The 111,086-nt window shown below is 66.6% G+C and carries 100 protein-coding genes and 2 pseudogenes; 43 read left to right on the forward strand and 59 right to left on the reverse strand.

Translation table 11 applies throughout. The features are described 5' to 3' along the window. From Q8Q88_RS19415 to Q8Q88_RS19440, 6 genes are all read right to left on the reverse strand, one after another. Positions 1-391: hypothetical protein (locus Q8Q88_RS19415; protein WP_305676832.1), on the reverse strand; the 391-nt coding region annotated here is incomplete at its 3' end. A gap of 72 nt (positions 392-463) precedes the next feature. After that, a complete protein-coding gene (gene phoU / locus Q8Q88_RS19420; protein ID WP_305676833.1) occupies positions 464-1,186 on the reverse strand; it encodes a phosphate signaling complex protein PhoU in 723 nt (240 codons plus the stop codon). Positions 1,187-1,351: 165 nt separating this feature from the next. Then, positions 1,352-2,197 (reverse strand): phosphate ABC transporter ATP-binding protein PstB, encoded by an 846-nt coding sequence (pstB, locus tag Q8Q88_RS19425; protein WP_305676834.1) that lies wholly within the window; start codon positions 2,195-2,197, stop codon positions 1,352-1,354. A gap of 28 nt (positions 2,198-2,225) precedes the next feature. Further along, entirely contained in the window at positions 2,226-3,521 is a 1,296-nt protein-coding gene (pstA, locus tag Q8Q88_RS19430) for a phosphate ABC transporter permease PstA (protein ID WP_305676835.1), read from the reverse strand. Further along, entirely contained in the window at positions 3,514-4,956 is a 1,443-nt protein-coding gene (gene pstC / locus Q8Q88_RS19435) for a phosphate ABC transporter permease subunit PstC (RefSeq protein WP_305676836.1), read from the reverse strand. Before pstC ends, pstA begins: the two co-directional genes overlap by 8 nt. Before the next feature lie 91 nt (positions 4,957-5,047). Beyond that, a complete protein-coding gene (locus Q8Q88_RS19440; RefSeq protein WP_305676837.1) occupies positions 5,048-6,484 on the reverse strand; it encodes an ATP-binding protein in 1,437 nt (478 codons plus the stop codon). Between the two features lie 208 nt (positions 6,485-6,692). Between Q8Q88_RS19440 and Q8Q88_RS19445 the strand changes: the two genes are divergently transcribed. From Q8Q88_RS19445 to Q8Q88_RS19460, 4 genes and pseudogenes are all read left to right on the forward strand, one after another. After that, entirely contained in the window at positions 6,693-8,198 is a 1,506-nt protein-coding gene (locus Q8Q88_RS19445) for an OprO/OprP family phosphate-selective porin (protein WP_305676838.1), read from the forward strand. A gap of 82 nt (positions 8,199-8,280) precedes the next feature. Then, a pseudogene (locus tag Q8Q88_RS19450) lies at positions 8,281-9,310 on the forward strand (sulfate ABC transporter substrate-binding protein). Between the two features lie 57 nt (positions 9,311-9,367). Next, a complete protein-coding gene (locus tag Q8Q88_RS19455; protein WP_305676839.1) occupies positions 9,368-9,643 on the forward strand; it encodes a SemiSWEET family sugar transporter in 276 nt (91 codons plus the stop codon). A 139-nt stretch (positions 9,644-9,782) separates the two neighbouring features. After that, positions 9,783-12,089, forward strand: coding sequence for a tetratricopeptide repeat protein (locus Q8Q88_RS19460; protein ID WP_305676840.1), 2,307 nt, complete (start codon positions 9,783-9,785; stop codon positions 12,087-12,089). Here Q8Q88_RS19460 and Q8Q88_RS19465 read toward each other — a convergent pair. The 6 genes from Q8Q88_RS19465 to Q8Q88_RS19490 are packed head-to-tail and all read right to left on the reverse strand — an operon-like array spanning position 12,073 to position 17,402. Continuing rightward, entirely contained in the window at positions 12,073-13,029 is a 957-nt protein-coding gene (locus Q8Q88_RS19465; RefSeq protein ID WP_305676841.1) for an NAD(P)-dependent oxidoreductase, read from the reverse strand. The genes Q8Q88_RS19460 and Q8Q88_RS19465 overlap by 17 nt on opposite strands. 2 nt (positions 13,030-13,031) lie before the next feature. Then, on the reverse strand, positions 13,032-13,565 hold the full coding sequence (locus Q8Q88_RS19470; protein WP_305676842.1) for a dTDP-4-dehydrorhamnose 3,5-epimerase family protein: 534 nt from the start codon (positions 13,563-13,565) through the stop codon (positions 13,032-13,034). Then, positions 13,565-14,806, reverse strand: a complete 1,242-nt coding sequence (locus Q8Q88_RS19475; RefSeq protein ID WP_305676843.1) for a class I SAM-dependent methyltransferase — start codon at positions 14,804-14,806, stop codon at positions 13,565-13,567. The genes Q8Q88_RS19470 and Q8Q88_RS19475 overlap by 1 nt, the downstream gene beginning before the upstream one ends. Then, positions 14,806-15,864: a CDP-glucose 4,6-dehydratase gene (gene rfbG, locus Q8Q88_RS19480; protein WP_305676844.1), complete on the reverse strand. Its 1,059-nt coding sequence runs from the start codon at positions 15,862-15,864 to the stop codon at positions 14,806-14,808. Before rfbG ends, Q8Q88_RS19475 begins: the two co-directional genes overlap by 1 nt. After that, positions 15,861-16,634 (reverse strand): glucose-1-phosphate cytidylyltransferase, encoded by a 774-nt coding sequence (gene rfbF / locus Q8Q88_RS19485; RefSeq protein WP_305676845.1) that lies wholly within the window; start codon positions 16,632-16,634, stop codon positions 15,861-15,863. Before rfbF ends, rfbG begins: the two co-directional genes overlap by 4 nt. Continuing rightward, a complete protein-coding gene (locus tag Q8Q88_RS19490; RefSeq protein WP_305676846.1) occupies positions 16,635-17,402 on the reverse strand; it encodes a cephalosporin hydroxylase family protein in 768 nt (255 codons plus the stop codon). 164 nt (positions 17,403-17,566) lie between these two features. Between Q8Q88_RS19490 and Q8Q88_RS19495 the strand changes: the two genes are divergently transcribed. Together Q8Q88_RS19495 and Q8Q88_RS19500 are read left to right on the forward strand one after the other, a co-directional pair. Beyond that, complete coding sequence (locus tag Q8Q88_RS19495; protein ID WP_305676847.1) at positions 17,567-18,313, forward strand: sulfotransferase domain-containing protein; 747 nt, start codon at positions 17,567-17,569, stop codon at positions 18,311-18,313. Between the two features lie 41 nt (positions 18,314-18,354). Beyond that, entirely contained in the window at positions 18,355-19,407 is a 1,053-nt protein-coding gene (locus Q8Q88_RS19500) for a M23 family metallopeptidase (protein WP_305676848.1), read from the forward strand. 259 nt (positions 19,408-19,666) lie between these two features. Here Q8Q88_RS19500 and Q8Q88_RS19505 read toward each other — a convergent pair whose 3' ends face one another. The 4 genes from Q8Q88_RS19505 to Q8Q88_RS19520 all read right to left on the reverse strand — a co-directional run bounded on the left by Q8Q88_RS19505 (position 19,667) and on the right by Q8Q88_RS19520 (position 25,789). Beyond that, positions 19,667-20,413, reverse strand: coding sequence for a class I SAM-dependent methyltransferase (locus tag Q8Q88_RS19505; protein WP_305676849.1), 747 nt, complete (start codon positions 20,411-20,413; stop codon positions 19,667-19,669). A gap of 134 nt (positions 20,414-20,547) precedes the next feature. After that, the gene (locus tag Q8Q88_RS19510) at positions 20,548-22,491 is read right to left on the reverse strand and encodes a calcium-binding protein (protein ID WP_305676850.1); all 1,944 of its coding nucleotides are present in this window, start codon (positions 22,489-22,491) and stop codon (positions 20,548-20,550) included. 221 nt (positions 22,492-22,712) lie between these two features. After that, the gene (locus Q8Q88_RS19515; RefSeq protein WP_305676851.1) at positions 22,713-24,083 is read right to left on the reverse strand and encodes an HlyD family type I secretion periplasmic adaptor subunit; all 1,371 of its coding nucleotides are present in this window, start codon (positions 24,081-24,083) and stop codon (positions 22,713-22,715) included. Then, the gene (locus Q8Q88_RS19520) at positions 24,080-25,789 is read right to left on the reverse strand and encodes a type I secretion system permease/ATPase (RefSeq protein WP_305676852.1); all 1,710 of its coding nucleotides are present in this window, start codon (positions 25,787-25,789) and stop codon (positions 24,080-24,082) included. Before Q8Q88_RS19520 ends, Q8Q88_RS19515 begins: the two co-directional genes overlap by 4 nt. A gap of 231 nt (positions 25,790-26,020) precedes the next feature. Between Q8Q88_RS19520 and Q8Q88_RS19525 the strand changes: the two genes are divergently transcribed. Next, a complete protein-coding gene (locus Q8Q88_RS19525; RefSeq protein WP_305676853.1) occupies positions 26,021-26,788 on the forward strand; it encodes a DUF6270 domain-containing protein in 768 nt (255 codons plus the stop codon). A gap of 11 nt (positions 26,789-26,799) precedes the next feature. Here Q8Q88_RS19525 and Q8Q88_RS19530 read toward each other — a convergent pair whose 3' ends face one another. The 3 genes from Q8Q88_RS19530 to Q8Q88_RS19540 all read right to left on the reverse strand — a co-directional run bounded on the left by Q8Q88_RS19530 (position 26,800) and on the right by Q8Q88_RS19540 (position 31,090). After that, on the reverse strand, positions 26,800-28,032 hold the full coding sequence (locus Q8Q88_RS19530) for a hypothetical protein (RefSeq protein WP_305676854.1): 1,233 nt from the start codon (positions 28,030-28,032) through the stop codon (positions 26,800-26,802). A 71-nt stretch (positions 28,033-28,103) separates the two neighbouring features. Next, on the reverse strand, positions 28,104-29,129 hold the full coding sequence (locus Q8Q88_RS19535; protein WP_305676855.1) for a hypothetical protein: 1,026 nt from the start codon (positions 29,127-29,129) through the stop codon (positions 28,104-28,106). Beyond that, positions 29,126-31,090, reverse strand: a complete 1,965-nt coding sequence (locus Q8Q88_RS19540) for a hypothetical protein (RefSeq protein WP_305676856.1) — start codon at positions 31,088-31,090, stop codon at positions 29,126-29,128. The genes Q8Q88_RS19535 and Q8Q88_RS19540 overlap by 4 nt, the downstream gene beginning before the upstream one ends. Before the next feature lie 122 nt (positions 31,091-31,212). On the opposite strand from Q8Q88_RS19540, the gene Q8Q88_RS19545 reads away from it, so the two are divergent. Next, the gene (locus tag Q8Q88_RS19545) at positions 31,213-32,271 is read left to right on the forward strand and encodes a sulfotransferase family protein (RefSeq protein WP_305676857.1); all 1,059 of its coding nucleotides are present in this window, start codon (positions 31,213-31,215) and stop codon (positions 32,269-32,271) included. Here the strand turns inward: Q8Q88_RS19545 and Q8Q88_RS19550 are convergent. The 4 genes from Q8Q88_RS19550 to Q8Q88_RS19565 all read right to left on the reverse strand — a co-directional run bounded on the left by Q8Q88_RS19550 (position 32,258) and on the right by Q8Q88_RS19565 (position 35,733). Beyond that, the gene (locus tag Q8Q88_RS19550; protein ID WP_305676858.1) at positions 32,258-32,764 is read right to left on the reverse strand and encodes a hypothetical protein; all 507 of its coding nucleotides are present in this window, start codon (positions 32,762-32,764) and stop codon (positions 32,258-32,260) included. The two genes, Q8Q88_RS19545 and Q8Q88_RS19550, sit on opposite strands and share 14 nt — an antisense overlap. A 146-nt stretch (positions 32,765-32,910) precedes the next feature. Further along, on the reverse strand, positions 32,911-34,290 hold the full coding sequence (locus tag Q8Q88_RS19555; RefSeq protein WP_305676859.1) for a hypothetical protein: 1,380 nt from the start codon (positions 34,288-34,290) through the stop codon (positions 32,911-32,913). Between the two features lie 37 nt (positions 34,291-34,327). Further along, on the reverse strand, positions 34,328-34,687 hold the full coding sequence (locus Q8Q88_RS19560; protein WP_305676860.1) for a hypothetical protein: 360 nt from the start codon (positions 34,685-34,687) through the stop codon (positions 34,328-34,330). A 2-nt stretch (positions 34,688-34,689) separates the two neighbouring features. Further along, the gene (locus Q8Q88_RS19565; protein WP_305676861.1) at positions 34,690-35,733 is read right to left on the reverse strand and encodes a glycosyltransferase family 2 protein; all 1,044 of its coding nucleotides are present in this window, start codon (positions 35,731-35,733) and stop codon (positions 34,690-34,692) included. A 177-nt stretch (positions 35,734-35,910) separates the two neighbouring features. Between Q8Q88_RS19565 and Q8Q88_RS19570 the strand changes: the two genes are divergently transcribed. From Q8Q88_RS19570 to Q8Q88_RS19580, 3 genes are all read left to right on the forward strand, one after another. Beyond that, complete coding sequence (locus tag Q8Q88_RS19570) at positions 35,911-36,744, forward strand: ABC transporter permease (RefSeq protein WP_305676862.1); 834 nt, start codon at positions 35,911-35,913, stop codon at positions 36,742-36,744. Continuing rightward, on the forward strand, positions 36,741-37,496 hold the full coding sequence (locus Q8Q88_RS19575) for an ABC transporter ATP-binding protein (RefSeq protein ID WP_305676863.1): 756 nt from the start codon (positions 36,741-36,743) through the stop codon (positions 37,494-37,496). Before Q8Q88_RS19570 ends, Q8Q88_RS19575 begins: the two co-directional genes overlap by 4 nt. A gap of 64 nt (positions 37,497-37,560) precedes the next feature. Then, entirely contained in the window at positions 37,561-39,702 is a 2,142-nt protein-coding gene (locus Q8Q88_RS19580) for a hypothetical protein (protein WP_305676864.1), read from the forward strand. 25 nt (positions 39,703-39,727) lie between these two features. Here the strand turns inward: Q8Q88_RS19580 and Q8Q88_RS19585 are convergent, their stop codons facing one another. The 4 genes from Q8Q88_RS19585 to Q8Q88_RS19600 form a co-directional block, all read right to left on the reverse strand. Then, the gene (locus Q8Q88_RS19585) at positions 39,728-41,323 is read right to left on the reverse strand and encodes a hypothetical protein (protein WP_305676865.1); all 1,596 of its coding nucleotides are present in this window, start codon (positions 41,321-41,323) and stop codon (positions 39,728-39,730) included. A 4-nt stretch (positions 41,324-41,327) separates the two neighbouring features. After that, positions 41,328-42,518 (reverse strand): MBOAT family protein, encoded by a 1,191-nt coding sequence (locus Q8Q88_RS19590; RefSeq protein ID WP_305676866.1) that lies wholly within the window; start codon positions 42,516-42,518, stop codon positions 41,328-41,330. Between the two features lie 409 nt (positions 42,519-42,927). After that, entirely contained in the window at positions 42,928-43,317 is a 390-nt protein-coding gene (locus Q8Q88_RS19595; protein ID WP_305676867.1) for a hypothetical protein, read from the reverse strand. 131 nt (positions 43,318-43,448) lie between these two features. Then, complete coding sequence (locus Q8Q88_RS19600; RefSeq protein WP_305676868.1) at positions 43,449-46,421, reverse strand: glycosyltransferase; 2,973 nt, start codon at positions 46,419-46,421, stop codon at positions 43,449-43,451. A gap of 232 nt (positions 46,422-46,653) precedes the next feature. Here Q8Q88_RS19600 and Q8Q88_RS19605 point away from each other — a divergent pair, with 232 nt between their 5' ends. The 4 genes from Q8Q88_RS19605 (at position 46,654) to Q8Q88_RS19620 (ending at position 51,259) form a co-directional block, all read left to right on the forward strand. Then, entirely contained in the window at positions 46,654-47,004 is a 351-nt protein-coding gene (locus tag Q8Q88_RS19605; protein ID WP_305676869.1) for a hypothetical protein, read from the forward strand. Positions 47,005-47,218: 214 nt separating this feature from the next. Continuing rightward, complete coding sequence (locus Q8Q88_RS19610) at positions 47,219-47,746, forward strand: hypothetical protein (RefSeq protein WP_305676870.1); 528 nt, start codon at positions 47,219-47,221, stop codon at positions 47,744-47,746. 400 nt (positions 47,747-48,146) lie between these two features. Further along, positions 48,147-50,024, forward strand: coding sequence for a hypothetical protein (locus Q8Q88_RS19615; RefSeq protein WP_305676871.1), 1,878 nt, complete (start codon positions 48,147-48,149; stop codon positions 50,022-50,024). After that, positions 50,021-51,259: a glycosyltransferase family 4 protein gene (locus Q8Q88_RS19620; RefSeq protein ID WP_305676872.1), complete on the forward strand. Its 1,239-nt coding sequence runs from the start codon at positions 50,021-50,023 to the stop codon at positions 51,257-51,259. Before Q8Q88_RS19615 ends, Q8Q88_RS19620 begins: the two co-directional genes overlap by 4 nt. Here Q8Q88_RS19620 and Q8Q88_RS19625 read toward each other — a convergent pair. Beyond that, on the reverse strand, positions 51,244-52,443 hold the full coding sequence (locus Q8Q88_RS19625) for an MFS transporter (protein WP_305676873.1): 1,200 nt from the start codon (positions 52,441-52,443) through the stop codon (positions 51,244-51,246). The genes Q8Q88_RS19620 and Q8Q88_RS19625 overlap by 16 nt on opposite strands. 71 nt (positions 52,444-52,514) lie before the next feature. Continuing rightward, positions 52,515-52,784 carry a hypothetical protein gene (locus tag Q8Q88_RS19630; RefSeq protein ID WP_305676874.1) on the reverse strand — a complete coding sequence of 90 codons (270 nt, stop codon included), beginning with the start codon at positions 52,782-52,784 and terminating at the stop codon, positions 52,515-52,517. Positions 52,785-53,364: 580 nt separating this feature from the next. On the opposite strand from Q8Q88_RS19630, the gene Q8Q88_RS19635 reads away from it, so the two are divergent. Beyond that, a complete protein-coding gene (locus Q8Q88_RS19635) occupies positions 53,365-54,699 on the forward strand; it encodes a sialate O-acetylesterase (RefSeq protein ID WP_305676875.1) in 1,335 nt (444 codons plus the stop codon). A gap of 317 nt (positions 54,700-55,016) precedes the next feature. Then, complete coding sequence (locus Q8Q88_RS19640; protein ID WP_305676876.1) at positions 55,017-55,907, forward strand: hypothetical protein; 891 nt, start codon at positions 55,017-55,019, stop codon at positions 55,905-55,907. Between the two features lie 88 nt (positions 55,908-55,995). Here the strand turns inward: Q8Q88_RS19640 and Q8Q88_RS19645 are convergent, their stop codons facing one another. From Q8Q88_RS19645 to Q8Q88_RS19700, 12 genes are all read right to left on the reverse strand, one after another. Further along, entirely contained in the window at positions 55,996-56,727 is a 732-nt protein-coding gene (locus Q8Q88_RS19645; protein WP_305676877.1) for a DsbA family protein, read from the reverse strand. 166 nt (positions 56,728-56,893) lie between these two features. Continuing rightward, the gene (gene virB11 / locus Q8Q88_RS19650; protein WP_371129884.1) at positions 56,894-57,895 is read right to left on the reverse strand and encodes a P-type DNA transfer ATPase VirB11; all 1,002 of its coding nucleotides are present in this window, start codon (positions 57,893-57,895) and stop codon (positions 56,894-56,896) included. A gap of 2 nt (positions 57,896-57,897) precedes the next feature. Then, positions 57,898-59,040, reverse strand: coding sequence for a TrbI/VirB10 family protein (locus Q8Q88_RS19655; RefSeq protein ID WP_305676878.1), 1,143 nt, complete (start codon positions 59,038-59,040; stop codon positions 57,898-57,900). After that, positions 59,040-59,747 (reverse strand): TrbG/VirB9 family P-type conjugative transfer protein, encoded by a 708-nt coding sequence (locus Q8Q88_RS19660; protein WP_305676879.1) that lies wholly within the window; start codon positions 59,745-59,747, stop codon positions 59,040-59,042. The genes Q8Q88_RS19655 and Q8Q88_RS19660 overlap by 1 nt, the downstream gene beginning before the upstream one ends. Continuing rightward, a complete protein-coding gene (locus Q8Q88_RS19665) occupies positions 59,744-60,460 on the reverse strand; it encodes a virB8 family protein (RefSeq protein WP_305676880.1) in 717 nt (238 codons plus the stop codon). Before Q8Q88_RS19665 ends, Q8Q88_RS19660 begins: the two co-directional genes overlap by 4 nt. Continuing rightward, positions 60,457-61,632, reverse strand: coding sequence for a type IV secretion system protein (locus Q8Q88_RS19670; RefSeq protein ID WP_305676881.1), 1,176 nt, complete (start codon positions 61,630-61,632; stop codon positions 60,457-60,459). The genes Q8Q88_RS19665 and Q8Q88_RS19670 overlap by 4 nt, the downstream gene beginning before the upstream one ends. Then, a complete protein-coding gene (locus Q8Q88_RS19675; protein WP_305676882.1) occupies positions 61,632-64,019 on the reverse strand; it encodes a VirB4 family type IV secretion/conjugal transfer ATPase in 2,388 nt (795 codons plus the stop codon). The genes Q8Q88_RS19670 and Q8Q88_RS19675 overlap by 1 nt, the downstream gene beginning before the upstream one ends. A gap of 2 nt (positions 64,020-64,021) precedes the next feature. Beyond that, on the reverse strand, positions 64,022-64,306 hold the full coding sequence (locus tag Q8Q88_RS19680; protein WP_305676883.1) for a type IV secretion system protein VirB3: 285 nt from the start codon (positions 64,304-64,306) through the stop codon (positions 64,022-64,024). A gap of 1 nt (position 64,307) precedes the next feature. Further along, the gene (locus Q8Q88_RS19685) at positions 64,308-64,634 is read right to left on the reverse strand and encodes a TrbC/VirB2 family protein (protein WP_305676884.1); all 327 of its coding nucleotides are present in this window, start codon (positions 64,632-64,634) and stop codon (positions 64,308-64,310) included. A gap of 5 nt (positions 64,635-64,639) precedes the next feature. Further along, positions 64,640-65,170, reverse strand: coding sequence for a lytic transglycosylase domain-containing protein (locus tag Q8Q88_RS19690; protein WP_305676885.1), 531 nt, complete (start codon positions 65,168-65,170; stop codon positions 64,640-64,642). 533 nt (positions 65,171-65,703) lie between these two features. Next, entirely contained in the window at positions 65,704-67,086 is a 1,383-nt protein-coding gene (locus Q8Q88_RS19695; protein WP_305676929.1) for an HlyD family type I secretion periplasmic adaptor subunit, read from the reverse strand. Between the two features lie 5 nt (positions 67,087-67,091). Continuing rightward, positions 67,092-69,254, reverse strand: coding sequence for a type I secretion system permease/ATPase (locus Q8Q88_RS19700; protein WP_305676886.1), 2,163 nt, complete (start codon positions 69,252-69,254; stop codon positions 67,092-67,094). A gap of 536 nt (positions 69,255-69,790) precedes the next feature. On the opposite strand from Q8Q88_RS19700, the gene Q8Q88_RS19705 reads away from it, so the two are divergent. Next, entirely contained in the window at positions 69,791-70,687 is an 897-nt protein-coding gene (locus tag Q8Q88_RS19705; RefSeq protein ID WP_305676887.1) for a hypothetical protein, read from the forward strand. A 103-nt stretch (positions 70,688-70,790) separates the two neighbouring features. On the opposite strand, the gene Q8Q88_RS19710 is transcribed toward Q8Q88_RS19705, so the two are convergent. Further along, positions 70,791-71,498, reverse strand: a complete 708-nt coding sequence (locus Q8Q88_RS19710; protein ID WP_305676888.1) for a S24 family peptidase — start codon at positions 71,496-71,498, stop codon at positions 70,791-70,793. 62 nt (positions 71,499-71,560) lie between these two features. Between Q8Q88_RS19710 and Q8Q88_RS19715 the strand changes: the two genes are divergently transcribed. Beyond that, on the forward strand, positions 71,561-71,731 hold the full coding sequence (locus tag Q8Q88_RS19715; RefSeq protein WP_305676889.1) for a hypothetical protein: 171 nt from the start codon (positions 71,561-71,563) through the stop codon (positions 71,729-71,731). Between the two features lie 434 nt (positions 71,732-72,165). Then, entirely contained in the window at positions 72,166-72,834 is a 669-nt protein-coding gene (locus Q8Q88_RS19720) for a LuxR C-terminal-related transcriptional regulator (protein ID WP_305676890.1), read from the forward strand. Between the two features lie 255 nt (positions 72,835-73,089). Here the strand turns inward: Q8Q88_RS19720 and Q8Q88_RS19725 are convergent, their stop codons facing one another. Further along, positions 73,090-73,503 carry a helix-turn-helix domain-containing protein gene (locus Q8Q88_RS19725; RefSeq protein ID WP_305676891.1) on the reverse strand — a complete coding sequence of 138 codons (414 nt, stop codon included), beginning with the start codon at positions 73,501-73,503 and terminating at the stop codon, positions 73,090-73,092. Positions 73,504-74,022: 519 nt separating this feature from the next. Between Q8Q88_RS19725 and Q8Q88_RS19730 the strand changes: the two genes are divergently transcribed. The 5 genes from Q8Q88_RS19730 to Q8Q88_RS19750 all read left to right on the forward strand — a co-directional run bounded on the left by Q8Q88_RS19730 (position 74,023) and on the right by Q8Q88_RS19750 (position 77,858). After that, the gene (locus Q8Q88_RS19730; protein WP_305676892.1) at positions 74,023-74,589 is read left to right on the forward strand and encodes an adenylyl-sulfate kinase; all 567 of its coding nucleotides are present in this window, start codon (positions 74,023-74,025) and stop codon (positions 74,587-74,589) included. 355 nt (positions 74,590-74,944) lie between these two features. Continuing rightward, positions 74,945-75,067: a hypothetical protein gene (locus tag Q8Q88_RS19735; protein ID WP_305676893.1), complete on the forward strand. Its 123-nt coding sequence runs from the start codon at positions 74,945-74,947 to the stop codon at positions 75,065-75,067. Positions 75,068-75,161: 94 nt separating this feature from the next. Beyond that, on the forward strand, positions 75,162-75,284 hold the full coding sequence (locus tag Q8Q88_RS19740; RefSeq protein WP_305676894.1) for a hypothetical protein: 123 nt from the start codon (positions 75,162-75,164) through the stop codon (positions 75,282-75,284). Between the two features lie 112 nt (positions 75,285-75,396). Next, a complete protein-coding gene (locus tag Q8Q88_RS19745) occupies positions 75,397-76,047 on the forward strand; it encodes a lasso peptide biosynthesis B2 protein (protein WP_305676895.1) in 651 nt (216 codons plus the stop codon). 275 nt (positions 76,048-76,322) lie between these two features. After that, on the forward strand, positions 76,323-77,858 hold the full coding sequence (locus tag Q8Q88_RS19750) for an asparagine synthase-related protein (protein ID WP_305676896.1): 1,536 nt from the start codon (positions 76,323-76,325) through the stop codon (positions 77,856-77,858). Here the strand turns inward: Q8Q88_RS19750 and Q8Q88_RS19755 are convergent. The 4 genes from Q8Q88_RS19755 to Q8Q88_RS19770 all read right to left on the reverse strand — a co-directional run bounded on the left by Q8Q88_RS19755 (position 77,845) and on the right by Q8Q88_RS19770 (position 84,293). Further along, positions 77,845-79,872 carry an Atxe2 family lasso peptide isopeptidase gene (locus Q8Q88_RS19755; RefSeq protein ID WP_305676897.1) on the reverse strand — a complete coding sequence of 676 codons (2,028 nt, stop codon included), beginning with the start codon at positions 79,870-79,872 and terminating at the stop codon, positions 77,845-77,847. The genes Q8Q88_RS19750 and Q8Q88_RS19755 overlap by 14 nt on opposite strands. 146 nt (positions 79,873-80,018) lie before the next feature. Beyond that, on the reverse strand, positions 80,019-82,619 hold the full coding sequence (locus tag Q8Q88_RS19760; protein ID WP_305676898.1) for a TonB-dependent receptor: 2,601 nt from the start codon (positions 82,617-82,619) through the stop codon (positions 80,019-80,021). A gap of 94 nt (positions 82,620-82,713) precedes the next feature. Next, entirely contained in the window at positions 82,714-83,754 is a 1,041-nt protein-coding gene (locus Q8Q88_RS19765; RefSeq protein ID WP_305676899.1) for a FecR domain-containing protein, read from the reverse strand. 2 nt (positions 83,755-83,756) lie between these two features. Next, the gene (locus Q8Q88_RS19770; RefSeq protein ID WP_305676900.1) at positions 83,757-84,293 is read right to left on the reverse strand and encodes an RNA polymerase sigma factor; all 537 of its coding nucleotides are present in this window, start codon (positions 84,291-84,293) and stop codon (positions 83,757-83,759) included. A 340-nt stretch (positions 84,294-84,633) separates the two neighbouring features. Here Q8Q88_RS19770 and Q8Q88_RS19775 point away from each other — a divergent pair, with 340 nt between their 5' ends. Then, on the forward strand, positions 84,634-86,469 hold the full coding sequence (locus Q8Q88_RS19775; RefSeq protein ID WP_305676901.1) for an ATP-binding cassette domain-containing protein: 1,836 nt from the start codon (positions 84,634-84,636) through the stop codon (positions 86,467-86,469). Between the two features lie 92 nt (positions 86,470-86,561). Here the strand turns inward: Q8Q88_RS19775 and Q8Q88_RS19780 are convergent, their stop codons facing one another. From Q8Q88_RS19780 to Q8Q88_RS19800, 5 genes are all read right to left on the reverse strand, one after another. Further along, entirely contained in the window at positions 86,562-87,371 is an 810-nt protein-coding gene (locus Q8Q88_RS19780; protein ID WP_305676902.1) for a BglII/BstYI family type II restriction endonuclease, read from the reverse strand. 191 nt (positions 87,372-87,562) lie between these two features. Further along, the gene (locus tag Q8Q88_RS19785) at positions 87,563-89,197 is read right to left on the reverse strand and encodes a DNA cytosine methyltransferase (protein WP_305676903.1); all 1,635 of its coding nucleotides are present in this window, start codon (positions 89,195-89,197) and stop codon (positions 87,563-87,565) included. 86 nt (positions 89,198-89,283) lie between these two features. Continuing rightward, positions 89,284-89,721, reverse strand: a complete 438-nt coding sequence (locus tag Q8Q88_RS19790; protein ID WP_305676904.1) for a very short patch repair endonuclease — start codon at positions 89,719-89,721, stop codon at positions 89,284-89,286. Between the two features lie 550 nt (positions 89,722-90,271). After that, a complete protein-coding gene (locus Q8Q88_RS19795; RefSeq protein ID WP_305676905.1) occupies positions 90,272-92,092 on the reverse strand; it encodes a calcium-binding protein in 1,821 nt (606 codons plus the stop codon). Between the two features lie 241 nt (positions 92,093-92,333). Continuing rightward, positions 92,334-92,561 carry a helix-turn-helix domain-containing protein gene (locus tag Q8Q88_RS19800; protein WP_305676906.1) on the reverse strand — a complete coding sequence of 76 codons (228 nt, stop codon included), beginning with the start codon at positions 92,559-92,561 and terminating at the stop codon, positions 92,334-92,336. Positions 92,562-92,633: 72 nt separating this feature from the next. On the opposite strand from Q8Q88_RS19800, the gene Q8Q88_RS19805 reads away from it, so the two are divergent. After that, positions 92,634-93,080, forward strand: coding sequence for a helix-turn-helix domain-containing protein (locus Q8Q88_RS19805; RefSeq protein WP_305676907.1), 447 nt, complete (start codon positions 92,634-92,636; stop codon positions 93,078-93,080). A 146-nt stretch (positions 93,081-93,226) separates the two neighbouring features. Here Q8Q88_RS19805 and Q8Q88_RS19810 read toward each other — a convergent pair whose 3' ends face one another. Beyond that, entirely contained in the window at positions 93,227-93,931 is a 705-nt protein-coding gene (locus Q8Q88_RS19810) for a GntR family transcriptional regulator (RefSeq protein WP_305676908.1), read from the reverse strand. 405 nt (positions 93,932-94,336) lie between these two features. Between Q8Q88_RS19810 and Q8Q88_RS19815 the strand changes: the two genes are divergently transcribed. From Q8Q88_RS19815 to Q8Q88_RS19875, 14 genes are all read left to right on the forward strand, one after another. Then, positions 94,337-94,759 (forward strand): XRE family transcriptional regulator, encoded by a 423-nt coding sequence (locus tag Q8Q88_RS19815; RefSeq protein ID WP_305676909.1) that lies wholly within the window; start codon positions 94,337-94,339, stop codon positions 94,757-94,759. Between the two features lie 2 nt (positions 94,760-94,761). Then, positions 94,762-94,998 carry a helix-turn-helix transcriptional regulator gene (locus Q8Q88_RS19820; RefSeq protein WP_305676910.1) on the forward strand — a complete coding sequence of 79 codons (237 nt, stop codon included), beginning with the start codon at positions 94,762-94,764 and terminating at the stop codon, positions 94,996-94,998. Positions 94,999-95,130: 132 nt separating this feature from the next. Further along, entirely contained in the window at positions 95,131-95,757 is a 627-nt protein-coding gene (locus tag Q8Q88_RS19825) for a lytic transglycosylase domain-containing protein (protein WP_305676911.1), read from the forward strand. Beyond that, entirely contained in the window at positions 95,754-96,053 is a 300-nt protein-coding gene (locus Q8Q88_RS19830) for a TrbC/VirB2 family protein (RefSeq protein WP_305676912.1), read from the forward strand. Before Q8Q88_RS19825 ends, Q8Q88_RS19830 begins: the two co-directional genes overlap by 4 nt. After that, the gene (locus Q8Q88_RS19835; protein WP_305676913.1) at positions 96,050-96,382 is read left to right on the forward strand and encodes a type IV secretion system protein VirB3; all 333 of its coding nucleotides are present in this window, start codon (positions 96,050-96,052) and stop codon (positions 96,380-96,382) included. The genes Q8Q88_RS19830 and Q8Q88_RS19835 overlap by 4 nt, the downstream gene beginning before the upstream one ends. Next, positions 96,375-98,756 carry a VirB4 family type IV secretion/conjugal transfer ATPase gene (locus tag Q8Q88_RS19840; protein ID WP_305676914.1) on the forward strand — a complete coding sequence of 794 codons (2,382 nt, stop codon included), beginning with the start codon at positions 96,375-96,377 and terminating at the stop codon, positions 98,754-98,756. The genes Q8Q88_RS19835 and Q8Q88_RS19840 overlap by 8 nt, the downstream gene beginning before the upstream one ends. Next, positions 98,753-99,469, forward strand: coding sequence for a type IV secretion system protein (locus Q8Q88_RS19845; protein ID WP_305676915.1), 717 nt, complete (start codon positions 98,753-98,755; stop codon positions 99,467-99,469). The genes Q8Q88_RS19840 and Q8Q88_RS19845 overlap by 4 nt, the downstream gene beginning before the upstream one ends. Next, entirely contained in the window at positions 99,469-99,699 is a 231-nt protein-coding gene (locus Q8Q88_RS24820) for an EexN family lipoprotein (RefSeq protein ID WP_371129885.1), read from the forward strand. The genes Q8Q88_RS19845 and Q8Q88_RS24820 overlap by 1 nt, the downstream gene beginning before the upstream one ends. After that, the gene (locus Q8Q88_RS19850) at positions 99,700-100,695 is read left to right on the forward strand and encodes a type IV secretion system protein (protein ID WP_305676916.1); all 996 of its coding nucleotides are present in this window, start codon (positions 99,700-99,702) and stop codon (positions 100,693-100,695) included. It begins immediately after the preceding gene. Positions 100,696-100,815: 120 nt separating this feature from the next. Continuing rightward, positions 100,816-101,496 carry a virB8 family protein gene (locus tag Q8Q88_RS19855; protein ID WP_305676917.1) on the forward strand — a complete coding sequence of 227 codons (681 nt, stop codon included), beginning with the start codon at positions 100,816-100,818 and terminating at the stop codon, positions 101,494-101,496. Beyond that, complete coding sequence (locus Q8Q88_RS19860; protein WP_305676918.1) at positions 101,493-102,347, forward strand: TrbG/VirB9 family P-type conjugative transfer protein; 855 nt, start codon at positions 101,493-101,495, stop codon at positions 102,345-102,347. The genes Q8Q88_RS19855 and Q8Q88_RS19860 overlap by 4 nt, the downstream gene beginning before the upstream one ends. Beyond that, positions 102,344-103,441, forward strand: a complete 1,098-nt coding sequence (virB10, locus tag Q8Q88_RS19865) for a type IV secretion system protein VirB10 (RefSeq protein ID WP_305676919.1) — start codon at positions 102,344-102,346, stop codon at positions 103,439-103,441. Before Q8Q88_RS19860 ends, virB10 begins: the two co-directional genes overlap by 4 nt. Positions 103,442-103,451: 10 nt before the next feature. Next, positions 103,452-104,456 (forward strand): P-type DNA transfer ATPase VirB11, encoded by a 1,005-nt coding sequence (gene virB11, locus Q8Q88_RS19870; RefSeq protein WP_305676920.1) that lies wholly within the window; start codon positions 103,452-103,454, stop codon positions 104,454-104,456. Beyond that, positions 104,422-106,416, forward strand: coding sequence for a type IV secretory system conjugative DNA transfer family protein (locus Q8Q88_RS19875; RefSeq protein WP_305676921.1), 1,995 nt, complete (start codon positions 104,422-104,424; stop codon positions 106,414-106,416). Before virB11 (Q8Q88_RS19870) ends, Q8Q88_RS19875 begins: the two co-directional genes overlap by 35 nt. Positions 106,417-106,709: 293 nt before the next feature. Here Q8Q88_RS19875 and Q8Q88_RS24825 read toward each other — a convergent pair. Both Q8Q88_RS24825 and Q8Q88_RS19885 read right to left on the reverse strand, forming a co-directional pair. After that, positions 106,710-107,303, reverse strand: a pseudogene (locus tag Q8Q88_RS24825) (relaxase/mobilization nuclease domain-containing protein); the annotation flags it as partial. Further along, a complete protein-coding gene (locus Q8Q88_RS19885) occupies positions 107,300-107,809 on the reverse strand; it encodes a hypothetical protein (RefSeq protein ID WP_305676922.1) in 510 nt (169 codons plus the stop codon). The pseudogene Q8Q88_RS24825 and the gene Q8Q88_RS19885, both read right to left, overlap by 4 nt. 297 nt (positions 107,810-108,106) lie before the next feature. On the opposite strand from Q8Q88_RS19885, the gene Q8Q88_RS19890 reads away from it, so the two are divergent. Continuing rightward, positions 108,107-108,526: a DUF805 domain-containing protein gene (locus Q8Q88_RS19890; protein WP_305676923.1), complete on the forward strand. Its 420-nt coding sequence runs from the start codon at positions 108,107-108,109 to the stop codon at positions 108,524-108,526. 129 nt (positions 108,527-108,655) lie between these two features. Here Q8Q88_RS19890 and Q8Q88_RS24830 read toward each other — a convergent pair whose 3' ends face one another. The 4 genes from Q8Q88_RS24830 to Q8Q88_RS19905 all read right to left on the reverse strand — a co-directional run bounded on the left by Q8Q88_RS24830 (position 108,656) and on the right by Q8Q88_RS19905 (position 110,476). After that, positions 108,656-108,892: a DUF6118 family protein gene (locus Q8Q88_RS24830; protein WP_371129886.1), complete on the reverse strand. Its 237-nt coding sequence runs from the start codon at positions 108,890-108,892 to the stop codon at positions 108,656-108,658. Between the two features lie 401 nt (positions 108,893-109,293). Then, positions 109,294-109,674 carry a type II toxin-antitoxin system VapC family toxin gene (locus tag Q8Q88_RS19895; RefSeq protein WP_305676924.1) on the reverse strand — a complete coding sequence of 127 codons (381 nt, stop codon included), beginning with the start codon at positions 109,672-109,674 and terminating at the stop codon, positions 109,294-109,296. Continuing rightward, positions 109,671-109,928 (reverse strand): type II toxin-antitoxin system Phd/YefM family antitoxin, encoded by a 258-nt coding sequence (locus Q8Q88_RS19900; RefSeq protein ID WP_305676925.1) that lies wholly within the window; start codon positions 109,926-109,928, stop codon positions 109,671-109,673. The genes Q8Q88_RS19895 and Q8Q88_RS19900 overlap by 4 nt, the downstream gene beginning before the upstream one ends. Positions 109,929-109,990: 62 nt before the next feature. Next, positions 109,991-110,476 (reverse strand): hypothetical protein, encoded by a 486-nt coding sequence (locus Q8Q88_RS19905; RefSeq protein ID WP_305676926.1) that lies wholly within the window; start codon positions 110,474-110,476, stop codon positions 109,991-109,993. Positions 110,477-110,898: 422 nt separating this feature from the next. Between Q8Q88_RS19905 and Q8Q88_RS19910 the strand changes: the two genes are divergently transcribed. After that, on the forward strand, positions 110,899-111,086 hold a 188-nt coding region (locus Q8Q88_RS19910), incomplete at its 3' end, for a helix-turn-helix domain-containing protein (RefSeq protein ID WP_305676927.1).

Genomic DNA, 111,086 nt, shown 5'->3' on the forward strand with positions numbered 1-111,086 from the left:
CGCCGGCACGCACCAGCAGGCGGCTGGCCGGCTGGGCGCCATCCCAGAAGTTGAAGGCCCGGGTGGCGACGTCGACCCCGTCGGCGCGGGCGACGAAGCTGCCCGGGCCTTCCAGTGCCTCCACCGGCCGGTAGCCGAGCCGGCGCAGCTCCTTGCCGAGGTCGGTCAGGCTCAGGTTGAGGCCGGGATAGAGCTCTTGCGGAGCGGCGTAGACCTGGGCCGGCAGGGTCCAGCGCACCCCGGCGAAGCGGCTGCGGATCTCGCGGTCCAGGCTGGCGATCTGCACCGCGAACACCGCCATCGCCAGACTGACGGCCAGCGCCGCGCCGATCAGCGCGCTGCGCAGCAGATTGCGACGGGAGAAATCGAACGCCAGACGGGGCAACGGCACGGAGGGCTAACGGGGGCAGATCAGTCCGTCGATTTTACGGGAAAGCCCCCGCCCCCGCTGTTCGGGCGGGACTTATTCCCCCTCTTCGCGGACCTCGCGCTGCATGGCCTCCAGCGAGATGTGGCGGACGTCCTTGCCCTTGACGAAGTAGATGACGTATTCGCAGATGTTGCGGGCGTGGTCGCCGACCCGCTCCAGGGCGCGCACCGCCCACATGATGTCCAGCACCCGGCGGATGGTGCGCGGGTCTTCCATCATGAAGGTGATGCACTGGCGCATCAGCGCCTCGTACTCGCGGTCGATGTTGATGTCCTCGGCGGCGCAGGCCAGGGCCGACTCGGCGTCCATGCGGGCGAAGGAGTCCAGCGCGTCGCGCACCATCTGCGAGACATGGCGGGACAGATGTCCCACCTCGACCAGCGGCGACATGCCGCGCTCCTGATCGCTCAGGTCGGAGGCCATGCGCGCGACCTTCTCGGCCTCGTCGCCCATGCGCTCGAGATCGGTGATGGTCTTGATGACCGCGTAGACCAGGCGCAGGTCGGAGGCGGTCGGCTGCCGGCGCGCCAGGATGCGGCTGCACTCGTCGTCGATCATCACCTCCATGGTGTTGACCTTCTCGTCGTTGCGGATCACCTGGTCGGCCAGCACGCGGTCGACCTCGGTCAGCGCCTTGGTGGCATCGACGATCTGCTGTTCGACCAGCCCGCCCATGGCCAGCACCCGCTGGCGCACGTCCTCGAGTTCGGCATTGAAGACGCTGGAGATGTGGGACTTGTAGTTGGGAGTGTTCATAGAGTTCTACCTATCTTCCTGCGTGCCGAAGACCCGAATTCTCGGACGATTCGCCTGCCGTCCCTGGCGCAAGAGTGCGCTCTTTGACGACCCCCGGCCCGGCCATTCCTGGCCGTGCGTTCGCCGGGGCCGAGTGCCATACAAGGCACCCGTCCTTGCTCCGGCTCACCCGTACTTGCCGGTGATGTAGTCTTCCGTCTGCTTCATCGAAGGCTTGGTGAACAGCTTGTCGGTGTTGCCGAACTCGATCAGATCGCCCACGTACATGAAGGCGGTGTAGTCGCTGACACGCGCCGCCTGCTGCATGTTGTGGGTGACGATGACGATGGTGAATTCCTTCTTCAGCTCGTTGATCAGCTCCTCGACCTTGAGGGTGCTGATCGGGTCCAGCGCCGAGCAGGGCTCGTCCATCAGCAGTACCTGCGGGCGGATGGCGACCGCGCGGGCGATCACCAGGCGCTGCTGCTGGCCGCCGGACAGGCCGGTTCCGGGCTGGTGCAGCCGGTCGGCCACCTCGCCCCAAAGGCCGGCCTTCTTCAGCGAGGTTTCCACCAGGGCCTCCAGCTCGGACTTGCTGGTGGTCAGGCCGTGGATGCGGGCCCCGTAGGCGACGTTCTCGAAGATGGTCTTGGGAAAGGGATTGGGCTTCTGGAACACCATGCCCACCCGGGCGCGCAGCACCACCGGATCGATGGACCTGTCGTTGATGTCCTCGCCGTCCAGTTCGATCCGGCCCTTCACCTTGCAGCCCGGGATGGTGTCGTTCATCCGGTTGATCGAACGCAGGAAGGTGGACTTGCCGCAGCCCGATGGGCCGATCAGGGCTGTGACAGCCCGTTCCGGTACGTCGAGCCCGACGTCGAACAGGGCCTGCTTCTCGCCATAGAAGACATTGACGTCGCGGGCGCGGATCTTGATCCCGCCGACCGGGGCCGCGGCGTGGACGCGGTCCACAGCGATATGCACGGGCGCTTCGGCGTGGGCGGCGACGTCATCGCGCTGACTGGGCATCGGGGACCTCGAAGATGGGTTCATGGCGCTACCACCGCCGCTCGAAGCGGCGCCTCACGAGAATGGCGGTGAGGTTCATGACGATCATGAACACCAGAAGGACAATGATGGCCGCGGCCGTGCGCTCATGGAAACCGCGCTCGGACGCCGTCTCCCAGATGAACACCTGGACAGGCAGGACGGTGGCCGAGCCCGTGAGACTTTCGGGTACGCCGGGCACGAAGGAGACCATGCCGATCATCAGCAGGGGCGCGGTTTCGCCCAGCGCATGGGCCAGCGAAAGGATGGCGCCAGTCATGACGCCCGGCATGGCCAGCGGCAGGACGTGGTGGAAGACCGTCTGGGTGCGTGAGGCGCCGACGCCCAGCGCCGCTTCGCGGATCGAGGGCGGCACGGCCTTCAGCGCGGAGCGCGTGGCGATGATCACGGTCGGCAGAGCCATCAGGGCCAGGACCAGCCCGCCGACTAGGGGCGAGGAGCGCGGCACGGCCAGCCAGTTGATGAACACCGCCAGGCCGAGCAGGCCATAGACGATGGAGGGCACCGCGGCGAGGTTGTTGATGTTGACCTCGATGATGTCGGTCCAACGGTTCTTCGGCGCGAACTCTTCCAGGTAGGTCGCCGCCAGCACCCCGATGGGCACGGCCAGGAAGGCGGTGACGAACAGCATCATCAGCGATCCGACGATGGCGCCAAGGACCCCGGCCTGTTCCGGTTCGGTGGAGTCCGAGCGGGTCAGGAAGCCGAAATTGAAGCCCGACTTGATCGCGCCGGCCGCCTTCAGCTCGTCCAGCCAATCCAGCTGCTGGTCGTCCAGCTTGCGGCTGTCCTGCGGCGTCGAACGCTTGATCTCGCCCTTGTAGTAGAGGCTGGCGTCCGACTTCACCGGACCGGTGACGGTCACCCGCTTGCCGATCACCGAAGGGTCGGCGCGGACCTGTTTCAGGAGCTGGAAGCCCAGGTCGTTGGACATGATCTCGAGGATCTTGCCGGATTTCTCGCCGTACTCGTCGTCGGTCTCGCCAAGTTTGGTCAGCAAGGACTCGGCGACCATCTGGTCGTAGTTGGCGCCGCCGATGTCGGTCCGGTCGATCTTGGCCGGGTCCAGATAGACCGAGACGCCGATCTGGTTGTCGATGAAGGTCGTATAGCCCTGGTGGACGATCCGCCCCAGCAGCACGGCCAGGAACGACAGGGCCACGATGATGGCGATGCGGCCATAGAGGCGGAACCGCCTCTCCTGGGCGTGGCGTCGCTTCAGGCGGGCTTCGACGAGCCGGCGCAGGTCGGTCGCCGCGGCGGTCGGGAGGGTCGCGTCAGTCATACTGTTCCCGATATTTCTGCACGATGCGCAGGGCCACGATGTTGAGCATCAGGGTCACGACGAACAGCGTCAGGCCCAGGCCGAAGGCCGCCAGGGTCTTGGGACTGTCGAACTCCTGGTCCCCGGTCAGCAGGGTGACGATCTGCACGGTGACCGTGGTGACCGTGTCGAGCGGATTGAGCGTGGTCTTGGCCTGCAGGCCGGCGGCCATGGTGACGATCATGGTCTCGCCCACGGCTCGCGAGATCGCCAGCAGCAGGGCCGCCATGATCCCGGGCAGGGCGGCGGGCAGCACCACCTTCTTCACCGTCTCCGAGCGCGTGGCGCCCATGGCCAGGCTGCCGTCGCGCAGGGACTGCGGCACAGCGTTGATGATGTCGTCCGACAGTGAGGAGACGAAGGGGATCAGCATGATGCCCATCACCGCGCCGGCGACCAGGGCCATCTGGTTCTGGACCTGCATCAGGTAGAGGCCGAACCCGTCCATCGGGCCGCCGACCAGCATGCCGCCGATCCAATTGAAGAAGCCGCGAAACAGCGGTCCCACCGTCAGGGCGGCGAAGAAGCCGTAGACCACGGTGGGCACGCCCGCGAGGATCTCCAGCATCGGCTTGACCACCGAGCGCGTCCAGGGACTGGCGTATTCGGAAAGATAGATCGCCGAAAAGAGGCCGATGGGAGCCGCCACGGCCATGGCGATGATCATGATCAGGAAGGTGCCAACGAACAACGGCACCGCGCCGAAGGCGCCGGACGTGGCGTACTGGTCCGTCCGCATGGCGATTTGCGGATCCCATTCCGTTCCGAACAGGAACTGGAGCGGGGGGACGGCCTGGAAGAAGCGCCAGCTCTCCCAGACCAGGGAGGCCACGATTCCCACCGTGGTGAGCACGGCGGTGACCGAGCAGATAACGAACAGGGCCGCGATCCAGCCCTCGACCCGGTTGCGGGCGCGGAACTGGACGCCGATCCTCGGATAGGCCAGGGCGAACCCAGCCAGCGCCAGAACCACGGCTAGGGAAAGGGCCCCGTAGTCGATCATCCGCTGGAGCTGGCTGGAACGGGCGACCTTGGCGTCGAGCGCCGTCCTCAGCGTTCCGACGTAGGAAGTCTCGCTGGGCTGGCCGCCGCGGGCCAGGGCGCGGGCGTCGTCATAGAAGACGTCCTGTTGAGGCGCGGTCAGGGTCTGGACGGCGGTCGGGGCGTCGAGGCGCAGCAGGCCCGCCTCCAGCCGTCCGCCGAACATGGCGATCATCAGCACCAGCAGGGCGGCGGGAACGCCCGCCCACAGGGCCGCGTAGGCGCCGTGGTAGCCGGGAAGCGAATGCAGGCCCGCCGTCTTGCCGCCGGCCGTGGCCACGGCGCGACGCCGCGCGGCCATATAGGCGGCGATCGAGAAGAGGGTCAGCGCCGCCAGGGCGAGCCAGGTGAGCATCGGAAGTCCCAGCCACTGAGTCCGCGCGGGAGCCATCCCCCGTCCACGCGGCCGGAAACTGCCTGGGGATTGCTGTCGCTGTACGACGGATTCAAGACAGTTTTGTAACAGCGCCCTCGACCGCCGGGCGGGCGTCAGCGTCCCGCGCGCCGCGCTGCATCGGGAAATAGGCGGTGAAGGTCGCCCCCTCCCCCTGCACGCTTTCCACGACCAGTCCGCCGCGATGGCGGTTCATGATGTGCTTGACGATGGCCAAGCCCAGGCCCGTGCCCTGGCGCTCGCCGCTCTTCTGGCCTTCCACCCTGTAGAAGCGCTCCGTGAGGCGCGGCAGGGTCTCACGCGCCAGACCGACTCCGGAATCGGTCACCTGCAGCGCGGCGTAGATGTCGGGCCCATGGTCGGGGGTGAGCAGCGACATACGGGAGGCGGAGGGGTTACGCGCCGCCGCGGCGGCCTCCGCCGACAGGCCCGCGCGCAGGGAAATCCTCACCGTGGCGCCGCCCGGTGTGTATTTGATCGCGTTGTCGATCAGGTTCTGGACCACCTGGATGATCTGGTCGCGGTCGCCGGCGACCATCGCCTCGCCCCGGCAGGGCAGGTCCGTGACAAGCTTGACGTTCCGCTCGCGCGCCAGTGGCCCGACCCCATCCACCACGTCCATCACCGCCGCGGTGAGGTCGGCCTCGCCTTCGGGTGCGATATGCTCGTTGAGCTCGATACGGCTGAGGGACAGTAGGTCGTCGATCAGCCGCGCCATGCGCTCGGCCTGGGCCTGCATGATGCCGAGGAACTTCTCGCGCGCGCCCTCGTCGGCGCGTGCATGGCCGCGCAGGGTCTCGATGAAGCCCGACAGCGAGGCGAGCGGGGTCCGCAGTTCATGGCTGGCATTGGCCAGGAAGTCGGCCCGCATCCGCTCCGAGCGGCGGATGTCGGTCTCGTCGCGCAGCACCAGCAGGGCGAGCCTGGCCCCGTCCGGCGCCACGCCCAACGGCTTGGCTATGGCCCGCAGGACCCGCTCCTGGGCGCCGCGCATCTCGTAGACGGCCTCGGCGGTCAGACCGCCGAACAGGGCTTCGTCGACCGCCTCAAGCACCTCCGGGTCGCGGATCGCGGTGACCAGCAGGCCTGCGTCATATTGTATCCTGAAGGTCTCCCGTGCAGCGGCGTTAACCAGGATGAAACGCCGACCCGTGAGGTCATCGGGTTCATGCGCGGCGATCACCAGCACTGGGTCCGGCAAGGCGTTGATGAGGCTCGCATAGGGCGGCGCGTCCTCATGCGCCGGGCGCGTGGCCGACTCGACCGCCGGGGCCCGGGCGCGGACCTGCTCGGCAACGTGCCAGGTCACCAGGCCCGTGGCGCCGGCGACCATCAGCACCATCCAGGCCGTCAGTCGCGGATCGGCCGCACTGGCCATCGCCAGCCCGACTACGCCGAGGATGCCGGCCACGCCGGCCGTCAACACCGGCCACAGCGGCGCGTACCTGGCCAGCTTCTCCGGCGTCCAAGACGGCGACAACAGCGCCAAGCGAATCTCCCGTGGGATAAACTCCGACCTGGCCTCAAGCTTATGTCACCGCGATGACACCGACCCAAGCGCGTGACGATCGCGAGGCCGGGCCTGTCAGGAAATCTGGGCGTGGTTCAAGTCAATTTCCAATTTCCCGATAGGAATTATCGGGTCTGCATCCGATCGAGTTTCGAGAAAACTCCAACAAGCCAAGGGGGCTAAAGCCATGGCGTGGAAGACCAGACTTATCGCGGGGGTCGCGGTCGCCGCGCTCGCCTGGCCGGCCATGGCCGCGGCCGACGAAGCGACCGATGCGCGCATCAAGGCGCTGGAGGAGCAACTGGCCTTGCTGCAGGGCCAAATCGCCGACCTGAAACAATCGACGGCCAAAAATGTCGCCGCTGTGCGCAGCGACGCGACCACGGTGTCGCTGGCCAACGGCCGTCCGACCATCGCCACCTCTGATGGCCGGTTCACCGCCTCGTTCCGCGGCGTGTTCCAGTTGGACGCCGCGCACTACGACCAGCGCGCCCCGGGCCCGCTCGGTTCGGATTTCCGCCGCGGCTCGTTCGGCGACGCGGCCGAGAACGACCGTGCCCGCGACCTGAGCGACGGCGCCAACTTCCGCCGCGCGCGGATCGGCATCGAGGGCAAGGCCTTCGGGGACTTTGAGTACAACTTCCTCTACGATTTCGGCGGCTCCGGAAACGAAGAGGCCGGCAAGATCAGCGCCGCCTGGGTGCAGTATGGCGGCCTGCCCTTCGCCAACGCCAAGATCCGCATCGGCGCCTTCTCGCCGCCCAGCGGCCTTGAGGAAGCGGTCTCCACCAACGGCTCGCTGTTCGCCGAGCGCGCCTCGCCCGCCGAACTGGTGCGCGGCCTCGCCGCGGGCGACGGCCGCACGGCGGTGGCCTTCCTGGCCAATGGCGACAACTGGACCGCCACCGCGGCCATCACCGGCAACATCATTGGCGTCCAGACCTTCGACGAGCAGACCGCCTTCGTGGGCCGCCTCTCCTTCGTGCCCTTCCGCCGCGACGGCAGCCTGATCCACCTGGGGGTCAACACCTCCATCGTGATCAATCCGGCCGCCAGCGGTCCTGACGTGGCCGGAACCGCGGTCACCGCGATCCGGCTACGCGACCGCCCGGAAATCCGCGTCGACGGCACGCGCCTAGTCGACACCGGCAATATCGACGCCGACGGCCTGACCGCCATCGGCGCGGAGTTCGGCGCCCAGTGGAAGAATTTCTACGTCCAGTCGGAATACTTCGACATCGACGTGGACCGGAAGGGCGCGCTCGGCGACCCCGACTTCTCCGGCTGGTACGCCCAGGCGGGCTGGACCCTCACCGGGGAGGCGCGCCGCTACGGCAACGCCACCTTCGACGCGCCTCGCCCAACGAAACCATTCGACCTGAAGACCGGTGGCTGGGGAGCCTGGGAGCTTGGTCTGCGTTATTCGAAGCTGGACCTGAACTACCTCGCGGGAGCCCCCGGCACGGCCGCTGTGGCGGGCGCGATCCGCGGCGGCGAACAGGAGACCTTCACCCTGGGTCTCAACTGGTACGTCAACAACGTGCTGCGCTTCCAGGCGGCCTATCAGGACGTCTCAGTCGACCGCCTGTCGCCCGGCGGCACGGCCTTCGTGGCCGGCTCCACGCCGCCGGCCGGAGCCCAGGTCGGTCAGGACCTGACGATCTACTCGCTGCGCACCCAGTACGCATTCTGACCACGGGCGGCGCCCGGCGCCGCCCCCAATTGCTTTGACATCAACGCCTTTGCGCCGAGCCTCAGAACAAGGATCTCGCTCGATGACTCATGACTTGAAGCTTCCCTCCCGCCGCGGCGTGGTCACCGGCGCAGCCGCCGCCGCCGCGGGACCGGCGCTCCTCGCGGGCGCCGCGAACGCCCAGGGCAAGGCCAAGCCCATCACCCTGCTGAACGTGAGCTACGACCCGACGCGCGGGCTCTACAAGGACATCAACGCCGCCTACGCCAGGTACTGGAAGGACAAGGTCGGCCAGGAGCTGGAGATCAACCAGCCATAGCGGGTCGGGCAAGCAGGCCCGCTCGGTGATCGACGGCCTGCAGGCCGACGTGGTGACCCTGGCGCTCGCCTACGACATCGACGAGATCGCCCAGAAGGCCAAGCTGCTGCCGGCCAAGTGGCAGTCGCGCCTGCCCAACAACTCCACGTCCTACACCTCGACCATCGTATTCCTGGTCCGCAAGGGCAATCCTTGGAGAATCAAGGACTGGGGCGACCTGATCAAGCCCGGCATCGACGTCGTCACCCCCAATCCGAAGACCTCGGGCGGGGCGGGGTGGAACTACCTGGCGGCCTGGGCCCAGAAGAACGGCCGCAATCCCCAAGCCTTCGTCGAGGAACTGTTCAAGCACGTGCCGGTGCTCGACACGGGCGCGCGCGGCGCGACCACCACCTTCGTCCAGCGGGGCATCGGCGACGTTCTGCTGTCCTGGGAGAACGAGGCCCATCTCGCCATCGAAGAGCTGGCGCCGGGCAAGGTCGACATCGTCGTCCCGTCGCTGTCGATCCTGGCTGAACCGCCGGTGGCCCTGGTCGACAAGCTGGTCGACCGCAAGAAGACCCGCACCATCGCCGAGGGCTATCTGAACGTCCTCTACAGCCCCATCGCCCAGGACCTGATCGGCAAGAACCACTACCGGCCGCGCAGCGCCGAGGCGGCGGCGAATTACGCCTCCAAGTTCCCAAAGATTCCTCTCGTCACCATCGACGACAGCTTCGGCGGCTGGAAGAAGGCACAGGCGACCCACTTCGCCGACGGCGGCGTGTTCGACAAGATCTACAAGCCGCGCTGACGACGCCGGCCAGACCAAGCGGCGCAACCTGGGCCAGGCGGGTCCGTTTGAGCAGGCATGAGCCTCTCCACCGCCGACCTGATCGGAACCGCCGCCGCCATCTGCTCGATGGCCAGCTTCGTCCCCCAGATCATCAAGATCTGGCGCGAACGCGACGCCAGTTCCGTGTCCCTGCGGATGTACGTGGTCACGGTGACCGGCTTTGTGCTTTGGACCATCTATGGCGTCCTGACCCGCAGTTGGCCGGTGACCGGCGCCAATGCGGTGTGCTTGACGCTCGCCGCGGTCATCCTCGGACTGAAATGGCGGTTCCGCGAGGGACCCGCGAGCTAGCGCCGCACCCGGTTGGCGCCGGCCGCCTCGCCCACTAGATTGGCGCGAATTCGCGCGCCCGCCCGGGCGAAGCGCCTCCCCAACTCGCCGCCGCCGGCGCCTCGGACCTCCGAGCCCCGGCGCGTGACAGGAACGCCGGATGTCGATGGAAAGGTTCGCCGAGGCCGAGGCCGCCTTCAAGGCGGGTGATGCAGAACGCGGCATCCACCTGACAGAACGGGCGCTCGAGACCGACGCTGTTGCGCCGGTCGAGGTCTACCGTAACTTCGCCGCCGTGTTGGTGCGGCACAAGCGATACGACATGGCCGAACGCTGGTCTCGGGCAGGGACTGAGCTTCACGTACGTGATCTCGATCTTTGGAACATCCTCGGTGTGTCGCTCCGCCGACTCGGTCGACACGAGGAGGCCATCAAGGCCCTTGATAGGGCCATCAGTCTTAATCCCAAGAACACAGCGGCATTGAGCAATAAGGGAAATGTCTACAACGACACCCGCAACCCGGGTGCGATCGACATCTTCACCAAGCTTGTGCGCCTCTCACCCCGCGACGCTGAGCTTCAACGCAGTCTCGGCCGCGCCTACTGGTTCGCAGGCGATCTCGACAAGGCCGAGATGAGGTTCAACCTAGCGACAAAGCTGAAGCCGGACTTGCTGGACGCATGGCTCGATCTGGCTGCAGTCGTCGCCGATAGCCAAGGCACGGCGGAGAGCGTCGAGGTTCTCGATCGCGCGCAGGCGGTCCGTCCCGGCGACATGCGCATCATGGAAGCTCGCGCTGTGGCGCTGCGCCGCTCCGGTAAGCAGAGAGACGTCGAGCGACACCTGCTGGAGTTGCTCGAACGTCATCCGCACGAGGCCTGGGTCCATCACCAACTCGGTCAGGTCATCAGCGACTACGACCGACTGCGAGCCAACATCCACTTCAAACGGGCGATCGAACTGGCCCCGGACGACGTCAACTATCGGATCGCTTTCGCCGAGAGCATGGGGCGAACGCGCGAGGGGGACGAGGCGGCCAATCTGGAGACCGCCTACCAGGCCCTGCGTGGCGTCCTGGACAAGCTGCCTCTCACGCCTCCGAATCTGAAGGTCGCCTACGAGCTCATGGTCAGGGCGGCCGCCTACGACGACATGGAGAAGCTGGGAAGCTTCTCGAAGGTTGGACGAACCTGGGCGGAGTCCGGGCGCCATACGGCGCTGCTGGCCCACCTTGCCCGCGTCAAGACTCCAGAGGATCGTCTGGACCTGATCGAGCAGCATCGGATATGGGGTCGTAGGCTCGACGTCGCGGTCAAGCGGCATCCCATCAGCCATCCTGGCCCTCGGACGCCGAACGGAAAAATCCGGGTTGGCTTCATGTCGTCCGATCTGCGCGGCCATCCAGTGGCTTATTTCGCCATGCCGCTCTTCGAGCACTATGACCGAGATCGGTTCGAGGTCTATTGCTACTCCTATTATCAAGGCGACGAAGACGCCGCTCAAAAGCGGATCGCTGGTTGGGTGGACGTTTTTCGCTGGGAAAAGGATCTCAACGACCGCGACGCTGCGCAGATGATCGCCAACGACCAGCTCGACATGCTGTTCGAACTCGGCGGCTCAACACACATGAACAAGCTTCCGGTGATGGGATTCAAACCGGCCCCTCGCCAAGCAAGCTGGGTGGGCTATCCCCATTCAGCGGGGCCAGAAGCCATCGATTACCTGGTGCTGGATCCCTTCATGCGACCGGAGAAACCTGGCTTGGTGATCGAAGAGCCCCTGATGCTGCCCCACGGCTGGTATTCCCTTGGAAGAAACGCCTTCCGCGACGAGCCAGCAGTGGATTCCGTCGCCCCCGTCGCGCGCAACCACTTTGTCACCTATGGTACGGCCAATAATCCGTACAAATACGGTCGTGAGGTCGTCAGCGCGTGGGCGCGCGTGGTGGCCCGCACCCCGGGCTCACGGTTCATGTTCGTGCGGCCGGAAGGGGGAACACCCACCTTCCGCGAGAACATCTGCGCAGTGTTTGCCTCAGAGGGTGTCACACCCGATCGCGTGATGTTCGAGGCGGTCCGCGGTCGTCACCTGCCGTTCTACAATCAGATCGACATTTCGCTCGACACCTTCCCTCAAACCGGTGGAACGACAACCTGCGAGTCGCTCTGGATGGGAACACCAGTGATCACCAGGGTTGGCGACGCCGTGTTTGAACGCCTCAGCTACTCGGTTCTAATGAACGTCGGCCTCGGCGAGTTCTGCGCGCGAACGACGGACGAGTACGTGGACATCGCCGTGAAACTTGGGAGCGATCCAGACCGGATCGGCGAGCTTCGTCGCGGCCTGCGCGAGCGATTGAAGGCAAGCCCTCTTGGCGACACCAAACAGTTCGCGGCGGACTTCTTCGACATGATTGCTGGCGCGGTCGGTGAGCGCCCTCAATCGAAGATCACGGTGGCGCGCTGAGCAGGCCCTGGGCGGCGATGCGACGATAATAGCCGAGGTAGTCGTCCCAGAAGCCGGCTTCGTCCCAGCATCGCTTCATCCAGGGCTGATCGTTGGTCCGATGCTCTGGTTCGGCCAGCGTGGGCTGATCGAGCAGGCGTATGGTGCAACGGAGGCCAAGGAGCGACCTGGCTCGAAGCGCTAGCGTTTCGGCGAATTCGGCTTGCGTACCGACGATGCCCGAAGGCCTTGACACAACTTCGCGGTTCGGCGCTGCCAGCAATTCGCCAACCAGGGCAACATAGGCGTCGGCCAGTAAGGGCACGGGAATATTGTCACGGACATACCGCGGGGTGCGTACTATGCCCGGCTTGTCGTCAAACCATTGCTGAAACAGCGACCATGCAAAGCGGCCTTCCTCAAACGCCCCAAACGGTGCGGCGATGACGAACTTGGCGAAGCCGATCCCCTCCCACTGGGCGAAGTGCCGAAGCGCCTGGTTCGTCAAGGTCTTCGAGAGACCATAGGGGCTGACTGCCAAGCTGGACGGGTTGGATTCGCCTTCGCCTGCCTCGAACGTCGTGCCCGTAACGATGACCGCCTTGGTTCCCGACCGCGCCAAAGCACGAAAGACGTCGCGGACACCGTCTGTGTTGCGAGCCACTCCGGCGGCCACATCATAGTCAGCCGCGCGATAGTCTGGGATATCAGCCGCGTGGTGGGCGAGCAGAGTGACCTGCTCCGTTTCGGCCAGTTGCAGGAATCGCTTAGAGCCAAAGGGGGCGTCGAAGATGATATCCGCCACCTTACGCAGGGCTTCGACCCGTTCCTGGCGCAGACCGCCGTACGCCAGCTGCCGTCGGCGAAGCGGCGCCAGGACCTTGTGGCCCTGGCGGGCGAGCGCGACAGCAATCCAATAGCCGGTGAACGAGCTGGCTCCGGTGAGCAGTATGATGGCCAAGGCTAGGGTTCCCGATGATCTGGGTAGGCGGCGTCGCGATCCGAAATCGTCAGGGGCGCTATCGGCCATTTGATCCCGAACGCCGGGTCGTTCCAGCGGACACCCTGGCCATGGCCCGGCTCGAAGATCCGGTCGATCTGGTAGAGGACGTCGGTGTCTGCGGCGAGAGTGACGAAACCATGCGCCAGGCCCCGACCGATCAGGAGGGCCCGGCCGTTCTCGGCGGAGAGCTCAGTTCCGGTCCATTGGCGATAGGTCGGGCTGCCTGGCCGCAGGTCCACCGCCACGTCGAAGATCGCGCCGCGGGTCACCCGGACCAGCTTGGCCTCCTCGTACGGAGCCGCCTCATAGTGCAGGCCGCGCAGGGTGGCGGCCTTCAGGTTGCGCGAGAGGCTGGTCTGCAGCGGCGTGAAGGGATGGCCGGCCGCCGCGAATTCCTCCGGGCAATGCAGCCGGGCGAACGAGCCGCGCTCATCGGCCACGGGGTCGAGGTCGACGATCACGACACCCTCGATGCCGGTCGCCGAGAACCGCATCAGCCGATGACCTTGGTGTCGGGCGCGGCGGTCACGAACTGGCCGCCCCAATCCTTCACATAGGCCAGCTGGCCCATGATCTCATCCTTCAGGTTCCACGGCAGGATGACCAGATAGTCCGGCTTGAAGTCGGCGATCCGGGCCGGGGCGTGGACCGGGATGTGGCTGCCGGGCAGGTAACGATCCTGCTTGTGCGGATTGGCGTCGAAACAGGCCACGATGTCGCCTGCCGTGACGCCGGCATAGTTCAGAAAGGTGTTGCCCTTAGCCGCCGCGCCATAGGCCGCCACGACCTTGCCCTCGGCCTTCGCCTTGGCGAGGAAGGCCAGGAAACCGTCGCGCACCGCCTCGACCCGGGCGGTGAAGCCCTCATAGCCCGACAACCGGTCCAGGCTCGCCGCGTGCTCGCGGGCGCGCAGGTCCTTCAGCGCCTGGGTCTCGACGTGGCCCGACGCCTCATGGGCGCAGAACAGCCTCAAGGAGCCCCCGTGGGTGGACAGCAGTTCGACATCGAACGGGCGCAGGCCGTTGGCGCGCAGCACCTGTTCCACCGCCAACAGCGACAGGTAGGAATAGTGCTCGTGATAGATCGTATCGAACTGCACCTTCTCGATCAGGTTCAGTAGGTGGGGGAACTCGAAGGTCAGCACGCCCTGCGGCTTCAGCACGTGCTGGAACCCAGCCACGAAGTCGCCGATGTCGGGTACGTGGGCCAGGACATTGTTGCCCGCCATCAGGTCGGCGGCCACGCCCCGGTCCTTCAGCGCGCGGCCGGTGGCGTCATTGAAGAAGGTCACCTCGGTGGGAATTCCCCGTTCCTCGATCGCCACCTGGGCGGTGTTGGCGGTGGGCTCGATCCCGAGAACCGGCACGCCCATGGCCTTGAAGTGCTGCAGCAGATAGCCGTCGTTGGAGGCGACCTCGATGACCAGCGAGTGGGCGTCCAGCCCGAACCGCGCGGCCATGGCCTGGGCGTAGCGCTTGGCGTGGGCCACCCAGCTTTCCGAATAGGCGGAGAAATAGGCGTAGCCGTCGTCGAAGATGGCGTCGGCGGCGACCGGGTCGTCGGCCTGGACCAGGAAGCAGGCCCCGCAGACCCGCGTATGCAGCGGATAGGTTCCCTCACCCCCCGCATCCAGCTGGGCCTTCGTGAGGTAGGAATTGGCCAGGGGCTGGAGGCCCAGGTCCACGAAGGTCTGGGTCAGGGGCGCGCGGCAGAAGCGGCAGGCGGGAACAGTCATCAAAGGCCTTCGTAACGCGTGATCTGGTCCTGGACGAGGGCCAGGGCCTCGCCGCCGTTCGCCTGGTCCCTATACCAGTCCATGGTCCACTCCACCGCGGCCGGGGCGTCGAGCGCGCTCTCGAAGCCGAGCACCTGGCGCGCCAGGCTGGCGTCGATGCCCAGGGACCGAGCCTCCAGGGAGTCGGGGTCAGGTTCATGGCGCCAGGGCTTGGCGCCGAGGGCCTGGACGGCGCGGGTGGCGAGGTCGCCCACGGTCACCTCGGGACCGCCGGGGCGGGGCCCGAAGTTCAGCGCGCGCGGCGCGGCCGGATCGGTGGCCAGGCGCTCAAGGAAGACCAGGTACCCCGCCACGCAGTCCAGCACGTGCTGCCAGGGTCGCGTGGCCTCGGGATGACGCAGGACGGTGACGCCCTGGGCTTGGCCGGCGCGGACGATATCGGCCACCAGCCGGTCGCGGGAATAGTCGCCGCCGCCGATGACATTGCCGCCTCGCGCGGTGGCCACGGGCACGCCGGCCTTGTCGAAATAGCTCCTGGCGAAGCTTTGAACGATGATCTCAGCCGCCGCCTTGGAGGCCGAATAGGGGTCCTTGCCGCCGAGGGCGTCGCCCTCGGCGAAAGCGCGGCCGGTCTCGTGGTTGGCGTAGACCTTGTCCGATGTGATCGCGAGAACCGCCTGCAGCGCCGGCTGCCCGCGCAGGGCCTGCAGCAGATGCGCCGTGCCCATGATGTTGGAGGCGAAGGTGGTGATGGGGTCTTCGATGGACACCCGCACGATCGGCTGGGCGGCCATGTGCAGGACCAGGTCGAATTCGCGTCCGACCAGGGCCAGCTCCACGTCGGCCGGGCGGCGCAGGTCGACCAGCAGCGAGTCGGTGAGACTGGCCACGCCCGCCTGGATGAACAGCGCGGGCTCCTGATCGGGCGCAAGGGCGAGGCCCGTGACCTTGGCCCCCATCCGCGAGAGCCAGATCGCCGCCCACGAGCCCTTGAACCCGGTGTGTCCGGTCAGCAGGACGCGTTTGCCCGACCAGAAGGTGGGGTCGGGCGGCTTCATTTCCAGACTTGCCAGGGCGCCTGGCCCGAGGCCCAGAGCGCCTCGAGATTGTTCTTGTCGCGCAGGGTGTCCATGGCCGCCCAGAAGCCGTCGTGGCGATAGGCCATGAGCTGGCCGTCGGCGGCCAGGCCCTGCAAGGGTTCGACTTCCCAGGTGGTGGTGTCATCCTCGATGCGGGCGATGACCGCCGGATTCAGCACGAAGAAGCCGCCATTGATCAGGCCGTTGTCGCCGGGCGGCTTTTCGATGAAGCGCTCAACCGCGCCGTCCACGATGTCCAGCGCGCCATAGCGGCCCGGAGGCGCCACCGCCGTCACCGTGGCGTCGCGGCCATGGCTCTTGTGGAACTCGGCCAGGGCCTTCAGGTCCACGTCCGCCACCCCATCGCCATAGGTCATGAAGAACGGCTCGTCTGGATTGAGGTACTGGGCCACCCGCTTCAACCGGCCGCCGGTCATGGTCTCGGCCCCGGTATCGACCAGGGTGACCTTCCAGGGCTCATGATTGGTGGCGTGGTACTCCATCGCCCCCTTGGCCAGGTCGACGGTCAGATCGGCGTTATGGAGCACGTAGTTGGCGAAGTACTCCTTGATCACATAGCCCTTGTAGCCGAGGCACACGACGAACTCATTGAAGCCGTAGTGTGAGAACAGCTTCATGATGTGCCAGAGGATCGGCCGGCCGCCGACCTCGATCATCGGCTTGGGCTTGAGGTGGCTTTCCTCGGAGATCCGGGTGCCGAGACCCCCGCAGAGCAGGACGGCCTTCATCTAGGCGATCCGCTTGACGAAGGCGTCGGGCCAGTAGGTCACCCGCTCGGTCACCGTGCCCTCGTTGAACGGGAAGGCCGGCTCCTCGACGATGAAGCGCTTGTCCTTGGCCACGAAGTCGTGGACCGCGCGCTGGGGGTTGTTCCAGTCCCAGTCGTCGCCGGTGCGCGGACCGCCCTTCACCTGGGCCATGATCCCGTCGGTGGCCACCACATAGGAGCCGACCTCGATCAGCTCGCCATAGAGCTTCAGTTCGTCCAGCACGTGGTCGCGTGTGTGGTTCGAGTCGAGCACCACCAGCACCTTTTCGCCGGGCTTGATGAGCGCCTTCACCTGGTCCAGCGTCTCCGGCGCAGTGGAGGACCCCTCGATCAGCTCGATGCGCTTGAACATCTCGTGGGCCTCGATGGCCTCGCGATTATGCTTGCGGATCTCGATGTCGATGCCGATCACCCGGCCCTTGCCCATGGCCTCGAACAGCGAGGCGTAGAAGATCAGCGAGCCGCCGTGGGCGACGCCGGTCTCGACCAGGACATCCGGCTTCAGGGTGTAGATCACCTCCTGCAGGCGGATCATGTCCTCCGGCAGTTGGATCACCGGGCGGCCCATCCAGGCGAAGGAATAGACGTACTTGGAATCCCAGGTGGCGCGCAGCCAGGCCTTGGACGCTGCGGCGAAGCCCTCGGCGCTCGCCAGGCTGTGGCGGGTTTCGGCCTCGCCGTCCTTGACGACGACTTCGCCGCGCTCTTCGTCGATGGTGGTGATCAAAGCTCTTCGCCTTCGGAATGCTGCCGGCAGGTTGGTGGGATCGCCCGCCCCCGCCGACGAATTGGCCCCCCTAATATCGCGTGTCCTTCGCGCGATGAAGCCGTATCGAGGGACGGGATGGCGGCGTCGTGCCGCAAAGACGCGAAAATGGGGCTGAGGCGGGTTTGGACGAGGTCGATCGGCTGATCAATTTCATCGTTGTCGGCGCGCAGAAGGCCGGAACCACCGCGCTTTACGAATACCTAGCCGAGGATCCGAATATCGGGCTCTCCCAGGTCAAGGAGGTGCATTTCTTCGACGACGAGTCGATCGACTGGGCCGCCCCCGACTACGGTCCCTATCACGCGCAGTTCGACGCGGGCGGCCCGCTGATTCGCGGCGAGGCGACGCCGATCTATCTCTATTGGCCGCGCAGCCTGGAGCGGATCGCCGCCTACAATCCGAAGGTCAAGGTCATCGTCATGCTGCGCGATCCGGTCGAACGGGCCTGGTCGCACTGGAAGATGGAATATGCCCGGGGCGCGGAGACTGGGCCCTTCTCCTGGTGCATACGCCAGGGCCGTCGCCGGCTGCTGGACGCCCAACCCTGGGGGGCGCATCGCGAATTCTCCTATGTGGAGCGGGGTTTCTACGGCGAGCAGGTCGAGCGGTTGCTGGGGCTCTTCCCGCGCGATCAGGTGCTGATCGGCAAGGCCGACGACCTGCGGCGCGATCCCAACACCACGCTGGCCTCCGTCAACGCCTTCCTGGGCGCCCCGCCACCCAACCCTGTGACGCCCCGCGACGTGCATGTAGGACGCGAGATCGACTATGGCGGCGACCTGACCGACGAGGACGCCGCCTTCCTGCGAAACCTCTACGCCCGCGACCTTGCCCAGCTCGAGGCCCTGACCGGCGTCGTCTTTCCGTGACGCCATATTTCCGGCGAGACCCGCGGCGAGGATCAGGCACCATGACCCGATCAGTCCTCCCTGCCCTGCTGCTGGGCGTCCTGGCCGCCTGCTCGCCGGCCGGCGAATCTCCGGGCGAGGCGGCCGCCGAGCCGCCTGCCACGCCCGCCGTCGCGGCCCGTCCGGTCGAGGGGCCGCGGCTGTCCTTCCCGCTGGCCTGCGTCGTCGGCGAGACCTGCGAGGTGCAGAACCACGTCGACGCCGATCCGGGGCCGGGCGTGAAGGACTATCGGTGTGGCACGCAGACCTACGAGAAGCACGGGGGTGTCGACATCCGCCTGCTCGACATGGCCGCGCAGCGCCGGGGCGTGGATGTGCTCGTCGCCGCCCCGGGCCGGGTCACGCGACTGCGCGACGGGGTCGCCGATGTCTCGGTGAAGGTCGCTGGCGCAGCCTCCGTCGCGGGCCAGGAGTGCGGTAATGGGGTCGTCGTCGACCACGGCGGTGGCTGGGAGACCCAGTACTGCCACCTGGCCCGGGGCAGCATCAGGGTGAAGCAGGGTGACACCGTCGGGGCGGGGCAGCCGATCGCCCGCGTCGGCCTGTCGGGCAACACCGAGTACCCGCATCTGCACCTGAGCGTGCGCAAGGCCGGCGTCACAGTCGACCCCTATCGTCCGGACGCGCGCCCCGGGACCTGCGACGTGGCCAGCTCGGGGCGTGGGTTATGGAACGCCCCAGCGGCCAAGGCTGTGGCCTACCGGCCGGGCGCTGTGCTGAACACCGGGTTCGCAGGGGCGCCGGTGACCATGGAGTCGGTCGAGGCGGGTGGCGTCGCGACACCGTCGGCCGACGGCCCGGCGCTGGTCGCCTACGTCCGCGCGATCAACCTGCAGGCGGGCGACGTGCAGAGCCTGAGCGTCCGTGGGCCTGATGGAAACGCGCTCGTGCAAAACACGCTGGCGCCGCTGGACCGCGGCAAGGCGCAATACGTCCTCTACGTTGGTAAGCGCACGCCGACCGGCGGCTGGCGGAGCGGCCGATATATGGCGACCTATGTCGTGACCCGGGGGGGCAATCCAGTGTTGAAGCGGACATTCGAGCTCGCGTTGTAGGCGAAAACACGTGAGTCCAGCAGGGAAATCAGCGCCTCCAAGCTTCACCTCACAAGTCCGTTAGGATCCCATTGTAAAGCTAGAGGCTCTTCCGTGGATCGGCAGAATGAGCTATAATTGTTTGTCAGCCTTGCTCTCCAGGGCTGTGTCGCTTTGGCCGGGCGGTGAGCTCGCGGCTTACCGCCCGGCCTCTCCGTGAGGCGGCAATGGCGCACCCGCACAATGCGGATGGACGAGAAGCAGGCCGGAGGCGAAGGCCTTATCGGATGACCATGCCCTGGCCGGTTGGCAACTCCAGAACGGCATAACCGCGCTCGGCGAACCAACGGTCGTGGGCGAGTTTCTGGTTGCGGTAGTAGAGCCATCCGTAGTCGTCGAGGATGAGGACCGCCCCCGGAGTCATGCGATCGAATAGCGCCTCGAGCACCGCGGTTTCGGCCTCGGCGTTGTTCATGTCGATATGCATGAAGGCGATCCGGTTCGGCGCGGCGACGGCGAAGCTTTCTGGAGCCTGCCCACGTGTAACAGTAACATTGGGTAGATCAGAGAACCGCGACCTGACTTGATCATAGAGGCCATCACCATGTTCCGTCATCGCGTGATGAGGCATGGCCGGATCATGCGCGAATAGATCATAGAGGTAGTAGCCCTTGGGCTTTGAGCCGAAGTCGAGATAGTCGCACACGATCCTTGCGCTGACCCCTTTGTAGCAGGCGCACTCGACGAAATCGCCCTCGAGCCGAAGTCCACTCTGCGCGGCCCAGGCCAATACGGCGGTCCGCCAGATAATGCCTTTTTCGATCTTGGTTTGGGCGTGCTTCTCAAACGCCGACATGAACTTCTGGTCTGTGAGAAAACTCAGGTTCTTGTCGAGGGTGATGAGGTTGTCACCCGTGAACGTACCTTGCACCGTCTTCAGGGACAGTAGCAACGTCCGGACGATATCGATGAACCGCCGCTCGTCCTTGTATCCGAAGAATAGGGCGGAGTGATACTGCAGCTTCATGGGCATTGGGGACGGGAGAATTATCCTATCTCGCGCCTGACCTCCGACGCCAGCCTTCGCCAGGCCAAATCTTCCGCCAATGAAAAGGGCCGCCCCCTAGGGGACGGCCCTTCCAGGTCTAAGACGTCGTCCGTTTAGGAGACGAAGTCGGTTTCGCTCACGCCAGCCGCGGCAACACCGGTCAGCTGGACGGTCGTCGTGACCGTATTGCTGCCGTTGCCATCAGCGAACACGAAGGAGTCGGCGCCCACGGTCATCACAACGATGTCGCGCGTCCCGGCCGCGATAAGGGCCGAAGCGTCCGACAGAGCCGTGGCGTAGTCGGCCGCGACGAGCTCAACATAGTTGGACGCGGTACCGACGACCCCCAGAGCGATCGAGTCATCGGCGGCCACGAAGGTGCCAATGGCGTCGATCGAGCCTGCGGTGGAGCTGGTTTCGCCGACCAGGAACACGAAGCGGTCAGCGTCCGCGCCACCAACGACCGAGTCGACACCAGCGCCGCCTTGGATCGTATCAGCACCGGCGGCGCCGTCGATCGTGTCGTTGCCGGCGCTGCCCGTCAGGAAGTCGCCGAGCGCTTCGGAACTACCCAGGATCGAGTCGTTCCCAACGCCGCCATCGGCGAGATCTTGGCCGGCCACCGCCGTAAGGACGATGGTGTCGTTTCCGTCGCCGCCCAGGACGGTGTCGCTACCAGCGCTACCGGTGATGGAGTCATCGCCCGCGCCGCCGGCGACGTTGACCGTCGCATTGGCAGCCCCGGTGATGGTGTCGTTGCCATCGCCACCCGAGAACAGGTCGTTGCCCGTGCCGCCGGTGATCGAGTCGGTGCCCGCATCGCCATTCACGGTGTTGTTGCCGGCCGTAAGGGTCACGGTGTCGTTGCCGTCACCGCCACCGATCTGGTCGTTTCCGCTGAGGCTCGTGACGGTGTCGTTGCCAACGCCCGCGTCGACGACATCGTTGTCGGCGCCGCTGGCGATGTTGTCGTTGCCGTCACCACCGAAGAGCGAATCGGCTCCGGCATCACCGGCGAGCGTATCATTGCCCAAATCCCCGGAGATGAAGTCAGCCGCCGCGGCGCCCGTCAGGTTATCGCCGTCTTGGCCCCCGAGCAGGGTGTCCGCACCGGCACCGCCCGTAATGGTGTCCGCGCCAATGTTGCCATGGGCGTAGTTGCTACCGTCGCCGGTATCGATCGTGTCGGCGCCTTGCCCGCCGAGCAGCGTGTCGTTGCCCGTGGTCGCGGTAATGCTGTCGTCACCGGTGTTGCCTTGGACATTATTGTTGCCCGCGGCCGCGAGGATCGTGTCGTTGCCAGCACCGCCAACAACGGCGTCCGCGTCGGCGCCACCCGTCACGCTGTCAGCGCCAGCGCCCGAGTCAATCGAGTCAGCGCCGCCGGCCGCGTTCGTGATGGTGTCATCGCCGTCGCCGCCCGACACGGTGTCAGCGCCGATCCCGGAGGTGACACTGTCATTGCCGAGATCGCCAGCGAGATAGTCGGCGCCATCGGCGCCGTTGATGGTGTCGTTGTCCTGACCGCCCAAAAGCGTGTCGGCGCCGGTCCCGCCGAGGACCGAGTCAGTGCCGATGTTGCCGTTGGAGTAGTTGGCGCCAGCGCCAACCGTGATCGTGTCGTTGCCTTGACCACCATAGACGGTGTCGTTGCCAGCGTCGCCAGCAAGCGTGTCATTGCCTTGGTTGCCTTGAACGACATCGTCGCCGTCGCCGCCAGCCAGGTTGTCGTCACCCAGGAAGCCGTAGAGGCCATCGTTCCGGAAGGTGCCGACGACGTTGTCGCTGCCCGTCAAACCCACGAGCAGGTTCGAGCCATCGGGGAAGATGACCTCACCCGCCGCGTCGCCCTCACCGAGGACGCCGCTGCCGAAGGTGACGGCCCGGCCGTTGAAGGTCAGCGTCACCGAAGCGGGCGTCGGGAAGACCCCACCGGTGAAGGAGACCTGGACCTGGGCGCCGGTGGCGCCCGCAGTCGAGAAGGTCAAAGAGTCGGTCGCCGCACTGTAGGCCGTGGCCTCTTCAGGGGTGATCGTCTCGAAGAAATAGTTAGCCATGTTTCTCTCCAGTCTGTGTCACATGGACCCTGAAACGCCTGGCCGCCATTTTGCCAAATGGAGGGGTCCCAGCGGTCCTTTCCGTTCGCCATAACATGGTCGTGGCGAAGGTTAAACGAGCCCTAGGGAGACGTATCGGAACCGTTGAAAATGCGCAACAGGTAAAAAGGCGCGAAACCACCGCTGTAATGGGGCTTTCACCGCCTGGGATTCACCCCTTGTTAATCTTCGCGTAGGGCGTCACGAATGATGTCGGTCAGCGGGCTGACGATATAGGATAGAACGGTGCGTTTTCCGGTTACGATCATCGCTTCGGCCGGCATGCCAGGGCTCAATTTCACGCCTTTGGGCAGCTTGGTCAGCTCCTGTGGCGGAATTCGCACATCGGCGCGGAAATAGCTCTCGCCGGTCCGCTCGTCGACCAGCTGATCAGCGGAGACGGTGACGACCACGGCCTCGACCGGTGGCACACGCTGGGAGTTGTAGGCGCTGAGCCGCACGCGAGCCTTCAATCCGGGCTTCACGACGTCGGTGTCCTGCGGTTTGATTCGCGTGGTCACGATCAGCGGGACATTGGCCGGAACCACGCTCATCAACCTCTCGCCGGGAGCCACGATCCCACCGACCGTGAATTGCGTCAGATCGAGCACATAGCCGTCGGCAGGCGAGCGCACAGTGGCCGCGTCAAGCATCTGGCTTGCGGCCGTGAGCTTCGGCCCGACATCCGATAGGCCGGCTTGCGTTTGGCGCAGGCCTTCCGCCGCCTGGCTCACCCGTTCCTCGCGCAGGGTGTTGAGCTGAAGCCGGGTCTCGCCCATCTGCTCGCGCAGTCGCGTGGTGTCCGCCACCAACGCGCCCCGCCGCCCGGAGAGCTCGGCCAGGGTGCGCTGATAGCGCAGGATCAGGGTCTTCGGCGCATAGCCCTTCTCGTAGAGCGTCTGATACCCGGCCAGCTCTTCCCTAGTCAGGCGATCACTCTCGTTGAGCGCGTCGATCTGGGCGCGGACGCCGCCGATCTGGGTCTCGACCTGTTGCAGCCTCTGCCCCAACACGTCACCCTGGGTGTCGAAGTACTGCAGGCGCGTGGCGAACAGGAACTGCTGGTCACGAATCAGGCCCGCCACCCGTGGATCGTTCGCCCGTGCCATCAGCTCCGGCGGAAACGCGATGACGCGCTGGTTCGTCGATTCAGCCTGCAGCCGGGCGATCTGCGCCAGCAAGGTGTCGTACTGGTTCTGAAGGACATCAACACTGGCGCGGGGCTGGACGTCGTCGAACCGCAGCAGCACTTGGTTCAGTTTCACGTGCTGGCCCTCATGCGCCAGGATGGCGCGCACGGTCCCCCCCTGGAGATGCCTGACAGTCTTGCGGTTGTCCTCGACACGGACCATGCCGGGAGCCACCACGGCGCTGTCTAGCGGCGAGACGGCGGCCCAGAGCAGCATGCCCACCACGAACACGCCGACCACGATCGAGCCCATGATCATCGGGCGCTTGACGCGCCGCCGCAGCTCGGCGTCCAGGGGCGCGAGGTCGCCGCCGCTGAAGGCTGGGGTCACATAGGGTTTGACAGGACCGAGTTCGAACTTCACCGGCTGGCCTCGATCTTCTGGACCGGCGCGGGCTGGACCACCCGGGCCATGACCTGTTCGCGCGGCCCAAACAGCTCCACGCGGCCGTCGCGCAATAACAGCATCTTGTCGGCGCTGCGGAACACACTCGGCTTGTGCGAGACGATCACGATGGTCGCACCGCCAGCCTTCAGGCCGTCGAGGGCGTTGACCAAGGCCTCCTCGCCCTCGGCGTCCAGGGCGGCGTTTGGCTCGTCCAACACCAGCAGGCGCGGATTGCCCATCACAGCGCGGGCCAGGCCCACGCGCTGGCGCTGCCCCGCTGAGAGCACGTGGCCCGCCTCGCCGAGCTCAGTGTCATAGCCGTTGGGCAGGCGTAGGATGAGCTGGTGAACGCCGGCGACCTGGGCGGCCCAGACCACGGCGCTGTCCTCCACGTCCGAGCGGAACCGGGCGATGTTGTCGCGAATGGTGCCGGCGAAGAGTTCGGTGTCCTGCGGTAGGTAGCCGACATGCTTGCCGAACTCGACCCGGTCCCAGGAATAGACGTCGGCCCCGTCGAGGCGGACCGCGCCGCTGTTTGGTTGCCAGATTCCGACAATCAGGCGGGCGAGCGACGACTTGCCCGCGCCCGAAGGGCCGATGATCCCTAGCATCTCACCGGGCTCGACCTTGAGATTGATCCCCTGCAGCACAAACCGGTTGGCGCCAGGGGGAGCGAAGTTCACGGCCTCCACCGACAATTGACCCATCGGCGTGGGCAGGGCTGTTGAGGCCGCGGCGGGCTTCCAGTCCTTGAATAGGGCGTTCAGTCGCAGATAGGCGCGGTAGCCGTTGTTGAGTCCATCCCAGGAGCCGACCAGCCGGTCGATCGGCTGCAGGGCCCGGGCGGCCAGGATCATGTTGGCGAAGAGCAATCCCGAGTGGATTTCGCCCTTCACAACCAGATAGGCGCCGATGGCGATGATCAGCACCTGGATCGCCTGGCGCGCGAACTTGCTGATGTTGGACAGCACGCTGGCCCGCTCGCTGGCGACGGCGCTGCGTTCCATCGTCACCGAACGGAATCCGGCCCAGCGCTGACCCAGCGGCTCGACCATCCCCATGGCCCGAACGACCTCGCCGTTGCGCAGCGCCGCGTCGGTGAAACCATAGCTGCGCAGGGCCGCGTCGTTGGCCTCCTTGAGAGCGGGCCGGGTGGCGCGATCCTGGACGATGGTGATACCGATCAGGATCACGGCGCCCATGAGCGTCACCACCCCGATCAGCGGATCTATGACGAACAGCACGGCGATGAAGACTGGCATCCAGGGCAGATCGAACAGGCTGCCGAAGGCCGAGCCGGTCAGCATCTGGCGGAAGGCGTCGAGGTCTCGAAGGGCCTGCGAACGCAGGGAGGGATTGCCGCGCAACACGCCGTCGAACAAGGCCGAAAACACCTTGCCGCTAACGCGTTGGTCCATGACCACGCCGAAGTTGATCAGAACCTTGGCGCGATAGTCGTCGATCAGGCCCGAGACGATAAAGGCGCCAAGGACTGCGACGGTGATGACCACCAGCGTCGGCACGCTGTAGCTCGTCATCACCCGCCCGTAGATTTGGAAAGTGTATAGCGGCAGAGCCAAGTAGAGCACGTTCGAAACCGCGCTGAATCCCGCGGCGAACCAGAGGGGGGTGTAGCCCTCCTTGATCGACCGCGTCAGCGGGTTGTCGGGCTGGTCAGCCATCGGGTTCAGGATATTCATGCGCGCCGGGCTGTTCCGTGGATGTTCGCGGTCGTTGGACGCCGCGACCATCGGCGATTCTGGCGAACCGGGTCCGAGCCGGATCGCGCCGAAAACGCGCGAGACATGCTTGGGGCTCTTGCTGATGTCAATGGCGCAACCAGCCACGTCACTCTCCTGAGGCGTGTGCTAGGAAGCCGCATGCGGGCCGCGTCGCCCGCCCAGGGAGGCGCCTTGTCCAGGATCGCGATCATCGGCAGCTGCATAACGCGAGACTTGTGGCCGATCCTGGGCGAGACGCCGCAGAACCTGCTTTATGTGTCGCGCACCAGCCTGGCTAGCCTGTTCGCACCGGCGCCTGCGGGCGTCACGACCGACGATAAACCCCCGAACGGTTTGCGGCCGCAGCCCCACGCGGCGCTGGTCGCCGACCTCCGCAAGACCGCCCTGGCCGCCCTCATCGCGCACCGGCCCACCCACATCATCTTCGACTTCATCGACGAACGTTTCGATCTGCTGGCGGCGGGGGGCGGCCTTGTCGCCCGCACCTGGGAACTGGAAGTCAGCGGCTATCTCGACCAAGCGCTGTTCCGGACGGCGCGCGCCGTGCCACGCGCTTCCCAGGCTTGCGATCGGCTCTGGGCGGAAGGCGCAGCGGAAATGGCCGCCTTCCTCCAGGCCACTCCCCTCCGGGAGGCGACCGTGATTCTGCATGAGGCCCAATGGGCGCAAGCCTACCTGGACCGGTCCGGCGCCACTCGCCAGTTCGAACCCACCATCGAGGTGCTGCCGGGCAGGTTCGCGCGCCTCGACGAGCAGAACGCCTTGCTGCGCAAGTACCAACGGACCTTCGCCCGTCTCGTGGGAGACCTCGCCCGGCTGTCCGCGCCGGACGAACTGCGGTTCGCCTCAGAGCGACATCGCTGGGGACTAAGCCCCTTCCACTACGTAGACGGCTATTACCGGAAGATCTGGGATCAACTCCGAGACCTTGGGATTTAGGCCCGGAAGCGCTAGCGGCTGGCAGAGCCGCGGGTCGCCCAGTGCTCGAGGGGCGTCAGGCGATCGGCGATCAACGACGGTGTGGCCGCAACGTAGGCCGCGGTTGGAAAGCCTGGCCGCGCCTCTCCGACCCGCCATGCGCCCCCCTCGAGGTAGTCCAATAGGGGATTGGTTTCCGCCAGGAGCTCCTCTCCGCGCAACGCCGCATAGTGCGACGGATCAAACCATGCGCTGGGGCTTCGGCCCTGACGCCAGCCTTCGACTACGAAATGCGAGAGCGGTTCGAGCCCGGCGTCCGCGACATCGGGATTCCTGGTCCTATACCAGTTGGGATCGAAGAGAGGATGCGGTTTCAGCCCACGTCGCGATCCAGCCTTGAGATAGTGCACGAGGCCCGGCGTATCGCGCTCACCACGGGAGACCTGGCCGCTATAGAAGCTGACCGAAAAGAGCGGGTGCGGACTCAGGCCCTGCCTCCAACCTGTCCTCAAGTAGTGAGCGAGGGGATTCTCGATCGCTTCAATCAAGTCGGGGCACTGAGCAACATAGTAAGCGATGCTGAAGAGCGGGTGGGGGTCGCGTCCGAGCGCAGCACCCATGTGAACGAAATGCTCCAGCGGCGTCAGGCCGGTTGCGCCGATTTCCGCGCCATTGCGTTCAATATAGAAGGCCGGGTCGAAAAGGGGGCTGGGCGCACGCCCCTCCCGCCCGCCAGCCACGATATAGTGGACCAGCGGACTGAGGCGGCCCTGCGCGACATCTGGATAGCTGGCCAGGTACCAGTCGTGATCGAGAAGAGTCGGCGTGGCGATGGAGCCGACTGGCCCGCGCCGGGCATAGGCCGCCATGGCCTTCAAATCGGCGATCGACGCGCCTACGCCCACCCCGCTTGGGGGCCAAAGACCGGAACGGGCGATGACGGCGGCCCGGCCGATGGACCGCAGTTTCACCAGCAGACGGTCGACAAGCCGCGCGGCGCGATTGCGGCGGCGGCGGCGCGCCTGCGAGGCCCTTCCCAGCCTGTAGCCGCGGGCGACTTCGGCGCGCAGTCTTCGCTGGATTTCACCCTGCTCGGCCAACGCCTCGGAGAGCGCAAGGCTGAGCCGACTACGGGTCAGGGCCTCGTCAGCCTGGGCCCGGGCATGCGCAGCCTTCAGTACGTCGAACCGCTGAGCAACCGCGTTCGCCTTGGCCACGAGCTCGGAGGTTTTATCGTTCGCGTGATTCGCCAAGGCCCCGGCCATCGTGAGACGACCTCCCGTTTGCTGTTGCCCGTGTCTCCGTCTAGGCGCCGACGCTGTCAAGCGACCGGTGATCAAAGGCCCTCGGACAGCAGCCAGCTGCGATAGCTGCCGCGGCCCGTCGCAAAGGGATCGGGGAACGCCGCCTGCAAATCGGTGCGTTCGCGATAGAGCACCCTATGCGATTTCTCGATCTTGGCTCCGTCGGCATAGGCGTCATATGCCCAATACCGATCAGGGATGGTCGTCACCGTGGTGTTGGCGACTTGGCGCTTGTACCAATTCCAGATCTCGTAGACTGGGTAGTTGTCGCCGGCATACTTCTTGGTCATCAAGTCGCCTGTAGGGCCAAGCTTGGTGAAGTGCCAGAAGCGCAATGGCTGACCGTTGACAGTAACCCCACCGTCTCGCCCAACCGCGATGGTGCGGCGGCTCAGGTTCCAACTGGCTACATTGTATCCCGGATCGCGGACCACCTTCACCTTGTCAAACAACGCCGGTACGTGGTCGCACCAGCGCTGGTCGACAAAAATGCCGTTGGGAATGTCATCGTAGCAGAATGACAACAGCCGGTCGTTCCACCACTTGGCGAAGCGCTCACCCTCCCCGCTCGTCCGGATCGCGACAAAGCCGAGATTGAAGATGCCCGTGCGCGAAGCGGAGAGGTCGTTGTCCAGGATCGCGCCGCGATCTTCATTAGGATCGACAAGGTGCGGCGTCAGTAGGATGTCATGGTCCTGCAGCCAGCCCACAAGGGGCTCGAGGCTGTTCAACAAGGCAGTGTCGGGGTCCAGATAGATGGCGATGTCTGCGCCGGATGCGCAGGCCTGGTGCAGAAACGGCCCTTTCACCGCCGTGCAAACCTCCACGACATCGTGCTTGAAGAGCCACCCCTTGAAGTTTGGAATCCCAAGGTCCTGCGCCAAGACCACCCGGTCGAAGGGTTCGCTCGCAGGATCAAAGGCAAAGTTCAAAGGCGGCTCGTCGGTGATCAACGCCACCAACTCCCAATCGGGGTGGAAGCGTCGCAGTGTCTGGAAGAGCACGCGCGCGCGGTTCAGGTAGGAGAAGGTGAAACTCGAATAGACCAGCACCTTCACCTTAAGGGCTCCGTCAACAGGTCGACCGTCAGGCCGCTCAGAGCCAGATCATAGAGCGCTGGCCTACGCTGGGTGCGGGCCAGCTCGCAGATGGCGCCTGTCTCGAACATGTTGGTCAGCACGGTCTCATTGGGCACCACAAGGCCACGGCCCCCGGCGCCAACGAAGAGCGCGACGTTGCCGCTGTCGGGATTGGTCAGCACCGCCGCACCCGCAGCGACCGCCTCATAGGCGGTGAATGAAAAGGTCTCGCGACAGAGCGACCACACCATCGCCGCATCGATCTCGAGGGTCTCGATCGCATCGCGCATAGCGTAGGGATGCTCGGCGGTCACCGAGACCGGATGGTGTTCGATGGGCAATCCCCCAACTGTGTCCTTGGCTAGGTGCACAAAGACGTAGCGCTTGTCTGACGCGAACCGGAGCGCCAAATCGCGGAAAATCGGCCATCCTTTGTAGGGGGTCGGGATTCCCAAATAGGCCACGCGCAACGGCCCATCACCGGTTGTTGCCTTGGGCGCGGCGCGTTCGACAAGACGTGCGTGTGGCAGCACTAGCTGCGCCTCGGTCGGAAAAGACCAGCCCGCCCGCCAGGTGTCCAGCGCGGCTTGGGAAGGCGCCACCGCCGTGAGCGACAGCGCGTCGAAAAGGCGCTCGTGGACCTCGATCTGTCGGCGCCGCAAAGGGCCATACACGCAGATCGAGCACGCGTTGCTTTCGGGCGGAGGCGCGCCGCAGTCGGCGACGTCGTTGCGCATGAGGTGGAAGCCGTCGCACAGGCTGGCGAAGTCATGAATCCAGAAGAAGCCTCGGCTTAGTCCCGTGGCGCCGACGATGTCCAGCACGTCCTGGGCGGCGTGGCCCAAGAGGTTGTGGATTGCAAAACTGCGCTCGCCGGGGAGGACATCGCTCAAAGCCGCCCGCAAGGAGGCGGACACCGCAGCAGGTGGGAAATGTCCCACGAGTTCGCCATTCCACAACACCCCCAGCGTAGGCGGTGATTGCTCGCGAACCGTTGGCCATGGCACGGAGGGAAAGACGTGCAAGTGATCGCGTCCGAGCGCGGCGATGCGCTCGCCTTCCCGCTGGAGGCAGAATTGCAAACCACCGACGTTGGTGGCGTAGTTGTCGTGACTGAAGGTCAGATGCAGGTCACGCAGGCCCGAGCGGCTGGTCGAGAGTGCTCGTGCTAGTGCAGCGGGGCGATCCGCCCGAACCGCGCTTGCAAAGCGCTTGGCGTCAAGGAGGCGATCTTCCATCGACCGGAGCTTGGCGATCACGTCATAGCGAAAGCCAAGCCCGTGCTTGGCCGCCCGCCCCTCAGCCCGGCCGGCCACCAGGTAGTGCACGTAGGGGTTCATCCGCGATCCCGCGACGTCGGGGTTGAGCTCCATGTAATCGTTGAATGAGAAGGACGAGGTCGGGTCGCGGCGCTCGCGCCAGCCGGTCGCCAGGAAGTGTTCTAGCGGATTCTGGCCGCTTGCCGCCACATCGGCATTGGCGCCTAGATAGAAGGCGACATCGAAATTCGCCGCGATCAATGCGCGCTCCGATGCTGTGATCGGCGCGACGACGTCGCCAGGCGCCGCCTGCGTGACTGTCGCCCCGGGCGGCGCCCCCGTTTCGAAGGCCCACGCCGTGCTCCGAGTTCGTACGTCGAAAAGGTAACGATCCGCGGACGCCGAACGGACGATGTCGCGGCCTTCGCCCAGTCCGCTGGTGAGATAATGATAGAAGGGGTTGACCCCACTCTGTGCGACGTCCTCGTGGACGCTCAGGTAGTGCGACGTGGAGAACCAGGCGGCGGGGTCGCGCCCCTCACGCCAACCTGTCTGAGCATAGTGGGTCACCGGGTCGATGGGGGCGCCGCGAAGGTCCTCGTAGGCGCCGCGGTAGAAGGCTGTATCGAGCGCAGTGGAGAGCACGCGGTAGATGTCGTCGTTGGTGGCCGGGGCGGCCATGGGGGATATTCCTGTCAAACGCGGGGTTAAGTGCAACAGAAGGCCCGATCGATCAACCGGCGGTCTTGCAGGCCGCGGCGTGCGGCCATAGAGCGGGGAAGCCTGCGCGAACGAATCGGACGATGACGAAGACAATAATCCCCAACGTCGCCGGCGCCCGGACGGCCTATCTTGTCCTGGGCATGCACCGCTCCGGCACTTCCGCGATCACACAACTCCTGGCGCTGGCCGGCGCTCAGCTGCCGGAAAACGTCATGCCCGGCGACGAGCACAACGCCAAGGGCTACTTCGAACCGTGGAAGATCGCGATCTTCAATGACCAACGGCTGCGCGCCGGTGGCAGCGCTTGGGACGACGTCTTCGCCTTTCCCTATTCGCGCCTAACCGCGCGCCAGGAACGCAGTTGGGTGAACCGGGCGACTGCGTTGTTCGAGGCTGAGTTCGGCGGCGCGACGTTTCCGCTCATGAAGGACCCGCGCGTAAGCCTCCTCCTGCCCTTGTGGCGCACAGCGCTGGACGAGCTCGATATCGCACCCCGTTGCGTAATATCGGTACGCCACCCCTTGGCGGTTGCGGATTCCCTCTCCAAGCGCAACGGCTTTCCCATCGAGAAGTCGGTGCTACTCTGGGTCACCTACATGCTGGCCGCTGAAGCCCATACCCGCGACTTGCCGCGCGTATTCGTGTCCTATGATGAGTTGCTGGGCGACTGGAGGGCGCAGGGGGCCCGGATCGAGGCTGCTCACGAGGCGGCGCTACCGCGGCTCACGCGTCAGGCCGGGAAGGAGATCGACGCCTTCTTGAGCACCGACTTGCGCCACAGTCCGGGTCAGGGCGACCTCGCAGCGGTGCCTCAAGTGGGCGCGTTGGCGAACGCGGTCTACGACTGGTGCATGGCCGCTGCTCGCGACCACCGACTGGACGGCGCTCCGCTTGCGTCTGGGACCCAAGACCTGATCGAGATGAAGCAGCGGATGGGCGCCTTTGTCTCTCCTGTGACCAAAGACCTCGATGCGACGCGGACCGAGCTGCTGGAGGTGCGTCAGCGCCAAGATTTCGAGCGTAAGGGGCGCCGGCGTCTCGAAGCCGAGATCGGCCGGCTCGAGGCTGAGATCGCTCGATTGCAGGCCGAACGCGCAGCGGTCGGCTCATTGCTGGACAGGCTGCTCAGCGAAGGCTAGGCGCCAGCAAGGCTGGAGCGTTCGAACTGGCTGCGATCGCGACTTGGTGGATGAGGAACTCACCACCGGGTTGGTCTTCCAAGTCCAGGCGAATCTGGTCGATAATCGAGTTGCGCCAGTCCTCGCCGCCCACCGTCAAGCGCGTCATATCGTAGACCAAGATGCTGGTCTCATGGATCGCGGGGTCGGCGCCAGATATCGGCTTAGCCAGGAATTGCACGGATTCGGGGTGGGTTTCGGTCGTGTAGTAGAGGGCGCCATCCCAGGTCTTTCCCCTCTTCAGCCGCGTAAGACGCACCAACACAAGAGAGTAGGACCACCCCTCGATCTCCAGGTCTCGCGGTGAACGAAGGGGCGGGTCTACGACCCTCACATGCAACCCCTTGTCGTCTGCCAGTGAGAGTTGGCTCTTCGCCGCGGTAAAGCCGTCGGTCGAACCGTCGAAGGTCCAGAGCTTGGCCTGGCGCAACGGCTGGCCCGCCAACTCGAACACGCCAATGTCCCCATTCCACCTCACCGGGCCAGTCCGTTCACCGCCCTGCCGGACGACACTTGGCTTGGCCGCCCGATAGTCTGGCGCGGGCTGGTCGCACCCGCTCAGGTATGTCGCCACAAATAGGCAAGCGATGTTCGACCTAATCACGGGTGGGCTCCGACGCCGGCCTGGGCCCGAGCTCGCACAAGAGATGGATCTATCGTCAAGTAAAGGAGCCCAGCAATTGCGGAAAGATCTAGAAAATAGAGATAACGATAGTCGCAGGCCAGAGATATTATAAAGAAACTTGCAGTAAATACAAGCGAAGACAGCAATAATGCGACAATCACTATATCTTGATTTTCTCTCCGGAGAATCAGGAGAACTGAGACAACGATCGCAGTCAAGGCATATGCAAGATGCGAAAAGACTGGCGTTGCAAAGAAGCGTGCAGAGTAGCTGTAGAGAAGCCGATCGGCGGAGTCGACGCCAGGAGCCAGGTCGAGCGCCTTGAGTTTCACCGCTGGCCCATCAACGCCAACATGCACAGGCACGCATCGCTCGATCGCCGGGGTGAAGAACACCCATCGGAACGCATCCCAACGATGGGCGAGGTAGGCGCCTGGATGATGAATGATGATATCGCGCCATTCGGCGCCCACTGTCTCATTCGACAACGGCCAGAGGTTCGCGCCGAGCGCGGGCGCCCGGTCGAGGAAATCCACCCTCTCTGGTGAATAGACCTTGGGCGCTTCAGCCCGGATGAGATCGTCACTGGTCGAATTGGCGGCGTCGATCCTACTCAACGCCAGACTTCGATCATGAGCCACGGAGCCGACGATGTCGTAGTGCTGCAGGATCCGTATGCCCACGCCTATGGCCATGTCCGGCCCGGCGCTCTTCGGCTGGGCGGCGAACGCCAGCACTTGCGACAGGATGACGACAGCCAGGAAGCCTCCGCCACCCCAGGCGAGCCCGGCACGCCAGCCGCTAGGCCAGGCGACCCACCCGAGCGCGAGCGCCGCCAATGCGACCACGATCAAACCGTTCTGCCGCACGATGGCGGCCAGCGCCAGCAGGACGAGCGCGCCGAGCAAGGGAAACCATCGAGCCTGCCGTACTTCCCAATGGCGCGCGGCGTGGGCGAGACAGACGAAGCCGGCGACCGCAACATTGGCGAACAGCACATCGCGCCAAACTATGCCCTGATAGACGAGCAGCGCTGGCGAGAGGACCACGGCCAGGGCGACGGGAACCGCGAACCAGGACACGCCCGGGCGAAGGTTGCAGAGGGACGCCAAGCTTGCGAACAACAGAAAGCCGCTGGCGACGACATAAAGGCCCGTCCCTGGAATGATCTCGTCGAAGACCCGAAGGATCATCGCATAGATGGCCGGGGCGAAGGTCTCGCGGACCTGCATTCGTCCTTCGTAGAGCTGCATGATTGAGTCGACGGACAGGTGGCCGGGCAAGTTGGCGCCCAGCATCAGAAGAAATCCCGCGATGAGCACATTGCGCACGGCGTGGGCTGCCTTGAAAGCCAAGCGGGACCCCATCAACCTGTCTTGAGATTCGGACGCATCAGGCTCGACCCTGCATCACCACGAGAAATCCGACCAGCATCAGGCCGAATCCCGCCGCGAACTGCCAGGTAAGCTGCTCCTTGAAGATCAGCCAGGCCATCAACGGCACCAGCCCCGACCCCAGCATCGAGAAAACGTAGGCGCCGGAAAGCGGCAATCGCGTAAGGATGTAGAACCAGAACACCGCCGTAAGACCGTACCAGCCAAAGGCGCCCATTAGCGGATAGTTGCGCAAGAGCTTCAGGAAGAAGGGACCTTCCAACCGCTCGTTGTAGATCGCGGCCCATTTGAACATCGCCTGGCCAATCGGCAAGGCGACGGCGAAGGCTGTGCACATGAGGAAGTCCTTGACGCCCACGGTCAGGTCCTCGCGATGCGTTCGATGGCGCGGAGATAGGGGTGAACAGGGCGGGCCGGGACATTCAGCACATCGAAATTCAGCGCCTGCAACAGCAGCTGCACGCCGATGATAACGGGGAGGGCTGCGGCCATGACGACGCCGGCGGAGGCTGCCTGTCCAGGCTCGCGCGTCGCCAGCCAGTTGAGGGCGTATATCGCGCCGAAGACCAGGCCGAGAAAGCCCGCAACCAACTCCACGGTCGCTACGGTGAAGTCCCGGACGAAGTATTGGCCCACAACGCGGCGGATGAAGTTCTGCACGTGCCGCAGGGCGAACGGGCCGACGATCGCGGTGATCCGCAGGTTTGAAACCTCATCTCCGTAGCGGGCCGGGATCGGCACGTCACGGACGACAGCGCGTAGGGTGCCCAGGTGATAGAGGAGGTCTGTCTCGAAGAAGAAGCGCCTGGAGATGCGTTTCTCCATGATCCGCCGGGCCACGCTGGCCTCGATGGCGGTGAAGCCATTGGTGGGGTCGAACACGTTCCAATAGCCCGTCGAGACCTTGGCGGCGAAGCTTAGGGCCGCGTTGCCGAAGATTCGCACCCGCGGCATGACGGCAAGATGGCTGATCGAGGTGAATCGGTTGCCCTTGGTGTAGTCAGCCTCCTCGAGCAGGATCGGCGTGACGAGGTGGGGCAGGTAGGACAAGTCCATCTGATCGTCTCCATCGATCTTCACCAGGATGCGCCCTCCCCGTCGCTCGGCCTCGGCATAGCCTTTCAAGGTGGCGCCGCCCACGCCCTGGTTCTCGTCGAGGCGCACGACGACGACGCGCGGATCGGTGGTGCGCGCGGAGATAAACTCTCCCGACAGGTCGGGGCAGTGATCGTCGACACAGACGATCCCTTCCACCCAAGGCGGAATTTTCCCGATCACCGATAGGATGTGATCGCGCACCCGGTAGCACGGGATGACAATCCAAACGCCCGCGCCGGGCAGGCTGGGCCCGTCGAACGAGATGTTATGGGCCTTCTTGCGTCGTGTTGTTCGTTCGATCGGCATATGCCCAGGACCTATTGAGGTGCGGCTAGCATGCCCCGCGAGAGCTTGCCAAGCGCGAGTTTGGACCGCTCGAGGACGGACTTCTGAGTTGAGATTCGGGCTCAACGAGGCCAGCAGCGCCATGCTTGCGCCGCGATAGTCGACCTGATACCAGCGCGCCTTGGTCGGGAGAAGCGATTGCAGACCGCACAGCACATGTTGCGGACCGGACGGCGGGGATCGCTGTTCGAGTTCAGGATGGCGTGGCGGGACTTCCACACCTCTCTGGAGCGCATCAGCCTTGCTTGGTCGCTCGCCTGGCACGATGTCGTATCGCGCTACCGCGGCTCGATCCTGGGTCCGTTCTGGATCACCATCTCCATGGGCCTGATGGTCCTCGGGATCGGCCTGCTCTATGCCCAGCTATTCAAGATTTCGCTTCGCGAATTCATGCCGTTCGTGGCGCTCGGCATCGTCTTCTTCGGCGTGATCTCCAGCATCATCAACGAAGGCTGCGAGACCTTCGTCCAGGCTTCTGGCATGCTGAGCCAGACGGCGCTGCCAATGTTCACGTTCGTCTGGCGAACGATCCTGAGGAACCTGATCAACCTTGCCCACCACTTGGTTATCATCCTCGGCGTATTGATCTGGTACGGCTATTGGTCGACCATGAACGTGCCCTTGGCACTGGCGGGCCTCGCCTTTCTTCTCCTCAATGCATCCTGGATCAGCTTGCTGGCGGCGATCGCCTCAGCGCGCTTTCGCGACATCCAGCAGATCGTCGTATCTGCGATGCAGTTCGCCATCTTCATGACCCCGGTCTTCTGGCGACCGGACGGCTTTCCGGCGCGCCACGCCCTGCTCGTGTTCAACCCCTTCAATCATATGCTCGAGGCCGTTCGTGCGCCGCTTATGGGCAAGCCGGTTGACGTCGAGACCTACGTCTTCCTGAGCCTAATGGCGCTGGTCGGCTGGGGCCTCACCTTCACGGTCTTCGCCCTGACCCGTCGACGTATCGTCCACTACCTATGAAATCTCCGCCCGTCTCCATCTCCGTCTCCGATCTCACCCTTCGCTTCCCCGTCTACGGCGTTGATGCGAAGTCGCTGAAGAAGCACCTGGCCCGTGTGACCGTGGGGGGGCGGCTCGGATCGCCCCATGCCGGCTCCACCGAGGTGACAGCCCTGTCGAACGTGAGCCTGGAGCTCCGGGCTGGCGATCGCCTGGGGCTGATCGGACACAATGGATCTGGCAAGACGACACTCTTGCGGGCCCTTTCAGGGGCCTATGAACCCGATGAGGGCCAGATCGACGTCCACGGCAGGATTGCGGCCTTGCTTGATCTTGGCCTGGGGATCGACCCGTCGGCCACCGGGCTGGACAACATCCGACTACGCGGCCGCATTGCTGGTCTCACCGCCAAGGAGATCGAGGAGAAGATGGATGAGATCGCGACCTTCACAGGTCTCGGTCCGTTCCTAGCTATGCCCCTCAAGACCTATTCTGCCGGCATGCAGGCGCGCTTGGCCTTTGCAGTCTCCACCTCCGTCGAAGCCGACGTGCTGCTGATGGATGAGTGGATTTCAGTCGGGGACGCCGACTTCCAGAAGATGGCCCACCGTCGACTGCTCAACCTTGTCGAGCGGGCGGGCATCCTGGTGCTAGCCTCCCATGACACCGAACTCCTGCGTCTCTACTGCAACAAGGTGATGCGGTTGGAAGGGGGGGTGGCTTCGCAGGTCGTTTCCATACGCAAGCTCAACGAACTGCTCGCCGCGGCGTGAGATTGCGGCCTCTCGGCCGGTGACTGCTAGACCGCCAAGGCTCAAGGGGCCCCGCGAAAAGCCAGTGGACGTCGTATTCACCATCATTTCGCGAAACTACGCCGCCCAGGCCGCGACGCTGATGGAGAGCCTCGCCTCAGCCGAACCGGATGTCCGGCGCGTGGTGGTCGCCACCGATGGACCGATCGCCGTTCCCCCCGGGGTCCAGGTCATTGACGCTGCGAACCTGGTCCCGGATTTCGCGGCCATGTCCGCCTACTATGACGCCCTGGAGCTCAACACGGCTGTGAAGCCCCATGCGTTCCGGGCCTTGCTGGCCGAGCCAGGCGTCAGGTCCGGCGTCTATCTTGATCCTGACATCTATGTCTATCGGCCGCTGGGCGCTGTGCGCGAGGCCCTGGTCCGCGCACCGCTGGCGCTGACGCCCCACATCACCAAGCCGCTGCAGGGGAGAGCATATCCCAATGACCACATGATCCTGATGTCCGGCGCTTACAACCTCGGCTTCATCGCCGCGCGGGCCGAGCCGCAGATCGACGCCCTGCTGGACTGGTGGGCTCAGAAGTGTCGTTTCGACTGCCGGGTGGACTTCACAAGCGGCCTCTTCACCGACCAGAAGTGGATCGACCTGGCTCCTGGCCTTGTCAGCGACGTGGCGCTCCTGCGCAGCCCTAGTCTGAACCTCGCCTACTGGAACCTGGAGGGCCGCGAGCTGGCCCGGGGTCCCAGCGGGTGGGTCGTCGACGGCGAGCCACTCGCCTTCTTCCACTTCTCCGGCTTCGACCCGCATCGCCCCAAAGTCCTGAGCAAGCATCAAGACCGCATCAAGGTGGCGCCCGGGTCGCCGCTGGCAGCGCTCATGGCCGACTATGGCGCTGCGCTCATCCGCCACGACTACAGCAAGACTGCGTCCTCCCCATACGGCCACCGCGCTTTTCCGTCAGGCCGCCTGGTCACGCCCGCCATGCGCCGACGCCTATGGCGCGCGGCGGCTTCGGCTGAGGACTTCGGCGGCGGCTTGACCTACGCCGCGTCGGACTGGCTCGACTCGGCCGATCCGGCCGCCGCGGTGGCTGGCCTGCCGGATATCACCCGCCTGATGGACCAGGTTTGGCGCGATGCGCCGTGGGCCTCCTGCCTCGAGGTTGACACAGCGGAAGGGCGACTTGCCTTCCATAAGCGATATACCACCTCGGGTGAGGACCCCGCCGCCGTGGCGGCGGCGCAGAATCTGCTGAAGGCTTGGCGCGCTGGCGTTCGTCTGGCGGCCGACGAGGTCATGCTGGATATCCCCTGGCGCAGCGGATCGGGGCAAACCCTGGCCTGGCTGACCTCCGGGCCAACAGAAGCGTCGCCGCGGGCAGTCGCCGCCGTCGTGTCTGGCCGAGAGGACCTGAGACGCCGATTCACAGGCGACCCTGAGGGGCTCCTGGCCTGGCTGTTGGGTCCGGAATCGGTCGATGGACGGTTCAGCGCGACGCTCCTGCCCACGGCGCTTCTGGAGCGGCTCGCCAGTCAGGAGACGATCCTGCTCCAGGCCGCCCGCTTCGCCGGCGCCGGCGCCAGCGATCTGAAGGCCCGCCTGTTCGCGGCCTACGGTCTGGCGCGTCGCGCCCGCTGGCCTGCGGCGCTCGTTCGTCCGCTGCGCGCCGCCTTCGACGCCCCGGCTCACGGCTTCTCGCGTTATGGCCCGTTTCCTCAGGCGTTCTTGTCGATCTGGGAGAGCCGAACCGATCTGCAGCGCCGCTTCCACCTCACGAACCTGCAAAGCCGCTTTGGATACCTCCGCTGGCTGACAGCTGGCGGCTTGGCCGAGTATGGGGTCGACGTCTCTGCCTTGCCCGGGCGCGTCCGTTTGAACCCCATGTTCATCCTGGCCCGACTCACGGTTCGTCGGGCCCCGCGTGCCGAGCCGGTCGAGGGTGCGCCGCAAGGGGGATGCCCTATCCTGGCGATCATGGAGACCCAGGGCGACTGGGCGCCGGCCGACGCGGTGATTTTTGAGGCGTCCGCCGGGCGCTTCCGCACGGCGAAGGGAACGCCTGCCTCAACCCCCGCCGCCACCGACAAGCTGTTTTTCTTCACCCGTCGCGGGTTGGTCGCCGCTGACGTCGTGGCGCTCCTGGCCCGCGGGGTGCGGTGGAGGACGGGATTGGGCGTCTGGGATCCCGGCGCCGGCGCCGCCACGGGTCAAGCCAGGCCGTAGCGCCGCTACGACGGCGGCGTAGTCGTCACGGGACCACCAGCTCCTGGCCGCCGGCGCAATATATCCAACCTGCGGGCGCCCTTCGGTATAGGAAGAGCCGATAGCGACCGGGAGGCACGGCGTCGGCCGCGAGATCCTCGACAAAGCCACTCAACCTCGCAGCGGGCTTTGAGAAGTGAGCCGCGACATCCGGGCGCGGCTTGTCGACCTGGATCGGCGCCAAGTACTCGGCCCCCAGACCGGACAATCGCAGCACACCTTCGCTGAAGGCCGGGCGCCGGCCTAGGTTGGAAATCCAGCCCGAGACCTCCAGGCGGACACCCTTCTCTGACATAGGCCTTAGGGCGACCGCTTCAGGATTACAGCCCTTCGCCGGCTCGGCCGAGGCGAGCGCTTTCAGCAGCCGGGCGTCTGAGTCCACCGACTTGATGGCGCCCTGGACGAGCACCTTGGACGGCGGACCGCCGAGGTCCAGACTGTTGATCTTCGCCACTGCGGCAGGCGACGCCGCCGGCGCAACGTCCATGCTGAACTTCAACCCCGATTCGACCACCTCAAGGATGACCAGATCGGGATCGAAGCGCTTGATCAGATCCTCGCGCCAAGCGCCGTCCTGATTGTGCGCGATGATCAGTGTGCTGAAGTGTGAATAGAGGAATGGCAGCAGGGCGTTGCTGAATGAGTCGACAGTGATCAGGACCGTGGGCTTGCCGACTTCGCCGGTCTTGATGACGCGCGCGCCGGTCCAATCCCGCTTGCTGGTGAGGTAGGTCGTGACGTGCTGTTGCTCGGCGAGGGGATCGCCCAGCGCCACATAGTCGAGGTTCACGAGGCCCGCGACGCCTAGCATCTGGGCCAGGTCGCGATAGGCGCTCGCAGTCGTCGGGGGGAAGTCGGCCATCGGACGCGGCGGCTCGCCGACCTCCAGGCGCTGCAGTTCGTGCATGATCGCGACATAGGCCATATAGGCGCCAGCGCCGGTCCAATGGGTGTCGTGGGGGCTGAAGGTCTTCACGCCAGAGTGGGTCGCGGTCTCCACGGCGGAATAGAGATGGAGGACGTCTCCAGCGCCGGATCGCTTCGCCAGCGTCGCTAGCCTCAGGCCCGCGCGCTCATCGCTGGGCCCAGCATACCAGGCTGGGCCATACTGGGGATAGACCGTCTCCTTCAAGGGCGCGGTGACGACGAGATACGGCGTTCCATGGGCTCTCAGCGCCTCGGTACGGCCTGCCAGCGCCGTCAGCCAGGCCCGCGTTTCGCCTGCGGTCAGCGCCGGGTCACCCCGCGCAGAGCCGAGATGGCTTCCATCGTCGTAGAACAGCCAACCCGACCTGCCGACGATGACCCGCGACGAGCCGGTGACCTGGAACGGCAGCCGCGCATAGTTGAACGCCGCGATGAGGTGGGCGCGAGCGGGAAAACGATCGGCCACATAGGTGTCGACGCCGGCCCGAAAGCGGTCGAAGTCTCCCGGATGGGTGGGCCAAGCCGGCGCGCTGGCGAGCGTGCGGTTCTCCTTCAGATCGGGAGCCGGCAACCACGGCGGCACGACGAAGGCCGCGATCAGGATGGCGGCGACCGAAGCGGTCAACACCCGCCAATGGAGATTGAGCGAGGTCATGCTCTCAGAACCGGAAGTAGAGGAACGGGTTGAGACTGGAATTGGCGAGCATCGCCACGCTCAGGACAAATCCCACGACCAGCGTCAGCACCGGGATGGCGTGGACATTTCGGGTGTCGAGGTCGGGCGACAAATGAGGGCTGGCCCCGATACGCGGGGCCTGGAGGCGATCCATCAGCCTCGGCAGAAGCGGAAAGGAGAGAAGCGCGCCAGCGACAAAGGCCGTCAGAACCTGAGCGTTCATCAGGTAGGCGAAAGCCACGCCCGGCGTCCCATGGCCGCTCAGGCTGAACATGTCGGCTAGATAGCTCAAGGCGTGGCGCAGTCCCACGGCGCGGAAGAAGACCCACGCGATCAGGACCACCAGCATCGCGTAGGCGTGGCGCAGCAGCCGCGGTGAAGCGTCAAGGACCCGATCGAACCCGAACCGCTCGATCATGAGGAAGGCCCCGTGGAACAGTCCCCAGACGATGAAGTTCCAAGCCGCGCCATGCCACAGACCGGTCAGGAGAAAGACGGTCAATAGGTTGCGGACCGTGCGTAAAAGGCCGCCGCGGTTCCCGCCGAGCGGAATGTAGACATAATCGCGAAACCAGGAGGAAAGCGACATGTGCCACCGCCGCCAGAACTCCGTGATGGACTGCGCGGCGTAGGGATAATTGAAGTTCTTCGGGAAGGTGAAGCCCAGCATGAAAGCCAGGCCGATCGCCATGTTCGAATAACCACAGAAGTCGAAATAGATTTGCAGCCCGTAGGCTGCGACGCCGGTCCAGGCGGTGAGGCGATCGAGCGAGCCGGGGGCCGCGCCGAAGGCGAAATCGGCGACTGGCGCCAGCGTGTTGGCGATGAGGACCTTCTGGCAGAGCCCAACAATGAAATACTGGACGCCCAATCCAAGCTGGGCGGTCTTGCGGCGATTGGCGTGAAGTTCGTCGCGAATAGCAGCGAAGCGCACGATCGGTCCCGCGATGAGATGCGGGAACATCAGGATGTAGACGGCGAACTTATCGAGCCCTCGCTCAGCGGGCACCTGGCGTCGATAGACATCGAAGGCGTAGCTGATGAGCTGGAAGGTGAAGAATGAGATTCCCAAAGGCAGATCATGGTTGATCTCCGGGAACGGGGCCCCCGGCAGCACCTGGTTCAGGTTCGCGGCCAGGAACTGCGCGTACTTGAAGTAGGCGAGGACCGCCAAATCCAGCGCTACGAGGGCGATCAGCGCTGATCGCCGTCGCGGGTCCGACTGGGTCCGACCGATCGCCGCGGTGCCGAGATAGTTGACTATGATCAGGGCGCCCAGGAGGACGATGTAGACGCCCTCCCCCCAGACGTAGAAGATGACGCTGCCCAGCAACAGGGTGCCTGTGCGCCAGCCGCTGAGGTAGTAGCCGAGCAGGAAGATCGGCAGAAAATAGAAGATGAAGATGACCGAACTAAATAGCATGCCGCCCCTACGCCTCACCTGGCAGGTGAGGCGCTAGCCAGACGGCGGCATGACCATGCGCCGACAAGGCCGCCGGTCGCCTCACCCCCCGTTTAGGACCATGACGTCTCTCCCGGAAATGGCAATCGGCACCATCTCGTCCCGTGACCGCACACCCAGGTCATCTGAAGCTGAATCGGACGTTACGCGAAGCAGGACCTGCGCCGACGGGGTTGAGGTCGATCGCCGGGCGTCTGGCGGCGAGCGCCGCGGCGTCCTGGTCAAAGGGCTGGTCAGTGCCCCAGCCATCGATCGTAGAGGTGATTGCCGGAACCGACCTGGCAATGGGCGTTGAAGTGGAGGTCATCCGAGGTTTCCAGAGCGTCAGTTCGACCATCTGGCGCCTGGAGCCAGGCTGCATTTCCTGGCCGCGGCGAACCTGGCCGGCGTACGGCAGACCAGCGCCACTCCGAGCGCAGAATGTTGGCGTGCCGGCGTCGCCCCAGGCGCTGCGCATGCTCTGGAAAAGTTCGGCGAGATTGATACCGTAGCGTGCGCTCTTGTCGGCCAATGTCGCGCCCTGCTCGCTCTGCGGTCGCGTCCGCCTCAACGCAACCCTGCAGCACGAAGCTGCACGGAAGGGCTCCAACCGAGCCTCTCACGTCCAGCTGTCCGATCCCGCTTCGCCCATCGGCGGTTGAGCTATCCGTGGGCGGGCTTCGCCGGACGTCGGGACGATGTCGCTTCCGTGGCGAGACCTTCTTGTCTGAACGCGCGCACGATCTCGTCGATGACTGAACTCCAGTCACCAGACGCGGTCTGACGGAACAGCCGCACCGATGGATACCAAGGGGAATCCACCCGGTTCCGCTGCCAGCGCCAGTCCGTGCGGATCGCCGGCAACATCACCCAGCATGGCTTGCCGAGCGCGCCGGCAAGGTGAGCCACTGCGGTGTCGACCGAGATCACGAGGTCGAGTTGTTCGATAATCGCAGCCGTATCGGCAAAGTCCCCAAGCGGGACCTGAAGGTCGATGAGGGGGCACCCGAGGTCGGCCAGGGGCTGGAACACATCGCGAGATGGCAGGGAGCGGTGAACATCGTTCTTATGGCTCGGACTGCCCCGCCATACGAGGCCGATGCCGCCTTTCGACGCGTAGCCCGCCCACTTGGCGCGTCGGTCGTCGGGCGCAACCAGGTACGGAGCCGCCGGGATCGTCGAAGAACTTAGCCATCGCGGGATCGACATTGGCAGGGTCCAATAGTCGAAGGGCGGCATGGTCATGCTGGTGGCGAGAGCCTCAACCCGTACACCCAAGCCTGCGAAGAGGTCGACCAAGTCGGGAGCGCATACCAGCGTTACATCAGCGCCTTGCGCCTGCAGCAGCGGCGCGTACCGGGCAAACTGAATCTGATCGCCGAAGCCCTGTTCTGGCCATATCAATAGAGACTTGCCGATCAAGGACTCGCCGGACCATTCCGGAAGGTCAAGGCGCATTACGCCTTGATTGGGCACATCCTTGCGCGCCTCGTAATAGGTCCAACCTCGTTCAAAATCACCGAGGCCGAGGTAGAGATAGCCAAGGCTCAGCCGCGCCGGATGGTAGCTTGAATCCAGTCGTAGCGCGGCTTGCAACGCGCTTTCAGCTTCATCGATCCGCTGCGCGAGATGGTAGATCGTACCCAGATGATAGTACGCAACGGCGTACGGCTTGAGCTCCAGGGATTTTTGGAACGCCGCCTCCGACTCATCCAGGCGTCCACGGTCCTTCAGCACCTGCCCCAGATTCAGATGGGCCTCAGCAGATAGGGGCGCGCGCGCGATGATCGCGCGCCACTGGGCTTCGGCCGCTTCGAGATCACCTCGCCGCAGATGCGCCGCGGCAATGCGGAATTCGTCCATGAGGTTAGCCGTCGAGGGCGCAGAACCGGCGACCGAGCCCTCCTGCCTCTCCAAGGTTTGACTCATCGACGACGCGACCCCGGCCGCGTCCGATCCCATACGCTGCGTTCCAGCCCGCCAGTCCAGCAAGCCGAGCTTGCACATCCAGCAAAGGCCCAGGGCGACGACCTGGTGGCGCGCCGCGGCCACGCCCTGAAGGATTTCGCCGACCGACAGCTCACCGCGCTCGAAGAGGACTCCCAACACTGCGGAACATTCCTCCCGCGTGGCCCGCCATGCCGCCCCAAACTCATCAAGGCCGAGCGGCTCGCGAGCCTCAAGGTCGCCGGCTGACGCGCCGGGAGCGAGCGACAACCTGGTGGTGGTCCTCAAAATCTCCGTCGCGAACCCAGCGAAGCTCTCGAACGGATCCTTTTTCACGGGATTGAAGCGATGCTTCACTAGGCCGGTCGTGGCGGTTCGACGGATTTCGCCGAGCTCCCCGAGCAACGCTTCAAGTTGCCCAACCACCACAGGCCAATCGAACATGGCGCGCACCCGCTTGCGGCCAGCAGCGCCCATGTTAGCGCGCAGGGTTGGTGATCGGATGAGGCTGGCCAGACGCTGCGCCGCATCCCCGACATGCACCGCCGTATGTTGAGCTACCACGCCCACATAGGTCTGATAAGATAGGCTTCCTGACAAATGCTGGTTGATCAAGGATCGGCCCGCGCCGAACGGCCCGCCGAGCGTTCTGATAAGGAACCCCTCCTCGCCGTCACGGACGGTAGAGCGATAGCCATCCCAATCACTGACCACGACCGGAAGCCCCGCGGCCATGGCTTCAAGCGGCGTGATCCCAAACGTCTCCTGGATATTGTCGACCAAGGACAGGAAGATGTCGGAGGCCGCCCACATAGCCCCGAGGCGGGCCTTATCGTTTCCGTCCAGGAAGTGCACCGCGAGCGAGGGCGCACATGCCTGGGCTGCTTCTTCATACAATTTCCGATCGCGCGCCTCATCGGGGAACCATCCGACCATCACAAAATGCAGGCGGGCGCCGGTGTCGCGGGCGGCCTCCTCCAGCGCACGGAACATCGGTTGGGGGAAGGCCTTCTCGAAGAAGGAAAGCCGCCCCACCCAGAGCACCAGGATATCGTTGTCCTCGATCCCGAGCTCAGCGCGTGTCGATTTCCGAACGCCAGGGCGATCGGCCAGCGCCTCCAGGATTGCCGCCTCAACGCCCAACGGGAGGAGGGGGAGGTGGGGTTTGGGACCCGTCTTGCCGCCGAAGCGGTCGGCGAGATAGTCGGCCCACTCGTCGAACATCGCGCCCATCGCCCGCTGCACGCTGGGCGAGGTGCAGATCACGGCGTCCCATGGCTGCACAGGCGATATCAAGGCCGTGGAGATGATCTGACGCATGGCCGGGGGAGCGATTGTGTGGACAACGCCCAGCAAGCTGTAGGCCTGGTCCAGCCCCGCGGAGCGTCGCAGCCAAGCCATGTCGGCCAGGTCGGGATGCCCCCGTAGCAGCGCGCCGGCCTCGACGGCCGGCGCCTGGTCCAGGATGTTCGCGACGCCGACCTTGGGCCGCGCCGCTGCGCCGTGCAGGAGCCCGTCGCTGAGGGTCTGGACCGAGATATCAACCCCCGTCAGGAAATCGACGTGGTCGAAGCTGCCGTGCCGTACGATGGCTCGGAAGAGCTCGACGTTGGCGACATCCTTCCCAAAAGGATTGTGGCGGGCCTCGACGCCGCCTGTCGGATGATAGAGTGCAATACGGCTGGACAATGGACCTCACGGGGATTGCAGGCGAACAGCCTCGATAGCTGAGATCGCACCTGCCTCGCAGGCACTTCTCTAAACCAGCTCCGTCGCCGTTGCGCTTTTTCCGCAAGAGGAGGCCCACAGGCCTCAGCGCAGCCACGATCTTCCTGCGACTGGTGTCTTGCCACGGCGCGCCGTGGCGTCGAAATTCGTGCCGCGCCGCTCAACGCGACAGCTCGGCGATGGAGACCTTTGCATGACCGTCCCAGCCACCCTCGTCAGCTACATCAAGCTGATACGGGCCGAGGTCCGCTATGCCGATCCATCGCGTCATGCCGTGGCGGGCAACGTCATGTCCCATCTCGAATCAATCCGGGCCTGCGCGGACCTTACGCCCGAGATGGCGCGAGAAATCTCGCAAGTGCTGGAAGAGGTCTCACGATTGGATTCGGCCATGGACCGTGCGCCAGGGTTCCAGACCGATGCGATCGCAGACGCGAAGGGAAAGGTCGATGCCGCCATCGACGCCCTTGAACGGTCGCTGAGGTTCGCCCTGCCAACTGCTGAGGCACAAGCCCTTGGAATGGGATGGCAAACGGGCGCCTAGCACGTCTGGCGGCCATCTGCTGGCGTTCCGATGAGCCCCTTTGGAGGATGCACGCCAATCCTCAAGGTCCAGAGGCCTAGGAAACGCGGTGGCTTGGGAGCGCAATTCGGCGGCTCGTCCTTTTGCCGATCCCCCTGGAGCTGCTATCTCCAGGGGAAAGGGTCTGGGGCGGCGATCGGCGCCTGCCTTGAGGGCCACCAGCCAACAGAGGCCTATGGCGCGGCATCATCCCAAGCGGCCCAAACCGCCGGCTCGAGACGTCGCGGTCATCTTCCGCGACACGTGCCTGATCGGTGATGGAAGCCTCTTTTCGGCGGGCCGGGCGCTCTGGACAAAGGCCCTCGCCGGCGAGCTGAGGCGACCAGTCCTGGACCATCCGGGCCAGGGATCGGGTGACTTCGTCCCAGAGCTTGAGGCCCGGCTCTCCAACGCCTCGGCCGACGTCAAATGCCTGGCTGCGGAGATGCTCTGGAGTCTTCTCCGGACTCAATCGGCCCTCCCTGCGGCGCGCAAGCGCGAGGTCGTCACCACAGTCTGGGGCTGGGCTGGTGAAGCACTCGAAAAGGGCCACCCCCTGCTGGCCGACGCTGTGCTGGAGGGAACCGGCTCAGCTGGCCTGGTTCGAACCTCAGGCCAGTGGCAGGAGCTTGGCTACCTTGTCCAGCTGGTGGACACGCTGAAGGACATCCCCACCGCATCGCGCGCCGCCCTCGTGCGTGATCCAAGGGTGTTCGGAGGCTGACCCGATGACGGCTTGACCCCAACACGTGCTGCGCCTCGCGTCAGCATCCTCGGCGCCGCCCTGTTCACGCCCTCCGTCCGGCCAGGCCCCAACAGGCCCATGCCCACCACCACCAAGACGGCCGGCGTGGGCGTCTCCTCTGGCGGGACTCGCCAAATGGCGCCGTCGTCCTGGACGAGTCCGGATGGACAGCATATCGAGCCCAGGTGGACGCTGACCCGGGCCACCTCGTTTCCGCCCCCGACAGACAGGGCCTGATGTCCGCCAAGACCGCTGCGATAGAAACCCCAGGGCCGAAGGCCCGTCCACGCTCGCGGGCGTCCTCGCGATGCTGGCGCCGGGCGATGGGCTGGCCTGCGCCCAATAGCGGGCGTGGAAGGGGACGTTCCCCCGCCTGCTGATGGACATCACCTTTACCATCGTCTCGCGGAACTACGCGGCCCAGGCGGCAAGCCTGATGGAGAGCCTGGCGGTCGCCGAGCCGCGGGCGGCGCGCATTGTCGTGACCACCGACGGGCCCATCACCTTCTCAGATCCCGCCATACGGGTGGTCGACGCGGCGACCCTGGTGCCCGATTACGGCGTCATGTGCGCCTACTACGACGCCTTGGAGCTCAACACGGCGGTCAAGCCGCACGCCTTCCGCGCCCTGCTGGCGGAAGAGGGCGTGACCTCCGGCGCCTATCTTGATCCCGACATCTGGGTCTACCGGCCTCTCGACGAGGTGCGCGAGGGCCTGGCGCGCGCGCCCCTGGTCCTGACCCCACACATGACCCGGCCACTTGTCGGCGACGCCAATCCCAACGACCACGTCATCCTGACCTCGGGCGCCTACAACCTCGGCTTCATGGCCGCCCGCGCCGAGCCGCAGGTCGACGCCCTGCTGGCCTGGTGGGCGGAGAAGTGCCGGTTCGACTGCCGGGTCGACCCCGCGGCTGGCCTATTCACCGACCAGAAATGGATGGACCTGGCGCCAGGCCTTGTGAGCGACTTCGCCCTGCTGCGGACGCCGACGCTCAACCTCGCCTACTGGAACCTTCCGGGGCGCGAGCTCACCCGGACACCGGAAGGTTGGCTTGTCGATGGACTGCCCCTGGGCTTCTTCCATTTCTCAGGATTCGATCCCGCCCATCCAGGCTTGCTCTCCAAGCACCAGGACCGGATGGCGGTGACGGCGGGTTCGCCCCTGGCGGAGCTGCTGGCGGACTACGCCAGGGCGCTGATGCGCAACGGCCACGAGCAGGCCGCGCAGGTCCCCTATGGCCACTGCGCCTTCCCGTCCGGTCAGGTCGCCACCTCCGCCCAGCGCCGCCGCCTGCTGGCCGCGGCCCGGATGGGCGAGGATTTCGGCGGCGGGCTGACCGCCGAGGCCGAGACCTGGCTTGCGGTGGAGCCCGGCAAGGGCGTCCGCGAGACCATCCCGCCCCCTGAAGGTCCCTGGCTGGCGCCATCTGGCGAGTTGGCCGCCTGGCTGATGGCCGGGCCCGCGACGCGGGCCATCGACGCCCTGCGGGCGGGGCGCAAGGACCTGCGCGACCGCTTCGCCTCCGATCCCGAAGGGCTGAAGGCCTGGCTGCTCGGGCCTGAATCGCTCGACGGCCGGTTCTCCGCCCGCCTGGTCCCGTTCGAGGCCTTGCAGCATCCCGACCTGCCGTTGCGCGCTGCGCGATATGCGGCGGGAGAGGCCACCCAGGCCAGGCTGCGCCTAGCGGCCTATGGCCTGGCCGACCGGGCCGGCTGGCCCGAGACCCTGGCGGCGCCGTTGCGCCGCCGTTTCGACACCCCGGTCCCCGAGCTCGCCCGCGGCCTGCCGTTCACGCGGCTGTTCCTGGAGATCTGGGAGAGCCGCGGCGACCTGCAGAAGCTGTTCCCGCTGCTGGGCCTGCGCCAGCGGTTCGCCTTCCTGCGCTGGCTGATCGGCGGCGGACTGGCTGAGGCCGGCATAGACCTCGCCGCCTTGCCGCCGGCCGTGGACAGCCATCCGACGTGGGAGCTGGCCCGGCTGACCGTGCGCCGCGAACCTCCGCCCCTCGCCCGGCCGGCCGCCACCGGAAGGATCGGCCAACTGGTCGTGGTGGAGGCCTGGAGCGAGGGCTGCGCGGCCCGCGACGCCCTGGTGTTCGACGCCGGCGCCGGCCGCTTCCGCACCCCAGGCGGAGCGCCTGTCGCGCCGCCCGTCCTGGCCGAACGGGTGGTCTACAAGGTCCAGCCCGACCTGGTCGCCGGCGACGCCGTGGCCCTGCTGTCCAACGGGGTCACGTGGCGGGCCGCCTCATGAGCCTGCTCACCGCCGTGCGCCGCCTGTGGCGGCAGATGACGCCCGAACCCGTGCGGCGCGCCATGCAGCCGATCCTGGGGCCAGCGCTGGAGGTCTATGTCCGCGGCCTGGCCCGCCGTCCACACGAGGCCCAGGCCTATGACGGGCCGATCCGGGTGGTGGGCGACTTCGGCGGTTCCTACGGCATATCGGCCTCGGCGCGGTTCGCCGTGCGCGCCTTCCAGGCCCTGGGCGTGCCGGTCGAGGCCGTGGACGTCTCAGGAGCCAAGCTCGACTGGATCGGCGCCGCCGACGCCGCCCGCGCGCCAGGTCCGTGGATCTTCCACATCAACGCCCCGGAGTTGCTGGCGGCCCTGGCCTATCTCGGTCCGAAGCATGTGCTGGGTCCGCGGTTCGGCTACTGGGCCTGGGAACTGCCCAGGGCGCCGAAGCGCTGGCTAAGGGACGCACGACTGATAGACGAGGTCTGGGCGCCTAGCGACTACACCGCCCAAGCCCTGGCGGGCGCCAAGGCGCCGGTGCGGGTCGTGCCCCATCCGATCTTCCTTGAGGACTATCGCGACGTGGCGCCCCTGCCGCGGGAGCCTGGGTTCCTGGCGGTCACCCTGTTCGACTTCAACTCCTCGATGGCCCGCAAGAACCCTCAGGGCGTGATCGCCGCCTTCGCCCGCGCCTTCCCGGACGACCCGACCGCGCGGCTGGTGATCAAGACCCAGAACGGCGGCCTGTTTCCCGATCTGCTGGACGAACTGCGCCGCGCTGCGCCGGCCAATGTGGAGGTGCTGGACGCCGTCTGGCCCTATGCCCAGGTCAAGTCCCTGATCGCCTCGGCCGATGTGCTGATCTCGCTGCACCGGGCCGAGGGCTTCGGCCTGACCATCGCCGAGGCCATGGCGCTCTCCGTGCCGGTGATCGCCACCGGCTGGTCGGGCAATACCGACTTCATGGACGAGGCCTGCGCCCTAGTCGTGCCATCCGCCCCAGTGGCGGTGGACGATCCGCAGGGAATCTACAAGGGCCAGGCCTGGGCCGATCCGGACATCGAGGCCGCCGCCCAGGCCCTGGTGCGGCTGCGCGCCGATCCGGTGCTGGCCAGCCACCTGCGTCAGGCGGGACGGCGACGGGTGGCCGAGCGGCTCTCGCCCCAGGCCTGGTTTGCGACCCTGCCCAACGATCTGCGCAAGGCGGCCATGGTCGCCGCCAGCCGCTCGCGGAAGGCTCAATCCGGCGCGTAGGGCTTACAGAACGTAGTGAGCGCGAAAACCCCCAGCGCGGTGACCATCGCGGCTGGAACCAGGGTCAGCAGCACCTGGTCGGGGCCGAAGCCCACGGCGCGCAGCTCGCCCGCGATCAACGGACCGGCGATGGAGCCCATCCGTCCGAAGGCGATGGCCGCGCCGGATCCCGCCGCGCGCACCCCTTCCGGATAATAGGTCGGGGCGAGCGCATAGAGGATATAGAGCCCGCCCACCACCGCGAAGCCCGCCGCCCCGGCCGCGGCGTACAGCGCGCCGATACCGGCGAACTGCGACAGGCCGTAGAGGGCCACGGCCAGGCCGGCGAAAACCGCCGTCAGCAGCCCGCGATAGCCGGTGCGGTCGGCGATCCAGCCCAGGATCAAGGCGCCCACGACGCTGCTGATGTTCATCCAAAACGAGGCCTGGGCCCCGTCCTGCGGGGTGAAGCCCTTGGCGACCATCAGGGTGGGCAGCCAGTTGAGCAGCAGATACGTGACCAGCAGGTCGAGGGCGAAGACCAGCCAGATCAGTGAAGTGGCCAGCGCCCGGTTCCCGCCGAACAGACCATGGACCAGTCGGCGGTCGACATGCCGGGCCTGGGCTGGACGTGTCTCGGGCAGGAAGACGAACACAACCGGGGCCAGCAGCAGCGGTAGGGCGCCGCCGATCAGGAAGATGGTCCGCCAGTCCACAGTCTCTCCGCCGAGCTGGGCCAGGAGGGCCACGGCCGATCCGCCGGCGGGCAGGCCGCAGAACATGCTGGTGGTGGTGAGCGCGCGCCGATTTTGCGGGCTGATCTCGGTGGCGATGGCCATCATGTTGGGCATGGCCCCGCCGAAGCCGAGGCCGGTGGCGAGCCTCGCCAGCACCAGGGCCTCGTAGCTGTGCGAAAGGGCGGTAGCGACGGAGAAGATCCCAAACAGCGCCACCGACACGGTGAGCACCGGACGGCGTCCGAACCGGTCGGCCGCCCATCCCCCGAAGAGGGCTCCCATGGCCAGGCCGAGCATGGCCGCGCTGCCGGCTAGGCCGAGCTGGCTGGGGTCGAGGCCCAGTTCCGGCGCCATGCGTGGTGCGGCGACCCCGAAGGCCTGGATATCGTAGCCCTCGAGGGCCGCGATGCTGAAGCAGATGGCGACGATGAAGCCCGGGCCCAGTCGCCCGGCGGCCTTTGCGGTCATGCTGATTCCCCGCCCCTCACGTGCGCATCTGACAGGGCCGAAACGCTCCGCGCCAGCACAGATGTGGCGCCCTAGCCGTCCAGTTTGTCAGGCTTTAGGTTCATCAGGCCGCGACGCTCAAGCTCGCCGATCATCTGGTCGAGCTGGCTGCGCAGTTCGAGCATGCAGTCGGGGGTCAGTATCAGGTAGCCGGACTGCACCATCTGTTCCTGGCCGGCGGTGTCGGCGACATTGGCTGAGAAGGCCAGACGGAAGACGCCGGACTGGAACCCAAGTCCCGCCATCTTGTCGCCGAAGATCATCGGAAGGTCGAACTCGGGCAATCCGGGCGGGGTTGGCATGGCTCAAGATCGCATGATTCCTCGCCGGCACATGAGGACCGCGCGCCCTGCCTTGTGCTGCCGCGATCAGGCTGACGCGGCGACCAAGGCCGCAGGCCAGACAGGTGAGCCCAGCCATCAAGCATGATGACCCGATCAGCGGCCTGGCGCCGTCCTCCACCTGCGCTCCATCCAGGCAGTCCCATCGCCCACCGGGCCGCCCAGTCGGCTTGGGTCGCCCGAGGTGGGCACTTAACCATAGGGCGAAGATTTCGCCTTGCGGGAGCGTTTCGCCTCGACCACACTCGGAGAGGTTGAGGTTGCTCCCGACCGACGCGTCAACAGGCCCGGAGGCAAACAGCGCTCAATCGACAACCGCGACACGGTCTTCGCCTGGCGTTTGTCCGCGCCCGGATCGCTGCGACTGATCGCGCGGCAAGCCCTTCGGCCCGTTGGGAACCACCCCGCCCGACCGACTTCTACCCGGAACTGGACCATGCAGGATCCGCGGTCCGGTTGTCCGGCACTGCATGGCTGGATGCGGGCCCTGGCGTACTGCCGTCCAGAATATAAACACGTATGAATTCAATGGAGAAGTTGCATGTCCACGCTAGTCGTCATCGCCGGCCAGTCGAACGCACTTGGCTTCCAGCTCGGGTATAGCGACCTGCCGAGCTACGCCCAGACGCCCGACCCGGGCGTGAAGATCTGGAACGGCTCAGCCTTCGTCACGATGGAACCCAGCGTGAACACCGGCTCCCCGGGCGACCTGGACGCATGGGGTCCTGAAGTCGAGTTCGCCTATCAGTGGCGCCAGGACCATCCGGGCGAGACCCTCTACGTGGTGAAGTACGCGCGGGGAAGCACCGGCCTGGCGAACGATCCCAGCCAGTCCGACTGGTCGCCCGCCAGCGGGGAGCTCTTCGCCGCGGCGAAGGCCCAGGTCGACGCCGCCAAGGCGGCCCTCTCCGCCACCGGCCAAGGCTATAAGGTCGGCGCCATCATCTGGATGCAGGGCGAGACCGACGCGACCGATCTCGCAAAGGCCAACGCCTACCAGGCCAATCTGACCAACCTCTTCGCCCAGATGCGCGCCCAATGGGGCGACGCCGACACAAGCATCTATTTCGGCCAGATCAGCACGCAATCGAACTTCGCCTATGAGGGAACGGTCCAGTTGGCGGAGGCCAATGTCGATAGCGCGGACGCAAACGCGTTCATGACGATCACCGACGCCTTCGCCATGCAGTCCGACCTTGTCCACTTCTCCGGATCAGGTCAGGTGAGCTTGGGGGGCGGCCTCTATGCAAACTACGATACAGCCGTGAGCGTGACCGGCGGTTCCGGCGCGGACACCCTGATAGGTCGCGGTGGACTGGACAGTTTATTTGGCGGGGATGGCGCAGACAAGCTCGTGGGCGGCGACGCCTATGACTACCTCCATGGCAACCAGGGCAACGACCTCGCCTCCGGCGGCAACGGCGACGATTGGGTGCTCGGAGGCCAGGGCGCCGACACCGTCTCAGGTGAGGCGGGCAATGATCTGGTCCGCGGCGACGCCGGCAACGACACTGTCTATGGCAACTTCGGCAACGATACTGTCGAAGGCGGCGTGGGTGATGACACGGTGCGCGGCGGACAAGGCGACGACGTGGTCTCGGGCGGGGACGGCGCCGACTGGCTCGCCGGGGACAGGGGCGCCGACACCGTGACCGGCGGCATCGGCGCCGATACCTTCTACGGAACCGCCGGCATCGGCGTCGACAGGATCACGGATTTCTCGCTCGCCGATGGCGACCGCATCCAGTTGTCGCCAGGCACAGCCTACACCCTCTCCTATCAAGGCTCGGACACGATCATCGACCTTGGGGGTGGCGACGTGATCACCTTGGCCGGCGCCCAGCCTCCGGCCGGCAGCTGGATATTCTACGGCTGAACCGGCTTGGCGCGTCCGGCCCGACAGCCGGACGCGTCGACGCCGCAGCGCCAGCTCAATGCAGACGCGACAACGATCGAATCGATGGTCGTGTGCTGGATCGCGAGGGGGTCCACGCGGGCTTGGCGGCAGGCCTTGTCGGCCCCGCGCATGCCTTTGGTTGGCGTCTCGCAAATCGCGCATAAGTCGTGAATATACAAACACACGTTTTACTTGTTCTTCCGAGCGCCTCGTGAGACCCTTGCGTGGGGGCGCGAGGCTTCAACATCTTTCCAGGAGGGTATGGGGTGAGAACAGTATTTCGCGTGGCTTCCACGATGCTTGCCGCACTATCGATCATGGCCGCTGGCGGCGGCGCATCGGCGCAGTCCTATGGCCAATGGCAGAGCTACATGGGCGCTGGGTACAAGTATGCCCGACAGGTCCAGGGCAACGGGGCGATCTTCGGCACGGTCGGGGTGACGTCCGGCGCGGGCGGGTTCATGGAACTCTACCATACCGGCCCCAACAGCACGACCGATGTCTGCGCCGCCGGCGGCAACGTGGAGAGGTTCGATGTCCAATACTGCTCGATGACGAACATCACCACCAGCGCCGTGACCTATGATCAGTTCGATGTCTACATCGGCGTGCGGGCTCCGACCGGGACGACGGTCTACAAGAACCAGGTCGAGACCGGGTCCGACAGGAAGACCATCCTCTGGTATGACAACAACGCCAGCTATCTGGTCGATTCAGGGGATACTGGCTACTACGTCAGTTGCCCCAACGATGGCCACCCCTACGCCATCCACGACATCCAGGGCACGGCGACCATCATGCAGACCTGGTTCCGCGGGGACGCCGGTGGCGGCAACTACACCACGAAGTTCTTCTGGCAGGGGCGCGTGTCGACGCCCTCCAGCAAATCAAATCCCAATTGGGGAGCATCGGGCGCCTCGGCCTCGTCCGTCATGATGTCGGAGGCCTTCTGGTGCGAGGACACCACCGGGAACAGTCCCGGCTGCGCGATCGGCGGCACCTGGCAGGTCGGCGCCGGCAATACGGGCGCCATGTCTGACAGCCTGACCTGGCCGACGGGCGCCGGTGTCCTCTACGGGCGCAATGTCTGGCACTCCCTCACCGCCCCGTTCTGGTGGCATGACTCCTGGTACCCCGACATCGGTGACGACGGCTCCGACAATAAGGTCGCCTTCTCCGGCTGCTGACTTGCGGTGCGTCCGGCGCATATCGGCGCCGGACGCGTCCTTGCCATCGACCGTGGGGCGACAGCCCCGCCTGCGGCCACCGCGTCCGTTACGGCGCGCCCAGCGCCAGTGGACCGACCTTGGATCGGGCCTTCGTGATGGCTTCGCCCAGGCCGAGCAGATCGGCGCCGCGGATCACTGATCCCTCGACGATGAAGGCCGGGGTCCCCTTGATCTCCAATGCATTGGCCAGGGCGAGGTTGTCGCTCAGATGCTTCCCGATCTCTGGATCGTCGGCGGCGACCACGGCGGAGCCGGGGTCGACGCCATGGCGTTCCAGGATGCGCGTCACTGTGGCCTGGTCGAGCGCCTTGGCGTCCATGAATTCAGCATGGATTTCCCGGGTCCTTGGCCGGGCCGGCTTGGATAGGATGATGCGCGCTGCGATCTGGGACGGACCGCCGAAGATGGGGAGCTCCTTGAACACGAACCTCACATCAGGGTTGGCGTCGGCGAGCTTGAGCACTTCCGGGGCGACACGTTTGCAGTGCGCACAGCGGTAGTCGTAGAACTCGACGACCGTCACCTTGCCTTCCGGATTGAGGACGAAGTCGCGCGGGTCGCGCTCGAGCAGGCCGCGATTGGTGCGCAGCGCCACCCGCGTCGCCTCGGTCTTGGCGGCCATGCGGCGGGCCTGCAGGCCCTTCATAGATTCCTCGATGATCTCCGGATGCTCCATGATGAAGGATTTCATCTCAGCCTCCCGGCTTTGCCGATCTGGCGCCTGGCATCCAGCGGTGAGCGCGGCGATCAGCGGCGCGGCCAGAGCGATTTTCCGCATGGCGATCCTTTCTCCCAAAGCCCTATAGGTCAAAACCCGCAGTCGCCAACGACGCTGGAGCGCCCCTCGCCTTACGGCCGATATTTCCCGAAACCCCACCATAGATACGTTCATCCGGGGCCAGAACCTGCAACGGTCACCGAAGACGGCCACGCGCCGGACCGCATCAGGAACGGGGCTCAAACAGGATTTCGGTCACCAGGCGGCGGCCGGCCTCGCGGCGCAACTGGACCCAGACATCCACGACCTCGCGCACATAGGACATGCTGTCATCACGGGTGAGGTTGGAATCGGCCTGGACCATCATGAGCGCCATCTGGCTCAGGCCCCCGGCGGGACTGTCGGCATGGACGGTGGTGATCGATCCGGGGTGTCCGGTGTTGGCGGCCCTGGCGAAGGTCAAGGCCTCGGAGCCGCGCAGTTCACCCAAGATGATGCGGTCGGGCCGCATGCGCAGGGAGGCGCGGAGCAGGTCGTCGACGTCGACGGCGGCTTCCCCCAGCTCGCCACGCACCGCCACGAGGCCGACTGCGTTGGGGTGGTGGATCTGCAGTTCGGGCGCGTCCTCGATCACGATCAGCCGTTCATCCCTCGGGATCTCGCTGATCAAGGCGTTTGCAAAGGTCGTCTTGCCGGTCGATGTGCCGCCGCAGACCACGATGTTGCGCCGATCCAGGACAGCGGCGCGCAGGAACGCCTCGGTGTCGCCTCCGGCCAGCAGCCGCTGCAAGTCGGCGTCGCGGGTCGATCGCCTTCCGTCAGCGCGCCCGACCCAGTCGAAGACGCCCGATCTCTGCAGGTCGCCCAGGCTGAGGTCGGCCACGACGTGTCGGCGGATGGCAAGCGCTAGATGGCCGCGGGTCGCCGGCGGCGCGATCACCTGGACCCGGGACCCATCCGGCAGGGTCGCCGACAACAGGGGATGGGCGCGGCTGACCCCTTGGTGCGCGCGGGCCGCAACCTGCCTCGCCAACCGCCATAGATGGGCGTCGTCCAGGGTGGGCTCGACATGGCGCTCGATCTCGCCGCCCAGGGTCTCAACCCAGAGCTCCCCCGGCCGGTTGATGAAGAGGTCGGTGACCTCGGGCCGGTCGAGGTAGGGGACGAGGGGCTGCAGGTAGGCGTCGAGATAGGCGCCGTCCGTCATGGGTGTCAGGTCCGCAGGCAAGGCTAGCTCCCCATGCCGCCCACCGCGGAGAAGTCGAGGTCGCGGGCGACAAAGACGCGAACCGCCGCGCCGTGCGGCACCCGCACGACAGGGGCGATATCGCGCCCGCGCGCGGAGTTCGATCCTTCGATCGAGCCGATCGGAGAGCCGATGATGACCTGGGAGGCCCGGCCGCCCTGCAAGGAGCTTACCGCGGCGTTGAGGCTCGACATCAGCACCGCGCCACCGAACCGATCCAGGAACTTGCGGTCGACGGTCCCGTCCAGCCCGCCGCGACCGAGGGCGTCAGCGGCCGGGGAGTCCAGCTGCACCGAGGCGCCGTCGGGTCGGATCAGGCGTGTCCAGATCACGAACACGCGCGACTGCCCGGCCGCCAGGTCGCTCTTGTAGCGGCCAATGAGCCGGCTCCCTCCGGGGATCAGCACGCGACGGCCGTCGAAGCTCATCACGTCGCGGCTGATGATTGCGCGCGCGAAGCCCGGCAGGTCTGAGTCGATCGCGGTCTCGAGCACCGCGGGGATGATGGCGCCCTGGGGAACCACCATCCCGGGATTGCGCAGCCGTGTGGCGCTGACCCGTTCGTCCTCGCCCTGCCCGGCGCCAGCCATTAGTCCTTCAAGGTCTTCCGCGCCGCCGGCCCCTGCACTCCCCCCCGATGGGGCGGGCTGCGCGCCTGCGCCCGCGGCGCCCGATCCCGGCGCCGCCGTGCGATTTGGCGCAAGGTCGACGATCAAGATCGGGGAGGTTGATGAGCGCGCCACTTGGGGCGGGGGCGGGAGCGGCATCTGCGGCAGGAACCCCGGCGATGGAGGCGGCAAGTTGGCCAGCGCCGGTTGCGGCGCGGGCGCCGGCGGCGGCGGCGGACCAGGTTCGCGGAGGTCCAGGGGCGGTGGCGCGGCCACGGCGACAGACCGCCCCACCGTTGGCGCGGTCAGTAGGACCTCAGCGCGCTTCACGCGGCTGGCGTTCAGCGACAGGAACAGGCCGGCGCCGAGCGCCAACAGCAGGACCGCGCCGAAAACCAGTTCGATAGGACCGCGCGCGGGCCCTGCGACCGCCAGGCCGTTGTCCGGCAGGTCGCCTGGCGGGCGGGCTCCGGCGAGGCGGGGATCGGCGTCATTTGGGGCCACACCGAACAATGGCATCAGCGTGCGCCTCCGAGCGCTCGATTGACGACCGTGGCCGTCTCCGACCCGTTGCGCAGGATGAACTTCCCAGCCGTCTGTTCGACGACGACATAGCCGTCGCGCACGCCGTAGTTGGCGAGGTTCTCGGCACCGTCACGGCCGACCACGAAGATCGCCGGGATGGCGTTGCGCTCTGACCACCGGAAATAGGTGAAGCGGCCGTCGTCGAAGAGGCTCGCCGGCGCGAGGCTCGTTGGGCCCTTCACCTCATAGTCCTCGTTGCGCGATGCGTGGAGCGTCGGCGCCGGAAGGGTCTCGTCGCTCGGCGGATAGCGGAAGCGGACAACATAGGCGAGGTTGGCGCCCTCGGCGCCGTCCGCGCCGGTCGCCAGTTCGAAGGCGTAGCGACGCAGGTCGGTGACCACGGTCATGTTGGTGGCCGCGAAGGGGTTCAGCGGCTTGACGAACAGGAGGTTGGCGCGACGGTTCGGGGTCACCTGCCAAGCAAGGGCGTCGCCCACGGCGACGTTCTCGATCCGCTCGCCCGGCGCGAACTCGACCATCAGTTGATAACCGACAAAACCGGTGAGCAGGACCACCTCCTGGGGATCGAACATCACCTCGCGGATGCGGGGGTCGGCCTTTCCCGGAGCCGGCACGATCGCCGCCGCCGCGGGCGTGGACGCGCCCAACAGGCAGAGTGCAAGGAGGGCGGCGCGCTTCACCGCGCAGGCTCCGCCACGGGCGTGACAACTTCAGACGGGACCTCCAGGTCGCGGCGGTAGGTGCTCACGCTGAAGCCAAGCGGGTTGTCGAACCGCTGCGCCATGGCCGCAGGCTCGCCTGAATACTGATAGCTGACAGCGGCGACAAAGGGCTGTCGCGACGCGGCGGCGCCTGGTCCGCTACGCTCGGTCTCGAAACGGATAAGGGCGGTGCGGCGCGGCAGCAGCGAAACGCTCTTCACCACCACCCGCACCTGTTCGCCCGGCCCATTGGCTTTCAGGGGACTGTGGGGGTTCGAGGACCGCATCAGCGCCAGGTAGTCGGCGCGCGCGCGTCCCGATGACCAGTCCAGCGTACGCCGGTAGGTCTCGTTGAGGTCGGTTCGGTCGAAGGTTTCCCGCGAGATCACGTAGCGCACCAGGTTGGACTGGGTGACCGCCGCATCCTGGGTCAGTTGGCCCTCGGCCAGCGGCCGGGCCAGCTCGACATAGCCGGTCTGGCGATCGACAACGAAGGCGTAGGGCGTGGTGGTCTTCAAGGGCGCGAGCGCTGCAAGCGCCAAGGCTTCCAGGGCGGCGACCACCACGGCGACGGAGGCGACGACCCAGGCGGTGCGTCGCGAACGACGTAGACCGCCCGCAACGTCCTCTCCCCAGTCGCCGGCCATGGCGTAATAGGCCGCGCGTCGACCATCCGAACTGTGCTGGTTCATCCTTCACGCCTCATGGCGGCGTTGGAACGCCGTGGTGGGGGGCGGCGCGCGGCCTGGGCCTCGGCGAACGCGCCCACGAAAGCCGAGGGCTTGACGGGCCCCGGGGCGAGGGCCTGGGTCCGCGCGTCGCGCCTCCCGTGCAGTTGCGCCGGCGCCCGCGTCTCGCGGCGTGATCCAGCATCGGAGGATCGAGGTTCAGCGCGGCTTTCGGCCGCCGCCGCCGGCGCCTGGTTCGGTGCGGGCCGCAGCTCCGCCGCCGGCTCGCTCCCCCTGCCCCGCAGGATGGCCGCGATCGATGCCGGCCGCAGCCCCCGGGCGACAAGGGCCGCCCCGAAGATGGCGCCAAGGCCCACCAGGCCGAAGATCGAGACAACCAGCAGCAGGGCGTTGGCGGATTCGACACTGGCCGCGCTCCCTGGGTGGGCCTCTCCAAGGCGCCGAAGATGGGGCGACAGTAGGGATGTCTCCATCGCCGTCAGCAGGACAAGCGCCACCTGCGCCAGGGTGAGCCAGAGACCCGCCTGAAGCCAGCCGAAGAAGACGCCGCGCGTGCGGTCAAAGAACGCCGCCAGCAGGGCGAGCGGACCGGCGGCCAGGACCACGGCGACCAGCAGGCGCGAGGCCACCAACGGTCCGAGCGTTGACAACAGCAAGAGGAACGCAGCCATCTTCAACGTGTCACCCGCTGGGTTCTCCGCCCCCGGCGGGCCGAGCCGACCCGGGGGCGGCGGGGGAGCTTGGACAGCGGCCGAGGCGCTCGCCATTAGGCGGGTGTGCGCACGCTGCAGGTCGGCCAGCGTATCCCCCCTTAGGCCGACCGCCTCGCGGTAGCCTGCCTCCACCGGCGCCGCGATCTCAGCTGGCCCAGAGATGAGCAGGTCGTGGACCAGGCGTTGGTAGACCGGCCACTGGGAGGTCAGCGCCAGCACAAAACCGATCTTGACCAGGGAGATCGTCCAGGCGCCAAGGCGCGGGGGGTCGCCCGCCATCAGTCGCCAACCCTGGAAGGCGACATATAGGGCCAGCACCGCGCCCAACAGCCCGGCCGCGAGGCCGCCCGGTTCTGTCAGGGCGCCGTAGCCCGCCGCCGCCAGGGCCTGGCTGTGGCAATCGGCATTATCAAGCAGGCCTCGAACCAGGCCGAGATCAGCCGAGGGGGCGCGGCAGGCCATCAGGCCCGCTCCAACAGTCGAGGCAGCCAGACCTCTGGGTCCTCGCCGAAGTCGGCGCGGAGCCCGTCCAGCAGGCGCACCGTCCGTTCGCGTCCCGACAGCACCGTCAGGATATCGGTCTCGCCTGAAAGGCTCAGGTTGCAGACCACGCTATCGGCGCCATGCCGGATCAAGAGCGAATGACCGGTGTCGGGCATGGTCCGGATGAGGTCGAGTTCGCGCAGGGTGAGCCCGAAGCCTTGGCAGTAGTCTTCCTCGCGCGCTTTGGGATTGGCGGTGAAGATATGGGTCGCCGATTGCTCCACGATGGCGCTCGAGATTCGGCTCTGCAGGGCGTCCTGGGCGCTCTGCGTGCAGAAGCCCACCACCCCGTTGCGCTTGCGGATAGTCTTTTCCCAGTCGCGGACCCGACCGACGAAGACGTCGTCATCCAGGGCCTTCCAACCTTCGTCGACCACGATCAAGGCGGGGGTCCCGTCCAACCGCTCCTCGACCCGCTGGAACAGGTACATCATCGCCGGTGTGCGGCAGGTGGGATCGTCGAGGATCTGCGTCAGGTCGAAGCCGACCGTGCGCGCTGAGAGGTCGAGCGTGTCGATCTCGTTGTCGAAGAGCCAGGCATGCTCTCCGTCGCCCCACCAAGGTCGGAGCCGCGCGGCGAGATCGGCCTCTCCGGGTCGGGCGCCGCCCCGCAGCAGTTCGCCGAAGTACCGCAGGCGGCGCAGCCGGGGAGCCTGCTCGAAGCTGGCGTCCACGGCCTCCTTGATCCGGGCGGTTTCCGCCGGCCCCAACGCCTCGCCTGGCTGGGCGACCAGCCGGCGGACCAGGTCCGTCAGGAAGCCACGCGCCATTGGCGAATCCGCCATCTGCAGGGGGTTCATCCCAGAGGGGCGGCCTGGTTGCAGAATCTCGTAGCGGCCGCCCACCGCGCGGATGAAAATCTCCGCACCGCGGTCCTTGTCGAAGAACACGATCCGCGGATCAAACCGGCGCGCCTGGGCCAGCAGGAAGTTGAGGGCGACGGTCTTGCCAGAGCCCGACGGACCGATGACGGTGAAATTGCCAAGGTCGCCATTGTGGAAGTTGAAGGCGTAGGGTCCGGCTGCAGTGGTTTCCAGCACAGTGACGGCCGAGCCCCAATGGTTGCCGCCGATGCGTCCCTCAGGGAAATTGTGGCCGCTGGCGAAACCGGCGAAATTCGCTGTCGAGATCAAGGCCTTGCGCGCGATGTCCTTGAAGTTGCCCGGGAACTGCGCCCAGTAGGCCGCCTCGAGGTTGACGTCCTCGCGCACCGACATGACCCCGATCTCCGCGAGCGAGGATCGGACCTCAGCGACGCCGTCGTCGAGCTCGGCGAAGTCGGATCCGCTCACCATGACCGTGAGATGGTGCTCACCGAAGGCCGCCCGACCGGCAGCCGTATCGTCCTTGGCCGCGGCGAGCTCAGCTCGCAGGCTAAGGGCCTCATCCTCCGCCGAACGCATCCGCCGCAGGGAAAGGTTCATCCGCTCCAGCGTCGCGGTGCGGTCGACGAAGGCGAAGCTCTGGGTGACCGTGAGTTCGCAGGGCAGCCGAAGCAGGTCGTCGAGCATGCCCGCCGCCGTCTGGGGCGGGTATTCCTTGATGGAGACCATGGCCGAGAACGTCCGCGGCGCCTCGCCGGCCGCCGACAGTTCTAGCGTCTCGCGGCCGAAGCTGACCCGTCGATAGGGAAGGTAGCGCCCAAGGTCGCACTCTGGCAGCAGGACGGGGCGGGCCTCATGGTTGTAGAGGCTCGACAGCATCTCAAGCGGTTCCGAGCACGGGCCGGCAGCCGTGTCGTAGGCCTGCAGGACGCGCGCGCCGTAGGGGGCGAGCGCGGCGACGAGGGCGTCAGCCGCCGCCCGCAGTTCCCCGACTTCCTTGGCCATGGCGAGCGCGCGCTCCTGGACGTCGGCGCGGGGGCGCAGGAGGCCACGGACCAGGCCGTCCAGGACGCCCGCCCGACCTTGGAGCGGCCGACGCACCACGGTGAGGTAGAGGGCGTTGGTGTAGAGGCGACGGGCCTTGAGGCGCCCGTTCCAGAGCCTATCGAGCGCGTCGCTGAAGGGGTCTGGGAAGGCCCCCTTCAGCTCGACCTTCACCTCCCGCCGCAGGATGTGGTGGTAGAGGGCGAATTGTGAGTTGGCGATGCTCCGCAGCGTCGCGTCGCGTATGGCCTTCCGATAGTCGATATCCTCCGACGAGGCCGTCTCGAAGGGAAGGCCCTTCAGCTGGAGCACCGACATCAGGAGGCCGTCCCGGGTCTCCAAGGTCCGGTCGTCGACATGGCGCGCATAGGGCAGACGATCGCCGGCGGCCCGCTCGCGGGCCGCGACGCGCTCGCCCTGGTCGTCCAGGGGTCCCATCGTCAGGGCCGGTAGGAATTGCAACGCCAATAGGCGTGGTTGGGGATGCGAGGACAGCGGCTGAGCCGCGTGACCCAAAGCTCCAGGAACCGGGGCTCGCGGACGCAGGCCAGGTAGGCCGCCGCATGGAACACAAGGGCCGCGGCCAAGACCCACGGTGAGCGCAGGATGAGGAAGAGTTCCGCCGTGATCACCGCATTGGCCACGAAGCAGCCATAGGTGACGCCGGCGAACATCTGGGGCCGCGTCAGGGCGGTGAAGACGCGGTCGCGTTCGAGCCCGGCCATATCACCCAAGTCCCTGGACGGAGGCGCGGATGCCCGCAACGATGGCGCTGGCGCCGAACAGGATGAAGCAGCCCAGGATCACCGAGGCGCCATAGCGCCAACTCAGCCGGCCGGTCAGCATGAGGAGCCCCACCGAGGCCACGGCGATCACGGCGACCACCGTCGCCACAGTGCCCAGCAACGTCCCCTGCAGCCAGCTCACGGCGCCTACGATCACACCAGAACCCGCCGGATCACCGACGAAATCCTGCGCCTGGGCGACGCCCGCCACGGCCCAAGCCGCGAAGGTCACGGCCGTCAGGCGCGCCTGGGATGTCCAATATGCCATTCTCATCACTCGTCTGCTCCGCTGGCGTCCCGGGCAGCGCGCCGGGCGTAGTCGGCCAGCACCGCCTTCACATAGTTCCGGGTTTCACTGAAAGGCGGGACGCCGCGGTAGCGCTGCACAGCGCCGGGTCCGGCATTGTAGGCCGCCAGCGCGAGGGTGAGATCACCCCCGAAGGCGTCGAGCTGCCGGCGCAGGTAGGCCGCGCCCCCCTCGATGTTCTGCCTGGTGTCGAAGCGATCAACGCCGATCTCGTCCGCAGCGGCCTGGGTCAGTTGCATGACGCCGACCGCGCCCTTGGGCGAAACGCTTTCGGGGCGGAAGCGCGACTCCTGCCACGCCACGGCTGTGACAAGCGCGGCGGGCAGGCCCCGGACCTGCGCGGCGCGCCCTATCTCCGCTGTGATCGCGCCCGGGTCCTTCGGCGCACGCGTGATGGCCGCCGTCGCCGTGCCGGTGGGGATGGGTTTGACGCCCTCAGCGGTGTGGACAGCCGGGCCATCATGTACGATCGCGACACCGTCGACGATCTCAAGCACCTGGGCCCTCGACGCGGATGGCGCTACGGTGAGGAACGCGGTGGCCGCAGCGATGATCGAGGCCAGCCGCGTGAGCCTACCGCCCGCGGCGCCGGACGCCTCGGCGCGGTGTCCGGGCTGGTCAGGGTCGGCAACCAACACATGCTGACCCGTCACAAGCGCCCCCGACCACAACAGCGTCGACTATAGGTGGAGCCAGACGCCCGCGCAACGCTGCATGGGCGCTCAAGAAGCCGGGCCCATGGGGCTCCTACGGTCACGAGTGACGGCTGGCCCTGCTCCCTGGCGCGCCTGGACCAAGGTCTGACCCTGGAGCTACCGGAGGTTTGGCGGAAGCGCTGGGTCGCGCCATTTGGTGCGGTGGCTCGCCGCCTGCGCCTGACCCGCAGGTGAACTCCAGGCTGGAGACGCCATCGCCCGCCCACCGTCCACCTCGGGACGGGGTCCTGGCTTGCCCCGGCAACCGGAGACCGCCATCCCGCTCAGCAACAGGGCGAAGGTCAGGATCAGGCGGATTGGTTGGGCCCAGACCATCATGGTTCCCGCCCCGCCTCGGTGACGGTCTTGGCGATCGGTGACCATAGGTAGTCGATCACCCTGCGACGCCCCGTCACGATTTCAGCGGTGGCCGCCATGCCTGGGGAGAGACGCATCGCCCTCCTGCTTGTCGCATCAGCGCCCGTCAACCGGATGCGTGCGGGAAACACCAGGCCGCGCTTCTCATCGACGATGGCGTCTGGGGAGACCTGTTCAAGCACGCCCTTGAGCGTTCCGTGGCGGGTGAAGGGATAGGCCTCGAGCTTGACGGCGACCTGCGCGCCTGCCTGCAACGTTCCAATGTCCTTGTTGAGCACAAGCGCCTCTAGGACCAGGCGCTCGCCATCCGGGACGATGGTGATCAGGGTCTGTCCAACCTCGGCGACCTCACCCAATGTGGTCACCGAAACCTCCTGCACGACGCCGGAGACCGGCGCCGTGAGGGTCTGCAGCGCCTGGCGTTGGTCGGTCTTGCGCACCGCTTCGCCCCGGGTGGCGACAATGGCCTCAGCCTCGGCCCGCTCCTGGGCCGCCTGGCCCGCGAAGGCTTCTGCGATCTGGGCCAGTTCCCGGTTCAGCGAGGCGACCTGGGCGATCGCCTCATCCCGCCGGGCCTGCTCGGCCCGCAGCTCCTGACGCAGGGCCACCGCACGTTCCTGCTCCTGGATCAGTCGAAGCCTCGATGAATAGCCCTTTGCGGCCAAGGTCTCGTAGGCCTCGAGTTGCCGCGAGGCGAGCGGGATCGTCTGCTCAAGCTTGGTGATGTTCGCGTCCGTCAGGCGCACTGTCGCTGCGCCTGCTGCGCGCCGTTCCACGACGCCGCCGCGACGCGCCTGGTATTCGCGTATGCGTGCGCCGATCAGCTGCCGCTCGGCCGCGGCCGCCAAGGGATCGGCGCCGTCTGGAGCGATGAAGTTGGCCGGTCGCCCCGCCGAGAAGGCCAACAGGGCGTTGGCCCGCGCCCGCACCAGGGCGGCTGTCGAGAGTTCGGTCCGCGCCGCGCCGGCGTCGGCGTTGGCCATTGTTGGGTCGAGCGAGATGAGGGTCTGGCCAGCCCGGACATGCTGCCCCTCGCGCACGGCGATGGCCCGGATCACGCCGATCTCCGCGGCCTCCACCGACCGAAGCCGGCCGGCGGGGACCAGGCGCCCCTCGGCCACCGCGACGGTGTCCATCTCACTGAGGAAGGACCAGGCCAGGGCGGTCGCCGCAGCCGCCATCACGACCCAGAGCACGGCCCGGCCGACCGGCGACGGCGGCGTCTCGGTGATCTCCAGGGCGGCGGGCAGGAACTGCGTCTCGACGTAGGCGTCCGCCGCCGTCTTGCGGCGCTTGCTCTCCGCGCGCCAAGCCGTAACCAGGACCTGCAGGTGCGCCATCAGGCTCACAGCCTCACGCCCTGGATCTGGGCCTTCCAAAGCTTGCTGTAGCGGCCGCCCGCGGCGAGCAGGCTCTCATGCGTCCCCTCCTCCGTGATCTCGCCGCTCTCCATGGTGATGATCCGCTCCGCCATCCGGAGCGCCGAGAGGCGGTGGGCGATGATCAACACGGTCCGGCCCCGGGAGATCGATCGCATATTGGCGTGGATGATGGCCTCGGACTCGGTGTCCAGGGCGCTGGTCGCCTCATCCAGGATCAGGATCCGGGGATTGGTGATCAGCGCGCGCGCAATGGCGATCCGCTGCCGCTGCCCGCCCGAGAGGTTGGCGCCGCGCTCCTCGATCTGGGTGTCATAGCCCTCCGGGAGCTCGAGGATGAATTCATGTGCTCCGGCCATGGAGGCCGCGGCCATCACCGCCTCCGTCGGTAGGGAGGGGTCGGCGAGCGCGATGTTGTCTCGCACCGAGCGGTTGAAGAGCAGGTTCTCCTGAAGGACCACCCCCACCTGCCGCCGCAACCAGGCTGGATCGACCAGGGCGAGGTCGATGCCGTCGATCAGCACCCGCCCGCCTTCAGGGACGTAGAGCCGTTGGACAAGCTTGGTCAGGGTCGACTTGCCGGAACCGGACGGCCCGACAATCCCCAGCACCTCGCCGGGCGGCACGTCCAGGTTCACGCGGCGAAGCGCCTCTCGGCCGCCCGGCTTGTAGCGGAAGGTGACGCTGTCGAACCTCACCGCGCCTTCGATACGCGGCAGGGTCGCGCGCGAGGCGGAGAACTGGGCTTCAGTCGGGGTGTTCAGGATGTCGCCCAGGCGTTCGACGCCGACCCGGGCCTCCTGGAACTGCTGCCAGAGGCCGGCCAGGCGCAACACCGGCTCCGCCACCCGGCCCGCCAGCATGTTGAAGGCCACGAGTTCGCCGATGGTCATCTGCCCGCCGATGGCCAGCTTGGCGCCGACGTAGAGGATGACCGCGGTGGAGAGCTTGTTGACGAACTGGATCGCCTGCCCGCCCCAGATGTTGAGTTTGGCCGCCTGGAAGCCTGAGCGGACATAGCCCGCCAGCAAGCGCTCCCAGCGGGCCTGCATCTGGGGTTCCACGGCGGCGGCCTTAAGGGTCTGGACGCCCGTGACGCTTTCGACGAGGAAGGCTTGGCTCTCAGCGCCCCTCCGGAAACGCTCGTCGATGCGCCGGCGGAGCGGCGGGGTGATCAGGACGCAGATCACCACGTAAAGCAGGATCGCCACGGCGACGATCAGGAACAGCCAGGCCGAATAGAACCACATCACCGCCAGGAAGACCGCGGTGAAGATGAGGTCGATGACCAGGGTGACCGACGAAGAGGTCAGGAACTCGCGGATGGTGTCGAGTTCCCGGACCCGGGCGATGGAGTCGCCGACACGCCGAGATTCGAAATATGCCAGCGGCAGGCTCAATAGATGCCGATAGAGCTTGGCCCCCAGTTCCACGTCCACGCGGCTCGTCGTATGGGTGAAGAGGTAGGCGCGCAGGCCCCCGAGCACAGCGTCGAAGGTCACGACCGCGATCAGGCCGATGGCGAGCACATCGAGGGTGGTCAGCGAGCGGTGCACCAGCACCTTGTCGATCACGACCTGGAAGATCATCGGCGTCGCGAGCGCAAAGAGCTGCAACACGAACGAGGCGAGCAGCACCTCGCCCAGCAAGCCCCGGTACTTCACCAGCGCCGGGATGAACCAGGTCACGTCGAACTTCGCACCGCCCGGGAGTTCCGCACGGCTTGTCAGCAGGACCACCTGGCCAGACCAGACCTGATCCAGATCGCTGAAGGAGAGGTGCTGCGGTCCGGTTGCCGGGCCTTGCACGAGGACCACCTCCCCACGCACCGCGCCAATCAGGAAATAGGAACCGTCCCGGCCTAGCGCGATCGCTGGGAGGGGCGCGCTCTGCAGCTTCTCGATGGTGAGGCGGGTCGCCTTGGCCCTTGCACCGAGCCGCTTGGCCAACCTCACCAGGTCAGACGGCTCGGTTGGTCCCCCCTTGCCGAGGGAGTGCCGCAGCTGCGCCGGGTCGGCCGAAATCTGGTGGTAGCCGAGCAGCAGGACCAGGCAATCCAGGCCGCTGTCTATGGCCGTGAAATCGTCATTACCGACGGCGCCGTCGTCGGCCAGACCCGTGACCCCCATGATTGCAGCGGTTCCCAGAAGCAACTCCGGCGAGATTTACTCCAGGTTGAGGTGCTGGGCGAGCGGAAATAGACGACGCCGGGCCACGCCCGCGCCGCTCGCCTACGGTCGAGGTTCCAACCGTCAGGCGGCGCAGGTCCAGACCAGGCCCCTCGCCCAGCCGCCCGCCTCGGCGCTCGGCGCTCGGCGCTCGGCGCTCGCGTATCGCGCGCACTGGCGTGATGGACCACACAGCAAGCTATGCGGGCGAAAGACACGCTTGACGCCTCCAGGGTTGAGCTGCAAGCTTGTCCCTCAATGAGGCGCCGTTTTGGAGTGGCGGACGCGTCACCGACCCACGCAACACCTTTCCAGGGCAGGGGTTATGGCATTCGAACCCCTCGCTTTACGAGGGCGTGCGCATGCGCCTGGACGGCGTGGCGCGCGAACTCTCGTCACTAATAGTTGCAATATTTTATAACTAAATCCATGATTGTGGCTTCTATTGGGATGTGTGATCGTCTCGCCTTCCACGTGTGGTAGCTGGAGGGGTTCCAATGAGGTTCGGGTTGTCGTTGACCGCCGCACTCGGCGCGTCGCTTTCGCTGGCGTTTGCCGCGCCCGCCGTCCAGGCGCAGTCCCTAGGGACCTGGCAGGACTACATCCCCGCGGGCCAGAAGTACTACTTCCAGAACCCTGGCAACGGGTCGGTCTACGGCCCCGTGGGCGTGAAGGCCCTGCCCGGGGTCGGCCGCGAGGATCACTACCACGCCGCGGCCGGCGACACCTGCAGCGGGGCGGGAACCTTCATCGAGATGATCGAGGTGAAGTATTGCTCGATGACCAACATGGCCACGGGCGTCGTGACCGGTGACCAGTTCCGCGTCTTCCTCGGCAACAAGAGCCTGGCGGGCGCCGAATATCCGATCACGGTCGCCACGCATGACGGCAAGCCCGCCACACGCTTCTATTATGACAACAACGCCAACTTCGTGCCCGACGCCGGCGACACCGGCTACTACGTGAGCTGTCCGGGCGCTGGCCACCCCTACGCAACGCACGAGATCAAGGCGACACAGAACATCATCCAGACCTGGTTCCATCAGGGCTCAAGCCGATTCTTCTGGGACGCCGTCGTCACCCCTCCGGAAACCAAGTCAAATCCCAACTGGGGATCATCCGGCGGCACCGCCCAGGCGATCATGCACTCCGACGCGTTCTGGTGCGCCAACCCCTACAACGACAGCTGCCCCGTCAATGGCGTGTGGCAGGTCGGCGCCGGCTCCAACGTCCTGATGTCCGACGGATTGTATTGGCCCGACCCCAGCAATGTCGGCATCGGCCGCAAGGTCTGGCACGCCAAGTACATTGGTCCGGTGTGGTGGCAGGACACGTGGTGGCCCTACACCCATAGCTCCGGGCTCGACCGCGCCGAACCCTTCTCTGGCTGCTGAGCCATGCGCCGATCCGACCAACCTGCGTTCACGGTTGGTCGGATCGGCGTCAGCTTCGGCCGGCGGCCCCGCGCCGCCGGAGGCGCTACCTGTTGCGCGCGCCCTAGTCTCCCCGGCCCTTCAGGATTCGCCGCGCCTGGAAGGGCGGGATGATCGCAGTGATGTGCGCCGCCCACCTGATCCGGCAGTCGCGCCGCAGGGGCCCGGCGATACTCTCCAGGTCGAACCGGCCGGGCTTCGAGCCCCGCAGCAGCCGCTTGACCAGGACCTCGTCCTGGTCGGTCTCCACGACCACCACATGGCCCAGCATGTCGGAGGTCGGCGGCGTCCTCTGATCCTCGAAATAGATCAGCCCGCCATCGTCGGCGACACCGCGCATGGAGTGCCCGCTGATCCGCAGGGCGACAGCGCTCGCCGAGCCGCCTGGCGGCAGCGGAACGAAGTCACCCACCCCCTGACCGGTGGCGAACAGGACCGAGCCGTCCGGGTCTGCGCCGACCCGGCCGATGACCGGGACCAGCACCTCGAGGGGCTTGCCAGGGCTTGAGGTCGGTACGTCCGGTTTTGGCGCGCCCGCGCCATCATATAGCCATTGGGCGCTCGTCCCGAAGGCTTGTCCGTATTCGCGGGCCTTCCGGTATGAGAAGGGAGCGTTCGCGTTCTCGTTCGATGCATAGGTGTTGTAGTTCCAGCCGAAGGTCTCCGCCGCCGCCCTCGCCGTCGGGAAGCCCCTCTCGACCCGCGCGGCCTTGAGGCGCGCTGCCCGGGCCAGTTCTGACGGGCCGTGCTGACTGGGCGCTGGATCGTTCATGTCCGTGTATATAACATACGCTTTTTGCTTGCCAAGTAGTGTATTTTACTTACAATACACCCATGCGCTTGCCCAAACCCCCACAGGAAGCCCCAACGCGCGATTCGCTCTCCGTGGAGGTGGGCGGCTGGTTCAAGGCCCACGCCACCGGGAACGGCGTCATCGCCATCCCCATCGTCCTGGCCATCGTCGTGATGGCGATTGCAGTCCAGGCTTGGCTTAGCGCCGGTTAGGTCGATCGGATATCGACCCACGTCTGACGCTGGCCCGTACGCGCGGCCCTCCTCGCCAACCGCGAGCGCCTTCCCTCCGGTGAGGACCTCGCGGCAGGCCTGTGACGACCGGACCCGCTGGGGCGAGCGCGGCTTACTTGGATACTGACCTGTCCAACGCCCTCGCGCACGATCGATCCATGCTGGGACGACTTCGCCGAAGGGTTGTCCCCCACGCGCCCTCCAGCCCGGAGATGGGCGCGTCATGCCGTCGCCTGAAACCGGACGCCGGCGAACTTGTGATCCTCGCGAATGCGCGCCTTGGGCGCACATAAGGCGCTTGCGGTTCTCGAGCGGAACCGCGGGGTCACCGCCAAGGATCGGGAACACTTGGCAGAAGCGGCGAACTCGGGTTATGAAAACACGTTTAAGTTGCGCCTTGGGGTTGAGCCTCGATGTCAGAGTCCCTCGTCGATGACCCCGCGGTCCACGGCGCCCTACCATCCGCCCTTCGGACCATCCGCCGCCAAAGGCGGCTGAGCGCGCGGGCGGTGGCGGCCGCCATGAACATGCCCCCGCGGAGCTATAGGCGCCTCGAGGCTGGACGCGGTCGCCTGACCCTCGCGCGCCTGCGCGACTTCGCCCAGGCCACCAACAGCGATCTGTTCGCGCTCCTCCTTTGCGGGTCGCTCGACTCAGCCGACCCGGCCGTGCGTTGGGTCGACCGCAAGCTCGCGGCGATCCTGGCCACGAGGGTCGAGGACCTTGACAAGGCGACCGTCGATCAGGTGACGGCGCTGGACGCGGGCCCGTTCCTGGCGGCGTTCCGCGAGGCCCTGCACGCGCTCGCGGGCCAGGCGGCGGGCGTGCGGCTCGGCGCCCCGACCGGCCCAGGCCACCCGATTGGCGCAATCCAACCCGAGAAGCTCACGAAGCGCCAACTGGAGTGCCTGCGTTGGGTGCAGGCCGGCAAGAGTTCCGGCGATATCGGCGGCATCCTTGGGCGATCGCCCCGCACAATCGACGAGCATCTCGACTCGGCTCGACGTTGGCTCGGGGGGCGCACGCGCTTCCAGGCCGTGCAGATCGCGGTGAGCTGCGGGGTCATCGCGCCCTATCCCTAGCGTCACGGCGTCGCTCCGAGCCGCGTAACACCCTGGGTCCTGGCGTGTCGATCGAAGGTGGCGAAGGCCACGACGCCGGCAACGTGGCGTCAGCCCTTGGCCGTGATCAGGGATCCTCAAATCCAGGCAGGGTGCGAAGCGGGGGCACGGAACGCGATCATCGACCTTGTCCATGCCGACCCCGATCGTTCGGGGCCTCCCCAATCCCTACACTACTTGTGCGGGTTTACGACCAGGCCTCCGCGGCCGCCCGGATCATCCGCGGCTGGCGGGGCGCCGAGGCAAGGCCGCTGCGACCCTCGCCAAGCTGCGCATGTGATCGATCACGGCGCGCTGCAGGGCGCCATCGCCCAGCGCCGAATAGGCTTCCAGCAGCTCTAGGGCGCCGGCGATCCGCAGGAGCCCGAGGCTGGGGTTATCGGGCCCGCGGGGGCCGACGAAGCCCTCCGTCAGCTGATCGAGATTGCAGTCAAGCGCCTCGGTTGTCGCCACTAGTCGCGAGAAGCTGACGCGGTTGGCGCCGCGCACGTACTTCTGGACCTGCTGGAACGAGACCCCGAGCGCGTCGGCGAGCCGCTCCTGGCTCAGACCCATGGCCCGGCGGCGCTCGCGAAACCGCAGGCCCAATTCGAGGTCGAGCGCATGCGGCGCTCCGTCGTCGTATTTCATGTGCAGCCCCCATCAGATTGGCGGGCCGATGCGTCATGTCCACCGGTGGCATGATCCACGGGACTATTGCAACCCGCACACGAAGCCCGGCGTAGCCCGACCTGGCGCGAACCTGCAAGGCGCCCCCACTCCTGCCCGACAGATCGTCCGAGTCGCCCGGGCGCACGCCCACAAGGCAGCTTTGCGCGAGTTCGGCCGTCGCGGTCCACGCACACCGGCCGGCGCCCCACACAAGCTCAAGCACGGGTGATGGTGAGTATAAAACTAGAAAGTACACCTATAGTACAAATTGTATGTATATTTCGCCAGATTTCTGGTGATACCAACGTCATTTCTGTCCTATATCAATATTTCACAGCTACAACTTCATGGTAGACGACGATCCATTCACACTAAACCTCAAGACACGCGCGCTGCTTCCGCCACTATATAATATATTGGTTTACCCGGCCCGAAACGCGACCCTTGATTGTGCCTCGAGGCAACACCGGGGGCGGTGGTGGGAATCCGGTCGGAACCATGGATCATCGCGACGCGCTCGGCAGAGACGCCCACCCCGGGAGCCCCGGCACGGCCTACTGGGTCACTGGACTCCCCGGCGTTGGCAAGAAGACCCTGGCCCAAACGCTGGCTTCGCGCATCACAGCCTCCGGCCGCCCCGTGATCCGTCTCGATGGCGACCGGTTGCGCGAAGTCTTGGGTGGCCGGTTCGGTTACGGCCAGGCCGATCGCCACACCGTCGCGCAGGTCTATGCGCGGCTGTGCCGGGAGCTGACGGCCCAGGGCCCGGACGTGATCTTGGCCACGGTGTCGATGTTCCACGACGTACGCCGCTGGAGCCGCGCCAACATCGAGCGCTACTGCGAAATCTACCTCCGCGCGTCCGTTGACATGCTCGCTGCGCGTCACCCCAAGGGCCTATACGCCGCAGCCCTCGCTGGCCGGATTCGAAACGTGCCCGGCGTCGACCTTCCGATCGAGGAGCCGGACACCCCCGACATCGTGATCGACGATGACGGCTCCAAGACGCCGGCGGCGGTGGCGCTTGAGCTGTTCCGGCGCCTGCGGCTCGCCGAGGCGGCGTGATGCTGGCCGTTGACTTCACCCCACGGACCGGGACCCCGGATATCGCTTCGACGACGTGCGCGCGTCTTGTCCCCGACATCCCTGGGGCCGCGCGCCCAGGCGCCCGCCCCGAAAACGTTCACTCCGCCGGAGGTTGACCCCGCCGACCAGCCACACGCGCCGCCTAACATCCGCGCTCACGAAGCGTATCGCGCCCACCGACGGCCGGATGACCCATCCGGTCGCGACACCGCGTCGATATCCTATAACATATTGATTTAATTGAATATTATTGTTGCCACCCCCCGTGAGTTGTGTAGGATGAAGCATCACCCCAGGGTGTCCCCCCTAATCCGAATGACATCGGAGCACGACAATGACCTACGAAACCGAACTGGACGTCGCCGAACTGATCGACCTCGGCGAAGTGTCGGAAGCGACCGAAGGCAGCCCGCAAGAAGTGGACTCTGAAGTCAACATCAAGCGGCCCGCCGGCTAAGGGTCCCGGCGATGCGCTCCAGCGGGGCGCATCGCCTCCCTCGGGTTCGGCGCGAGCCGCACCGAGCCCAGGAAAGCGTCTGGGAGACAGGACAATGACCGGAACCGATGGATTGGATTTCGACGCCGCCGAGATCATCGAATTCGGCGCGGCCTCCGGCGAGACAGAGGGCGGCGATGGCGACATGGCCGAGCTGCACACCCGCCTTCCATCCTGAAGGCTGCCCTTCCGCGCCCAAGTCGCGGAACCCGTGACCGACCAGTCGAACACCACGACTCCAAGAGAAGGCTTGCCGCGTGAATCTGGCTCCGAATGTCTATCTGGCCACCGTGGACGATCGGTCCGTCGTCCTGGACCTGGACCGGGATCGATATGTCGGGCTGGGCCGAAGCCTGACCAGAGCGGCCCTCAGATTGACCGGCGGCCCAGACCCCTCGCGGGACGACGAGCGCGCCAGCGAACTAGAGACCGGGCGGGCAAAGCTCGTCGCCCAGGGGATTTTGACGACGTCACCGCCCAAGACGCTCCGGAGGACCGCGCCAAGCGCCACAACCAGCCACTGGCCTTCTGATCCAACCGACGACGCCTCCCATCGTTCGATGGATTGGAAAGCCGGACTGTCGGCATTGAGGGCGCTGACGGACGCCCAGGTCTCCCTGCGCACCCTGCCCTTTCGAAAGACGATCGCCCTGGTGGCCCGCGAGAAGGTGCGCCCCGATCATGCAAGGGCCAGGAGGACCGAACAGGACCTCATTGACACCTTCTATGGAACGCGCCCCTGGTTTCCGGTCAAACCCATATGCCGGCTCGACGCTGTTGCACTTTGTATTTTCCTGAACCGCAACGGCCTGGACGCCGACCTCGTCTTCGGGGTGCGGCTCGATCCGTTCCACGCCCACTGCTGGGTGCAGCGAGGCGAGGCCGTCCTGAACGAGGCCCACGACGGCGTCCTGAAATACACGCCGATCATGGTCGTTTGAACGCAGAGGCCCCCATGATGCATCGCTACATCGCCGTCGTGTTGACCGGGCCCGATCCATTGGCGTTCGCGAGCACGGTCAGGCGTCTTTCGCCGCGCCTTGAAAGTTGGGAGCGCGTGCTTGAGACCAAACTGGCCAGCGCCTGGCTCTTCAAGGCCCCACCCAGCCGGCTCTCCTGTCGGCGCCTGAACGGTGAAGGGTGCGTCATCGGTGTCGACTTCGCTCGCGCCGACCGGCGCGCGAGTGCTCCGAGGGGCGCAGGCGACCTAGCTTCGTTGCTGGAAACGCGTTGGGGGGCCTATGTCGCGATCGAGGTCGAAGCGGCCCGTCGTTCCGTTCGCGTGCTGCGCGATCCCACCGGACGGATCGAGTGCTGGAAGCTGTCGCTTGAAGGCCTGGACGTCATCTTCTCGCACTACGAGGACGTTCAGTGGCTCCAGCCCCGGCGCTCCCCGATCAATTGGGACTACGTCGCCTATCACCTCAACAACGATTGGCTGAGGGGCGATGAGACCGGGCTCGAGGACATCTCGGAGGTCTTGCCGGGCGAAGAACTGCTCTATCTTGACGGCCGCCCCAGCAAGAGCCGCCCATGGCGGCCCGACAAGATCGCCGCCGAGCGTTTCGCGACCATGGACGAGGCGCAACGCGCTATCCGCCAAGCCGCCGAGAGCGCAGTCACGGAGTGGGCCGCCCGATACGGGACGATCGCCCTCGATCTCTCCGGTGGGCTCGATTCCTCCATAGTCCTTGGCCTGCTGAAACGATGCGCGAAGCATCCGAACGTCGTTGGCGCGAACTGGGTCATCGCGCACGCCGAAGGTGACGAACGCGCCTTCGCCCGGGCCGCCGCAGAGCTCCACGGCGTCCGGCTGATCGAGGCGGAGATCTCACCTGAGAACCTCCGGTTCGGAGCGCCCGTCGCCCACCGCCTCATGCGGCCCTCGATCCGCAGCATGCCGCTTGGCTATGACGAGCGCGGCGCCCAGATCGCCAAGGAGATCGGCGCCGACGCCTATTTCACGGGGACGGCAGGAGATCACATCTTCTACGACTACCTGCAGGTCAACGCTGGCAGCGATTATCTGCACGACCGGGCGCCGCTCGGCGGGGCGATCGGGACGGCCCACCAACTGGCGCAGGTCTCCAAGAACACGATCTGGAGCGTCTGTGGCGCGGCGCTATCCGACTATGTTGGGGGGCCCAAGCCACTCCACCAGATGTTCAAGAACAGGAACCCCTTCGCCGCCCACGAGATGTCGGAGGCGGAACTCAATCGGTTCATCCATCCCTGGGCGCACGATGGATTGCACCACACACCTCCGGCCAAGCTCCAGCAGGTCCTGAATATCTCCGAGCTCCAGCGACACTACTGGCGCTATGGCCGCGCCGATGTGTCAGAAGAGGTCCATCCCCTGTTCTCACAGCCACTGGTGGAAGCGTGCCTGCGGACGCCGGCCTACTGGTTCTGCGCGGGCGGGATCCAGCGCGGATTGGCCAGGCGGATCTTCTCCGATCTCCTGCCGGCGAGCATTCGGACCCGTCGCACCAAGGGCGCCAACACCAGCCACTGGGTTCGCGTCATGACCCAGAACCTCCCCCATGTCCGGGAGCTCATGCTGGAGGGCCACCTTGCCTCCCGCGGCCTCCTGAACCGTGCCCGGATGGAAGAGGAGCTGACGCCGCTCGCCATGGCCGCTGCAAAGGCCCAAGGGCCCCTAGCTGTCTGCCTGACAACGGAAATCTGGATCCAGCAGACCGAGGCCAACCGTGGCCGCTCAGCACCCTCTGGGACACTCATGGCCGTCTGACCTCAGCCTCCAGCCGCGCCTTCATGTCGCGCCAACGTCGGTACTGCTCACTGAGTTCGGGGTTCGGATCCTCGTAACCCATTAGCCAGAACTTCAGCCATTCCATGTTGTTGGCATAGACACCGGCCAGGGACCGCGGATGGTACTTGACGTGCAACTCGTCTGGAAACACACGCATCTCTACGGGACGTTTAGCGTGCCGGAGCGCCTCAATGCCCTCGAAGCCGATCATCACCTCGTGCTGCCCGGCATTGATGAGCAAGGGAGTCTTGAGCCTTTCCGGCATCCGGGACCAGGATAGCTGGGCGATCGGATTGTCCTCTGGCGGAATGATCGTCTCCGAACTGAACGCCTCCATGAGACGGGTTCGATCGGCGCCTTCCGGCACGATGGCGAGGAATGTCTGGTCGTGGATACCGGAACTGGCGATGCCCGCCGCGAACCGGCGCGAGTGCTGGAGCGCGTAGTGGACGATCTCAGCTCCGGAGCTGAGACCTGTGATGGCCAGACGGCGATCGTCAACGAGGCCTTCGGCCACGAGCGCGTCTATCGCCTGCTCGATCACGCCCAGGACGCTGCGACGGTCCCTCAGGTCGCCGCCCAGTCGCGACCGTTCAACCTCCCGCAGGCTCAGCCTCCGCATCCTGTCCCAGGGCTCAGGCCGATCGACGCTCAGGACAATGAAGCCCTCCGCCGCCAAAGGGTAGATCGGGTACTCAGAGCCTGTCCCCCCGCGCAGGAAACCCTTGGAGATGTACTGCACAACGACCAGCGGATAGGCGCGGCCGGGGCGATAGTCATACGGGTAGACCACGTGGGCGAAGGCGGGATTACCCTCGAAGTCGCTCAGCATGAGCTTTCTGACTTTCGGGAACGCCTTGGCGGTGAATGTGGGATTGGCGTCGTAGAGCGTCCTGACCTCCCCAGTGTCGAGCTTGACCGCCACGATGTGGCGCGGACGCGTCACGGTTTCGCGCCCGCAGTAGGCGACAGCCCCCCGCACATGGCAGTCATCGATCAGGTCAGTTGTCCGAAGGACCTGTCGCACACCTTCCGAAGAGGGGCGCCACTCATAGAGTGCGGCCTCGTCCCTCGGGGCGCCGTCCGCACGCCCCGCCCCGCCCTCGCGCTTCAAGAACCAGATCGACGCGCCACCACGGGCCCAGCCGACCGAACGGATGGATCCGGTGCAGTCCCTAGCGTCGCACCGGCGCGCGCCTGCCGCATTGGTCGCGATCCGCCTCAGGGGCGCGAAGCCCGTTTCCTTGTCCGGATCAGCATTCTCGGCCCAGGCGATCGCCCCGTCCGACCGGGGTCGCCCCACGGCGCCGGTCTTGCCGCGGAACGCGCCGGGGACGCGGCTCCCGGGATCCAGTTCCTCGGCCAGCGCGGCGATTTCCGCCTCGGTCGCCGGTCGCGCGCCGCCTTTGATGTCGGCGGCGAACGTCCGCACATCGCACGCAGGGTCGGGGCTTGCACCCAGGCAGTCCGGCTCCGTGGGCTCGGGCGTGCGCGCGGCGGACAAGGGCATCCTGGAGTCGAGCAGCCAACCGCGTTGAGCCTCGATCTCAAGGTTCCTGCGGTAGAGATCGTGGTTCAGGCCGGTTCGGAACACCAAGACCCCGTCCCGCGACCAGGCGAAACCGGTCACCTGTGAAACCCCGTCGGCGACACGCTTGGCATGTCGGGACCGGGGCTCGCCCACCCACAGCTCGATCCGCGTTCCCGCGCGGCGGCGGAACGCGAACCACCGCCCGTCTGGTGACCACTTCGCGGGCGCGGACAGGATGTCCGCGCGTGGCAGGCCAAACACGTAACTTTGGATCGGATCGCCTCCTGACACGTCGAGCGGAGACGGGAGTGAGGCGCCGGAGGTCGGCGCCACGAACCACCTCACCACATAGTCATCGCGCTCTGGCCGGGCCTGTCGCAGCGAGAAGGCCAGCCAGCGCCCGTCGGGCGAAACGCTCAGCCCTCCGAAATCCCTTAGGCGCAGGAGGTCGTCGGTTCCCACGCGCGCCCGCGCGGACGGCGACACCGCATCCGCGCCAAGCGCCTCGCCGGCCCAATCGCCCTGGGCACGCGCATCCGCGCCCAGGGTTGCCTTAGGGACGCACATCAATCCGAGGGCGAACGCGAGCCCCCACCCCGCGCATCGGCTCACCACTTCTTGACGACCTCGATGCTGACGAAGCGGCCAAGGATCGAGGCGTTGGCAGCGTCCCATGTGGCGCTCGAGAACGTGGTCGGGGCGATCTCGGGCGGGTTCTCATCGAAGACATTCGTGACGCTCAGGATGACACGCGCACCCTTGTCATCCGTATTCGGGCGCGCCCCGAAATCGTAGCTCAGGCTGGCGTCGAACGTGTTCCACGACTCGACGGACTTGAGGGCGGTGGTCCTGCGATTGTCGATGTAGTTGTCGGTGTAGTTCCAATAGAGGGAGGCTGACCACTGGGGCGCGGTCCAGACTGCGCCTAGGCGGCTACGCAGGTCAGGCGGCGAGAATATCGTATCGACACGTTGCGTTGACGGGGAGCTGGCCAGCAGCTGATCCGAGAAATCACTGACATAGGTCAGGTCCAGGGTGAGGTCCAACGCGCCTGGCCGGAAGTCCCGGTGGAAGCTCGCCGAGGCCTGGACACCCTTGATGGTGGTCGTGGCGAGGTTCGTCACCCGGTCGTCGATGATCACTGTCACGTTCGTGGGGTCGAACGGGCGGCCGAAGAGATCGAAGGCGGCGCTCGCGCCGCGCACGAGGGCGGTGATGGTCGCCTGGCTCGGAGCGCGTTGGATCAGCGTGGCCGGCGCCTTGCGCACATCGAAGACGAAGACCCCCGTCGGGTCGGGCGTCGCAATGCGATCAGTATACTCGACGTCGTAATAGCCCAGGGTGAGGCGCAGGTCGTCGAACCACTCAGGCTCATAGATGAGGCTGATGTTGATGTTCTCGGACCGCTCGGGACCAAGCGGTGCGCCGGTTCCCGCCAGGAAGAGCGCGGGAGACGTGCCAGACGGCGTGTTGTCGGCCGTGTCCAGGGTGGCGGCGAAATAGTTGACGGCGCCGTCGAAGGGGGACGGCGCGCGGAAGGACTTGGAGTAGGTCGCGTTGAGGGCGACGGACGGGATCGGACGCCACATGACGCCGACCTTGGGCGCGTTCGCCTCGCCGAAGTCGCTGTAGTCATCGTGCCGTCCGGAAAGCGTGAGGCGAAGCTCCTCGACAAAGGGGCGGCGGCTATCGGCGTCGACAAGCGGGACATTCAGTTCGCCGTATAGCGAGGCGACCGTGCGGCCCACCCGGCTGAGGGTGTCGCCCTTCAGGACGGAGTTCTCGTCGCGGAAGGCCGCACCGACAGCCGCGTCGACCGACCCAGCACGCCAGGAAAAGAGCCGGCCAGAGGCCCGTGCCTCCACCGTGGCCAGATCGAACTGGTAGCGGTTCCCGCCCAGGCGCGTCGGCGCGCCGCTCCTGGACACGGTGGCGGTGCGCGTCTTGGTCAGGTTCCTGTTGGTCGTGGCGGAAGTGTCCAAGGTCCAGGTGTCGCCGAGCTGGAGGACCAACCCGCCCGACACTGAGTACTGCGATATCTTCCTGCCGCTGAAGATGCTCAAAGCCGGGCTGAGGTTCGTGACGATCTCCCCCGTGATGATCCGTTGCATGTAGACCGCGTCCCCAACGAGCCGCGCGCGGGGCCCGATGTCGTATCGCCCAGAGCCAAAATAGGAGGTGCGCGCGGTGTCGGCGAACAGGGTCGCCGGTTGGGGACGCAGCCGCGAGGCCGCGCGGTCGGACGCCAGGAGCGAGCCCTGGTCGAGATGCTCGACACCGGCCACGCCGCTCAGGTCGCCCCAACGCCCGCCGCCGAAGAGGCTGGCGCCATAGGTCTCCAGCCCGCCCTTCGCGCCGCCGTAGCGGACACGCGCCTCGACCCCGTCGTATGCTCGCCGCGTTATGATGTTCACCACGCCCGCCACCGCGTCGGCGCCGTAGATCGAGGACGCGCCGTCCGCCAGGACGTCGACCCGTTCGACAGCGGCGATCGGGATCATGGAGATGTCGACCGCGAGCCCCTCGCCCGCTGCTGGCAGGCGATTGCCGTTGAGGAGCACTAGGGTGGCGCCCGAACCCAGTCCGCGCAGGTTGGCGGTCGAGCCACGGCCCCGATTGAAGTTCGCGTTGTCGGTCTGCACCCCGCCGACGCTGGTTTCCAGGTTGATCCCGCCGCCGAAGTTCACCGACAGCGTGCGCAGGGCCTGTCCCACGTCCAGGAAGCCACCACGCTCGAAGTCACCCCGGTTGATCTCGATCACCGGAACCGTCACCGCCGCACCGCGGATGTTCGTTCCCGTGACAACCAACTCGTCCACCAGGCGTGGCGGCTCAGTCGCGACGCTGACGGCCGTCGCCTCGGACTGGGGGCGGACATCATCCCTCCGCACGATCATGATCCCGCCGGATGACGCCCGCCGCCACGTCAGGTCCGTTCCAGCGAGCAACCGGTCCAGGGCCGCCCCAGCCTCAAGCGTCGCCTTGAGCCCCGGCGTCCGCTGTCCCCGCACGAGGTCTTCGGTGAAGATCAGCTGCTGGTCAGCGGCGCGGCCATAGTCACGAAGGGCGTTCGACAACGGCTGCGGTGGGATGTCGAATTTGTATGATCGTTCCTGCGCGTGCGCCGCGGTCGCCGCCAGGCTGACCGACAGCGCGCCGGCAAGGGCGAATGTGCGGAAAAGCGGACGCCGCTCGGTGTTATTGGACATGTGCTGCCACCCCAGACGCAGACCACTGTTGGTCTATGGGAGAGCAAGACGCCGGACCGTCAGGAATCCTCCACGGAACTGTCAAACAACCTGCTCATCCCCGGCTGCGCAGCTCGATGACGCCGTCCGCGCGCGACGCGGCCTCGACCGGGAGGTAGTGGGTCACCGTATCGACGAAGGTCGGGAGGTCGCCGGCGGTGAAGACGCCGCTGATCCGCAGCGCGCCGGCGTCACGGTCCTTCACGATGACCGGGCTCGACGTGTAGCGGCTGATGCGCTCGGCCACGGCCGAAAGGGGCTCATCCTCGAACACGAGCTGACCGCTCTCCCAGGCCGTCGCCTTGTCCAGGCTGACCTGCTCGACCTCAGCCGTCGCCCCGTCGGCTGACGCCTTCGCGACAAGGCGATCACCCACGCGCAATTCAATCGACTTGCTGGGCGGCGCTCGACGTTCAATCGCCAGGAGCCGACGTGGCGGCGCTTCGACCACCGAGACGCGACCTTCGATGAGGGTCACCAGGACGCGCGGGCCAAGTAGGTCGACGCTGAAGATCGTCCCGGTCGCCACGATCGTCTGATGGCCGGCCCGCACCGAAAAGGGCCGCGTGACGTCCTTCGCCACATCGAACCTGGCCTGACCGCGGACCAGGTCCAGCGTCCGGGCATCCTTGGTGAAGCGGACCTTCAGGCGGGTCGTGGAGTCCAGGGCCACCCGGGAACCATCATCGAGCCTCACGACCCGACGCTCGCCCAGGCTGGTCTCATAGACCGTCGGCTGGGCGGGGCCCCACAGGGCGACGATGGCGAGCGCCAACGTGGCCGCGATCGTCGCCGCGCCGGCGATGCGCCTGGGCGTGAACGTCGGTCCGATCCATCGCGCGCGGGAGTGTCGCCGTGCGCGATCCAGGGCGTCGCGGCGCACCACCATGAGTTCGGGGGCCGTGGCCAGGTCGCCGATCTCATCCCAGGGCTGCTGCACACGGCGCCAGGCGGCCTCGTTGGCCGGATCGCGCGCCAGCCACGCCTCAAGCGCGTCGCTGCCCTCGAGGCCCGCCTCAGCCAGGCGCACCCGCCACGCGGCGGCCTCCACGAGGCGCCCCAGGTCAGGCTCAGCGCTGGCTGCGGCGGAGGCCATGCTCATCGCGGTCCGTGCTTGAGGGCCAAATGCAGTGTCGCCTTCATGACATGCTTTTCAATGGTGCTCCTCGAGCAGCCATAGAGCGTGGCGATGTCCTGCTGCTTCATATTCTCCAGCCGGAAGAGGATAAAGATATCGCGCGTCCGTTCGCCGAGTTCATCGAGCGTGCGGAGGACCTCGGCCAAGGACTCCCTACCCAGTAAGACGCGCTCAGGGGTAGAATCCTCCACGCATACCCCGTGGAATTGCGAGACGAAATCCTCGTCGATCGCGACCTGCTCGCCGCGCCGGGCCGACGAACGGCGTCGATCCCGCAGCAGGTTTGTTGCGACGCGGAAGACGAAGGCGGCGGGATTGGCCACATCCTCCCGCTCGGCGCCTTGGACCAACCGGAGGAAGACCTGCTGGGTGAGGTCCTCGGCTTCGGCGCGATCATCGACGCGACGCAGGAAGAAGCTCATCAGCGGCCGCCGGAAGCGCGTGTCGATCTCGGCTTTCCGAAGACCGGACAAGTCAAGACCGCGCGTCGTCTGCATCTTCGAGCCTCGATGACTACGAAGCTACAAACGTCGATGCAAATGGTGCGCGGTCAAGGTGGTATTTGCAGGAAAATATCTACTAAAGGGTGTAGTTTTAACCAAGTATCTACCAGCGGGGGACGCTTCCGAGTCCCTCAATCTGAGATTGACACCCTCTTGGATTTAAACATTTCATAACACACCACTTAAGCAACCTGAAGGTCGTCCCACCAGGACCTCACCGGACTTTGGCGTAGGTCAGCGCGGCCTGACGCAATGCGATTGCGCGCCCAGAAAGCACGCTGGGCGTCCATCCAGGACTTGCCACAACTCCTGGTTGGGTGTGTAGTTTTCGGGCATGAGCAGGCCATCAAACCATCTGGGGTCGCGCATCGTCGATCAGCTTGGCGAGATACGGCGCGTCCTTTGGCAGGCGGGCGATCGCGCGACCGCCGCTTGGCTTGGTGGGGCTCTCTGCCTTGTCATCGCGGGCGGCCTGGCGGTGGGGTTCGCGCCGCTGGCGCTCAAGCACATGGTGGACTTGCTTGCGGAAGGCGGGCCACCGGCGGGGAGCGGACAAGTCCTCACGCTGGTCACGCTCTATGTCGGCGCGCTGTTCGTCCAGCGGCTTTGTGAGCAGGCGCAGACCTACGCCTACGGGCACGGCGAGCAACGCCTGACCCGCCGCCTGGGCAGCCAGGCCTTCGCCCACATGCTGGCCTTGCCGCTGCGGTTCCACCTCGACGGCAAGTCAGGCGCGTTGGCCCAGACCCTCTCGGAGGGTGTCTTGGGCGCGCGCCTCATCCTCATGCACGTCGTCCTCACCGTCGCTCCCGTGCTTGTCCAACTCGGCGTGGCGGGGGCGGTGATGGGCGCGCTGTTCGGTATCCAGACGGGCGTGGTGCTGCTGGTCGCGCTAGGAGCCTATGCCGGTGTCTTCGCCTGGGGGGTCCTGAGGTTGGACAGTCCCGCGCGGGGCTTCTCCGCCTCCCAGATCGAGGTCGGCGGCGCCACTGCCGACAGCCTCATGAACGTGGAAGCCATCAAGGCCTTCACCGCCGAGCGGCGCTTCGTGGCCCGGTACGATCAGATCCTCGGCCAGAGGGAGGGCCAATGGCGGCTCTTCCTGTGGCGCCGATTGGAGAACGGGGTCGCCGTCTCGGCCGTCTTCGCCCTGACGGTGGGCGCAGCCCTCCTGATCGGCGGGCGCGACGTGGCCGCGGGCCAATTGACCCTCGGCGATTTCGTGCTGCTCAACGCCTACCTCCTGCAGATCCTGAGGCCGCTGGAAATGCTGGGTTTCGCGGTGCGCGACATGGGCCAGGGCCTGGCCTATCTCGACAACCTCCTCGCGATCCTGCGGCGCGCGCCAGAGGGCGAGCCGGACGAGCCCGATCCGCTCCCTGCCCCACCCCCTGATGGACCAGCCGAACTCGTGTTCGAGGATGTCTCCTATGCCTTCGGGCCCGACCGGCAGACATTGCGCGCCGTGAGCTTCCGCGCCCCGCCCCGCGCCCTGATCGGGATCGTCGGCCCCTCCGGCGCAGGCAAGTCCTCGCTCCTGCGCCTGATCCTTCGCTTCTACGAGCCCACCCAAGGACGGATCCTGCTGGATGGCCGGCCCATCTCCGAGTTCCCCTTGGCGAGCCTGCGCCGCCAGATCGCGCTCGTGTCGCAAGACACGATCCTCTTCAATGACACCATCGCGCAGAACATCGCCGTGGCGATGGAGGGCGCGGACGAGGCGGCGATCGCCAGGGCCGCGGCGGTCGCGCGGCTCTCCGACCTGCTCGCGAACCTGCCGGAGGGCCTGCAGACCCAGGTGGGCGAACGCGGCCTCAAGCTCTCCGGCGGCGAGAAGCAAAGGGTGTCCATCGCGCGCGCCGCCCTGAAGGGCGCGCGGTTGGTCATCTTCGACGAGGCCACCGCCGCGCTTGACACCGCCACTGAGCGCGCGGTCTGGGAAGCCATGAGCGGGCTGGCCCAGGAGGCCACGACCCTCGTCGTCACCCACCGGCTATCGACCGTGGCCGGCGCTGATGAGATCCTCGTGCTCGACCAGGGCGTCATCGTGGAACGCGGACGCCACGAGGACCTGCTCGCGGAAGGCGGGCTCTATGCGCGCCTATGGCGCGCCCAGGACCGCGAGGCCGCCGACATCGCGGCCAAGGTCGATCTCGCCCCCTCCCCCTAGAGCGAGCCGACAACGGCCTTATAGTCTGTAGCTTGCCGGTCGGTCTTGAACTGACCGGCCATCGGCCGAGCCTAGGCCCTCAACGCGCGAGCCTAGGCTCCCGCCCGGGCCTCGGCTTCGGCCTCCGCGGCTTCGACCTCTTCCAATGCGGCCTTCCCCTCACCAAAGGTGACGATGCTGTCTGGCAGTCCGATCAGCAGCAAGGGGCACGGATTGCCGACGCCGCGGCGCACGCGGTCGTCGAGCTTGCGCCAGTGCGTCGTGGCCTCGCCGAACTTGTCCGACACGAACTTGTCGACGAAGGCGTCGCGGAAGGTGATGGCGCTCCGCGCCCGCACGATCCGCTGCTCGATCGCCACCTTCTGCCGAGGGGTCGGCTGGTAGCCCCATTCTGCGAGGGCCGCCAGGTCATCGATCCCGCGCTCATCGAGGAAGCGCCGGACAAGCGCGCGCATGTTCCCATGCAGGCTCGTGCCCCGTGTGACGATCACGCCAACCGAGATCGCGCCGTCCGCATGCAGGCGCTTATAGTTCTCGAGGTCGCGGTCGTAGAACGGGTCCTTGTTGTTCCACTCGATCTCCAGGGCGATGCGCTGTCCGCCGTCGAAGTCGCGGACATGGTCGACCTCGTGGGACTGGCTCTCGCGCGGAACGCCGTTGATGCGTTTCTCGATCGTGAATGTGGTCTTGAGCCAGCCCAGGGCGGCCAACGCCCGGCGGAGCCGCTGCGTGCCCCGCGACTCCCCGCCCCCGCCGGCGATGATCTCCTCAATCGGGATCGTGGTCGAGAGCAGCGCTGTCTCGAGCTCCTCAGCCGCTGCCGGGAAGTCCACGCCGAGGATAGCCTTCGCGTGGCTCTGGAACTCCACCTGGAAGCCCCGCTCAAGCAGCCTCTCGAACACCTTCAACCCCCCCAGCCTAGACGTCGGGCGACGGTGGCCCGAGTCGGGCATATCCAGGAATCGCCGGACCACTCCGCCAAGCACCGTTGATGCGGTCCGTCCGGGTCCGGACCTGGGCGCGCAGACGCCTGCTGATTGGTGGTCATAACCCCTGCCCCACGCCGTCGCGGTCGTCCCCGACGAGGCCAGGCCTAGGCCGCCGCCCGGGCCTCATCGTGCCAGGCAAGCCCGTTGAACCAATCGGCGACGAGGAACCCGCTCAGGACGCGCAGGGCGTTGCGTTCGAGCTTGCCCTTGTTGGGCAGCTTGCCATCGCCCGCCACTTCATCAGCGACCACCACCACATAGCGTTGCGCGTCGGCGACGATCGTGGCCCCGCCCTCGGCGAGCAGTCGATCATGCACCTTTTCGGCCAGGCCGCCCAAGAGGTCGACCACCTCGAATGGCCCGACCCCGTCAGTGCGGTGGTTCCAGACCCGTTGCAGCCGCATGGGATCGGTGCGTCCCAGCTCGGCCGCAGCCTCGCGGAAGGCGCCGGAGAGCGCCCTCAAGGCCGCGCCCACCGGGGTCTCCTTGAACTCGTCCCAGATCGCGCCATCGAACTCCACCTCGCGGACGTCCTTCGACGACCCGAAGAAGAAGCGCAAGTTCCACCCCGCAGCGTCCTCGTCGAAGGCGTTCGAGAGCTCGAAGCGCATCCCGCTCTTGAAGCGGAGCCCCGGGAGGGCCGCGCGGAAGCTCCGCTTCACGGGATAGGTGCGCCCCTCCCTGTCCGGCAGGGTGACTGGAGCCGCCGCCGCTGGCAGCTCGAGCTGGCCCTTGGCCTGCTCGAGCCCCTGGAACACGTCGGGCGAGACGCCCTGGGCCGCCAGCGCCAGCAGATGGGTGAAGGTCGGCGGGATGGCGTTGCCGATCATCTTGGCCTTCTCGGCGAACGACCTCCCATAGAACTGGTAGGTGATGGGGAAGCCCTGCAGGCAGCCTCGCTCGCGGATCGTCAGGCGCCGGAAGGCGCCCGCGACGCGCGGATCAGCGATCACGATGCTCTCACGTGACACGCGCGTGCAGGTCGCAGTCACCGTGCGCGCCGGTTCGTCCATCGGATCGGGGAAGGCCATGTTGTTGTAGACCGGATGGTAGGCCTTGGCCTCCCGGTTCATCCGCAGCTCTTCTCCGTTGAGCGCGGCCTCCGCCTCCATCTCCGTGAGCTGGTTGGCGGCAAGCGATGCGCCCCAGACGGGATCGATGACGACGTCCTTCGCCGCCAGGGCCGCGACCACCCCGCCCAGGGTGGGCTTGCCAAGCTTCGGCTGGAAGGCGCGCACGAGCTCGAGCGGGATGTTGCCGGCGATGCAACGCCGCCGGGCCTGGGGCGCCCCGAACTCGGAGAAGTCCACCACCTCGATCAGGGGGGCCAGGTGACGGAACCGGTAGAGCCCATGCTTGGGGTCGGCCAGGCCCTGCTCCAGGACGTCGGCGACGCGGGGCACGTTCTCCAGCGCCCACCACCGCGGCTTCAGGTGGTCGACGACCTCCAGGAACTTCACCAGGTCCTTCAGGCCCTCGGAGATATCGCCGCTGCCGCCGCGGTTGGCGTAGGAGAACTCGGTGCAGGGCGGGCTGCCCACGACGAGATCAATGCCGCTGGGCAGGTCAGACAGGGCGAGCTTGCGGATGTCGACGGGCGCCAGCGTCCCGCCGTGGTTGCCATTGTGCGTGTCGATGGCCGGCTGCCACCACTCGTACGATGCAACGACCTCCACGCCCGCCAGGCGCAGGCCAAGGCTCCATCCCCCGATGCCTGAATAGAGGTCGATCGCCCGCATGCACCACCCGCCAGGGCGCGACTCGCACCCGATCATTTCGTGAACATCCGACACTACCGGACCTGCCGCGAAGGGCAAAATGGGGGTCAGGCCATCTTGCCGCGGTCCGCCCTGGTCGATCCGACGAAGGCGGTGAGCCGCTCGCCCACCGACACGGGATTGCGCGTTTCGCACTCCCAGACCACCAGGACGTCCCAGCCAAGTTCTGCAGCCTTCGCCAGGTCGCGTTCGTCGCGGGCGCGGTTGCGGTCGAACTTTTCCTGCCAGAAGGCGCGGCGGGTCTCGGGCACGTGGGCTAGCCGGCAGCCCACGTGCTGGTGCCAGAAGCAGCCATGGACGAAGATCGCCTTGCGCCGCCCCGGGAAGGCGATGTCGGGCCGACCGGGAGCCGCCTTCCATTGCAGCCGGTAGCGATAGCCCGCAACGTGCAGCAGCCGCCTCACGATCCACTCGGGTTTGGTGTCCGCACCTCGGATGCGCGCCATATGCGCGCTGCGGGCTGCTGCGGTCAGCTTGTCGGCCATGGTTGGGACTTAAGCGGTCAGGCGCCGCACTCAACCTGGCCAAGTTGCCGCGCCCATCGTGGCGCCCCGTCATCCGGACGGGCCAAGATTGGACGGGGCCGGTCCACCAGCTCGCAGCTGGCGGGGATGGTGCGGAGGCGAAGCCCCATTTTCGAGCCAAGACCTCGTCGCCTCGCATCGTGGGCCGCCACAATGGCCGTCCAACCCCATGCGTGCGTCTTCGACCTCCTACAGAGCACGCGCGCCACTTAGGGGAGTCTATGGAGGGAATAACTCTGGGAGGCTGTATGATGTCTTCGGGTTGTTCAGCCCAAGGTGATTGCGACTAGTATCGGCATTGTCCCGATCGGATGTGTGACGGAGTGGATTTCATGGGTGGGTGCTAGCTCTCTTTGGGCGATCAAACCGAGTTCGGACGGTTGCATGGTGAAGCGCTTCCTAGCCTTACTCGATTGGTGTCTACGAGGGCGCGGATATAGCGCCTCCGTCGCCGTCGCCGCGACGGGACCCAGCGCAACGTCCTCGATCCTGTGCTGGAGGATTGGGCCGTTCAGGTCGCCAGCCAGTCTCCGAGCGTGGCCTGGTTCACGCCGACCAGGATCATGCGATGCCCCCCGCCAAGGTCGACTATCGCGTCTCCAGCCTGGAAGGTGAGGACGTAGGTCTGGCCGGGCGCCTCGAAGAGCACCCTGTCGCCTTCGGCGCTTGAGAAATCGACGATCCGGTCGACGCCGGCTTCCGCGATCGCATGGAAGACGTCCGCGCCGGCTCCGCCGGCGATAGTGTCATCGCCACGATCTCCCGAGAGCCAATCGTCGCCGCTCTCCCCGGCCAGCGTGTCGTTGTCCTGACCGCCGCGCAGGACATCCCGGTCCGCACCGCCCAGGAGCGTGTCGGCGCCCATGTTGCCATGGACGACGTCGATGCCTGCGTCGCCGAACAGCAAGTCCTCGTCCTTGCCGCCGACCACCCAATCGGGTCCCTCGCCGCCATAGAGCGTGTCGCGGCCCATATTGCCGTGCATGTCGTCGAAGCCGGAGCCGCCCACGAGGAAGTCCGAGCCTTCCTCGCCGCGCATGAAATCATCGCCGTCGCCGCCGGACAGGCTATCGTCGCCTGCGCGGCCATGGACCACGTCGGCGCCCTTGTCGCCCCAGATGGTGTCGGACCCCGAGCTGCCAAAGACGGTGTCTTCCGCCTCGCTGCCAAGCACGCGCTCTATGCCCGTGATCGTGTCGTCACCGAAATATCCGCTCGTCGTCCCGGCGCCCAGGTCGGCAGTCGTGTATCCGATGAGATACAGCGTATCGAAGCCGGCGCCGCCATCCAGGACGTCGTTCTGGGGCCCGCCCTCCAACTGGTCATCTCCGGAGCCCGCGACAATGGTGTCGGCGCCGCCGTCGCCCCTGAGGGTGTCGGCGAAATCCCCGCCGCGCATCGAGTCCGCGCCGTCGCCGCCGCTGACGACGCCATCGACCCTGCCGCCTTGGCCGTCATAGGTATCCTTGCCGCGGCCAAGATTGACCGAGCCGACCACCAGCCCGCTGTTTCGGAACGAGCTCCAGGAGTCCCCAAGGTGCACCATCCCGCGCATCTCGCCGCTGTTGGCGAACGCTTGGATCGGCGTCTGCTCGACGGGCGGCGAGGCCTGCATCGGTCGTACGAGCAGCGCGTAGTCACCCTCGATCAGGCCGCTGTTGGAGAAGCTCACGCCGGCGTCGTTCGCCGTCCCCGTCTCCAGCATGACGGCCGCAGAATGCCTCTGCGGATCGAGGTCGCTGACGCGGATCGTCCCGGAGTTGTTGAAGGTGCCGCCAAACCCAAACATGTACACGGCTTCGGTATCAAACCGGCTTGTCAGAGCGATTGAGCCGCTGTTGGCGAAATGCCCCTGGTTCATTATGCGCACGCCATAGGCCTGGTCGGCGTTGACCGTGATCGTGCCGCTGTTCTCAACCCGCAGCGGGCCATCGAACTGGCTGTCCGAGGAATAGGTGGTGATGGCTGAAGCCCCACCCTGGCTGGTCAGTTGGATCGTTCCGCGGTTGATGATGTCCGGTCCCCAGGAGCCGTTGTAGACCCCCTGCCCCCAGGCGCTCCCCGTCGTGGTCACCGCCAGGACGCCGGTCGGCTCGATGACGAATTGTCCCTTGGAGCCCGGCCAGTCGCCGATATAGGCGGCCGCAAAATAGCCGGGTCCGGCGCCGGTGCCCACGGGTCCGCTGGCGGTGACCTCTATCCGCCCGCCAATGGACACGTCGAATGCGCTCCGATCAGCGCTCCATTCGACATGCAGGCCGTCCTGTTGCTGGAACTGCAGCGTCGCGCCCGCCGCCAGGGTGTATGGGCCAATCACAAGTAAGGTCGGCACGGGAACTCCAGGACGGCGAACTGCAGGACGATGACGCCGAGCCGGCGGATAAGACCGCCATTGCCAAGCTCGTACAATTCAAACTTGTGCCACCGGCTTGCGCGACCACCCCCACGCCCGCTCCGCCCGTCCCTTAGGACGCGGCTCGGAACCGGGGCTGGGCCTTCCGGCGCCCCACGCGACTTCAAGGCGCCTGCGCCCTCGTAGGAGGGAGGGGCAAGGGCGCCGTGAGAAGCGAAATCTATTCCGACGTCAGTAGCGACGCTGCTGACACACCCAGCGCGTCAGCAATCCTACCAATATTGTCGATCGACACGTTGGTCTCTGCTCGCTCGACAAATCCGACGAACGTTCGGTGAAGACCCGCTACGTCCGCGAGGGCCTCTTGGCTAAGACCGCGCTCCTTACGGATACGACGAACTTTCGTCCCAAAGACTTTCCGGAGTTCATGCTTCTCGGCACCCGACATGCCAGAAGCGTTGGTTCTAGACGTGTATACGTCGACAGCATATACATAGCATATTGCGTTGGAGAGAGTTCGATGCCGCCCATCCCAAGAGTCAGGGGATCACGTCAGCTTGACCTTCACCTGGGGCTTCGAGTGCGGGCGCGGAGGAAGGAGGCTGGCTTGAGTCTTGAGGCACTAGCGACGGACTTGGGGATAGCCTATCAGCAAGTTCAAAAGTATGAGACCGGGGCCAATCGGATCAGCGCCTCAACGCTCTACGAAATTGCTCGAGCCCTACGAACACCGGTGACGTACTTCTACGCGGGGCTGCCCTCTGCGGGAGAGCATTCCGTTGGTTTCAGCGCCGCAGCTCGGATCGACGCCGTCCTGGCGACGCCTGGAGGTCGCGAACTCGTGGATGCCTACCTGTCCATGCCAAGGCAGCTGCGCCAGCCGTTCGTCGCGCTGGCCCGCGGCGTCGCCAACGATGACAGCCTCCCGGAAACGCCGCAGGCAATCCGTTTGCCGACCTGGCGCTAGGACGAGCTGCGCCGACCGGCCGCTTGGCCTCCCGCCTTGAGCGGCGCGATAAGGCGGGTGATCCACTTGGGGGCGGGCCAATGGGCGTCCAGCGGCGGCCGGTCGACCGATAGTTCGATCGACCTGCGACGGACTGTCGCCACGGGCTATGGGAACTTGAGCCTTTGAGCCTCGACGTTGGCGCGGGCGATGAGCGCCGGCAGCCGTGAGAGGACCTGGCCTTGATGCGTCCTTGACACGTCGATGGCCCGCACTAGGTCCCCCGCGGTCACGGCGGCTGCGATACCGCGAAGGGCGTCGATCGTGGCACGACGATGGTCGAGGACCTCAAGGTCCATGCGGCGGACCAGCCGCGTCCGGTCGGCCGCATTTCGGATGATGGCCCGCACGGTGGCGTTGCCGGCGACATTCGCAAGGTCACTGTATAGGAGGTGTAGGTCCTCCACATAGGTCTCGGCGGCTGCTTGTGGTTCTCCGTCGAGCCCTGACGATACGCGCCGCTCCAGCCTCCCGAAGCCTTCGCTGATGGTCGAGCCGGCCGACGGGCCCGCCAATTCCACGGAGGATACATAGAGGATCATGAGCAGCTGGTGCAGGTCGCTTTGCTCGTCCACCGTCCAAGGCTTGGTGAAATAGCCCCGGCTTGCCTCGGCCCGGATGAAACCTTCCGCCGCGAGCCGGACCAGCGCGTCGCGGACAGGCGTGACGCTGATCTGGAAATGGCCGGCCAAGTCCGTTGGCGACAGCCGCCGGCCCGGCCGAAGCTGGTTGCGGATCGCCAGGCGTTTGAGGTGCTCATAGGCCGAAGCCGATTTGCTGAGCACGCCGGGCGATCCTGTGAAGTCGTCCATCAATCCGACTCTCCGGACTAGGTCGTGGCCCCAAGGCGAACTTCACTCTACGGTTGTGGTTAAGGTCAAGCCTTTTCGGCCTCAAGCGTCTCTCTTCAAGTAAATGTGACGCTATATTCACGGATTTCTGCGCTGTATCGGCCTATGGCAGAAATCAACTTGGTGTCTAGAATAGATAGGTGGATTCGTGCGTGGACACTTGCTGAAGATATTTGAAACAACCACGCTGCAGACTCCGCAAGGAGTTTGCATAACGAGGTTTCCCAGCCAGTCATGGGCAAGGCTGCCGGGCAGCCCGCACGGTCCGCGTCGTTTTTTATTCAAAATCCGTGAGCTCGACATTGACGTCCGCGCCCAATGGCACAATGTACACTCGTACAAGTTGAATTGCGAGTCATTCTCGACATGCACCCCTTGGAAAGCGACACCGGCCGAGGCCGCCGGGTGCTCTCAGAAGCGATCCGTGCCGTGCGCAAGCGACGGCGGCTCAAGGTGGGTGACGTGGCGCAGCGGATGGACCTGGCCCGGCGGTCCTATGAGTATTTCGAGGCCGAGGGTTCGCTCGACCTCACCCGTCTCCAGCGCTTCGCCGAGGTCACGCGCAGCGACGCCTACGCCATCCTGTTGAGCATCCCCCTCGGCTCCCCGCAGTTTGCAGCGCGGTGCGCCGACAACAAGATGATGACCACATTCCTGACCCTGGCCCGGGAGTTCGACCTGCGACTCGGCGACGACATCGCCAGGCTCGGGACGGAGTCCATCACTCGCGCCTTCGCCACCGCATTTCGGGACCTTGAGAGCTTAGCGCGAGGCGACGGCAAGGCGTGAGCGTGGGCCGTTTCCAAGCCGCCCGCGCGGCCTCCCGGGCGCGCGGCGTCCGGTTGACGCCACGTCAGCTGGAGTGCCTGGCCTTAGTGCGGGCGGGCAAGGCATCGGCGGAGATCGGCCTCATCCTGGGGCTCTCCAGCCGTAGCGTCGACACCTATATCGCCTCGGCGTGCCTAAGGCTTGGCGTCTCCAAGCGCAGCCAGGCCGTGCTCGTCGCCGTGCGGCTCGGACTACTATAGTAATTCTACGATATTGAAATCGCGCGACTTTTGATCAATCTTGTCACAACCTTGATTTGTGATGGAGAAGGTCATGCACGCCAACATTGCGATCCGCCCGCAGCCCGCGGCACGGCTCGGGAGAGGCCGCGCATGATCCTAGAACTCGCCGCCGCGCTGGCGCTTTCGGAGCGATGCGCGCCTAAAATCGCTCCAGGGACCTTGATCCCGATCGTCCGCACGGAGAGCGGCTTCGACACCCTGGCGATCGGCGTCAACCGGGGCGCGACCGGTTGGGCGCGTCCGCGGACGCCGCAAGCCGCCGCCCAGATAGCCCGCAAGCTGATCGCCGACGGGGCGAACCTCGACCTGGGCCTGGCCCAGATCAACACCGCCAACCTCGCGCGCCTTCGCCTGTCCGTCGAGGACGCCTTCGACCCATGTCGCAACCTCGCTGCGGCGGGGGAGCTCCTGGCGGCGAACTACCACGCTGTGCGTGGTCGGGCGCCCAATGACCAGGCCGCGCTGAGGACCGCCCTGTCGCTCTACAACACCGGGCGGACGGACCGGGGCTTCCGCAACGGCTATGTCGCCAAGGTCGAGGCCGCGGCGCGCTCACTGGTCCCAGCCATCGATATGGCCCCGGAGACGAAGGCCCCGACGGCTGGCGACACCGGGCCGGCGTCGCGCGACGTCTTCGCACGCGCCAGCAGCTCCCCGATCCTGGTGTTCGCGGCCGGCGCCCCCTCGACGCAGTCGAGCCTGGAGGTCGCCCCATGAACCCGCTCGCCGTTCGCCGCGCCGGCGCCGTGGCCTCCATCGCGCTCGTGGTCGCGCTAGGCGCCGTCCAGCCTGCGCTCGCCCAGGACGTCGAGGGTCTCCTCCAGAACGTCGTGGACATGTTGACCGGTAACACCGCGCGCCTCCTGGCGGTCATCGCCGTGGTGGTCGTGGGCATCCTCTGGATGTTCGGCCTCTTCGACCTGCGCCGGGCCGCCATTGTGGTGCTTGGCATCATCGTCGTCTTCGGCGCCGCCGAGATCGTCGACATGCTGACTGGGGGCGGAACGCCATGATCGAGGCGCGGCTCACCGAGGACACCCTCTTCCTGGCCTGCACGCGCCCGGCCATGGTCTGGGGCGTGCCGATGGAGGCGATGGGGATCAACCTCATCGTCACCGGCCTGGCCTTCCTCATCGGCGGCAGCCTCGCCTGGCTTGCCCTGGCCCTCGTGCTCCACGCGGTGTTCCGCGGCGTCTGCGCCACCGACCACAACGCCTTCCGGGTGCTCTCAGTCTGGCTGGAGACCCGCGGCCGCGCGCGCAACGGATCGCTGTGGGGTGGAAGCTCCTGCACGCCGTTGCCGCTGCACCGCGTCCGCCGGCCGCGAGAGCGGCATGCCTAGCCTCACCCCGTCCCCGTCGATCCGCTCGCTCATGCGACGGGAGCTGGAGCCCAGGGCGTACCTGCCCTATGCGCGGCACATCACCGACACGGTCGTGGCGCTCGACAACGGCGCGGTGATGACGGCGTTCAGGCTCGAGGGCGCGAGCTTCGAGACCGCCGACCTGGCCGAGCTCAACGACCGCCACGCCAAGCTCAACGGCGCCTGGCGCAACCTCGCCGACGAGCGCGTGGCGATCTGGCACCACCTCATCCGACGCGAAGAGGATGGCTACCCGGAAGGACCCTTCCGCTCGGATTTCGCGGCCGACCTCGACGAGGCCTATCGCGCCGAACTGGCGAGCCGGCGGCTCTTCATCAACGAACTATACCTCACCCTGGTCCTCCACCCGGGCCACAGACCTGTCGACCGGTTGAGCGCCCTCTTCTCTCGCAGCGCCAAGGCCCAAGGCGCGGACGCCATCGAGGCCGCCGGCCAGGCCTTGGGCGAGATCGCGCGCGATCTTGGCCAGCACCTCGGCCGCTACGCACCGCGCGCCCTTGGCCTGGTTGAGCGCAACGGGCTTTGGTTTTCAGAACCCCTCGAGCTCCTGCGCCAAATCCTCACCGGCCGGCGCGAAGCGGTTCCCCTGGTCCGCGGTCACCTCGGCGAAGCGGTCTACGCGGCGCGGGTGATCTTTGGGCGCGAGGCCCTGGAGATCCGCGACGTCGGCGAGACCCGCTACGCAGCCATGCTGGGCGTGAAGGAATACCCCGCCGTCACCCGGCCAGGCCTGTGGGATGGCCTGCTGACCTGCCGCTTCCCGCTGGTCGCCTCGCAGTCATTCGCCTTCCTCTCCAAGAGCGCCGCCCGCGGCGTGCTCGAGCGCAAGCAGAACCAGATGGTCAGCGCCCGCGACCGGGCGGCGAGCCAGATCGAGGGCCTTGGCGAGGCGCTCGACGACCTCACCAGCAACCGCTTCGTCATGGGCGACCATCAGGCCTCGGTGCTGGTCCATGCCGCCACGCCAGGCGAGCTTGGCGACCGCCTCTCGCGGGCGCGCAGCGTGCTCGCCGACTCCGGCTTGGTCGCCGCGCGGGAGGACCTGGGCCTGGAGGGCGCGTTCTGGGCGCAGTTCCCCGGCAACTTCGCCAAGCGCGTGCGGCCAGCGGCCATCACGTCGCGGAATTTCGCGGGCTTGGCCCCCTTCCACACCTATCCGGCGGGACGGCCTGAGGGAAACCATTGGGGTCCGGCCGTCGCCCTCCTGCGCACAACGGCGGGCTCGCCCTTCTTCTTCAATTTCCACGTCGGCGACCTTGGCCACACCTTCATCTGCGGGCCCTCCGGCTCGGGCAAGACGGTCATCCAGAACTTCCTGCTGGCCCAGCTCGAGAAGCTCGGAGCCCAGCAGGTGTTCGTCGACAAGGACCGCGGCGCGGAGATTTTCGTGCGCGCCTGCGGCGGGACCTATCTCACCCTCCGCAACGGCCAGCCGACCGGGTTCGCACCGCTCAAGGCGCTGGAGTACACGCCGGCCAATCAGGCCTTCCTCGGCCAACTCATCCGCAAGCTGGTGACCGGCGATGGCGAGCGGCTGCCTGCGTCGGCGGAACGCGCGATCGACGAGGCGATCGCGGCGCTGGCGCCCATCCCGGCCGCGGCCCGGTCGCTGGCCGCGTTGCGCGCCTTGCTCGGCCAGCACGACGCCGACGGGATCGGCGCGCGCCTCGAGCGCTGGACCCGCGGAGGCGCCTTGGGCTGGGTGCTGGACAACGAGGTCGACAGCCTGGCGTTCGACGCCCGTTTCCTGGGCTTCGACATGACCGATCTGCTGGACAACGCCCAGGTGCGTACGCCAGCGATGATGTACCTGTTCCACCGCCTGCAGGGCCTGGTCGACGGGCGGCGGTTGGTCATCGACATCGACGAGTTCTGGAAGGCGCTCGGCGACGAAGCGTTCCGGGGCCTGGCCCAGGATGGCCTCAAGACCTTCCGCAAGCAGAACGCCTTCATGGTCTTCGGCACCCAGTCGCCGGCCGACGTCCTGCGCTCGCCCATCGCCCACACCATCCTCGAGCAGTGCGCGACCAAGGTCTTCCTGCCCAACCCACAGGCCGCGGCGCGCGACTATGTCGAGGGCTTCGGCCTCACCGGCGAGGAGCTCCGGCTGGTCCGCGAGGAGTTGGCTCCGGAACAGCGGCGGTTCCTGGTCAAGCAGGGTCACGACTCCGTCGTCGTCGAACTCGACCTCTCAGGGCTGGGTGATCACCTGGCCGTCCTCTCCGGCCGGACCGACACCGTTGAGCTCGCCGCGCGCCTGCGTGCCGCGCACGGCGAGGCGCCGGAGGCCTGGCTCCCCCTTTTCCATCAGCAGCGGAGGCTCCTCCCATGAGAGCACGCACAATCTGCGTCGGCCTTACGGCCGTGACCTTGGGCCTGGCGGCCGCCGGCCCTTCCCGGGCCCAGATGCTCGTCTATGACCCGGCCGCGGTCGGTCATCTGATCAGCCAGGCCCAGACGGCGCTCTCCCAGCTGCAGAGCCTTCGCCAACAGGTCGACCAGGCCCAGCAGCTCTATGACAGCTTCAACCAGGTCTCCGACGTGAACGGCCTGGCCCAGCGCCTGCTGCTGCCGGAACTGCGCAAGGTGGTTCCCGAACTCGCAAGCCTGGAGGCCGCCGCACGGGGGGACCTCGACGCCCTGGGCGATCTGGCCGAGCGTGCCAAGGCCATCCGGTCCGAGTCCCGGGTCTATCGGCCAACCGATCCTACGCCCGCCGACGAAGCCTTGGACCAGGCTGGCGATCGGGCCGCTCGCGACATGGCGCTTGGCGAGAGGATCGCCAGCGTCGCCACCGACCGGCTGGAGGGACTGGAGGAGCTGCGCCAAGCCCTGGACAGTGCCGACAACGCCCGCGCGGTCATGGACATCAGCGCCCGCATCGCCGCCGAGCAGGCGGTGATCCTGAACGACCAGATGCGGCTGCAGGGCGTCGCGATGATGCAGGCGTCCGAGGCGCGGCTTGAGCGGCAGCGGGAAAGGGAACGCATCGAAGCCGCGCGTGTCGAGCGCATGGCTATGTTCCGCCGGGGCTTCGAGCGGTGATGCGATCTGGAGCGATAATCTCGGCGCTCTGCGTCGGCTTGTGCGCATGCCAACAGCCGGCACGGAGTGCTACTTATTTTGAAGCGCATCCGGACGAAGCAGAGCGCATCGCCGTAGCGTGCCGCGCCGGAGCGCAACGCGGTGACGAGTGCCTGAATGCGGAAGCTGGCCTGGTCGAGGTCAAGCGCCAGGCCCGGATGAAGATGTTTCGCCGCGGTTTCGAGAAGTAGATGGCGACCCAGGTCCAAATCTTCGAGCCGGCCTACGCCTATGTCGACGGCCGTCTGACCGACTTCCTCGACACGCGACTCGGTGACGTCATGTCAGAAGTGTCGGGTCCGCTGCGGGCGGCGTTCGTCCTCTATGTGGTGTTGTACGGCTTCGCGATCCTGCGCGGCGCCGTCGCCGAGCCCATCATGGACTTCGCGATCCGCGCCATGAAGCTGGTCTTCATCAACGCCATCGCCACCACGCCAGCCTATGGCAGCTTCGTCACCGATCCGCTGTTCAACGACCTTCCCAACACCCTGGCCCGGGCGCTCAGCGGCGGCGACGCCTCGACGGTCGGCGAGGCCTTCGATGAGCTGATCAACTACGGCGCCTACCTGGCCGACGAGATCGACAGGGAGGGTAGCTTAATCCGACCAGGAATGTGGGTCCTCGCCCTCGTGGTCTTCGTGGTGGCCGCGCTGACGGCAGCGCTTGGCTTTGGGGTCGTCCTCGTGGCCAAGATCGCGCTCGCCCTGCTGGTGGCGATCGGCCCGATCTTCGTGGCCTGCGCGCTCTTCGAGGCCAGCCGCCGCTTCTTCTTCGGCTGGCTGTCGCAGGCCGTGAGCTACCTCGTGCTCTTCGCGATCATCCTCACCCTGGTGCAGCTGGTCCTGGACCTCATCCGCAGCCAATGGGCGTCCATCGAGGCCCAGGACCCATTCGCCGCCGGCCTGGTCTTCGTCGCGCTCTGCGTGCTCGCGGGCTTCTTCTTCCTGTCGGCGCCCTCCATCGCCGCGGGCGTGGCCGGCGGGCCAGCGCGGGCCTCGCCGATTTCCGGGGTGTGGCGCGGTCAATCGGCCGCGGCGGGGCTCCTCCGCCGGCGTCTTCTGCGGCCCGGACCGGTGGTTCCGCCCAATCGACGGGGGGAGGCGGTCGATGAAACGCGTCCTCCTGGTCGCCACCTTTGGCCTGCTCGCCGGCTGTGCCACGGATTCCCAGAAGCTCGCCGTCTGTGACGGCAAGCACCGGCGTCCCGCCAACCCTCATGGAACGGTGCTACCGGGTGCGCCGGCCGCGTCTCCGGCGCCGCCGTCCCAAGCGGTAGGAACGCCGGGTGGCGGCTGCGGGAGGTCCAGATGAGCGGCGTCCCGACATCTGACCTCAAGGCCTATTTCGAGGAGGCCAGGCGCTGGGACCAGGACCGGTTGGGCTCGGCCCTGCGCTCGCGGCGGCTGGCCTGGATCATGGCGTCGGTGGCCACGGTGCTGGCGGCCGCGGCCGTTGTGGCCGTGGCGGCGCTTGCGCCGCTCAAGACCGTCGAGCCCATCGTGGTCCGGGTCGACAAGACCACGGGCGCCGTGGACGTGGTGACCACCCTGGACGACGAGATCATCGTCGGCCGCGACGAGGCGGTGACCAAGTATTTCCTGGGGCAGTATGTGCGGGCCCGGGAGAGCTATCTCGCCGCCTCGGCGGCGGAAGATTTCAGGCAGGTGGCCATCTTGTCCTCGACGGGTGAGCAGCGTCGCTGGGCCGACCTGCACCGTGGCTCCAATCCGCTGAGCCCACAGGTCCGCTACGGTCCGGCCGGGACCGCCGAGGCCCAGGTCCGCGCCATCAGCTTCATCAACGACCGGGTCGCCAACATCCGCTTCCGGCGGGTGGTCCGCCAGGGCCAGGCCGAGACCACCGAGGATTGGATCGCCACGGCGGCCTTCACCTACACCAGGGCGCCTATGCGCGAAGCCGACCGGCTCCGCAATCCGCTGGGCTTCCAGGTGACGTCCTATCGCGCTGATCCAGAGGTCGCCCCATGAGAAGTCGACGCCGTCTCGTGCCAGCCCTGGTCCTTGGGCTGGCGATCACGCCGCTCCATGCCCTCGGCGCAGAACGCACCGCAGCGCCCGACCCACGGGTCCGGACCCTCGTCTTCGATCCAGGCCAGGTCTATCGCATTGTCGGCGTCACCCGGACGGCCACCCAGATCGTCTTCTCGCCCGAGGAGGAGGTCCTGCATGTGGCGCTGGGCGACAGCGCCGGCTGGGAGGTCGCGCCCCAGGCCAATGTCCTGTTCCTCAAGCCCAAGGCCGGTGGACGGCCCACCAATCTGCTGGTGACCACGCGACGCGGGACCGGCAGCCGCCACTACCTCTTCGAACTCGTGACCCGTTCCGGCGCCATCGGCCGCGGGACGCCCGACACCTATTTCCAGGTCCGGTTCCGCTATCCGCAGGACGAGCGCGCGGTGCTGAGCGCCGCCCTTGGCGCCGAAGCCCTGGCCCTGGAGCAGAAGGTGCTGCAGCTGAAGCTGGAGCGCGGCGTGCTCGAGGGGCGGCGCAACCTCGCCTACGCCGTCCAGGGATCAGGCGCCCTGCAGCCGTCCGAGGCGTCCGACAACGGCCGCTTCACGGTCCTGCGCTTCCCCGCCAACCAGCCCCTGCCCGCCATCTACGCGGTGAGCCCCGCCGGGGCGGAAAGCCTCGTCCCCTTCGACGTGAGGGGGGAGTTCGTGGTGATCCATCAGGTGGTCGGCCAGCTGCGCCTGCGGCGCGGACGCGAGGTGCTCTGCGTGTACAACGAGGCCTTCCAGCCCTACGGCGCCCAGACCGGGACGGGAACAGCCGCCGGCGATGTGGACCGGGTCGACGGTCCGGCGGCGCGCCGATGAGCGACGGGCTCGACAGCAGCTCGCGACCGGGGCCGCCTGCCTCGGGCGTGATCGCCGGGGAGCGGACCATCACCCCGATCAGCGGCCGTCTGGGCGCCGCCGTGGGTGGCAAGACCATGACCCTGGCCGCGCTCGCCGCCGGCTGCGCGGTGTTCCTTGTGCTGACCTGGGACCGCGGCGACCGGGCCGCGCCGAAGCGCCTGGAGCCGGCCCGCCAGGTGGTCGCCTTCGAGCCCGCGCGGGGGGGCGCCGCCCCGACGCTCGCCAATCCGGGACCCGATGCGCCGAGCCTCTCGGGCGAGGTAGACGGGGTGCCGGCGCTTGATCCGTACGCGGGCGAGACGGGACGCGTACCTTCGCGCGCCCGGCCCACGTCCCGGACGCCGCCGGCCTCTCCACTCGTGGTGTATTCGAGCGGCGTGGAGCGGATCGGACCTGCGCCCGCGCCGAGGCCGGTGCTCGCCGCGGCTGCCGCGCCGACAGAGCTCGACGCCCTGCGGCAGGCGTCGGACGTGGGCCTGGTCCGCGCCGGGCGGGTGGGGGATCGCAACTTCCTCATCCTGGCCGGGGCCAGCCTCCCCTGCGTGCTGACCACGGCGCTCGATTCCACCACCCCGGGCTTCGTGAGCTGCCTGATGCCGTCGGACGTCCTGTCCGACAACGGCGCCGTGGTGCTGATGGAGAAGGGTTCCAGGGTGCTGGGCGAATACCGCTCACGCATGGCCCAGGGCCAGACGCGGATTTTCGTGGTCTGGACCCGGGCGGTGACACCATCGGGCGTGTCGGTGGCGCTGGCCTCGCCGGCCGCCGACGCCCTGGGCCGGGCCGGCTTCGATGGCGAGGTCGACACCCGGTTCTGGAGCCGGTTCGGCGGGGCGCTGCTGATGTCGGTCGTCGACGACGGGTCCGAGGCCGCCTTTGGACGCGACCGGCGCGAGCGTTCATTTCGCGAGGCGCAAGGCGCGGCCACCGAAGCCCTTCGCAGCTCAGCCGACATCCCGCCGCGCCTGCGCAAGGCCCAGGGGGCGGAAGTCTCCATCTTCGTGGCCCACGACCTCGATTTCTCCGCGGTCTATGGGCTGCGGTCCCGTTGAGGCGCGGGCCGTGTCGGACATCTCCGTCCTCGAGCATTACCTGGCGCCCCTCCAGCCGCTGCTGGCCCTGCGAGACGTCACCGAGCTCGTGGTCAACCAGCCAGGCGAGGTGGGCGTTGAGCGTGCCGGCGGCTGGACCTGGCACGATGTCGCTGAACTGACGGGCTCCTGGCTCGCCACCCTGGCCGTGGCGGCCGCAGCCTACACCCGCCAGGACGTCAGCCCTGACCATCCCATCTGCTCGACCGTGCTGCCGGGCGGCGAGCGCTGCCAGATCGTCATCCCCCCGGCCGTGCCGGCCGGTACGGTCAGCCTCACCATCCGCATGCCTTCCCGCGCATTGCTCGACCTGCCGGCCCTCGAGGCGGCCGGCCTGTTCCAGGACGTGGCGCGCCGCGACGGGGGGCCGGACGAGGACGAGGCCGGGCTCTGCCGGCTGCGCGACCTGGGCGACTGGCCGGCCTTCTTCGCGCTTGCCGTCCGCCTACGGAAGAACGTGCTGGTCAGCGGCGCGACAGGCTCGGGCAAGACCACCTTCGCCCGCAGCCTGATCCAGTTGATCCCACCCCAGGAACGGTTGATCACCATCGAAGACGCCCGTGAGCTCACCGCCCCCCACCGCAACCTGGTCCATCTCACCTACGCCCGCGATGGACGAGGCCTGTCGACAGCCAGCCCCAAGGCCCTGCTCGAAAGCGCGCTGCGCATGCGGCCAGACCGAATCCTGCTCCAGGAACTAAGGGATGGGACCGCCTTCTTCTACCTGCGCAACGTCTCCAGCGGCCACCCGGGCTCCATCACGACGGTCCATGCGGACTCAGCCGCAATCGCCTTCGAGCAGCTCACCCTGCTCGTGCGCGAGTCCGAGGGCGGGCGGGACCTGCCCCGGGACGACATCCGCAACCTGCTGCACCTGCTGGTGGACGTGGTCGTGCAGCTGAAGCGCATCGACGGCCGGTTCCGCGTCACGGAGGTCTATTATGACCCGGTTCGAAAACGCCGGGCCCGGTTCTAGGGCCCTCCTCGTCGTCTCCGCGGCCGGTGTGGCGCTGCTGGTGTTCCTCGTCCTTGCGGGGCTGGTCGCCGTCGCCGGCCTGGGACATCTCACGCCCGACCTGGACATGGCGGCCGTCCCCGCCTGGCTCTGGTACAACCGCGCCGACCCAGCCGTCGCCACCTGGACGCGGATCGGCGCCCTCGCGAGCGGCCTGTTCGTGGCGGGCCTGGCTGTCGCGGCCGCCTCCCAGGTCCGGCGCTCGATGCATGGAGCGGCCCGCTGGGCCCGTGAGGACGAACTGCGCCGTGGAGGCCTACGCAGCCGCCACGGCATCGTGCTAGGCGAGCGCGACGGAAGGTTGCTGGTATTCGGGGGATCGGAGCACGTCATGCTCTACGCCCCGACCCGCACCGGAAAGGGGGTGGGCGTGGTGATCCCCAACCTCCTGACCTGGCCCGACAGCGTCATCGTGCTCGACATCAAGCGCGAGAACTGGCTGGCGAGCGCCGGCTTCCGCGCCGCCCACGGCCAGGCCGCGCTGTTGTTTGACCCCCTCGCGCCAGACGGGGCCACCGCCCGGTTCAATCCCCTGGCCCATATCCCGCGCGAAGACCCGGGCGCCGTCCTCGATGAGCTGCAGAAGATCGCGACCATGCTGTTTCCGGTCAGCGAACGCACCGACCCCTTCTGGTCTGAAGCCGCGCGGATCGCCTTCATTGGCGTAGGCGCTTACGTGGCCGAGACCCCTGGGCTGCCCTTCACCCTGGGCGAAATCCACCGCAACCTGACCGGCGAGAACCCGCGCGAGCAACTACCCAAGAAGATCAAGGAGCGTGAGCTGAGCGGCCGGCCGTTGTCGCCGGGCTGCACCAGCGCGCTGCAGGACTTCTGCAGCACCAACGAGAAGACCTTCGCCTCGATCAAGCAGACCGCGACGGCGCGCCTGGGGCTTTGGTTGAACCCGCGCGTGGATCAGGCGACCTCGGTGTCGGATTTTGACCTGCGCGAGCTGAGGACCCGGCCGACATCGCTCTACCTGGCGACGACGCCAGACAACCTCGCCCGGGTCGCGCCGCTCTACAACCTGCTGCTGCAGCTCTTCGTTGATCTCAACACCCGCGCCCTTCCAGCCAGCGGCGAGGGGCGTCCGCAGGTCCTTGTCCTGCTCGACGAGTTCGCGCGGCTGGGCCACGCAGGCGTCATCGCCCACGGGTTCTCCTTCCTGGCGGGCTACGGGATCCGCCTCCTGGCGGTCCTGCAAAGCCCTTCCCAATTGCGCGCCGCCCACGGTCGCGATCTCGCAGAAGAGGTCCTGGGCAATTGTGCCGTCCAGGTGGTTTTCGCACCTAGGGAAATCGAGGTCGCCCAGGCCTTGAGCGAACGGCTTGGCTACTATGACCAGAAGAGTTCTTCCCGCTCACGCCCCTTCGGCCTTGGGACCGGCCGACGCTCTGTCACCGACTCCACCGCGCGTCGCGCCCTGATGTTGCCGCAGGAGCTGATCGCGCTCCCCGACAACCAGGCGATCATCCTTCGCGCAGGCATGCCCCCGGTCCGGGCCCGAAAGCTGCGCTATTACAGGAGCAAGGCGTTCCGTGCCCGCGTCATGCCCGCTCCGGTCCTCGTGGCCCGCCCCCTGCCGCCGCCCAAACCGATTTCCGACCGCGACCGCGCCAGGCAGGCCGAGCAGGCAGAGCTTCGCGCGGCGGAGGCCCGCATCGATGAAATGGCCCTGAACGAGTCCCTTGGGCTCGACGATGAAAATGGATCGCCCTTGATCGTCGGATCGCAGGCCGCGGCCCTAGAGGCCCTGGCCTCAGCTCAGCGCTCCGGGCCCTCATCGCGCTCGATCTGGCGTTGGCGGCTGCTGAGGTCCTTGGTGCGGGCTTCGCGCAGTTCCTTCGCCAAGAGATGGAAACGGTTTTCCGGACTCGGCATGGATAGCGCAAAGCCCTCCACCTTCTGCGACAACGCCTGATCGGCGGGGTCCGGGGACTTGGCCAGCAGTTTCGCGGCGAGCCCATAGGCCGCGCGCGTCGTCATCCACCGTTCCCGCAGATGGACATTCCAGGGATCTGGATCCTGCGGGGGCTCGAACGCCGCCTTGGCCGCCTGCTCACGGGCCGCGGCCAAGACCCTGGGTTCGTCGCCCAGCCCCAGCTCATGGCGCTCACGCATCCTGCGCAACGCCATCGGTTCGGACCTGAGCACCACGCCCCGCGCCCGACGCGGCGTGGCCTCGGCTTCCACGCCGCGGACCCTCAGGGCCTCCGCGAAAGTCTGGCGCCATTGATCCAGGTCCGCCGTGGTCGGGTTCAGCCGCTCTCCCGCGTCGCCGAGCGCACGAACGGCCACGTGGACATGGGGATGGCTACTATCATCGTGGGTCGCCAGGACGTAGTCGAACTGCTTGCCGAAGGACGTCGCGACAAACTCGCGCGCGGCCTCAAAGACCTCATCTGGGCTCACACCTTGCGGCATGGACAGGACAAGCGATCGCGAGAGCGGCGAGCGCTCCTGTCGCCGACTGTCGGCCTGCCAACCCCAGGCCCAGGCGGCCGCCAACTCGTGCTGCTCGTCGCGGCCGGCCAAGACCTCGCCTCCACGCCCCTCCAATGGCAGGTCGCCCTTGCGGGAGATGTAGTCGAGATGCGCCTTCAGTCCCCGGGCGTTCCGCGCAGCGCCTGTCACCCTGACCATGACTTCAGGCGCGCGTGACGTGATGCGTGCGAGCCTCGCCTTGGTCGCTTCCGGCGACGTGGCCGTCAGGCCTCCAGCGAAGCCCCCGTCCCCGGCGCGCGCGCGGCGGTTGGCCACCGGACGCCAGATATCCTCGAAACCACGGACGGGCCGGAACTCCGTCATTCGCCAGTGCGCCAATACGAGAGATTGCCGACGAAGCCAGCCTCCAGTCCGATGATGTGAGCTCGAACCTCCCGCGCCAGTTCCTCGAAGCGTGGGGGCTGATCGCAGGCTTCAACCGATCCAGGCCTTCCAGCCTGATGTGCGATCCGCAAAAGCGCCGCGGAGATCCGCCTTAGCTCGGTATGGGTCCTGATGATCGCGAGTTCGCCTTCACGGGAGAAGCGTGGCCCGCCCGACGCGCGCCGATGTACCAGCGCGGCGATCCAACTTGAGCGATGCAGACCCATGGCGAAGGCTTCCTGGTCGATCCAGTCGGCATCCTCAGGGGTGAGCAGGGTACCGACCCTGATTGTCCGGCCGTCAGGTGGCGGCGAGGTGGCAGGCCTTGCTGGTGGCGGCGTCGGCTGGCCCGCCACTGCATCCTCGACGAGACGGCGGAGGAAAGCCGCCCGCCCGCCGCCATTGCGCGCGATCGCATCGACCGCCCGGGCGACATCCTCAGTCACGTTCACCTTCAGGACAGGCAAGGCGACACCATTGGCCACAACCCTACGCGGTCCCGAGTTTGGCCCGATTTCCCATCTTTGCAGACACCGTAAGCCTACGGGTCCGCTCGCGTCATCGGCGGCGAGAGCAAGGCAGGATTTCGGCCCTGGGTGTGGGCGCCCGCGACGCACGCGAGACCTACGCGCGGCCTGAACAACCCGGAGTACTCCACCGACCAAGACGTCTCGCCCCCCGGTTGCCATCGAACCGCGTTCTGTTAGCGTCCGTGCCTGGGGATCGGGCCTGGGAGGGCGATCATGGACATGATGTTTGAGCCAATCCGCAAGTACGCGCAGTTCACAGGGCGCGCGCGGCGGAAGGAATACTGGATGTTCTTCCTGCTGGTCATCGGGATTGAGATCGTCTTCTACATCCTGATGGGCATACTGGGCGCGGGCCCGATGATGGCCGGCGATCCCACGGCCGGCCTCAACCCGGTCGCGGGCCTGCTGATGCTGGTCTATTGCGTGGTGATGCTGGGCCTGCTCATCCCCTCGCTCGCGGTGGGCGTCCGGAGGCTGCACGACACCAACCGATCGGGCTGGTGGCTGCTGATCGCCCTCATCCCGTTCCTGGGCGTCCTGGTCCTGTTGATCTTCATGGTGTTGGACGGCGCAGCCGGCGACAACAGGTTCGGCCCAGACCCCAAGGGGCGCGAAGGCCTAGTCGCGGCCTAGGTGGGTGGACTGCGGCGACCCTTGTCGCCTGGTACCGCCTTGGCACACTGTGGCTGGTCAACGGCCGGCGACACGACGGAGCGCGACCAGTCCGGCGTCGGGCGTGAGGTCCTGGCCCACAGCGCCCACTCAACGTGCCCGCTTGCAGCACTCGCCGATGACATCGGAGTTCCGCAACACCAGGTCTTCGCCCAGACGGAAACGTCGCCAGACGGCCTCATCAGCGCCTCGTATCAACCAGACCACCGCCGCCCAGCGATCCCGACCGTGCGCGGCCGAGGCCACGCGCTCTGGAACTTGCCAGCTCGCTGGGAGGGCTCGTGAGGTCGATCCTGCCAGCCCACATGCGCCCGAACCGCCTGACAAAAGGACGCCCGCGCGGCGAGTCGCGCGGGCGTTATCAGTGGGGGGTCAAGGGCGTCGGTCACCCTTGACTTCACTCTACTCAGCCGAGAGCTAAACCAGCAAGACCTCTTTCAGGCGAGGCGCGATCGTGGGCGCGGACCGCGTGTTCGCGAAAGGCGTCGGGCCGATAGGCCCATGAGCGTTGCAGGACGCTCGCCTCGAATGTGGTCAGGCCTCGCGCACCGCATCCGCTTGCATGAGCAAGGTTTCCAAGTCGCCGACAACCGCCGTAAGGTCGGGCGGCGCGTCCGGAAGATCGGCGCCGCAGGCCTGCAATTGACGCTGCTCAACGAGCCCCCTAGCGAGGCGACTTGGCTTGGATGGACCGATGCGGGACACGCGGCGGCGCGACGTGTGCGCCCCTAGGCCTGCTCGATATCGGTCAGGGCGAAGTCCTCGCCGACGAAGAGCAGTGGCGCGCTGTTCTCCCGGGCCAGGGCGTAGGCGAAGCAGTCCCCGAAGTTGAGCGACGCCGAATGCACGCCCTTGCCCCAGCGCGCATAGGCCTCGGCCACCTTGCTCGCGGTGGAGGCCGTAACCGGAACGACGTCGAACCCCAACCCATCGACCAAGGCGCTCATCTCGCCGCCCACATTGCTGCGGCCGGCCACGATCAACGCCTCGGCCAGCGTGCCCGCCGAGATGGCCACGGCCGTCTCGGCTTCCAGCACGTCGATGCAGCGGTCGCCGGCCGGCTCGGCGAGGAGAATGGCCATCAGCGCCGACGTATCGACCACGATCACCGGGGGAGGCCCTCGTCATCATAGAGGAAGTCCTGGCTCGCCGCCGCCGCAGGGCCTTCCACCGCCTTCTCCGAAGCCTGCCGGCGCGCCGCCTCCAGGATTTGGCGGCGGGCCTGGCGGTCCCCAACGGCCTTGATGGCGACCAGGCGCACGGTCGGCTGCCCATGACGGGTCAACACCACATCGTCCCCGGCTTCGGCCCTGCGGACCAGGTCCGTAAGCTGCGCCTTGGCGTCGCTCACCGAGACATGCATAGCACCAACCTCAACCAAACTATGGACTATTTTCCACAATATAGACCATTAGATAGTCCATTTCAATCTTGGCTCGGACGCGACGCCAACAGAGCTTGGAGGCCGAGGAGCACCTCCTCCGGGCGCTCCTTCACATGCCAGGCTGGCAGCCTGATCGTGCTCCCGTCCCGAAGCAGGAGACTGAAGCGCTTGCGTGAGCCACGACTGGTTCGCACGGTCTCGACCGATGCATCGGAAATGTCGCCGAGGCGTACGTCCCTGCGCAGCGAGCCGTCGACGTAGAGCCGGTCGCCACGCCGCAGGATCGCGACCCCTGAACCGAGGAGCTTCGGAAGATTGAGCGCGACTGTCGTGCCGCCGCAGATCAGCGCGCCGACGGCGCCAACGAGGTCGTCACCGCCGCTTCGCGGCCTGGCGGCAAAGACACCCAAGCCGCTATAGGCCAGGACTGGAAAGAGTCCGACCACCAGGATCCCCACGCCCACCAGGGTGATGGCCAGGATCAGTGGCTTGTTCCAACGTGCGATCACATCCTTGTCGCGATCCATCAGCCATTCCTCCGCGCCACCGATGTCCTGCAACCTGGCATGGCGGGCGCTAACGAACCGCAACGCCGCAGGCGCCTCATATTCCAAGCCGCCAGCAGCCGGCGACGAGCGCCCGATTGGTGGCGAGGGTCGGCCTCCAGGAGCGAGGGCGCTCAGACGACCGGGGTAAGGAGGCTGCCTTCCAATGAGGAAGACGGGCGGGGTGCGACCTCAATCGCTTCACCGGCCTGAGCCGCCCGCAGATCGCCCAGCGCCCCGGGGCCCTGGATCAAGACGGTTGAGTGACGAAGGTCCAAGGCGCTCGCCCGCTGCGCGGCGAGGTTGACCGAGGCGGGTTAAGGCTCGGCTAGGATGCATCCAGTTGCGTCTATCCGGGAGGAGCCGCATGTGGCGGCCACCGCTCCACGGTAGAGGCGATTCATATGGGCCCGCTCAAGACGACCGCGACAGGGCCCGACCCTATCGACACCCAGGTCGGGATGCAGATCCGCGCCCGGCGCAAGTCGATCGGGTCAAGCCAGTCGACGCTGGCCGAGGCGATCGGCGTCAGCTTCCAGCAGGTGCAGAAATACGAGCGTGGCGCCAACCGGGTCTCGGCCTCGATGATGTC

The sequence above is a fragment of the Phenylobacterium sp. genome (assembly GCF_030697925.1).
Lineage (GTDB): Bacteria > Pseudomonadota > Alphaproteobacteria > Caulobacterales > Caulobacteraceae > Phenylobacterium.

What these genes read in the sequence shown, in the direction of transcription:
- phoU (WP_305676833.1), bottom strand. Translation starts at nt 1,186, where the DNA reads ATGAACACTCCCAACTACAAGTCCCACATCTCCAGCGTCTTCAATGCC.
- pstB (WP_305676834.1), bottom strand. Translation starts at nt 2,197, where the DNA reads ATGCCCAGTCAGCGCGATGACGTCGCCGCCCACGCCGAAGCGCCCGTG.
- pstA (WP_305676835.1), bottom strand. Translation starts at nt 3,521, where the DNA reads ATGACTGACGCGACCCTCCCGACCGCCGCGGCGACCGACCTGCGCCGG.
- pstC (WP_305676836.1), bottom strand. Translation starts at nt 4,956, where the DNA reads ATGCTCACCTGGCTCGCCCTGGCGGCGCTGACCCTCTTCTCGATCGCC.
- Q8Q88_RS19445 (WP_305676838.1), top strand. Translation starts at nt 6,693, where the DNA reads ATGGCGTGGAAGACCAGACTTATCGCGGGGGTCGCGGTCGCCGCGCTC.
- Q8Q88_RS19455 (WP_305676839.1), top strand. Translation starts at nt 9,368, where the DNA reads ATGAGCCTCTCCACCGCCGACCTGATCGGAACCGCCGCCGCCATCTGC.
- Q8Q88_RS19460 (WP_305676840.1), top strand. Translation starts at nt 9,783, where the DNA reads ATGTCGATGGAAAGGTTCGCCGAGGCCGAGGCCGCCTTCAAGGCGGGT.
- Q8Q88_RS19470 (WP_305676842.1), bottom strand. Translation starts at nt 13,565, where the DNA reads ATGCGGTTCTCGGCGACCGGCATCGAGGGTGTCGTGATCGTCGACCTC.
- Q8Q88_RS19475 (WP_305676843.1), bottom strand. Translation starts at nt 14,806, where the DNA reads ATGACTGTTCCCGCCTGCCGCTTCTGCCGCGCGCCCCTGACCCAGACC.
- rfbG (WP_305676844.1), bottom strand. Translation starts at nt 15,864, where the DNA reads ATGAAGCCGCCCGACCCCACCTTCTGGTCGGGCAAACGCGTCCTGCTG.
- rfbF (WP_305676845.1), bottom strand. Translation starts at nt 16,634, where the DNA reads ATGAAGGCCGTCCTGCTCTGCGGGGGTCTCGGCACCCGGATCTCCGAG.
- Q8Q88_RS19500 (WP_305676848.1), top strand. Translation starts at nt 18,355, where the DNA reads ATGACCCGATCAGTCCTCCCTGCCCTGCTGCTGGGCGTCCTGGCCGCC.
- Q8Q88_RS19505 (WP_305676849.1), bottom strand. Translation starts at nt 20,413, where the DNA reads ATGAAGCTGCAGTATCACTCCGCCCTATTCTTCGGATACAAGGACGAG.
- Q8Q88_RS19510 (WP_305676850.1), bottom strand. Translation starts at nt 22,491, where the DNA reads ATGGCTAACTATTTCTTCGAGACGATCACCCCTGAAGAGGCCACGGCC.
- Q8Q88_RS19520 (WP_305676852.1), bottom strand. Translation starts at nt 25,789, where the DNA reads ATGGCTGACCAGCCCGACAACCCGCTGACGCGGTCGATCAAGGAGGGC.
- Q8Q88_RS19530 (WP_305676854.1), bottom strand. Translation starts at nt 28,032, where the DNA reads ATGGCCGGGGCCTTGGCGAATCACGCGAACGATAAAACCTCCGAGCTC.
- Q8Q88_RS19540 (WP_305676856.1), bottom strand. Translation starts at nt 31,090, where the DNA reads ATGGCCGCCCCGGCCACCAACGACGACATCTACCGCGTGCTCTCCACT.
- Q8Q88_RS19545 (WP_305676857.1), top strand. Translation starts at nt 31,213, where the DNA reads ATGACGAAGACAATAATCCCCAACGTCGCCGGCGCCCGGACGGCCTAT.
- Q8Q88_RS19565 (WP_305676861.1), bottom strand. Translation starts at nt 35,733, where the DNA reads ATGCCGATCGAACGAACAACACGACGCAAGAAGGCCCATAACATCTCG.
- Q8Q88_RS19575 (WP_305676863.1), top strand. Translation starts at nt 36,741, where the DNA reads ATGAAATCTCCGCCCGTCTCCATCTCCGTCTCCGATCTCACCCTTCGC.
- Q8Q88_RS19585 (WP_305676865.1), bottom strand. Translation starts at nt 41,323, where the DNA reads ATGACCTCGCTCAATCTCCATTGGCGGGTGTTGACCGCTTCGGTCGCC.
- Q8Q88_RS19605 (WP_305676869.1), top strand. Translation starts at nt 46,654, where the DNA reads ATGACCGTCCCAGCCACCCTCGTCAGCTACATCAAGCTGATACGGGCC.
- Q8Q88_RS19610 (WP_305676870.1), top strand. Translation starts at nt 47,219, where the DNA reads ATGGCGCGGCATCATCCCAAGCGGCCCAAACCGCCGGCTCGAGACGTC.
- Q8Q88_RS19615 (WP_305676871.1), top strand. Translation starts at nt 48,147, where the DNA reads ATGGACATCACCTTTACCATCGTCTCGCGGAACTACGCGGCCCAGGCG.
- Q8Q88_RS19620 (WP_305676872.1), top strand. Translation starts at nt 50,021, where the DNA reads ATGAGCCTGCTCACCGCCGTGCGCCGCCTGTGGCGGCAGATGACGCCC.
- Q8Q88_RS19625 (WP_305676873.1), bottom strand. Translation starts at nt 52,443, where the DNA reads ATGACCGCAAAGGCCGCCGGGCGACTGGGCCCGGGCTTCATCGTCGCC.
- Q8Q88_RS19630 (WP_305676874.1), bottom strand. Translation starts at nt 52,784, where the DNA reads ATGCCAACCCCGCCCGGATTGCCCGAGTTCGACCTTCCGATGATCTTC.
- Q8Q88_RS19635 (WP_305676875.1), top strand. Translation starts at nt 53,365, where the DNA reads ATGTCCACGCTAGTCGTCATCGCCGGCCAGTCGAACGCACTTGGCTTC.
- Q8Q88_RS19640 (WP_305676876.1), top strand. Translation starts at nt 55,017, where the DNA reads ATGCTTGCCGCACTATCGATCATGGCCGCTGGCGGCGGCGCATCGGCG.
- Q8Q88_RS19645 (WP_305676877.1), bottom strand. Translation starts at nt 56,727, where the DNA reads ATGCGGAAAATCGCTCTGGCCGCGCCGCTGATCGCCGCGCTCACCGCT.
- Q8Q88_RS19655 (WP_305676878.1), bottom strand. Translation starts at nt 59,040, where the DNA reads ATGCCATTGTTCGGTGTGGCCCCAAATGACGCCGATCCCCGCCTCGCC.
- Q8Q88_RS19665 (WP_305676880.1), bottom strand. Translation starts at nt 60,460, where the DNA reads ATGAACCAGCACAGTTCGGATGGTCGACGCGCGGCCTATTACGCCATG.
- Q8Q88_RS19670 (WP_305676881.1), bottom strand. Translation starts at nt 61,632, where the DNA reads ATGGCCTGCCGCGCCCCCTCGGCTGATCTCGGCCTGGTTCGAGGCCTG.
- Q8Q88_RS19675 (WP_305676882.1), bottom strand. Translation starts at nt 64,019, where the DNA reads ATGGGACCCCTGGACGACCAGGGCGAGCGCGTCGCGGCCCGCGAGCGG.
- Q8Q88_RS19680 (WP_305676883.1), bottom strand. Translation starts at nt 64,306, where the DNA reads ATGGCCGGGCTCGAACGCGACCGCGTCTTCACCGCCCTGACGCGGCCC.
- Q8Q88_RS19685 (WP_305676884.1), bottom strand. Translation starts at nt 64,634, where the DNA reads ATGGCATATTGGACATCCCAGGCGCGCCTGACGGCCGTGACCTTCGCG.
- Q8Q88_RS19695 (WP_305676929.1), bottom strand. Translation starts at nt 67,086, where the DNA reads ATGGCGCACCTGCAGGTCCTGGTTACGGCTTGGCGCGCGGAGAGCAAG.
- Q8Q88_RS19700 (WP_305676886.1), bottom strand. Translation starts at nt 69,254, where the DNA reads ATGGGGGTCACGGGTCTGGCCGACGACGGCGCCGTCGGTAATGACGAT.
- Q8Q88_RS19705 (WP_305676887.1), top strand. Translation starts at nt 69,791, where the DNA reads ATGAGGTTCGGGTTGTCGTTGACCGCCGCACTCGGCGCGTCGCTTTCG.
- Q8Q88_RS19710 (WP_305676888.1), bottom strand. Translation starts at nt 71,498, where the DNA reads ATGAACGATCCAGCGCCCAGTCAGCACGGCCCGTCAGAACTGGCCCGG.
- Q8Q88_RS19715 (WP_305676889.1), top strand. Translation starts at nt 71,561, where the DNA reads ATGCGCTTGCCCAAACCCCCACAGGAAGCCCCAACGCGCGATTCGCTC.
- Q8Q88_RS19720 (WP_305676890.1), top strand. Translation starts at nt 72,166, where the DNA reads ATGTCAGAGTCCCTCGTCGATGACCCCGCGGTCCACGGCGCCCTACCA.
- Q8Q88_RS19725 (WP_305676891.1), bottom strand. Translation starts at nt 73,503, where the DNA reads ATGAAATACGACGACGGAGCGCCGCATGCGCTCGACCTCGAATTGGGC.
- Q8Q88_RS19730 (WP_305676892.1), top strand. Translation starts at nt 74,023, where the DNA reads ATGGATCATCGCGACGCGCTCGGCAGAGACGCCCACCCCGGGAGCCCC.
- Q8Q88_RS19735 (WP_305676893.1), top strand. Translation starts at nt 74,945, where the DNA reads ATGACCTACGAAACCGAACTGGACGTCGCCGAACTGATCGACCTCGGC.
- Q8Q88_RS19740 (WP_305676894.1), top strand. Translation starts at nt 75,162, where the DNA reads ATGACCGGAACCGATGGATTGGATTTCGACGCCGCCGAGATCATCGAA.
- Q8Q88_RS19760 (WP_305676898.1), bottom strand. Translation starts at nt 82,619, where the DNA reads ATGTCCAATAACACCGAGCGGCGTCCGCTTTTCCGCACATTCGCCCTT.
- Q8Q88_RS19765 (WP_305676899.1), bottom strand. Translation starts at nt 83,754, where the DNA reads ATGGCCTCCGCCGCAGCCAGCGCTGAGCCTGACCTGGGGCGCCTCGTG.
- Q8Q88_RS19770 (WP_305676900.1), bottom strand. Translation starts at nt 84,293, where the DNA reads ATGCAGACGACGCGCGGTCTTGACTTGTCCGGTCTTCGGAAAGCCGAG.
- Q8Q88_RS19775 (WP_305676901.1), top strand. Translation starts at nt 84,634, where the DNA reads ATGAGCAGGCCATCAAACCATCTGGGGTCGCGCATCGTCGATCAGCTT.
- Q8Q88_RS19785 (WP_305676903.1), bottom strand. Translation starts at nt 89,197, where the DNA reads ATGCGGGCGATCGACCTCTATTCAGGCATCGGGGGATGGAGCCTTGGC.
- Q8Q88_RS19790 (WP_305676904.1), bottom strand. Translation starts at nt 89,721, where the DNA reads ATGGCCGACAAGCTGACCGCAGCAGCCCGCAGCGCGCATATGGCGCGC.
- Q8Q88_RS19800 (WP_305676906.1), bottom strand. Translation starts at nt 92,561, where the DNA reads ATGTCGGGTGCCGAGAAGCATGAACTCCGGAAAGTCTTTGGGACGAAA.
- Q8Q88_RS19805 (WP_305676907.1), top strand. Translation starts at nt 92,634, where the DNA reads ATGCCGCCCATCCCAAGAGTCAGGGGATCACGTCAGCTTGACCTTCAC.
- Q8Q88_RS19810 (WP_305676908.1), bottom strand. Translation starts at nt 93,931, where the DNA reads ATGGACGACTTCACAGGATCGCCCGGCGTGCTCAGCAAATCGGCTTCG.
- Q8Q88_RS19815 (WP_305676909.1), top strand. Translation starts at nt 94,337, where the DNA reads ATGCACCCCTTGGAAAGCGACACCGGCCGAGGCCGCCGGGTGCTCTCA.
- Q8Q88_RS19825 (WP_305676911.1), top strand. Translation starts at nt 95,131, where the DNA reads ATGATCCTAGAACTCGCCGCCGCGCTGGCGCTTTCGGAGCGATGCGCG.
- Q8Q88_RS19830 (WP_305676912.1), top strand. Translation starts at nt 95,754, where the DNA reads ATGAACCCGCTCGCCGTTCGCCGCGCCGGCGCCGTGGCCTCCATCGCG.
- Q8Q88_RS19835 (WP_305676913.1), top strand. Translation starts at nt 96,050, where the DNA reads ATGATCGAGGCGCGGCTCACCGAGGACACCCTCTTCCTGGCCTGCACG.
- Q8Q88_RS19840 (WP_305676914.1), top strand. Translation starts at nt 96,375, where the DNA reads ATGCCTAGCCTCACCCCGTCCCCGTCGATCCGCTCGCTCATGCGACGG.
- Q8Q88_RS19845 (WP_305676915.1), top strand. Translation starts at nt 98,753, where the DNA reads ATGAGAGCACGCACAATCTGCGTCGGCCTTACGGCCGTGACCTTGGGC.
- Q8Q88_RS24820 (WP_371129885.1), top strand. Translation starts at nt 99,469, where the DNA reads ATGCGATCTGGAGCGATAATCTCGGCGCTCTGCGTCGGCTTGTGCGCA.
- Q8Q88_RS19850 (WP_305676916.1), top strand. Translation starts at nt 99,700, where the DNA reads ATGGCGACCCAGGTCCAAATCTTCGAGCCGGCCTACGCCTATGTCGAC.
- Q8Q88_RS19855 (WP_305676917.1), top strand. Translation starts at nt 100,816, where the DNA reads ATGAGCGGCGTCCCGACATCTGACCTCAAGGCCTATTTCGAGGAGGCC.
- Q8Q88_RS19860 (WP_305676918.1), top strand. Translation starts at nt 101,493, where the DNA reads ATGAGAAGTCGACGCCGTCTCGTGCCAGCCCTGGTCCTTGGGCTGGCG.
- virB10 (WP_305676919.1), top strand. Translation starts at nt 102,344, where the DNA reads ATGAGCGACGGGCTCGACAGCAGCTCGCGACCGGGGCCGCCTGCCTCG.
- Q8Q88_RS19875 (WP_305676921.1), top strand. Translation starts at nt 104,422, where the DNA reads ATGACCCGGTTCGAAAACGCCGGGCCCGGTTCTAGGGCCCTCCTCGTC.
- Q8Q88_RS19890 (WP_305676923.1), top strand. Translation starts at nt 108,107, where the DNA reads ATGGACATGATGTTTGAGCCAATCCGCAAGTACGCGCAGTTCACAGGG.
- Q8Q88_RS19900 (WP_305676925.1), bottom strand. Translation starts at nt 109,928, where the DNA reads ATGCATGTCTCGGTGAGCGACGCCAAGGCGCAGCTTACGGACCTGGTC.
- Q8Q88_RS19905 (WP_305676926.1), bottom strand. Translation starts at nt 110,476, where the DNA reads ATGGATCGCGACAAGGATGTGATCGCACGTTGGAACAAGCCACTGATC.